The organism is Sinorhizobium sp. BJ1 (assembly GCF_002531555.1).
Taxonomy (GTDB): Bacteria; Pseudomonadota; Alphaproteobacteria; order Rhizobiales; family Rhizobiaceae; genus Sinorhizobium; species Sinorhizobium fredii_B.
This window is the reverse complement of sequence record NZ_NWTH01000001.1, coordinates 338,442-453,784: the sequence shown is the minus strand read 5'-3', so window position 1 is coordinate 453,784 and position 115,343 is coordinate 338,442. Positions and strand designations below refer to the sequence as shown.

96 protein-coding genes, 2 tRNA genes, 1 pseudogene and 1 riboswitch (1 of these 100 only partly in view) are annotated in these 115,343 nt (G+C 63.5%); of the genes and pseudogenes, 45 read left to right on the top strand and 54 right to left on the bottom strand.

Annotated features, from left to right (window positions below; genetic code table 11):
- Positions 1 to 99: 99 nt before the first annotated feature.
- Positions 100 to 936, top strand: coding sequence for a tyrosine-type recombinase/integrase (locus CO676_RS02165; RefSeq protein ID WP_179875385.1), 837 nt, complete (start codon positions 100 to 102; stop codon positions 934 to 936).
- A 214-nt stretch (positions 937 to 1,150) separates the two neighbouring features.
- On the opposite strand, the gene CO676_RS34405 is transcribed toward CO676_RS02165, so the two are convergent.
- Positions 1,151 to 1,567 (bottom strand): hypothetical protein, encoded by a 417-nt coding sequence (locus CO676_RS34405; RefSeq protein ID WP_144340110.1) that lies wholly within the window; start codon positions 1,565 to 1,567, stop codon positions 1,151 to 1,153.
- Positions 1,515 to 3,770 carry a PBP1A family penicillin-binding protein gene (locus CO676_RS02155; RefSeq protein ID WP_097519490.1) on the bottom strand — a complete coding sequence of 752 codons (2,256 nt, stop codon included), beginning with the start codon at positions 3,768 to 3,770 and terminating at the stop codon, positions 1,515 to 1,517. The genes CO676_RS34405 and CO676_RS02155 overlap by 53 nt, the downstream gene beginning before the upstream one ends.
- A 250-nt stretch (positions 3,771 to 4,020) precedes the next feature.
- Between CO676_RS02155 and CO676_RS02150 the strand changes: the two genes are divergently transcribed.
- Entirely contained in the window at positions 4,021 to 4,167 is a 147-nt protein-coding gene (locus tag CO676_RS02150) for a hypothetical protein (RefSeq protein ID WP_080605732.1), read from the top strand.
- A 236-nt stretch (positions 4,168 to 4,403) separates the two neighbouring features.
- On the opposite strand, the gene CO676_RS02145 is transcribed toward CO676_RS02150, so the two are convergent.
- The 4 genes from CO676_RS02145 to CO676_RS02130 all read right to left on the bottom strand — a co-directional run bounded on the left by CO676_RS02145 (position 4,404) and on the right by CO676_RS02130 (position 8,270).
- A complete protein-coding gene (locus CO676_RS02145; RefSeq protein ID WP_014760992.1) occupies positions 4,404 to 4,616 on the bottom strand; it encodes a hypothetical protein in 213 nt (70 codons plus the stop codon).
- A 267-nt stretch (positions 4,617 to 4,883) separates the two neighbouring features.
- Complete coding sequence (gene pncB, locus CO676_RS02140; RefSeq protein WP_014760991.1) at positions 4,884 to 6,188, bottom strand: nicotinate phosphoribosyltransferase; 1,305 nt, start codon at positions 6,186 to 6,188, stop codon at positions 4,884 to 4,886.
- A gap of 61 nt (positions 6,189 to 6,249) precedes the next feature.
- Positions 6,250 to 6,849, bottom strand: coding sequence for a bifunctional nicotinamidase/pyrazinamidase (gene pncA, locus CO676_RS02135; protein ID WP_014760990.1), 600 nt, complete (start codon positions 6,847 to 6,849; stop codon positions 6,250 to 6,252).
- 233 nt (positions 6,850 to 7,082) lie between these two features.
- Complete coding sequence (locus CO676_RS02130; RefSeq protein ID WP_014760988.1) at positions 7,083 to 8,270, bottom strand: polysaccharide biosynthesis/export family protein; 1,188 nt, start codon at positions 8,268 to 8,270, stop codon at positions 7,083 to 7,085.
- Positions 8,271 to 8,671: 401 nt separating this feature from the next.
- On the opposite strand from CO676_RS02130, the gene CO676_RS02125 reads away from it, so the two are divergent.
- The 5 genes from CO676_RS02125 (at position 8,672) to CO676_RS02105 (ending at position 21,555) form a co-directional block, all read left to right on the top strand.
- Positions 8,672 to 16,177, top strand: coding sequence for a type I polyketide synthase (locus CO676_RS02125; protein WP_097519489.1), 7,506 nt, complete (start codon positions 8,672 to 8,674; stop codon positions 16,175 to 16,177).
- On the top strand, positions 16,174 to 17,589 hold the full coding sequence (locus CO676_RS02120) for an aminotransferase class I/II-fold pyridoxal phosphate-dependent enzyme (protein ID WP_097519488.1): 1,416 nt from the start codon (positions 16,174 to 16,176) through the stop codon (positions 17,587 to 17,589). The genes CO676_RS02125 and CO676_RS02120 overlap by 4 nt, the downstream gene beginning before the upstream one ends.
- A gap of 107 nt (positions 17,590 to 17,696) precedes the next feature.
- Positions 17,697 to 18,500 carry an SDR family oxidoreductase gene (locus tag CO676_RS02115; RefSeq protein WP_097519487.1) on the top strand — a complete coding sequence of 268 codons (804 nt, stop codon included), beginning with the start codon at positions 17,697 to 17,699 and terminating at the stop codon, positions 18,498 to 18,500.
- 101 nt (positions 18,501 to 18,601) lie between these two features.
- Positions 18,602 to 20,197 carry an LTA synthase family protein gene (locus tag CO676_RS02110; protein WP_097519486.1) on the top strand — a complete coding sequence of 532 codons (1,596 nt, stop codon included), beginning with the start codon at positions 18,602 to 18,604 and terminating at the stop codon, positions 20,195 to 20,197.
- A 26-nt stretch (positions 20,198 to 20,223) separates the two neighbouring features.
- Positions 20,224 to 21,555 (top strand): capsule biosynthesis protein, encoded by a 1,332-nt coding sequence (locus CO676_RS02105; RefSeq protein ID WP_014760983.1) that lies wholly within the window; start codon positions 20,224 to 20,226, stop codon positions 21,553 to 21,555.
- Here CO676_RS02105 and CO676_RS02100 read toward each other — a convergent pair.
- From CO676_RS02100 to CO676_RS02070, 7 genes are all read right to left on the bottom strand, one after another.
- The gene (locus CO676_RS02100; RefSeq protein WP_014760982.1) at positions 21,525 to 22,535 is read right to left on the bottom strand and encodes a KpsF/GutQ family sugar-phosphate isomerase; all 1,011 of its coding nucleotides are present in this window, start codon (positions 22,533 to 22,535) and stop codon (positions 21,525 to 21,527) included. The two genes, CO676_RS02105 and CO676_RS02100, sit on opposite strands and share 31 nt — an antisense overlap.
- 288 nt (positions 22,536 to 22,823) lie before the next feature.
- Positions 22,824 to 23,030 (bottom strand): hypothetical protein, encoded by a 207-nt coding sequence (locus CO676_RS02095; RefSeq protein WP_097519485.1) that lies wholly within the window; start codon positions 23,028 to 23,030, stop codon positions 22,824 to 22,826.
- A gap of 503 nt (positions 23,031 to 23,533) precedes the next feature.
- A complete protein-coding gene (secD, locus tag CO676_RS02090) occupies positions 23,534 to 26,068 on the bottom strand; it encodes a protein translocase subunit SecD (RefSeq protein WP_097519484.1) in 2,535 nt (844 codons plus the stop codon).
- Positions 26,069 to 26,165: 97 nt separating this feature from the next.
- Positions 26,166 to 26,579 carry a hypothetical protein gene (locus CO676_RS02085; protein WP_097519541.1) on the bottom strand — a complete coding sequence of 138 codons (414 nt, stop codon included), beginning with the start codon at positions 26,577 to 26,579 and terminating at the stop codon, positions 26,166 to 26,168.
- Positions 26,580 to 26,843: 264 nt separating this feature from the next.
- Positions 26,844 to 28,457: a 5-guanidino-2-oxopentanoate decarboxylase gene (locus CO676_RS02080; protein WP_097519483.1), complete on the bottom strand. Its 1,614-nt coding sequence runs from the start codon at positions 28,455 to 28,457 to the stop codon at positions 26,844 to 26,846.
- A complete protein-coding gene (locus tag CO676_RS02075) occupies positions 28,454 to 29,644 on the bottom strand; it encodes a pyridoxal phosphate-dependent aminotransferase (RefSeq protein WP_097519482.1) in 1,191 nt (396 codons plus the stop codon). Before CO676_RS02075 ends, CO676_RS02080 begins: the two co-directional genes overlap by 4 nt.
- Positions 29,645 to 29,662: 18 nt before the next feature.
- On the bottom strand, positions 29,663 to 30,277 hold the full coding sequence (locus tag CO676_RS02070) for a TetR family transcriptional regulator C-terminal domain-containing protein (RefSeq protein WP_097519540.1): 615 nt from the start codon (positions 30,275 to 30,277) through the stop codon (positions 29,663 to 29,665).
- A 265-nt stretch (positions 30,278 to 30,542) separates the two neighbouring features.
- Here CO676_RS02070 and CO676_RS02065 point away from each other — a divergent pair, with 265 nt between their 5' ends.
- The 8 genes from CO676_RS02065 (at position 30,543) to CO676_RS02030 (ending at position 38,234) form a co-directional block, all read left to right on the top strand.
- A complete protein-coding gene (locus CO676_RS02065) occupies positions 30,543 to 31,316 on the top strand; it encodes an ATP-binding cassette domain-containing protein (RefSeq protein WP_097519481.1) in 774 nt (257 codons plus the stop codon).
- A gap of 36 nt (positions 31,317 to 31,352) precedes the next feature.
- Positions 31,353 to 32,135, top strand: a complete 783-nt coding sequence (locus CO676_RS02060; RefSeq protein ID WP_097519480.1) for a transporter substrate-binding domain-containing protein — start codon at positions 31,353 to 31,355, stop codon at positions 32,133 to 32,135.
- A 113-nt stretch (positions 32,136 to 32,248) separates the two neighbouring features.
- A complete protein-coding gene (locus CO676_RS02055; protein ID WP_041413734.1) occupies positions 32,249 to 32,974 on the top strand; it encodes an ABC transporter permease in 726 nt (241 codons plus the stop codon).
- Positions 32,971 to 33,795 carry an ABC transporter permease gene (locus CO676_RS02050; protein ID WP_097519479.1) on the top strand — a complete coding sequence of 275 codons (825 nt, stop codon included), beginning with the start codon at positions 32,971 to 32,973 and terminating at the stop codon, positions 33,793 to 33,795. Before CO676_RS02055 ends, CO676_RS02050 begins: the two co-directional genes overlap by 4 nt.
- 1 nt (position 33,796) lies before the next feature.
- Positions 33,797 to 34,966 (top strand): M20 aminoacylase family protein, encoded by a 1,170-nt coding sequence (locus CO676_RS02045; protein ID WP_097519478.1) that lies wholly within the window; start codon positions 33,797 to 33,799, stop codon positions 34,964 to 34,966.
- 197 nt (positions 34,967 to 35,163) lie between these two features.
- Positions 35,164 to 36,579, top strand: a complete 1,416-nt coding sequence (locus CO676_RS02040) for a cytochrome ubiquinol oxidase subunit I (protein WP_097519477.1) — start codon at positions 35,164 to 35,166, stop codon at positions 36,577 to 36,579.
- Complete coding sequence (gene cydB, locus CO676_RS02035) at positions 36,569 to 37,573, top strand: cytochrome d ubiquinol oxidase subunit II (protein ID WP_097519539.1); 1,005 nt, start codon at positions 36,569 to 36,571, stop codon at positions 37,571 to 37,573. Before CO676_RS02040 ends, cydB begins: the two co-directional genes overlap by 11 nt.
- 355 nt (positions 37,574 to 37,928) lie before the next feature.
- A complete protein-coding gene (locus CO676_RS02030; protein WP_097519476.1) occupies positions 37,929 to 38,234 on the top strand; it encodes a chorismate mutase family protein in 306 nt (101 codons plus the stop codon).
- Positions 38,235 to 38,257: 23 nt separating this feature from the next.
- Here the strand turns inward: CO676_RS02030 and galE are convergent, their stop codons facing one another.
- From galE to mscL, 3 genes are all read right to left on the bottom strand, one after another.
- Positions 38,258 to 39,292, bottom strand: coding sequence for a UDP-glucose 4-epimerase GalE (galE, locus tag CO676_RS02025; RefSeq protein WP_097519475.1), 1,035 nt, complete (start codon positions 39,290 to 39,292; stop codon positions 38,258 to 38,260).
- Positions 39,293 to 39,470: 178 nt separating this feature from the next.
- The gene (locus CO676_RS02020; protein ID WP_097519474.1) at positions 39,471 to 40,637 is read right to left on the bottom strand and encodes a pyridoxal phosphate-dependent aminotransferase; all 1,167 of its coding nucleotides are present in this window, start codon (positions 40,635 to 40,637) and stop codon (positions 39,471 to 39,473) included.
- 115 nt (positions 40,638 to 40,752) lie between these two features.
- Positions 40,753 to 41,181, bottom strand: coding sequence for a large conductance mechanosensitive channel protein MscL (gene mscL, locus CO676_RS02015; RefSeq protein ID WP_014760964.1), 429 nt, complete (start codon positions 41,179 to 41,181; stop codon positions 40,753 to 40,755).
- Positions 41,182 to 41,421: 240 nt separating this feature from the next.
- On the opposite strand from mscL, the gene CO676_RS02010 reads away from it, so the two are divergent.
- Complete coding sequence (locus tag CO676_RS02010) at positions 41,422 to 44,928, top strand: PAS domain-containing hybrid sensor histidine kinase/response regulator (protein ID WP_097519473.1); 3,507 nt, start codon at positions 41,422 to 41,424, stop codon at positions 44,926 to 44,928.
- Positions 44,929 to 45,057: 129 nt separating this feature from the next.
- On the opposite strand, the gene CO676_RS02005 is transcribed toward CO676_RS02010, so the two are convergent.
- Positions 45,058 to 45,705, bottom strand: a complete 648-nt coding sequence (locus CO676_RS02005; protein WP_097519472.1) for a response regulator transcription factor — start codon at positions 45,703 to 45,705, stop codon at positions 45,058 to 45,060.
- A gap of 107 nt (positions 45,706 to 45,812) precedes the next feature.
- Positions 45,813 to 46,243, bottom strand: a pseudogene (locus CO676_RS02000) (hypothetical protein).
- Between the two features lie 118 nt (positions 46,244 to 46,361).
- Here CO676_RS02000 and CO676_RS01995 point away from each other — a divergent pair.
- Positions 46,362 to 46,709 (top strand): DUF952 domain-containing protein, encoded by a 348-nt coding sequence (locus CO676_RS01995; RefSeq protein ID WP_097519538.1) that lies wholly within the window; start codon positions 46,362 to 46,364, stop codon positions 46,707 to 46,709.
- Positions 46,706 to 47,794 carry a quinone-dependent dihydroorotate dehydrogenase gene (locus CO676_RS01990; RefSeq protein ID WP_097519471.1) on the top strand — a complete coding sequence of 363 codons (1,089 nt, stop codon included), beginning with the start codon at positions 46,706 to 46,708 and terminating at the stop codon, positions 47,792 to 47,794. Before CO676_RS01995 ends, CO676_RS01990 begins: the two co-directional genes overlap by 4 nt.
- On the opposite strand, the gene CO676_RS01985 is transcribed toward CO676_RS01990, so the two are convergent.
- Genes CO676_RS01985 through CO676_RS01975 form a run of 3 tightly spaced genes read right to left on the bottom strand, consistent with a single transcriptional unit; the run spans position 47,770 to position 49,957 of the window.
- Complete coding sequence (locus CO676_RS01985; protein WP_097519470.1) at positions 47,770 to 49,137, bottom strand: MATE family efflux transporter; 1,368 nt, start codon at positions 49,135 to 49,137, stop codon at positions 47,770 to 47,772. The two genes, CO676_RS01990 and CO676_RS01985, sit on opposite strands and share 25 nt — an antisense overlap.
- 47 nt (positions 49,138 to 49,184) lie before the next feature.
- Positions 49,185 to 49,688: a CAP domain-containing protein gene (locus tag CO676_RS01980; protein ID WP_014760957.1), complete on the bottom strand. Its 504-nt coding sequence runs from the start codon at positions 49,686 to 49,688 to the stop codon at positions 49,185 to 49,187.
- Between the two features lie 2 nt (positions 49,689 to 49,690).
- The gene (locus tag CO676_RS01975; RefSeq protein WP_014327228.1) at positions 49,691 to 49,957 is read right to left on the bottom strand and encodes a DUF6460 domain-containing protein; all 267 of its coding nucleotides are present in this window, start codon (positions 49,955 to 49,957) and stop codon (positions 49,691 to 49,693) included.
- A gap of 144 nt (positions 49,958 to 50,101) precedes the next feature.
- Between CO676_RS01975 and CO676_RS01970 the strand changes: the two genes are divergently transcribed.
- From CO676_RS01970 to pdeM, 4 genes are all read left to right on the top strand, one after another.
- A complete protein-coding gene (locus tag CO676_RS01970) occupies positions 50,102 to 51,040 on the top strand; it encodes a class I SAM-dependent methyltransferase (protein ID WP_097519469.1) in 939 nt (312 codons plus the stop codon).
- 103 nt (positions 51,041 to 51,143) lie between these two features.
- The gene (locus tag CO676_RS01965) at positions 51,144 to 51,779 is read left to right on the top strand and encodes a YitT family protein (RefSeq protein ID WP_014760955.1); all 636 of its coding nucleotides are present in this window, start codon (positions 51,144 to 51,146) and stop codon (positions 51,777 to 51,779) included.
- 73 nt (positions 51,780 to 51,852) lie between these two features.
- Positions 51,853 to 54,402 (top strand): ligase-associated DNA damage response DEXH box helicase, encoded by a 2,550-nt coding sequence (locus CO676_RS01960; protein WP_097519468.1) that lies wholly within the window; start codon positions 51,853 to 51,855, stop codon positions 54,400 to 54,402.
- 7 nt (positions 54,403 to 54,409) lie between these two features.
- The gene (pdeM, locus tag CO676_RS01955) at positions 54,410 to 55,135 is read left to right on the top strand and encodes a ligase-associated DNA damage response endonuclease PdeM (protein WP_097519467.1); all 726 of its coding nucleotides are present in this window, start codon (positions 54,410 to 54,412) and stop codon (positions 55,133 to 55,135) included.
- A gap of 53 nt (positions 55,136 to 55,188) precedes the next feature.
- Here pdeM and CO676_RS01950 read toward each other — a convergent pair whose 3' ends face one another.
- The 4 genes from CO676_RS01950 to CO676_RS01935 all read right to left on the bottom strand — a co-directional run bounded on the left by CO676_RS01950 (position 55,189) and on the right by CO676_RS01935 (position 61,438).
- Positions 55,189 to 55,425 (bottom strand): Lrp/AsnC ligand binding domain-containing protein, encoded by a 237-nt coding sequence (locus tag CO676_RS01950; protein WP_097519466.1) that lies wholly within the window; start codon positions 55,423 to 55,425, stop codon positions 55,189 to 55,191.
- A 167-nt stretch (positions 55,426 to 55,592) separates the two neighbouring features.
- Positions 55,593 to 56,396, bottom strand: a complete 804-nt coding sequence (locus tag CO676_RS01945) for a TIGR02186 family protein (RefSeq protein WP_014760951.1) — start codon at positions 56,394 to 56,396, stop codon at positions 55,593 to 55,595.
- Entirely contained in the window at positions 56,396 to 57,322 is a 927-nt protein-coding gene (locus CO676_RS01940) for a sulfite exporter TauE/SafE family protein (protein ID WP_014760950.1), read from the bottom strand. The genes CO676_RS01945 and CO676_RS01940 overlap by 1 nt, the downstream gene beginning before the upstream one ends.
- Before the next feature lie 429 nt (positions 57,323 to 57,751).
- The gene (locus CO676_RS01935; RefSeq protein ID WP_097519465.1) at positions 57,752 to 61,438 is read right to left on the bottom strand and encodes a peptidoglycan-binding protein; all 3,687 of its coding nucleotides are present in this window, start codon (positions 61,436 to 61,438) and stop codon (positions 57,752 to 57,754) included.
- 414 nt (positions 61,439 to 61,852) lie between these two features.
- Between CO676_RS01935 and CO676_RS01930 the strand changes: the two genes are divergently transcribed.
- From CO676_RS01930 to CO676_RS01910, 5 genes are all read left to right on the top strand, one after another.
- Positions 61,853 to 63,649, top strand: a complete 1,797-nt coding sequence (locus tag CO676_RS01930; protein ID WP_097519464.1) for an acyl-CoA dehydrogenase C-terminal domain-containing protein — start codon at positions 61,853 to 61,855, stop codon at positions 63,647 to 63,649.
- Positions 63,650 to 63,760: 111 nt separating this feature from the next.
- Entirely contained in the window at positions 63,761 to 64,969 is a 1,209-nt protein-coding gene (locus CO676_RS01925) for an acetyl-CoA C-acetyltransferase (RefSeq protein WP_097519463.1), read from the top strand.
- Between the two features lie 21 nt (positions 64,970 to 64,990).
- Positions 64,991 to 67,204: an FAD-dependent oxidoreductase gene (locus tag CO676_RS01920; protein ID WP_097519462.1), complete on the top strand. Its 2,214-nt coding sequence runs from the start codon at positions 64,991 to 64,993 to the stop codon at positions 67,202 to 67,204.
- 162 nt (positions 67,205 to 67,366) lie between these two features.
- Positions 67,367 to 67,663 carry a hypothetical protein gene (locus CO676_RS01915; RefSeq protein WP_014760945.1) on the top strand — a complete coding sequence of 99 codons (297 nt, stop codon included), beginning with the start codon at positions 67,367 to 67,369 and terminating at the stop codon, positions 67,661 to 67,663.
- A 144-nt stretch (positions 67,664 to 67,807) separates the two neighbouring features.
- Positions 67,808 to 68,389 (top strand): LysE family transporter, encoded by a 582-nt coding sequence (locus CO676_RS01910; RefSeq protein WP_097519461.1) that lies wholly within the window; start codon positions 67,808 to 67,810, stop codon positions 68,387 to 68,389.
- A gap of 20 nt (positions 68,390 to 68,409) precedes the next feature.
- Here CO676_RS01910 and CO676_RS01905 read toward each other — a convergent pair whose 3' ends face one another.
- Entirely contained in the window at positions 68,410 to 68,883 is a 474-nt protein-coding gene (locus CO676_RS01905) for an SRPBCC family protein (protein ID WP_097519460.1), read from the bottom strand.
- Between the two features lie 140 nt (positions 68,884 to 69,023).
- Between CO676_RS01905 and CO676_RS01900 the strand changes: the two genes are divergently transcribed.
- From CO676_RS01900 to CO676_RS01880, 5 genes are all read left to right on the top strand, one after another.
- A complete protein-coding gene (locus CO676_RS01900; RefSeq protein ID WP_014760942.1) occupies positions 69,024 to 69,548 on the top strand; it encodes a helix-turn-helix domain-containing protein in 525 nt (174 codons plus the stop codon).
- 162 nt (positions 69,549 to 69,710) lie between these two features.
- Complete coding sequence (locus tag CO676_RS01895) at positions 69,711 to 70,364, top strand: helix-turn-helix transcriptional regulator (protein WP_014760941.1); 654 nt, start codon at positions 69,711 to 69,713, stop codon at positions 70,362 to 70,364.
- 12 nt (positions 70,365 to 70,376) lie between these two features.
- Positions 70,377 to 71,216 carry a thermonuclease family protein gene (locus CO676_RS01890; RefSeq protein ID WP_097519459.1) on the top strand — a complete coding sequence of 280 codons (840 nt, stop codon included), beginning with the start codon at positions 70,377 to 70,379 and terminating at the stop codon, positions 71,214 to 71,216.
- 24 nt (positions 71,217 to 71,240) lie between these two features.
- Positions 71,241 to 71,651 (top strand): tellurite resistance TerB family protein, encoded by a 411-nt coding sequence (locus CO676_RS01885; RefSeq protein ID WP_097519458.1) that lies wholly within the window; start codon positions 71,241 to 71,243, stop codon positions 71,649 to 71,651.
- Between the two features lie 103 nt (positions 71,652 to 71,754).
- On the top strand, positions 71,755 to 72,567 hold the full coding sequence (locus CO676_RS01880; protein WP_097519457.1) for a sterol desaturase family protein: 813 nt from the start codon (positions 71,755 to 71,757) through the stop codon (positions 72,565 to 72,567).
- Positions 72,568 to 72,599: 32 nt separating this feature from the next.
- Here the strand turns inward: CO676_RS01880 and CO676_RS01875 are convergent, their stop codons facing one another.
- The 3 genes from CO676_RS01875 to CO676_RS01865 all read right to left on the bottom strand — a co-directional run bounded on the left by CO676_RS01875 (position 72,600) and on the right by CO676_RS01865 (position 74,887).
- Entirely contained in the window at positions 72,600 to 73,451 is an 852-nt protein-coding gene (locus tag CO676_RS01875; RefSeq protein ID WP_097519456.1) for a transporter substrate-binding domain-containing protein, read from the bottom strand.
- Between the two features lie 123 nt (positions 73,452 to 73,574).
- Positions 73,575 to 73,649 (bottom strand) — tRNA-Gly (locus tag CO676_RS01870).
- 140 nt (positions 73,650 to 73,789) lie between these two features.
- Entirely contained in the window at positions 73,790 to 74,887 is a 1,098-nt protein-coding gene (locus CO676_RS01865) for a 2'-deoxycytidine 5'-triphosphate deaminase (protein ID WP_097519455.1), read from the bottom strand.
- 76 nt (positions 74,888 to 74,963) lie between these two features.
- Positions 74,964 to 75,042, top strand: a riboswitch (SAM riboswitch).
- 43 nt (positions 75,043 to 75,085) lie between these two features.
- Between CO676_RS01865 and CO676_RS01860 the strand changes: the two genes are divergently transcribed.
- Positions 75,086 to 76,270, top strand: coding sequence for an O-succinylhomoserine sulfhydrylase (locus tag CO676_RS01860; RefSeq protein WP_097519454.1), 1,185 nt, complete (start codon positions 75,086 to 75,088; stop codon positions 76,268 to 76,270).
- A gap of 49 nt (positions 76,271 to 76,319) precedes the next feature.
- On the opposite strand, the gene CO676_RS01855 is transcribed toward CO676_RS01860, so the two are convergent.
- Positions 76,320 to 76,934: a CDP-alcohol phosphatidyltransferase family protein gene (locus CO676_RS01855; RefSeq protein WP_097519453.1), complete on the bottom strand. Its 615-nt coding sequence runs from the start codon at positions 76,932 to 76,934 to the stop codon at positions 76,320 to 76,322.
- A 111-nt stretch (positions 76,935 to 77,045) separates the two neighbouring features.
- Here CO676_RS01855 and apaG point away from each other — a divergent pair, with 111 nt between their 5' ends.
- The gene (apaG, locus tag CO676_RS01850) at positions 77,046 to 77,438 is read left to right on the top strand and encodes a Co2+/Mg2+ efflux protein ApaG (RefSeq protein WP_097519537.1); all 393 of its coding nucleotides are present in this window, start codon (positions 77,046 to 77,048) and stop codon (positions 77,436 to 77,438) included.
- Positions 77,439 to 77,449: 11 nt separating this feature from the next.
- Here the strand turns inward: apaG and CO676_RS01845 are convergent, their stop codons facing one another.
- From CO676_RS01845 to CO676_RS01835, 3 genes are all read right to left on the bottom strand, one after another.
- A complete protein-coding gene (locus tag CO676_RS01845) occupies positions 77,450 to 78,445 on the bottom strand; it encodes an Hsp33 family molecular chaperone (RefSeq protein ID WP_014760933.1) in 996 nt (331 codons plus the stop codon).
- Between the two features lie 417 nt (positions 78,446 to 78,862).
- On the bottom strand, positions 78,863 to 79,780 hold the full coding sequence (gene argF / locus CO676_RS01840; RefSeq protein ID WP_097519452.1) for an ornithine carbamoyltransferase: 918 nt from the start codon (positions 79,778 to 79,780) through the stop codon (positions 78,863 to 78,865).
- A gap of 70 nt (positions 79,781 to 79,850) precedes the next feature.
- Positions 79,851 to 81,050 (bottom strand): aspartate aminotransferase family protein, encoded by a 1,200-nt coding sequence (locus CO676_RS01835; RefSeq protein ID WP_097519451.1) that lies wholly within the window; start codon positions 81,048 to 81,050, stop codon positions 79,851 to 79,853.
- Positions 81,051 to 81,461: 411 nt separating this feature from the next.
- Here CO676_RS01835 and CO676_RS01830 point away from each other — a divergent pair, with 411 nt between their 5' ends.
- Entirely contained in the window at positions 81,462 to 81,980 is a 519-nt protein-coding gene (locus CO676_RS01830; protein WP_041413721.1) for a GcrA family cell cycle regulator, read from the top strand.
- Between the two features lie 133 nt (positions 81,981 to 82,113).
- Here the strand turns inward: CO676_RS01830 and phoB are convergent, their stop codons facing one another.
- The 7 genes from phoB to phoR all read right to left on the bottom strand — a co-directional run bounded on the left by phoB (position 82,114) and on the right by phoR (position 89,827).
- Positions 82,114 to 82,797: a phosphate regulon transcriptional regulator PhoB gene (gene phoB / locus CO676_RS01825; protein WP_012706736.1), complete on the bottom strand. Its 684-nt coding sequence runs from the start codon at positions 82,795 to 82,797 to the stop codon at positions 82,114 to 82,116.
- Positions 82,798 to 82,844: 47 nt separating this feature from the next.
- Entirely contained in the window at positions 82,845 to 83,555 is a 711-nt protein-coding gene (gene phoU, locus CO676_RS01820; RefSeq protein ID WP_014760929.1) for a phosphate signaling complex protein PhoU, read from the bottom strand.
- A gap of 56 nt (positions 83,556 to 83,611) precedes the next feature.
- Entirely contained in the window at positions 83,612 to 84,427 is an 816-nt protein-coding gene (pstB, locus tag CO676_RS01815) for a phosphate ABC transporter ATP-binding protein PstB (protein WP_014760928.1), read from the bottom strand.
- Between the two features lie 13 nt (positions 84,428 to 84,440).
- Positions 84,441 to 85,763 (bottom strand): phosphate ABC transporter permease PstA, encoded by a 1,323-nt coding sequence (gene pstA / locus CO676_RS01810; protein WP_014760927.1) that lies wholly within the window; start codon positions 85,761 to 85,763, stop codon positions 84,441 to 84,443.
- Positions 85,760 to 87,244: a phosphate ABC transporter permease subunit PstC gene (gene pstC / locus CO676_RS01805; protein WP_097519450.1), complete on the bottom strand. Its 1,485-nt coding sequence runs from the start codon at positions 87,242 to 87,244 to the stop codon at positions 85,760 to 85,762. Before pstC ends, pstA begins: the two co-directional genes overlap by 4 nt.
- 96 nt (positions 87,245 to 87,340) lie before the next feature.
- On the bottom strand, positions 87,341 to 88,375 hold the full coding sequence (locus CO676_RS01800; protein WP_097519449.1) for a substrate-binding domain-containing protein: 1,035 nt from the start codon (positions 88,373 to 88,375) through the stop codon (positions 87,341 to 87,343).
- A gap of 192 nt (positions 88,376 to 88,567) precedes the next feature.
- A complete protein-coding gene (phoR, locus tag CO676_RS01795; RefSeq protein WP_014760924.1) occupies positions 88,568 to 89,827 on the bottom strand; it encodes a phosphate regulon sensor histidine kinase PhoR in 1,260 nt (419 codons plus the stop codon).
- A gap of 262 nt (positions 89,828 to 90,089) precedes the next feature.
- Here phoR and ppk2 point away from each other — a divergent pair, with 262 nt between their 5' ends.
- Positions 90,090 to 90,992, top strand: a complete 903-nt coding sequence (gene ppk2, locus CO676_RS01790; RefSeq protein WP_014760923.1) for a polyphosphate kinase 2 — start codon at positions 90,090 to 90,092, stop codon at positions 90,990 to 90,992.
- 59 nt (positions 90,993 to 91,051) lie between these two features.
- Here the strand turns inward: ppk2 and CO676_RS01785 are convergent, their stop codons facing one another.
- A complete protein-coding gene (locus tag CO676_RS01785) occupies positions 91,052 to 92,224 on the bottom strand; it encodes a biotin transporter BioY (RefSeq protein ID WP_097519448.1) in 1,173 nt (390 codons plus the stop codon).
- A gap of 280 nt (positions 92,225 to 92,504) precedes the next feature.
- Between CO676_RS01785 and CO676_RS01780 the strand changes: the two genes are divergently transcribed.
- The 3 genes from CO676_RS01780 to CO676_RS01770 all read left to right on the top strand — a co-directional run bounded on the left by CO676_RS01780 (position 92,505) and on the right by CO676_RS01770 (position 94,462).
- On the top strand, positions 92,505 to 93,515 hold the full coding sequence (locus tag CO676_RS01780) for a nitronate monooxygenase family protein (protein WP_097519536.1): 1,011 nt from the start codon (positions 92,505 to 92,507) through the stop codon (positions 93,513 to 93,515).
- A gap of 75 nt (positions 93,516 to 93,590) precedes the next feature.
- Positions 93,591 to 93,666: transfer RNA gene (locus CO676_RS01775), tRNA-Thr, on the top strand.
- Between the two features lie 592 nt (positions 93,667 to 94,258).
- On the top strand, positions 94,259 to 94,462 hold the full coding sequence (locus tag CO676_RS01770; protein WP_086017988.1) for a hypothetical protein: 204 nt from the start codon (positions 94,259 to 94,261) through the stop codon (positions 94,460 to 94,462).
- 237 nt (positions 94,463 to 94,699) lie between these two features.
- On the opposite strand, the gene CO676_RS01760 is transcribed toward CO676_RS01770, so the two are convergent.
- The 5 genes from CO676_RS01760 to CO676_RS01740 all read right to left on the bottom strand — a co-directional run bounded on the left by CO676_RS01760 (position 94,700) and on the right by CO676_RS01740 (position 100,971).
- Positions 94,700 to 95,641, bottom strand: a complete 942-nt coding sequence (locus CO676_RS01760) for a phosphatidate cytidylyltransferase (RefSeq protein WP_097519447.1) — start codon at positions 95,639 to 95,641, stop codon at positions 94,700 to 94,702.
- Positions 95,642 to 95,648: 7 nt separating this feature from the next.
- A complete protein-coding gene (locus tag CO676_RS01755) occupies positions 95,649 to 96,260 on the bottom strand; it encodes a lysophospholipid acyltransferase family protein (protein ID WP_097519446.1) in 612 nt (203 codons plus the stop codon).
- Positions 96,257 to 96,922 carry a CDP-alcohol phosphatidyltransferase family protein gene (locus CO676_RS01750; protein WP_097519445.1) on the bottom strand — a complete coding sequence of 222 codons (666 nt, stop codon included), beginning with the start codon at positions 96,920 to 96,922 and terminating at the stop codon, positions 96,257 to 96,259. The genes CO676_RS01755 and CO676_RS01750 overlap by 4 nt, the downstream gene beginning before the upstream one ends.
- Before the next feature lie 85 nt (positions 96,923 to 97,007).
- Positions 97,008 to 99,692, bottom strand: coding sequence for a sensor histidine kinase KdpD (locus CO676_RS01745; protein ID WP_014760917.1), 2,685 nt, complete (start codon positions 99,690 to 99,692; stop codon positions 97,008 to 97,010).
- A gap of 103 nt (positions 99,693 to 99,795) precedes the next feature.
- Positions 99,796 to 100,971, bottom strand: coding sequence for an AI-2E family transporter (locus CO676_RS01740; protein WP_014760916.1), 1,176 nt, complete (start codon positions 100,969 to 100,971; stop codon positions 99,796 to 99,798).
- A 393-nt stretch (positions 100,972 to 101,364) separates the two neighbouring features.
- Between CO676_RS01740 and CO676_RS01735 the strand changes: the two genes are divergently transcribed.
- Entirely contained in the window at positions 101,365 to 103,065 is a 1,701-nt protein-coding gene (locus CO676_RS01735) for a long-chain fatty acid--CoA ligase (RefSeq protein WP_097519444.1), read from the top strand.
- 256 nt (positions 103,066 to 103,321) lie between these two features.
- Positions 103,322 to 104,947: a glucose-6-phosphate isomerase gene (gene pgi / locus CO676_RS01730; RefSeq protein WP_014760914.1), complete on the top strand. Its 1,626-nt coding sequence runs from the start codon at positions 103,322 to 103,324 to the stop codon at positions 104,945 to 104,947.
- 60 nt (positions 104,948 to 105,007) lie between these two features.
- Here the strand turns inward: pgi and CO676_RS01725 are convergent, their stop codons facing one another.
- From CO676_RS01725 to CO676_RS01695, 7 genes are all read right to left on the bottom strand, one after another.
- Entirely contained in the window at positions 105,008 to 105,934 is a 927-nt protein-coding gene (locus CO676_RS01725; protein ID WP_097519443.1) for a carbohydrate kinase, read from the bottom strand.
- A 50-nt stretch (positions 105,935 to 105,984) separates the two neighbouring features.
- Complete coding sequence (locus CO676_RS01720) at positions 105,985 to 106,683, bottom strand: orotate phosphoribosyltransferase (protein ID WP_097519442.1); 699 nt, start codon at positions 106,681 to 106,683, stop codon at positions 105,985 to 105,987.
- Between the two features lie 24 nt (positions 106,684 to 106,707).
- On the bottom strand, positions 106,708 to 107,745 hold the full coding sequence (gene pyrC / locus CO676_RS01715; protein WP_097519441.1) for a dihydroorotase: 1,038 nt from the start codon (positions 107,743 to 107,745) through the stop codon (positions 106,708 to 106,710).
- 184 nt (positions 107,746 to 107,929) lie between these two features.
- Complete coding sequence (locus tag CO676_RS01710) at positions 107,930 to 108,550, bottom strand: nucleoside triphosphate hydrolase (protein ID WP_014760910.1); 621 nt, start codon at positions 108,548 to 108,550, stop codon at positions 107,930 to 107,932.
- On the bottom strand, positions 108,547 to 109,329 hold the full coding sequence (locus tag CO676_RS01705) for an ATP-binding cassette domain-containing protein (protein WP_014760909.1): 783 nt from the start codon (positions 109,327 to 109,329) through the stop codon (positions 108,547 to 108,549). The genes CO676_RS01710 and CO676_RS01705 overlap by 4 nt, the downstream gene beginning before the upstream one ends.
- Positions 109,329 to 110,414 carry an ABC transporter permease gene (locus CO676_RS01700; protein ID WP_014760908.1) on the bottom strand — a complete coding sequence of 362 codons (1,086 nt, stop codon included), beginning with the start codon at positions 110,412 to 110,414 and terminating at the stop codon, positions 109,329 to 109,331. Before CO676_RS01700 ends, CO676_RS01705 begins: the two co-directional genes overlap by 1 nt.
- 299 nt (positions 110,415 to 110,713) lie before the next feature.
- Positions 110,714 to 111,739 carry a sugar ABC transporter substrate-binding protein gene (locus tag CO676_RS01695; RefSeq protein WP_014760907.1) on the bottom strand — a complete coding sequence of 342 codons (1,026 nt, stop codon included), beginning with the start codon at positions 111,737 to 111,739 and terminating at the stop codon, positions 110,714 to 110,716.
- Positions 111,740 to 112,006: 267 nt separating this feature from the next.
- On the opposite strand from CO676_RS01695, the gene CO676_RS01685 reads away from it, so the two are divergent.
- Both CO676_RS01685 and CO676_RS01680 read left to right on the top strand, forming a co-directional pair.
- Complete coding sequence (locus CO676_RS01685; RefSeq protein WP_097519439.1) at positions 112,007 to 113,239, top strand: ROK family transcriptional regulator; 1,233 nt, start codon at positions 112,007 to 112,009, stop codon at positions 113,237 to 113,239.
- On the top strand, positions 113,239 to 113,667 hold the full coding sequence (locus CO676_RS01680; RefSeq protein ID WP_014760905.1) for an RbsD/FucU family protein: 429 nt from the start codon (positions 113,239 to 113,241) through the stop codon (positions 113,665 to 113,667). The genes CO676_RS01685 and CO676_RS01680 overlap by 1 nt, the downstream gene beginning before the upstream one ends.
- Before the next feature lie 71 nt (positions 113,668 to 113,738).
- On the opposite strand, the gene CO676_RS01675 is transcribed toward CO676_RS01680, so the two are convergent.
- The gene (locus CO676_RS01675; RefSeq protein WP_014760904.1) at positions 113,739 to 114,176 is read right to left on the bottom strand and encodes a DoxX family protein; all 438 of its coding nucleotides are present in this window, start codon (positions 114,174 to 114,176) and stop codon (positions 113,739 to 113,741) included.
- 219 nt (positions 114,177 to 114,395) lie between these two features.
- On the opposite strand from CO676_RS01675, the gene CO676_RS01670 reads away from it, so the two are divergent.
- Both CO676_RS01670 and CO676_RS01665 read left to right on the top strand, forming a co-directional pair.
- The gene (locus CO676_RS01670; RefSeq protein WP_014760903.1) at positions 114,396 to 115,100 is read left to right on the top strand and encodes a Crp/Fnr family transcriptional regulator; all 705 of its coding nucleotides are present in this window, start codon (positions 114,396 to 114,398) and stop codon (positions 115,098 to 115,100) included.
- A gap of 7 nt (positions 115,101 to 115,107) precedes the next feature.
- Positions 115,108 to 115,343: the 5' end (the start) of a CHASE2 domain-containing protein gene (locus CO676_RS01665; protein WP_179875390.1), read on the top strand. It continues 1,651 nt past the right edge of the window; 236 of the gene's 1,887 nt are visible here — the first part of the coding sequence; its start codon is at positions 115,108 to 115,110; its stop codon lies beyond the right edge, outside the window.

The following is a 115,343-nucleotide window of genomic DNA, read 5'->3' as shown; positions in this document are numbered from 1 at the left end:
GCCGAAGAAATCCGTGCGCAGTTCGAGGCGAGGCTCTGGAAACGTCATACCTATGGCGAGGAAGCAGTAAGGCTCTTCGAGGAAGCAGCCACGAGCTACATGCAGCAGGGCGGCGAAGGGCGGTTCCTGCCTCCCATCCTGAAGCATTTCAAGGGGAGGGCGATCGGGACAATCAAGCCGGCCGAGATCCGGGGGATGGCCCTGGCGATATTCCCGAAGGCGTCGCCGGCTACCCGGAACCGGCAGGCAATCATCCCTGCGCGCGCGGTCGTCAATCATGCCCACGACCTGGGCTGGTGCGGGCCAATGAAGGTTAAGATGTTCGACGTGCCCAAGTCGAACAAGCACAAGCCCGTCGATCGGAAATGGCTCGACGCCTTCCTGGCGCAAGCCGATGCCGACAAGCTCTGGCATCTGTCGGCACTGGTCCTCTTCATGAACCAGACCGCCGCCCGCGTCTCCGAGGCTGTGAATCTCATGGGCGAACACGTCGACCTGACCGAGAGGATAGCCGTGCTTGCGAAGACGAAGACAGACGAATGGTCTGTCCGGCATCTGACCGCGGAACTGGTGGCAAGGTTGGCAACGCTCGATATTCAGGCTGGCAAGCCCGTTTTCAGCTACACCGACCCTAAGGCCGTGAACAAGCGCATGGCGGCGGTGTGCAAGCGCGCGGGCATTGAGAAGCGCACCACGCATTCAGCCGGCCGGCATTCGTTCGGCACCAATGCCATGACGATTCCCGGCGCCGACATCAAGACGGCCATGGATGCCGGTGGATGGAGGTCGGCAAAGCTCTTCCTTGAAACGTATGTTCATAGTAAAGATGCCGGCCGATCCCTCGCTGAAAAGTTCGACAAGGCTTCCGGGCCGATTGGCACAGATTTGACGCAGGCAACACAAAAGAAGAAATATCGATTTGGAAAGAAACGATAATTTGCTGCTCGCCTAATTACCTTGGTAAGGGAGAGGCCGAGAGTTCAAATCTCTCTAGCAGCACCAGTTTTTTCAGCAAATCTGGTCTCATCGGCACGTTGCGCACTGGCTTGCTGAGTTGCGCACCTATACGAATGGCCCTGTGTTGCCATTTTTTGTTCTGACGCACGGTGCCCCCGTAAAGGGTCCTCATCCAAGGTCCTCTCCTTCGTCGTCAGCTGGGATGACTTGATGAATATCCGTCACGACGTAACCCCCTCGGCTCGTCGCGGATGTACTGAACGTGGACATCCACAACAAAAGCGCTCGTGAGCGGATTGACCTCTCGTGTCATTTGGCTCTTCAGGTTTTGAAAGCTTTTCCTGAAATAGACGGGCAGAGGCTTATCATGGATGTCAGGTGTGATTCCCCTATCGCCCTTGCGGCCGCGCTCCTTCCCTGGCCCGCGATTTGCTTGGTCCATAAAGAGCATCACTTCTCGCTTTACCTGTTCGCGATGCGCGGTTTCATCCTCGCCCTCTTCTAAGAGGGGGAACTCAAGCGCCTTATCGATGTTTATCGCCGCTCCGCCGCCCTTCCTACTTCTCGCATAGCCGCCTCGGCCCGTAATACGGCTGGAACGTGCAATCATCCGGACGAAACGACCGATAGGCCCTCGCGCAAGCCCTGAAGTTGCAGGCCGGTGCAGACCCCGCCACTTGCGCGCCGCTCTCCGCCGGCGTGCCTTCGGCGAGCGCCGCGGTCATGAAGTTCCGCCAGATCCGCGCCGGCAGTTTGCCGCCGGTGACGTCCTTCATCGGCGTCTCGTCGTCATTGCCGACCCAGACGCCGACGATCAGCGGTTCGGTGAAGCCGACGAACCAGGCGTCGCGGTGGTTCTGGCTGGTGCCGGTCTTGCCGGCGGCGAGCGTGCCGATATCGGCCTCGCGGCCCGTTCCGCGCTCGACGACGAGCCGCAACAGGGAGACGAGATCGGGCCGGTACTGGCTGATATCGGTCACCGGCTGCTTGGATGGGCCGACCCGGAAGGCCTGCGGCTGGCCTTCGGCGTGCAGCGATTCGATGCCCCAGGCCTCGATCGGCGCGCGGCCCGCCCGCACCGAGGCATAGGCGCCGGTGAGATCGAGCAGGTTTACCTCCGAGGAACCGAGCGCCAGGCTCGGCGTGTCGGCGAGCTTGGCGTCGATGCCGAGTTCGCGCGCCGCGGCGATCACCTCGTCGATCCCGACCTCCGTGGCGAGCGCGACGGTCGCGGCGTTCAGCGACCGCGCGAAGGCTTCGGCGATGCTGACCATGCCGCTATAGCCGCCGCCGAAGTTCTCCGGCGACCAGCCGTTGATCTCGATCGGCGCATCCTCGACCGGGTCGAACGGCGTCAGGCCCCTCTTCAGGGCGGCATAATAGACGAACAGCTTGAAGGCCGAGCCGGGCTGGCGCATCGCCGAGAAGGCGCGATTGAAGGTGCTCTTCGTATAGTCGCGGCCGCCGACCATGGCGACGACGGCGCCCTCCGGCGTCATCGCCACCAGGGCGGCTTGCGAGACGCCCGCCTTGCCGCCTTCCCGCTTCAGCGCGTCGGCGACGACCTTGTCGGCGATCGCCTGCAGCCGCGGCACCATGGTGGTCCTCACCTTGATCGTGCCGCGATAGGGGCCGGCGAGTTCGCGGGCATCCTGCATGATCCAGTCGGCAAACCAGCTTCCCGAGCGGATCGCCGGGCTGGTCGGCTGCAGCTTGCCGACGTCGGCGCGGGCGACCTTCGCCTCTTCCGAGGTGATCCTGTTGACCTTCACCATCGCATCGAGGACCAGTTCCGCCTGCTGGCGGGCGCCGTCCGGATTGGTGAGCGGGTTGAGCTGCGAGGGGGCGCGGATAATGGCCGCCAGCATCGCCGACTCGCCGATATTGAGCTCCTGCACCTCCTTGTCGAAATAGATGCGTGCCGCCGCCGGCACGCCGGTAGCTCCGGCGCCGAGATAGATATTGTTCAGGTAGCGGGTGAGGATTTCGTCCTTGCCGAGCTTGCGCTCCAGCCAGAAGGCGATCACCGCCTCCTGGATCTTCCGCTTCCAGGTGCGGTCGCGCTCGAGATAGAGGATCTTGATCAGTTGCTGGGTGATGGTGCTGCCGCCCTGCACGACCTCGCCCGCCCCGAGATTGGTGTAGATCGCCCGGGCGATGCCCCTCAGGTCGATGCCGGAATGCTCATAGAAGCGCCGATCCTCCCTGGCGAGCACCGCCTCGACGAGATGCGGCGGAAAGTCCTTGCGCGCCGCGTAGGATCCCTGAAAGGGGCCTTGGCTCACCAGCGGCTTGCCGTCGGCGGTTTCCAGCACGACGACCGGTTTCAGCGAGCCCTCGGCGATCTCCTCCCAGGGAACATCGCGGAGCGCCCAGGCAAAGACGATAGCCAGCAGGACGAACGACGCCAGAGCCGCTGCCGCTGCGCTCCGCAGCAGGATTGTACGCCGGCTGCTGCGGCTCTTCGGTACGGCTTGCTGTTCTTCGGTTCGTGCGGCTCGCCGCGCCTTCAGCCAAAGGCTTGCCGAGCGCCCCGCCACGGCACTATCGCGTACGGTCGTCCGCCTAAGCCGCTTGATGGCGCCACGCGTAGCGGCGGCCGATTTTTTACCGGCCCGGCGGGCTGCAACCGGCACTTCCTCGGCAAGTGCCCGGCCAAGTCTGGTCAGCGCGCGGCCGAGGCCAGCAAGTGCCCTTCGGGTTTTTGCAAATGCGGCGCCCTTCGAACGGTCCGGGTGATCTCGGCTCGGCTCGGTTTCTTCTGGCCCCTGGCTCTCTGGGCCAATCTTCGACGCGGCATCGCTTTGCGCCATCCGTGCTCTCGATCAAATGTCACCCGTGCATTCGCTGGGAACGCATCGGGCGGCGAGTGGTTGCCAGAAACATGTCTAAAACATGGTGGCGCTGAATCTTATCAGTATGCCGGCTGCGGAGACCCATGAAGATATCATTAACCATATCCGAGGTTACTCGGGGAACAGCACGATCGCCGCCACAGGAATAACTCCATTTCACGCTTTGACAGCGGGAGCGGCAAATCATGCGGTCTTGGAGGACAAAGGGATGATCAAATCGGGTCTCGGCGCCACCATCGCCGTCCTCGTCGTGTCGATCGCGGTGTCCGGCATCCTCCACGTCGCTTTGTCCCAACATAGGACGCAGGCGAACGCCGCCGTCTCCGGCGAGTTCACCTCATCGATACCGCGGTGACGGTCGCCACCGTTTCCTTAAATCCTGACAGATTCAAGGATAGAACACGTTGCGATTCAAAGCGCTACAGCGACCTTTGTGCGACTGAGAAGACGCACGGCGCTGTAGGCACGCAATGCTTCAACCGGGCGCTCGGCTCGCCGGACCGTCGCGGCAAACGCCGGTCTCCGCCCACGCTAGCCGCCCGCCGGTAAGGGCGCGCCGCTCCAGACGTTGAATGATGTTGTCGGTGGTTTTTAGAAAGCCCGCTGACGCGGCTCCGGTCTGAAATCCCCGAGCTGAGCCAGAAGCTCGTCGCAGGAGCACTTCTTCCTGTCCATCAGGTCGAGGATGCGCCGGGCGGCTCTGTTGGCCTCTGCTCCATCTTTGCCGACATTGTGCAGGGCGCACCAGACATCCAGGGCTCCGCGCATAACATCGACGTCATCGGGTGAATAGGCTTGACGCACGAACCCCTCCCAAGGTGTACCTCATGCGGCCATCATGGGGCATTTGGGGGGAAATTCAAGAGAATAGTGAGGGACCCCAATAAGTCATATTATTGCGACACCGCAGACGTTTTTTGAATGCCGTCGGCCTATCGTCCGGCATCGCTGCCGGTGGTAACCGAAGCTTAAGGTTCAACCGCTAGTTTGACGATGCGATGGTGGACAATCGCTTTCTTGAAACCGGCCCCGCCGGTTTCTTTTTTTAGGGGGCCCCCTTGCGCATGAGCCTCATACGCGAACGCTCTGCTCTACGAAATCCTCCGTTCCGAAGAACCTCAAATAGCGCTGCACCTCGGCGGGATCGCCGGTCGCCTTGCGCGGATTGTCGGAAAGCTTGACGGCCGGGCGGCCGTTGGCTTCGCTGACCTTGCAGACGATCGAAATCGGGTTGAGGCCGCTGATCTCGGTCGGCGCGCAGCCGGCGAAATCGTTGGTCAGATTGGTGCCCCAGCCGAAGCTCATGCGCACGCGACCTTCGAAATGACGATAGGTCTTGATGATCGTGTCGACGTCGAGGCCGTCGGAGAAGATCAGCAGTTTGTCGCGCGGATCGCGGCCCTTTTTCTGCCACCAGGCGACGATCTTCTCGCCGCCCTCGATCGGCGGGGCGCTGTCCGGCCGGAAGCCGGTCCAGTCCGCCACCCAGTCCGGGGCATTGCGCAGGAAGGCGGCGGTGCCGAACGAATCCGGCAGGACGATCAGCAGATTGCCGCCATAGAGCTGGTTCCAGTCCTGCAGGACCTTGTAGGGAGCGGCGGCGAGCTCCTTGTCATTGCGGGCAAGTGCGGCCGCCACCATCGGCAGCTCGTGGGCATTGGTGCCGAGCGCCTCCAGATCGTTGTCCATGGCGAGGAGCACGTTGCTGGAGCCGGAGAAGGAGGCGCCGATGCCTTCCTTCAGCGCCTCGACGCACCAGCGCTGCCACAGAAAGCTGTGCCGGCGGCGGGTGCCGAAGTCGGAAATGCGCAGGCTCGGATAATGCCGCAGCTGCTCGACCTTCGACCACATCCTGGCCTTGGCGCGCGCATAGAGCACGTCGAGCGTGAAGGGGCCGAGACCCTTCATCGCGGCGCGCGAGCGCAGTTCGTTGATGATCGCCAGCGCCGGAATCTCCCACATCGTCGTCTCGACCCAGCGGCCGCGGAAGGCCAGCTCGAACTGACCGTCGCGGCGCGACAGCTCGTATTCGGGCAGGCGGAACTTGGCGAGCCAGCTGAGGAATTCCGGCGAGAAGATCTGCTTGCGCCCATAGAACGTGTTACCGGCGAGCCAGATCATCTCCTTCTTGGTGAAACGCAGGGTGCGGGCGTGATCGAGCTGGTCGCGCAGCTCCTGTTCGTCGATCTCCTCGGCGAGACGCACGGTCTTGGTGCGGTTGATCAGCGAGAAGGTCGCGTCGACATCCGGATAGAGCTGCCAGATCATCTGCAGCATCAGCAGCTTGTAGAAATCCGTATCCAACAGGCTGCGGATGATCGGATCGAGCTTCCAGGTGTGGTTATAGACCCGCCGCGCGATATCGGTCTTGGGCATCTGCGACTACGCTCCTTCTGGATCCCCATGGGCCATAGCGATCGATTGATCCTGCTTCGGGCTAGAGCAACTCGACGCCCGCCTCGCGCATACGCCCAGTCATCGCGGCAAGCGATCCGTTGAGATCGATGCCGCGACAGGCGCCGAGCACGACGGAGGTCGAAAAACCCTGGGCGACTGCATCGAGCGCCGAGTAGGCGACGCAGAAATCGGTTGCCAGACCGCAGAGGGTCACCTTGGATATTCCACGCTCGTGCAAATAGCCGGCGAGGCCCGTCGGGGTCCGGTGGTCGTTCTCGAAGAAGGCCGAATAGCTGTCGATTTCGGTGCGGAACCCCTTGCGCACGATCAGTTCCGCCGTCGTCCACCGCAAAGCGGGGTGAAAATCGGCGCCCGGGCTGCCCTGGACGCAATGATCGGGCCAAAGCGTCTGCTCGCCATAGGGCATCGTCACCGTCTGGAAAGGCGCCTTGCCGGGATGGCTCGACGCGAAGCTCGAATGGCCGGCCGGGTGCCAGTCCTGCGTCAGGATGACGTGCCGGGCCCCTTCGATGAGGCGGTTGACGATCGGCACGACTTCATCGCCATCCTCGACCGCGAGCGCGCCGCCCGGGCAGAAGTCATTTTGCATGTCGATGACGATCAGGGCATCTTCAGCCATGGCCACTCCTCGCGATCGCCGGCGGACATTGGCGGTCGGCAAATCGATTTAAGCGCAAGATCAATCACAGAACGCGCGAGGCGGCAAGCATGTTCACCGGCGGCGGCCGCTCGGCGCGAATGATGGCAAGCCTCTAAAGGCGATCGATTCTAGGATGTTAACGCGCGGCGCGGGCGGGCGCGGCTCCGTTTCAGAAGCGTGGCCTGTGGGGACGTGACTCCCCCACGTGACCATCAATTGTTGAGATCGTTCAGGTTGTCGGCGATGCTGACGCCGGAATTCGCAATGCCGATCGGCCGCGCGATGAATTCCATGAACTTGGAGATGTCGACCGAGGGGTGGCGCGAGGCGTAGATGACGTCGCGGTTCTTGATCGGGAAGGTCTGTCCGACGATCAAACTGTCGGGGTTCGTCATGTTGAAACGGTAGACGATCGGATAGCGGCCGACCCTGTCGGGCTGCATGCCCTTGCTCAGCATCGTGTTGAAACGCTCCCGGCCGAGCAGGCTCATGACGATGTCCGGCTCCTCGTAGCGGAAGACGAAATAGCCCTTCGCATCGATGGTGCGATCCGCCCCGCCGCCGGCCAGCGCCACGGCTTCGAGCAGGTTCAGATCGTTGGCGCCGAATTCGACGCGCTGGTTGGCCCGCACCTGGCCGAGGATCGTGAAGGTGCGCGGGTCGCGGGTAACGAAAATCTGGTCGCCCTGCTTGACATGGATGTTTTCCGACGGGCTCTCGATGATCGACTTCAGCAGAACCGTTCCGGTCTTCTTGCCGCGCACCAGCGTGACATAGGTCTCGTAGGGCTGCGCCGAGGGACCACCGGCCTTGGCGATGACCTCGTTGATCGTTTCGCTGACCAGATTGAGCGGCACCACCGACGGGCGGCCGACGGCGCCGGAGACGGTGACGATGCGCGACGCGGTCGAGGTGCTGGTGACAATGACGTCCGGCTCCACGGCCTTCTGCTTCAACGCGTCGAGGATCGCCTGGCGCGCCTGCTCCAGCGTCAAGCCGGCGAAGCGAACGGAGCCGACATAGGGGATTGCCGCCTTGCCGTCCGGCTGGACGACGAGGTCGATGCTCGTTTGTTTCGATTCCGTTGTGGAAAACAGGCCGTCGCTGCCCGCCTCGAAGATGGTGACCTTCAACTGGTCGCCGACGCCGATCACTACCTGGCCGACCCCGCCGCCAATGCCGAAGCGGCGGCTCAGCGTCGTCGCCACATATTCGGAAACGAGCCGTGCGGACTGGCCGTCGATATCGATGATATCGAAAACGGTGGCGTTCCTCCTGCCGATCTCCGATCCCGACTGGCCGGCTTCTGCGACGATGGCGCTTGTCAGTGGCCCCTCGCCCGGTACAGCCTGACATCCCGCAAGTGCGGTACAAAGCAGAAGGGCAGTCACTCGTTTCACTACTTCACTCCGTATTCGGCACAGCGATGATTCTGTTCAAAGATCTGCGCCGCATCCTTCCCGGCAGGATCCGCCGGTCCCTGAAAAGCACAATCGCCGTCCCACAACAAGCCACCCGCCGTTAAGCTGGCCAAAATATTCGGCACTGCGCCTTTCCGGTCATACCCGCTCGAAATCGGTTACGAACTGTCGCCGTAATTGTGTTGGACGCGGGCGGCGGGACGTTTATCTAGGCCTTTGGGGTTGAAAGCTAGGCACTATGAGTTAAAAGCTCGCTAATACAGCAGGGGGGACATTAAAGGGGAAAACCACCCAGCAAATGTATCGTCGGTTGCAATTTTCGTTTGGCTCTGCAATTGGCTAGGACAATTTAAGGGCAGTTCTAGAGCGTTTGATCATACATGACTGTTGAAATCATAGGGCGTGCATGCCTGGCACCTGGAGCGCAATCGCCGCAGGCGCTCTTCAAAATTCTGCGTCAAGGCATGTGCACCGTTACCAGCGTGCCGGGCGATCGTTGGGACTTGGCGCGCTTCTGGCACCCGGTGATGGGAACGCAGGGCAAAACCTATTCGTTTGCCGCCGGCGTTCTCGAGACGATCTATGATTTCGACCCGGCCGTATTCGGCATGTCGCAGCGCGAGGCGATGTATATGGACCCGCAGCAGCGGGTGCTGCTGCAGCTCGCCTGGCGTGCGCTCGAGGACGCAAATATATCGATAGCGTCGCTGCACGGGGAGAATGTCGGCGTCTATGTGGGCGCATCGAGCCTCGATCACGCCAACCTGACGGTCGAGGACCCGGCTGCCGCCGGCCCTTACTTCATGACGGGCAATACGCTCTCGATCGTCTCCAACCGCATATCGCACGTCTTCGGGCTGAGTGGCCCGAGCATGACGGTCGACACTGCCTGTTCCTCCTCGCTCGTCGCGCTCGACCAGGCGATGCGGGCGCTCAACGCCGGCGAGATCGACACGGCGATCGTCGGCGGCGTCAATATTCTCGCTCATCCCCTCCCTTTCGTCGGCTTCGCCCAGGCGCGCATGCTGTCGCCGGAGGGCCTCTGCCGCGCCTATGACAATGACGGCGCCGGCTATGTCCGGGCGGAAGGCGGCGTCGTCTTCGTCCTGCGGCGCTCGGACCGGGCCCGTCGGGAAAGGGACCGGAGCTATGCGAGGATCGTCGCCTCCGGCGTCAACTCGGCCGGTCGCACCAACGGCATCTCGCTCCCTTCGCGCGAGGCGCAGGCCAATCTGCTGAAAGCCATCTACGAGGGCAACGGCATCGATGCCAACCAGGTGGCCTTCGTCGAAGGCCATGGCACAGGCACCAAGGTCGGCGACCCGGCGGAGGTGTGGTCCATCGGCACGGTCATCGGCGCCAAGCGCCGGGCTCCGGTGCCGATCGGCTCCATCAAGTCGAATATCGGCCACACCGAGCCGGCTTCGGGCCTGTTCGGCATGATGAAGGCCGTGTTGGCGCTCGAGCACAATTACCTTCCGGCGTCGCTGCATTTCGATACGCCGAACGAGCATATCGATTTCGACAGCCTCAATGTTCGCGTGACGGCCAATCCGATCGAACTCCTGAAGGGCAAGCGCGCCCGGCTCGCCGGCATCAACTCCTTCGGCTTCGGTGGCGCCAACGCCCATGTCGTCATCAGCGATCCGGACCCGGTCCCGCAGGAGAGGGCCACGGCCGGCTCGGCGGGACAAGTGTTTCTCGCGAGCGCCCACACGCAGTCGAGCCTCGAAAACCTGCTCCGGGACTACAAGGCAACGTTTGCGGGTGCCTCCAAGGAAGAGACGCGGGCCATCATCGCCGCCTCGGGCGCGAACCGCACCCATATGCGCCACCGTTTTGCCGCGCGCAGCGACCATCCCGAAGACATCGTCCGGGCGATCGCCAGCTACCTCGAGAAGCCAGGTTCCGATATCGGGGAAGTCGGCGAGGCGCCGCTCAAGAATGCGCAGGTTGCCTTCGTCTTCTCCGGCAACGGCTCGCAATGGGCCGGCATGGGCGTCGAGGCCTTCCGTGAAAACCTGCACTTCCGCCAGTCCTTCACCTCTGTCAGTGCCCTCTTTAGATTCCACTCGGATATCGATCTCAAGGACCTGCTGACCGACCCGGAGCTGGACAAGCGGCTCGCGGACACCAAGGTCGCCCAACCCCTGCTGTTCGCGATCCAGGCGGCGCTTTCAGACTCGCTCGTGGCGATGGGGATCAAGCCGGCCGCCGTGTTCGGGCATTCGGTCGGCGAGATCGCCGCAGCCTATGCGGCAGGCGCCCTGTCGCTGGTCGATGCCGTGTCGATCGTCGCGAAGCGCTCGCTGCACCAGGACCTGCTTGCGGGCGAGGGCACGATGGCAGCCGTGATGCTCGGCGAGGAGGCGGCCGCCGCCTTCGCGCAGGCGCGGGGCCTCGACGAGGTCTGCGTCGCAGCCGTCAACGCGCATAATTCGGTGACGATTTCCGGCCCGGCACACGAGGTCACCGCGTTCCGCGACGCCGCCCGCAAGGCGAAGATCCCCGTCCAGATCCTCGACATCAACTACCCGTTCCACCATCCGATCATCGACCAGGCGAAGGAGGCATTCCTTGCCGATATTCCCGATATCGCCCCGCGTCGGACGGAGCTGACCTACCTCTCGACGGTTACCGGCAGTGCTCTCGACGGTACGGAGCTCGATCCGGATTATTGGTGGAAGAATGTCCGCGAGCCGGTGCGCTTCCAAGCGGCCACCGATGCCGCGCTCGCGCTCGGCTGCCGGTTATTCATCGAAATCTCTCCGCGACCGATCCTCGCCTCCTATGTCAAAGAGACGATCAAGCAGGCGGCGGTTCCGGCAGCGGTGGTGCCGACCCTGCTTCGCGATGCCGGAGAGAGGGGGCAGGACCCGATCTCCGCATCGATGGCGCGGGCCGTCGCGCACGGTGCAGCGGTCGACCGGCCGCGTGTCTACGGCAAGCGCGACGCGTTCATAGAGCTGCCGAGCCTGCCGTTCGAGCCTATCGAGCTGCGCCCGCAGACCACCACCGATGCGACCGACCTCTTCGGCCGCTCCGGCAAGGCCTACCGCCTTATTGGCTGGCGCGGCGATCCCAACAGCGGCAGCTGGAAAAACCATGTCGACGCGCATCTTTTCCCGGATCTCGCCGAACACGTCGTCGACGGCAAGGCGATCCTGCCGGGCAGCGGTTTCATCGAGATCGCCGTCTCCGCGGCACAGCAATATTATGGCAGCGACGAGGTCGAGATCACCAATCTCGAGATCGTGCGGCCGCTCGAACTCAGCGACAGCCGGATCGTGGAACTCTCGACCATCCTGTCGCCAGAGACGGGCGACATCGAGATCCGTTCGCGTGAGCGCCTGTCGGAGGACGACTGGACGGTGCATGCGGTGGCGAGAAGCCGCAAGCCGATAGCCGGTGCGAACGGAAAGCATCCGTCCATCTCCGGCCTGGCCAAGACAGGCATCGTCACTCCGGCAATGGCCTATGACACGGCCAAGCATTTCGGGCTCGACTACGGCCCGCATTTCCAACTGCTGACCCGGGCGGTCGCCTACGGGGAGCGGCTGATCGATGTCGAACTGAAGGCTCCGGCTGGATCGGGGCATCCCCTCGTCAGCTATGCACTCCACCCGATCTCCGTCGACGCGACCTTCCACGGGCTGGTGGCGCTCTTCGATCGCTTCACCGGCGACAAGGGCGGCGCGCCTTATATTCCGGTCCGCTTCGGTTCAGTGCGCGTCGTCAATGCAGGCCGGCCGATTGCGCGTGCGACGGTTGAGATCGACAGCGTCAGCGCCAATTCGATCAAGGCCCGGTTCCATTTCTTCGATGCGGCGGGCGAACCGATTGCGCATTTCGACGATTGTCGTTTCCGCCGGACCTATCTGCGCAAGCACAAGACGCTCGACAGCCTATCCTTCCATTATGAGGCGGTGCTGTCCGACGTGATCCTGCCCGGCACGAAGCGCGCGGGGGCGGCCCCCGCGAAGCTGACGGAACCGGCCGCCGCCAACAGCGGCGTCGACAATGCAACGCTGCTCTTCAATGCAGCCATCTATCGCGCCTGTCATGAGATCGCGCACAAGCTGGCGCGCGGAAAGAGCACGATCCCGGATAATCGGTTGCCCGGCGATTTCGCGTTTCAATGCTTCTTAACGAACTGCTTCTACGCTCTCGAGGACGCGGGGCTCTGCGAACATCAGAACGGCAGCTGGAGAGTTGCGCCGGAGTTTACGCTTCCCTCCATCGAGGAGATTCTCGGCGAACTCTATGGCGAGCGCCCCGACCGCGCCGTGGAAGCGGTACTGATCAACAACGCCTATGCGGAAGCGCTGAGCCGTCTCGATATGCTGCTGGCGCGAACGGCCGACGGCGAAACGGCGGCTTTCAACGCCGGCTTTATCAGCGAGGCGACGCTCGATCACCAGACCGTCCACTCGGTGGCAAGTCGTTCACGCATGGATCAGGTCCTCGGCATGGTCGAACAGGCCCTGGACGCACAGGTGGGCGGCGCACGCCTGCGCATCGTCGAGTTGGGCAGTGTCTCCGCCGGCTTCACGCGGCGCTTGGCCGACCTGGCGGCAAGGCATGGAACGACCCTTTCGGTCGTCGAGCCGCGCGACAATGCCCAGCGCAATCTCGAGATCGCTTTCGAGGAAGACGCCCATGTGCGCATTCTGAAGAAGAGCGATTTCGCTGCGATCGGGCCCTTCGATCTCGCCGTCAGCGCTTCCGACAACCTGTACCCGTTGATCGAAGAGGAAGCCGGAGTCCGCTCCGCGCTGCGTTCGATGTTGCGGGAAAGCGGCGCGCTCGTTGCTGCCGTCAGTGCTCCGTCGATCTTCGGTGACTTCGCCTTCGGCCTCTCCGACGGCTGGTTCGAACGCAGTCAGACGGCGGAGTTCCCGATCGGCAGGCTCGCCGCTGCGTCGCACTGGCAGAAATGTCTGGCCGATCTCGAGCTCAACGAGGTCGACGTCAGCGATTGCGAGTGCCCCCATGGCCATACGATTCTGATCGAAGCGCGCGGCACGAGCATCGCGACAGGGCCGATGACCAGCGAGGCTGGCGTGGTTCCCTTTTTGCTGATCGAAACGGGCACCCTGCCCAGTTCGGTCCCAGCCGAGGCCATCCCGGTCGTCGTCTCTGGCGACATGGCCGCTGATGTCGCCGCGCTCGGGCCAGCGCTCGACAGGCTCGACGGAACGCCGGTCCGCGCGGTGTTCGTCTCTGCGACGGCAGACCAGATTGGCGACGAAGACTCCGACTTGCTGCAGACGCAGGTGCTGGCGCTCAGCGCCTTTGCCGAAGCGCTGAAGCAGCGCGTTGGAAACGGCGAGCCTGCCGGAGCCGAGCGTCCCCGTCTCGTGCTGGTCGCACCGGGCGGCGCTCCGGTTTCGGAATCGGCAAGCTCAGGCGTGAATTCGGGATTGTGGACATTCGTCCGCGTGTTGCAAAACGAGTACGAGTTCCTCGACGTTCACGCGCTCGATGTCTGCGACCACGCGGAAGCGGATCATGTGGAGTTGCTTGCCTCGGCGCTGCCGCTGCTCGCGATCGAAGGCTCGAACCGCGAATGGCTGCTTGATCGGAAGACGGGCCTGGTCTCGGAGATCCGCGCCGTATCCGGCCCCGCCGCCAAGACCGAAGGAAAGACCGGGGCTTTCCCGGCCGCGACCATTCGCCAGCGCGTCAGTTCCCAGGTGAGCAGCATCGCCTGGGAAGAAACCGACGTGCCGCGGGCCGGACTGGGTGAAATCGTCGTCTCCGTTGCCGCCACGGGGCTCAACTTCCGCGATGTCATGTGGGCCATGGGCCTGTTGCCGGAAGAAGCGCTTGAAGACGGCTTCGCCGGTGCGACGATCGGCATGGAGCTTTCCGGCCATGTGGTCGAAGTCGGCGAGGGCATTGACGATCTCGCGGTCGGCGATGCGGTCATGGCGATCGCCTCCTCCGCCTTCTCGACACACGCGGTCGTCTCCCGGGCGGGCGTCGCCAAACTGCCGCAGACGATCAGCCCGGTGGCCGCCGCCACCCTGCCGGTCGCCTTCCTCACTGCCTATTATGCGATGGTCGAGCTCGGCCGAATCCGGGCCGGCGAGACGATCCTCATCCACGGCGCTGCCGGCGGGGTCGGCCTCGCCGCACTCCAGGTTGCCAAGCTGAAGGGCGCCAAAGTCATCGCGACGGCCGGTACCCGCGAGAAGCGGCGTTTCCTGACGATGCTCGGAGCCGACTACGTCTTCGATTCCCGGTCGCTCGGCTTCGTCAACGAAGTTCGTGCCGTCACCGGCGGGGAAGGCGTGGATCTCGTCCTCAACTCGCTCTTCGCCGAGGCGATGGAGCAGAGCCTTGCCCTCGTCAAGCCCTTCGGGCGGTTCCTGGAACTCGGCAAGCGCGACTATTACGCCGACAGCAAGATCGGCCTCCGGCCGTTCCGCCGCAACATTAGCTATTTCGGCATCGACGCCGACCAGCTCCTCGTCAACCAGCCGGAGCTGACCAGGCGGATCTTCCTGGAGATCGGCGAACTGTTCGATGAGGGCAGGCTGACGCCGCTTCCCTATCGTGCCTTCGACTTCGACGAGATCGGCAATGCGTTCCGGCTGATGCAGAATGCCGGCCATATCGGCAAGATCGTCGTGCTGCCGCCGGTCGCCGGCCAGCACGAGATCGCCGCGAAGCGGCGCCGGGGCATGAAGGTCGATCCGGACGGCATGCATCTGGTCGTCGGTGGTATCGGCGGCTTCGGACTGATGGCGGCCAATTGGCTCGTCGAGAAGGGAGCGCGCAACATCGCGCTCTGCTCGCGCCGTGGCCAACCGGATGCCGCGACGAGCGCGATGATCGATCGCTGGAAGAAAGCCGGCGTGGCGGCCTCGCTGCACGCCTGCGACGTCACCGATGCCGCTGCCGTCGAAACGCTTCTCGCGACCCTTCGGTCGCAGGCGCCGCTGCGCTCGATCGTGCATGCGGCAATGGTGCTCGACGATGCGCTGATCAGCAACCTGACCCGCGGACGCAACCGGCCGGTCATCGACGTGAAAGCGAAGGGCGCGGCGATCCTCGACCGGCTGACGCGCGCGGACACGCTCGACAACTTTATCCTGTTCTCCTCGGCAACGACGCTCGTCGGCAATCCGGGCCAGGCCAACTATGTCGCCGCCAACGGCTATCTCGAGGGTCTCGCCCGCGCACGCCGCTCGGAGGGGCTGGCGGGGCTGGCAGTCGGCTTCGGCGCCATCGCCGATGCGGGTTATCTGACGCAGAACGCGGAGGTGAACGACCTTCTCGCCAAGCGCATCGGCAAGACGGCGCTCAAGGCCCAGGTGGCGCTCGATATGGTGGAGAGCCATATCGCTGCCGATCCGGGCAGCGTCGATGCCGCGGTGGTGATGATCTCGGAGATCGACTGGGCGGCGGCGCGCAATCTCCCGGTGGCCCGCAACGCCCTCTTCGAGGTGATCCTGCGCGGCGCCGACCAGCACGCCTCCGGCGCAGAAGGCACCAAGCTGGACCTCGTCGCAATGATCGAGGGCAAGTCGCCGCAGGAGGCGGAGGACATCCTGTTCGATCTGGTCGCGAGCGAGATCGCCGCCATTCTCCGCGTGGCCAAGGATACGGTGACGCGCGGCAAGATCCTGAAGGAAATCGGCCTCGACAGCCTGATGGCGGTCGAGCTCGGCATCAGCTTCCAACAGAATACCGGATTCGACATGCCGCTCAGCGGTGTCGCCGACAGCACGACCGTCGGAGACGTTGCGCGCAAGCTCTATGAAAAGGTAAGCAAGCGCGATCAGAGCGACGAGGCCGAGACCACCGACGACAAGCTCGTCACCGAACTGACGCAACGCCATATCGGAGCAGCCAAGGAAAAAGCACTGAGCCAATGAGCAACGACGGAAACGGCCAGACCTTCTCCAAGATGAACAGCAGTCTGAAGGAGAACCTGCTGGACAGGATGAGGAACACCCATCAATCCTCCGAGCGCAACCGGATGGCGCGCTCGGAGCGGGACTTGCCGCCTGCCCCGCGTCGCCAACAAGCTCGCTTCGAGGACCTGCCGGAATATAAGCAAGTGCAGGCACAGAAGTTCGCGAGCGAGCAGCTCGGCATCGCCAATCCGTTCTATCGGGCGCATCAGACGGCGGCGGGCGCGACGACGGTGATCGATGGGCGCAAGCTCATCAACTTCGCTTCCTATGACTATCTCGGCCTGAACAGGCACGCCCACGTGCTCGACAGGGCGCGCGAGACGATCGAAACCTTCGGGATTTCCGCCTCGGCGAGCAGGCTTGTTGCGGGCGAAAGACCGGTGCATGTCGAGCTCGAGGAGCGGATCGCCCGCTTCTACGGCGTCGATGCGGCCGTTTGCTTCGTCAGCGGCTATCTCACCAATGTGGCCGCCATCGGCTGCCTGTTGGGGCCAAAGGACCTCGTCATCCATGACGAGTTCATCCACAACAGCGCCCTTGCCGGCATCAAGCTTTCGGGCGCCGCGCGCCGCCTGTTCAAGCACAACGACACGGCCGACCTGGAACATGTGCTGCGCACCGTTTCCGGCGACTATCGCCACATCATGGTGATCGTCGAAGGCATCTATTCGATGGATGGCGACGTCGCCAACTTGCCGGCACTTCTGAAGCTCAAGGCCGAATTCGGCTTCTGGCTGATGGTGGACGAAGCCCATTCGCTGGGCGTCCTGGGCCGACGGGGCAAGGGCCTGGCGGAGCATTTCGGCGTTGATCCGCACGAGGTCGACATCTGGATGGGAACGCTGTCGAAAACCACTTCGAGCTGCGGCGGCTACATCGCCGGCAGCGAGGCACTTGCGGCGGTGCTCAAGGCGTCGGCCGGCGGCTTCGTCTACAGCGTCGGCCTCGCGCCCGTTCTCGGCGCGTCGGCGGTTGCGAGCCTCGACGTTCTCGAACGGGAGCCGGAGCGCACCGCAGCGCTGAGGCGCAATGGCGCCCTGTTCCTGAAATTCGCCCGGGAGGCCGGTCTCGACACCGGCTTGAGCGGCGGTTACTCGGTCGTGCCGGTGATCGTTGGCGATTCCCTCAGGGCGGTACAGCTTTCGAACGACCTGCACGCCGCCGGCATCAACGTGCTGCCGATCATCCATCCCGCCGTCCCGGAAGGCATGGCGCGGCTGCGCTACTTCATCACCAGCGAGCATACGGAGGAGCAGATCCGCCGCACCGTGACGCTGACCGCCGAGCGCCTGACGGATCTCACTGAACGGAATTTCGGCCTCGGCGGCGTCGATATCGACCAGATGCTGAAGGCGCTCTCGGCGCGCTAGAGCGGGATGAGGAAAAGCGTGCGCGGTTTTCCGCCCAAATCCCGCTCCGACTTCCTAGAATAGATCGCCGCTCGCGTCAAAGCCGCGGCGGCAGGCAGGCTAACTGCATGACCCATGTGATCATAACCGGCGGTTCCAGCGGCATCGGCCTGGCACTCGCATCCCTGTATGCGGTCCGCGGCGCGCGGCTGTCGCTCATTGCGCGCTCGCGCGATCCTCTGGAACTGGCGGCACGGAAGCTCGTCGCCAAATACGGTGCCCGGGCCGAGGATATCCATATCGAAACCGCCGATGTCGCGAGGGAGGAAGCGATCGACTCGGCGATCGGCCGCTGCGTCGAGGCGCTGGGCCCCTGCGATGTTCTCGTGACCTCCGCGGGCGTTGTCGAACCGGCACCTTTCGAAGACATGTCGAGCGCCGCCTTTCGCCGCCAGATGGAAACGAATTTTTCCGGCACCGTGCACGCGGTACGCGCCGTCTACCCGGACATGGCGCGGCGGCGCACCGGGCATATCGTGATGATCTCCTCGGGTTCCGGACTGATCGGCATCTACGGCTACACGTCCTATTGCGCGTCGAAGTTCGCCCTGCGCGGCTTTGCCGAGGCGCTGCGCAGCGAAGCCCGCTGCCATGGCGTCGGCGTATCGGTGAGCTTTCCACCGGATACGGAGACGCCGCAGTTCGAGCGGGAAATCGCAGAGCGCCCGCGCGAAGCAAGCGTGGTGATGGGTGCCGTCCGTCCCTGGAGCGCCGAAGCCGTTGCCCGGAAGATCGTCAAAGGCGTCGAAGGGAAACGGTTCGAAATCTATTTCGGCCTCACGCTTTTCCTCCTCGGGCGCTTCGGACCCGCCGTTCGGCCGCTGGTCGACTGGTGGTTCGACCGGGCGATCGCGCGCAGCCGTGGACGGTGACTGTCGAGCGCCCTGCCGCGCTTGTGCCCGCCATCGTTAGCATTTAAGTGTCGGGCGGAGACCCTGCCGGCGCGGCGCGGAAATGGCTCGAAGGTAACGGATTGGCGCTACTGCCCTTTGAATTGCACGACTATCCAGCAGCGTTGACGCTCGGCTGCTATCTGCTGTCCTGCGGGGTGATCTTCTTCACCGACCGCTTTGCGCTGCCGAAGCGCGAGCGGCGAAAGAATGCGTCTCCCCATGGCCGCAACCAGGATATCGTCGATGTCCTCGCCAGGCTGCCGGTTATAGCACTCGTTTTTGCCGGCTTCTTCGCGATCTCCTGGCGGCCGCTCTACGCGGCTGCCGGGACGATGAGCTTCTTCATCATCTTCACCGGCATCTCCCGTGCAAAATTCAAGTTCATCCGCGAGCCGCTGGTCTTCTCGGACATCGCCCTCGTCGCCGACGTGTTCAAATACAAGTCAATCTTCTACGCGACGTCGCTGAACGTCGTGTTCTGGGTCGTCGCCTTTCTCTACGTCTTCGGCGTCTCGGGCCTCTATATGTATTTCGAGCCGACGGTCCTTCCGGCCAGAGACAAGCTGTTCTGGATTCTGGTGATGATCGTGATCGCCGCCGGACCCTGGCTCCTGCTTTTCTACGGCCCGGTCAACCGCCCGACGGCGGCACTCGTGCAGCGGCTGGTGGGAAAGAAGGTCAACCTCAAGATGAGCACGGTGCGCTTCGGCACCTTCGGCTCGGTGGTCTTCCACTTCATCGTCTGGCTGGGGGTCAAGCGCGAGAAGATCGTCGCCGAGCTCTCGGTACGCCTGCGCGCCGCGGTCCATGATCTGATCGGCCATGAGGAGGCGCCGCTGATCGTCGTCTGGCAGTCGGAATCCTTCATCGACATGCGGCATTTCGGCGTGGACACGATCAAGCTGCCGGCGATCGACAGGCTGCGCCAACAGGCGGTGCAGTGGGGCCGGCTGAGCAACGTTTTCGAAGGCGGCTACACGCTGCGCACCGAATTCGCCGTATTGAGCGGCCTTGTGCCGGACGATATCCACGTCGATGCGAGCTATCCCTATCTCCGCGCCGCCCACTATGCCGATGCCGTCTGGCCGGGGAAGTTGAAGCGGGCCGGCTGGCGCACGCATTTCATTCATCCCTATGACCGGACATTCTTCCTGCGCCACAAGGCGATGCCGCTATTGGGGTTCGAGAAGCTGACCATGCTCGATGCCTTCGACCATGATCCCTCTCAAGACGGCCTTTACGTTTCCGATGCCGCGCTGACCGCGAGGGTTCTGGAGGAGACGCGGAAGCTTCCCGACGACGATAGCGGGCTCTTCTTCGTCGCCTCGATGGCCAATCATGGCCCTTGGGAGCCCGGTCGTGCTGGAACGCTCACCAATCCGGTCGATATCTACCTGGCGATCCTTCAGCAATCGGATGCCGCGCTGAAGAAGCTGGTCGACGGTCTCGAGAGGCTTGATCGCCCCGTATGGCTCGTCTTCTACGGCGATCATGCGCCCCTCCTGAAGTCCTTTGCCGATCCTTTTCCCGACCCGCGTACGGATTATTTCATCGTCCCGCTGGCCAAGGCCCGCCCGGCAAATCACCGTCCCAAACTTCCGCAGGACGAGGACCCGTGGAACCTCCTGCGTGCGCTGCTCAGGCACGCCAATCTGCACAAGGACGCGCTGCAATAGCAGCGACCGCGGGGAAAGTTGCAGCAATGAAGGCAGGCACCACGATTGAGCAGCGGCCACGACGGACATTCCTGTTCCTGCAGGGCCCCTCGTCGCCGATCTTCGCCAAGATCGCCACGCGGCTCGAGGCCCACGGCCATACCTGCCTGCGCATCAATCTCAATGCCGGCGACCAGATCTTCTGGCGACGGGGCGGCGCGCACAATTATCGCGGCTCGATCACCAATTGGGCCGGTTTCGTCGAGGAATTCATCCGCCGCCATTCCGTCAGCGACCTCGTCCTCCTCGGCGAGGAACGCCCCTACCACCAGATCGCCGTCGCTTCGGCGCGCCGGCTCGGGGTCGAGATCTTCGTCGTCGAAATGGGCTATCTGAGGCCGGACTGGTTGACGCTCGAACGCGGCGGCATGTCGTCCAACTCGCATTTCCCTGCCGACCCGCAGCAGATCTTGCGAGCGGCGGCGGGGCTGCCGGAGCCGGACTGGCGGCGGCGGCATACCCAGACCTTCCTTGCCGAAGCGGCCTATGACCTCCTTTACAATCTGCCGAACGTCTTCCTCTGGTTTCTTTTCCCCGGCTATCGCCGGCACGCGATCTTTCATCCGCTGGCGGAATATGCCGGCTGGGTGAGGCGCCTGACGACAAGCAAGCGCCAGTGCAACGCGGCGGATAGATTGATCGCCTCGCTCTCATCCGCAGGAGCGTCCTACTTCGTCTATCCGCTGCAACTCGAGACCGACTTCCAATTGCGGGCGCACTCGCCCTTCACCAGTCAGAAGGAGGCGATCGGCGACATCCTGCAGTCCTTCTCACGCCACGCGCCGGCGGCAACCAAGCTTGCCATCAAGGTTCACCCGCTCGACAACAGCCTCATTCCCTGGCGCAGGATCATCACCCACCAAGCGGCAGCGCTTGGGATCGGCGCGCGCGTCGTCTATCTCGAGGGCGGAAATCTGGATCTGCTGACGGAGAAGAGCGCTGGCATGGTGACGGTCAACTCGACCGCCGGGCTGCATGCCTTGAAACAGGGCAAGCCTGTGAAGGTTCTCGGAAAAGCCGTTTTCGACATTGCAGACATGACCGACCAGCAGCCGCTTGATGCGTTCTGGGAGGCGCCGCAGCCACCGGATCCGGATTTGAGCGCGGCAATGTTCCGGTTGATGGCGGCCTCGATCCAGGTCCGCGGCAATTTCTATTCCGTCGCGGGCACCGATGCCGGAGCTGACGCTATCGCCGAGCGGCTGCATCGCAACACCGTCAACGAACCCGGTGCGTTCATCGATCCGCCGCCCCGGCAAAAGCCGGCAAAGAGGGCGGCCGCGTCCGGTCAGGCAACGCCGGCGCGCAACAGGTCGTGAATATGCAGGATGCCTTCAGGTACCCCCGCCTCGTCGACAAGGAACAGCACGGTGACCTTGTGCTCCTGCATGAACTCCATGGCGGCGCTGGCGAGTAGGTCTGCCTGCACCACCTTCGGATGATGCGACATGACGTCTTCGACCGGCTGGCTGAGCAGGTCGCCGGCCATGTGCCGGCGCAAGTCGCCATCGGTGATGACGCCGACGAGCACACCGCCTTCGTCGATGATACCGATGACGCCGAAGCCCTTCGCCGACATCTCGATGACAGCTTCGCTCATCGGCCGGCCGACGGCGAGCAGCGGCATCTGGTCGGCCAGATGCGCGAGTTCGTGTACCAGGCGCAATTGCGCGCCAAGCTTGCCGCCGGGGTGGAAAGTCTTGAAGTCCTCGGCGGAAAAACCGCGCCGCTCCAGAAGCGCGATCGCCAGCGTATCGCCGACAGCGAGCTGCAGCATAGCCGAGGTCGTCGGTGCCAGCCCGTGCGGACAGGCCTCCGGTACCTTCGGAAGCACCAGGGCGATTTCGGAATTGCGCGCCAGGATGCTGTCGCGGTTCGATGAGATCGACACGATCGGCACCTTGAAGCGCTTGGCGTAGGTCAGCATGTTGGCGAGTTCCGCCGTCTCGCCGGACCAGGAGAGCAGGATCAGCACGTCATCGGAAGTGACCATGCCGAGATCGCCGTGGCTCGCCTCGGTCGGGTGGACGAAATAGGCGGACGTGCCGGTGGAAGCCAAGGTCGCGGCGATCTTGCGGCCGATATGCCCGCTCTTGCCGACGCCGGAAACCACGACGCGGCCGTGCCCGTCGCCGATCAGTTCGACGGCATCGATGAGGCTCTGCGCGAAAGCTGTGTCCGTCGCCAGTTGTTCGGCGAGCGCCTCGATGCCATTCTTTGCCGTCGTTATCGTCCGGCGGATCGAATCCAGAACGGCGCTTGGAGAATGCCCCTCAGCCTTCAAATTTCGCAAGCCCATCTTCAATCCCGGTTCAGAAACAATATGGTCGCAAGCCCGCCTGCAGCGGCTCGCGTAGAACGTAGAAGCCAGATAGGCCCTTTTTTCCCGCAAACCAAGCCTTTCCACGCCGGGTTTCGGTCAAACCAGCCAATTTTCGCGGCGCGCACGTCGATGGATTCGATTTTCCACAGATGTTTGCGGCGGCAAAGGCCTGCCGCCGGCATACCTATCGACGGCTCCCGCGCATAAACAGCGCGGAAACCGCGGCTTACATTTAATATCTGGGAATCATGGTAGCGGGGGAAATCACGCCGCCGCGCCAGCTTCGTGCTTGGGCGCACCCTGGCCGGCAAGCAGGTGTCCTATGGCCGCACGGGCTTCATCGGCAGAACCGAAGCGCTTCGCGTCGAGATCCCAGACATGATACTTGACCGCCAGGAACTTGAACCGGTCCTGATCCGGGACGACGACGCCAACGGCCTCTCCGCCATATTCGATAACTTGCTTGCTCATGCGAATAACGCTCCTCCACGCGTTCAGCGCGGATCTTTCAATTCTCGGCAAAAGGTGAATTCGGTAAGTTCAGTCAGTCACATTCGGCAAAGCGTGCGAATGAGACCTTTCACTGTTGCACGACAAAGGGAACGCGAGCCGCAGAAGGCGGCGGTCGAGACGATTCCGGACATGTCACTCTCCTTCGGCTGGGCGCGGCGCGAGGTGCCGCGGCGGTTCATGAACAATGTGAGGCGGACTCCTTCCGCGTCACGGCGTGCAAACTAGAATAATCTACCAAATTAGTCAACTACCAAGCCCAGACGGAGAAAAATAATTCCCTGTTTCTGTTTGATAGCTTTGTAGACAATTCCGTTGGGTCCCCTGCAAGGGCATTTTCCTATTTAGGTAGCACCGAATCGGCCTGCAAGTGACGATTCGGATAAAGACAGGACTTTCGGACAAAAAAGGGGCAGCCCCTGGAGGCTGCCCCTGGTTTGTTCGGCAATGATAGTTTGGTGACGTCAGGCCGCCGGCGCGCCGGGCTGCTGCGCGCCTGAACGGCTGGCTTCGCGATCCTTCCACCAGCGGCTGAGGAACAGGAGGATCGGCCCACCGATATAGATCGACGACGTCGTCGCGACGATGACGCCGAAAATCATCGGCCACGCGAAGCTCTGTACCGCCTCGCCGCCCCAGATCGCCATCGGCACCAGCGAAAGCGCCGTCGCCATCGAGGTGAAGATGCATCGCGCGATCACCTGGTTGATGCTCATGTCGATGAGATCGGAGAACGGCATCGACTTGTACTTGCGCAGGTTCTCGCGCATGCGGTCGTAGACGACCACCTTGTCATTCACCGAGTAGCCGATCATCGTCAGCAATGCGGCGATTGCCGTCAGGTTGAAGTCGATGCCGGTCAGCGCGAAGAAGCCGACGGTCTTGGTGATATCGAGCAATAGCACCGCGATCGCGCCGACGGCGAAGTGCCATTCGAAGCGGAACCAGATGTAGAGCAGGATCGCCACCATGGCGAGGCCGACGGCGAGGAAGCCCGAGCGCGCCAGCTCACCGCTGACCGTCGGACCGACGACCTCGGTCCGTTCCAGCGCGGCCCCCGGGATCGCCGTCGCCACCGCATCCTTGATCCTGCTCAGCGCCGCCGTCTGCTCCTGCTCACCGCCCGGCTGACGCTGGACGCGGATCAGCACCGACTGGCCGCCGCCGAAGTCCTGCAGCGCCACCTCGCCGAGATTGAGCTCCTCGAGGCTGTGGCGCAGCGTCGGCAGGTCGATCTTTTCCTTCGACACCGCCTCGACCTGGATGCCGCCGATGAAATCGATGCCGTAGTTGAGGCCAGGCGTGAAGAACAGGATGACCGAGCTGATCGACAGGAAGGCCGAGAAGCCGATGGCCTGGAAGCGACGCTTCATGAAGGAGAAGGTCGGCAGATGCGGGACGCGCCCGAAGAGCGACGGGATTTCCAGCTTCTTCATCTTGCGGCGCACGACGACCTCGCGCATCAGCAGGCGCACGACGGTGACCGAGGTGAACATCGAGATGACGATGCCGAGCATCATGGTGACCGCGAAGCCGCGGACCGGACCACTGCCGAGCCAGAACAAGAGGACCGTGCCGGCAAGCGTCGTGACGTTGGAATCGAGGATTGTCGCATAGGCCTTGTTGAAGCCGACATCGAGCGCCTTCATCGCACCGGCGCCCGCTTCCGTTTCTTCGCGGATACGCGCGTTGATCAGGATGTTGGCGTCGACCGCCATGCCGATGCCGAGAATGATACCGGCGATGCCGGGCAGGGTCAGCGTCGACCCGATCAGGCCGAGAACGCCGATCGTCATGATCGTGTGAAGCACCAGGCCGACATTGGCGATCATGCCCCAGGCGCCGTAAAGGACGACCATCAGCGTCACCACGAGGCCGAAACCGGCAAGACCCGTGTAGAGACCCATGCGGATCGAGTCGCTGCCGAGGTTCGGTCCGACCGAGCGCTCTTCGATGATGGTAAGCGGCGCTGGCAGGGCGCCGGAGCGCAGCAGCGCGGAGAGGACCGTTGCCTCCTCGACCGTGAAGTTGCCGCTTATCTGGCCACGGCCGCCGAGAATCGGTTCGTTGATGACCGGCGCCGTCAGGACCTTGCCATCGAGGACGATGGCAAAGGGACGGCCGACGTTTTCACGGGTGATGTCGGCGAACTGGCGGGCGCCGAGTGAGTCGAAGGCGAAATCCACCACCGGCTGGTTCGTGCGCTGGTCGAAGCCAACCTTCGCATCTTCGAGCCGTTCGCCGGAAATCGCGATGCGGCTTTCGACCGGATATTTGTTGCCATCATTGGCGCCCGGCAGGATATCGACGCCGCGCGGAGCCGGCTGCGTGACATCGGCGGTCTGGTCGAGCATGTGGAAGCTCATCTGCGCCGTCGAGCCGAGGAGCTCGCGAAGGCGCGTCGGATCCTGGAGGCCCGGCAGCTGGACGAGAATGCGGTCCGAGCCGATGCGCTGGATCAGCGGCTCGGCGACACCGACCTGGTCGACGCGGTTGCGGATGATTTCGAGGCTCTGCTCGACCGCCTTCGTCATGCGATCGGAAAGGCCTGCCTCCGTCATGGCGAGCGCGATAACGTCGCCGTTCGTCGTGACCTCGAGCTCAGCAGCGGAGCCGCCAAACCCGACCGTACCGACGGGTGCCGCGAGTTCCTGCAGCTTCGGCAGCACCTTTTCACGATCGGCAGCGTCGGTGACGCTCACCGTCACGCTGTTGCCGCTGATGCGCGCCGAAGAGGCGGAGACACGCTCGCCGCGCAGAACGCGCCGGGTGTCGTCGAGGAGCGAGTTGAGGCGAGCCTTCTGCAGCCCCGCCCCGTCGACCTCGAGCACGAGGTGCGAACCGCCTCGAAGGTCGAGGCCGAGGGTGACCGGCTTGAAGGGAAGGACGGAAGCGAATTGCTCCCGCATGGCCGGCGTCAGAACGCTCGGCACCGCCGCGAGGCATCCGAAGATAATGATCGCGACATAGGCGAGAACCGCCCATCTGGATGTACGCATGTGGAAATTCCAAAAACGCCTGAACACGCCTTCTTGGCACTGCTCGGGCTGGGGTTCATCGAGGCCGGAGATGGAAGCTCCGCCGAATATTCGACCGCTACACTAGGAACGAGGGCGGTCCGCGGATACGCTCACTTTCGTGACGGGAGCCGGTTGGGACTTCCGCACGAGGGAAAGAGTGGGGACGAACGTCCTCGTAGATCGGCAAGGTGGCCGCTTCGACTGTAAGTACTGCGGACGGATCGCCGCCGAGCGTCGACTTTCCGTCGGGTCGCTCGCCGCTGATGCGCAATTCAGGCAAGGCGACGGCGCGGGAAATTTGGCGGGCGGCTGGGCGATCGGGCGATCCGCTGTCGGGCGCGGAGACGTTACCGCTCTGCGCGCCCGCGCGCCCGGAAACGCTTTGCCCGACGGCAATGACCTGCATGGCAAAGGAAGCACAGAACAGCCACAGCACGGCAACGAGCCGGCCGGCCTGCATGTTTCTGCTGCCACCACCCAGAAGGTCCATCGAGGACGCGGTCCCTTTCTCTACAGCGCCGTGCGTCTGTTCAGACGCACAAAGGTCGCTGTAGTACCCCAAAAAATTCTGCATGCTTTTACCCTTAAATCGGCTCCGAATTAAGGAAGCATGCAGTAGGCGCGTTTGGCGCCCGCGAGACGTAATATTCAGCCGATCCCCAGCCTAGTAAAAGAACATGGCCGGATTCGAGCAGGCGCCCTTAACACCATTCCGGGCCGCAAAAGTCAAATGCGCGCTGCGCCCTGACAATCGTCAGCTGCCGACGCCGGCGGTTTTTTCCTGATGGATCTCGATCAGCGACGGGCCCGACCGCGAAGCCGCATCCGCCAGCGCACGCGGCAGGTCCTCGATATTCGCCAGCCGCTCGGCCGGGACGCCATAGGCCCCGGCGGTCATCAGGAAATCCGGCGCCGAAGGCTTGACACCTTCCGGGGTGATACCGGCCTCGACCATGTAGGATTCGATCTCCCGGTAACCGCCATTGTTCCAGACGAGAAAGATCACCCTGGCCGCGGCATCGGCCGCCGAGCCGATCTCGGCCAGCGAGAACTGGAAGCCGCCATCGCCGACAAGGCAGACGACCGGTTTCGTGCGGTCGGCAACCGCCGCGCCGACCGCTGCCGGAGGGGCATAGCCGAGCGACCCGTAACCGGTGGCGGAGTTGAACCAGGCGCGTTGCCGGGGCGCATCGCAATAGAGGTTGCCGGCATAGACCGCCTGGGTCGAATCGCCGACGATGGTGCAGTCCGGCAACGCCTTGTAGATCAGGTCGATGACGCCGATTTCGGCACGCGTCTTTGGTGGCAATTCCTTCAAGGCTGCCTTGCGCGCCGCATCGGCCCGAGACGCGCCGTCCTTTGCCGCCGTATGGCCTGGCAGGAATCCCAGCATTCCTGCCGTCGCCGCCTTTGCGCCGGAAAGGATCGACAGCGCCGCCTGCGGCCCACGCGCCAGCTGCGCGGCGTCGATGTCGGTGCGGATCAGGTTGCGGAGCACCGGAAAGCCGCCATCGGCATAGAGGTCGTAATCGGTCTGGCCCATTTCGGTGCCGAGCGCCAGCACGACATCCGCGTCGCGCAGCAAAGCGCGGACGGCCTTGAGGCTCGGGCTTGCCGGCACGCGCAGGGAATGGCCGGCCAGCATGCCACGGGCGTTGACCGTCGTGACCACCGGCGCACCGATCTGATCGGCAAGCGCACGCACCTCCACCTCGGCCGTCAGCGCGCCGCCACCGCAGAGAATGACCGGGCGCGAAGCTTCGGCGCAGAGGATCGCCGCCCTTTGCAGGGTCTCGCTGTCGGAACGCGGGCGGGTCGCCCCCGCGGGCTTTGTCCCCCGGCTTTCTATCCGCTCGGCCATCACATCGGTCGGGATCTCGATATGCACGGGCCCGGGCCGGCCGGAGAGCAGCACCGCAAAGGCGCGGTCAACGACCAGCGGCAGGTCGGCCGGATTGATGAGCGTGTGCGAATAGAGCGCCAGCGTTTTCATCATTCCCTGTTGGTCGGGCAATTCGTGCAGCAGGCCGCGGCCGTGCCCCAGCGAGTCGCGGCGGTTGACGCCGGAGATCACCAGCATCGGGATCGAATCCTGCCGCGCCTGCGCCATGGCCGTGATCGTGTTGGTAAGCCCCGGCCCGGTAATGACCAGCGCCACGCCCGGCTTGCCGCTGACGCGCGCATAGCCGTCAGCCATGAAGCCGGCACCCTGTTCGTGGCGCGGCGTGACGTGGCGGATTTTCGACGCCCCCAGGCCGCGATAGAGCTCCACCGTGTGAACGCCGGGAATGCCGAAGACGACCTCGACGCCATTTGCCTCGAGCAGATCGACGAGGACCTCGCCGACGGTTTTCATGCCGGAACTCATGCGCGGCGCTCCTCTCTATTCGCGCAGCGTTCGGCGAGAACGGCAATACGCCGGCATGCCTCGTCGATCGCCGCATCCGGTACGGTCAGGCTCACCCTGATGAAATCCTGCGCCTGCTCGCCGAAGGACGAACCCGGCATCACCGCAACGCTCTCCTCTTCGAGCAGTGCCCAGGCGAAGGCCTCGCCCGAGACACCCGTACCCGCGACGTCGATCAGCGCGAACATGCCGGCCTCGGGCGGCAGAACCGAGACGCACGGCGTCCGGGCGAGAGCGATCGCGATCCGGTCGGCGCGCCGCCTGTAGGCCTCGCGCATCTGCCGCGCCGTATCGATTTCGTGCGTCAGCGCATAGGCGGTCATGTCGGCAATGAATGGCTGCTGGCCGAAAAGCATTGTTTCGGAAACCGGCAGGAGGCGATAGGTAAATTCCGCCGGACCGATTGCCCAGCCGCTGCGGAAACCGGGCGCGGCGTGCGACTTAGAAATCGACGAGACGACCACGGTGCGCTCGGCAAGGTCCTGGTTGTCGAAGGGCGATGCGAAGGCGGCGTCGAAGACCAGTTCCTCATAGACCTCGTCGCAGACGATCCAGAGATCGTGGCGGCGCGCGACCTCGCCGATCGCCGCGATTTCTGCCTTCGTCAGCACCGCACCGGTCGGGTTGTGCGGCGTGTTCAAGAGAAGGACGCGACAGTTGGGCGTGATTGCCCGCTCCAGGTCTTCCGCCCGCATGTGAAAGCAATGTTCCGGCTTCAGCGGCACGAGGACCGGATGGGCGCCGGTCGAACGGATCACGCCTTCGTAGGTGGCATAGAGCGGATCGCCGACGAGCACGCCGTCGCCGGCCTCGGCCAGCCCCAGCATGACGGCGAAAAGCGCCGTCTGGGTGCCCGGAAAACAGAGAATGTTCTCCGCCGTCACTTCGGCGCGGCGTCGACGGTATTTTGCCGCGAGCGCGGCGACCAGAGCGGGCTCGCCGCGGCCATTCGAATAGCGGTAGCGCCCGGCATCCATGGCGCGCTGGCACTCGTCGAGAAGGGCGCGGTGGGGCGGCAAATCCGGCTCGCCGATGGTAAGCTCGATGAGATCCGCGCCCCTTGCCTTCAACTGGCGCGCGCGGATGTGCAGCGACCATTTGCCGGAGCCAAGATCCGCCAGGCGCGAGGTGATCGACGCGTAACGCATGGTGCTTTCTCCCATCCCTTATTCTTCTATCGGCAGGCCGAGCAGCGCCTCGACGGAAGCCATGGCAATGCCGACCAGTTCGCCGTCGCGGAAAAGATCGCCGGCAAGGCAGCCTTCCACCCACAACCCGTCCACAAGACCGTTAATCGCAATCGAGTAGCGGCGGCATTCCTCCGGACTCGCAGCGCGGCCCTTCGCCGCGAGGAAATCGCTCAGCAGGTCCTGTAGGGCGTTGCGAAAGGCGAGATAGCCCTCGCGGTGAATCTCGGCGAGCACCGGATCGACCCGCACCTGGCTGATGAAGGCGGCCCAGAGCGAGACGCTGCGGCTGTCGGCCACCGGCTCCGTCAGGTTGATGGCGATGAAATCCTTGAGCCGCGTCGTCGGATCGCCGGCCACGTTCTTCGCCTTTTCGGTGAGCGAGGCAATGACGGCGCGATAGGCCTCCGCAACCATCTGATCCTTCGAGTCGAAATAATGGCGAACGAGCCCGGCGGTGACGCCGGCGCGGACCGCGATCTGGCGGACCGTCGCCCCTTTCAGGCCGAATTCCGAGATGCAGTCGAGCGTCGCCTCGATCAGTTCCTGGCGGCGTTCGCCTTCGGGAGCACGGTGAAAGCTGCGGCGGCTCACGACTGCGCCCACCCGCTCTGCCCGATCGTCGGTGTCTGCCAGACGGATAGGCTCATGCGGGGCTCCTGCGCGAAATCGTTGTGAATGAGGGGACGCTAAAAAATCGGCGGTGAGTTATTATACACTTGAATAATAGCCGCACAAGTGCGACCATGCTAGGCGTGAAACAGCGTGACAAGCCGAAGATGCTGCACGAAAGAACGATCAGGGGAACTGTTTTCATGTCATCAGCGAAAGCTCGGCCAGCCACCGGAGTCGCGTGTCGATGACGGACGCGGCCCAGGCAATTGCGGTCACCGACCTCTACAAGCGTTTCGGGCCATTGGAAGTGTTGAAAGGCGTATCGCTGCACGCCCGACAGGGCGATGTCATAGCCATCATCGGCGGCAGCGGCTCGGGAAAATCGACCTTTCTTCGCTGCATCAACATGCTGGAATTGCCCTCGGCCGGGCGGGTCTGCGTCCACGGCGAAGAAATCCGCATGAGGCCCGACGGCAGGGGCGGGCTGATGCCGGCCGACCGCAGGCAGGTCCAACGCATCCGCACCCGGCTCGGCATGGTCTTCCAGAGCTTCAATCTCTGGCAGCACATGACGATCCTCGAAAACGTGATCGAGGCTCCAGTCCACGTGCTCGGCAAATCCAAAACCGAGGCGGTGGAAATGGCGGAGAAACTGCTGCGCCGCGTCGGGCTCCACGAGAAGCGCGACGCCTATCCAGCCTTTCTTTCCGGCGGCCAGCAGCAGCGCGCCGCGATCGCCCGGGCGCTCGCCATTCAACCGCTTGTCATGCTTTTCGACGAGCCGACCTCGGCGCTCGATCCGGAGCTCGTCGGCGAAGTTCTCTCCGTGATCGGCGACCTTGCGCGCGAAAAACGGACGATGATCCTCGTCACCCACGAGATGAAGTTCGCCCATGACGTCGCCAGTCACATCGTCTTCCTGCATAACGGCATCATCGAGGAGCAGGGGCCGCCCGAGGCAATCTTCGGTGCTCCGAAATCCGAAAGGCTGAAGAAGTTCATCAGTTCAATTCATTGAATTCCGCAATGCTCAACAACCAAAAAAGGGAACAGCATGAAGAAGACATTGAAACTCCTGGCGATCGCCGCCGCCCTGTCGATCACCGGTGCCGCCTCCGCCTTGGCGGAACAGGTCAAGGTCGGCATTGCCGCCGAACCCTATCCGCCCTTCACCTCGCCGGACGCGAACGGCAACTGGGAGGGCTGGGAAGTCGAGTTCATGAAGGCGATGTGCGCAGAGGCGAAGCTTGACTGCGTGATCACCCCCGTCGCCTGGGAGGGCATCATCCCGGCGCTGACCGCCAAGAAGATCGACATGATCGTCGGCTCCATGTCGATCACCGCGGAGCGTCTCAAGACCATCGACTTCTCCGACAAGTACTACAACACGCCGACCGGGATCATCGGCACCAAGGGCGAGGACATGAAGCCGACGCCGGAAGGTCTTGCCGGCAAGGCGCTCGGCGTGCAGGTGTCGACCGTGCACCAGGCCTATGCGTCCAAGCACTTTGCTCCGGCCGGTGTGGAGATCAAGGAATACCAGACGCAGGACGAGGCGAACCAGGATCTTGCCGCCGGACGTCTCGACGCAGTGCAGGCCGATGCGATCGCCCTCGACGCCTTCCTCAAAAGCGATCAGGGCAAGGAATGCTGCGACTACAAGGGCGAAGTCGCTCAGGACGTCGACGTTCTCGGACCGGGCGTCGGGGTTGGACTGCGCAAGGGCGAGACGGAGCTCAAGGACAAGATCAACGCGTCGATCAAAGCGATCCGTGCCAACGGCACCTACGACGCCTTCTCGAAGAAGTACTTCGACTTCGACATCTACGGCGGCTGACCGCAGCCGGTCGGCGGTCCTACGACCGCCGACCGATGCTGTTAAGCTGGAGCGGATGCGGGTGCAAAACCGCGCACACTTTTCCTCATCCCGCTCTGAAGAACGAGGTTGCCATGGCTGCGGATTCCTTCATCAACTGGAGCCTGCTTGCGCTCTCGGCGCCCGGCTGGGGCGGCGTTCTGCTGCAGGGTTTCCTGCATTCGATTGAAATCGCCGTTGGCGGCTATGCACTCGGGCTGACGCTCGGCGTCGGCGGCGCCTTCGGCAAGCTCTATGGCGGACCGGTGCTGCGCGACCTGCTGGAATGCTATACGACCATCGTCCGGGCGGTACCCGAGCTCGTCCTCATCCTGCTTCTCTATTATGCCGGCACCGATCTCCTGAACCAGTTTCTCGGCACCCTGGGTTTCGCGACGGTCGATATCAGCGGCCTGATGGCCGGCATTTTCGTCATCGGAATCGTCCAGGGCGCCTATTCGACCGAGGTGCTGCGCGGCGCGATCAAGGCGGTGCCGAGCGGCCAGATCGAGGCGGCGCGCGCCTATGGCATGTCGCCGGCCAAGGTTCTCAGGCGCATCACCCTGCCGGCGATGCTGCCCTACGCTATCCCAGGTCTCGCCAATCTCTGGCTGATCGCCACGAAGGACACGGCGCTGCTTGCCGTTGTCGGCTTCAGCGAATTGACGCTCGTCACGCGCCAGGCGGCCGGCACCACCAAGGCCTATTTCCTGTTCTTCTGCGCCGCGGGGGCGCTTTACCTCGCTCTGACCCTCCTCTCGAATATTTTCATCGGCATGATCGAACGGCATGCCCGGCGCGGCTTTGCGGAGCAGCGATGACCGACGAAACGACGCACGCACTCGCTCTGGTCCCGGAAGACCTCCCCAAGGCGGAGAGCTTCCTCAAGCCGCATCGCATCGTCCTGATGCTCCTCTTCGCGGGTCTCGTCGTTGCCGTCGCCGTCTTCATGCGCTGGGATTGGCTGCCCCGCTACCTGCCAAGGCTCGGCTCCGGTATCCTCGTCAGCCTGGCGATGCTGTTCAGCACCGCGATCCTGGGCTTCCTGCTCGCCGTTCCGCTCGGGCTCGTCCAGGTAACGGGGCCCTGGTTTCTCAAGCTCCCTGCCCGGCTCTTCTGCACCATCATTCGCGGAACGCCATTGCTCCTGCAGCTCTGGCTGCTCTATTACGGGCTCGGCTCGCTCTTTCCCCAGTTCCCGGCGATCCGTCATTCCTTCCTCTGGCCCTATCTGCGCGAGGCGTGGCCCTATGGGGTGGCGGCGCTGACGCTCTCCTTCGCCGCCTATGAGGGGGAAGTGATGCGCGGCGCCTTTGCCGGCGTGCCGCAAGGCGAGTTGGAAGCGGCCCGCGCCTATGGCATGGGGCGCTGGACAATGTTCCGGCGCATTTGGCTGCCGCGCGCCGTTCACCGGGCCCTGCCGACGCTCAACGGCGAGACCGTGCTGCAGCTCAAATCGACGCCGCTTGTTGCAACGATCACCGTGATCGACGTCTATGCGGTGATCTCCAAGGTGCGGCAGGAAACCTATCTCACCTACGAGCCGCTGCTGCTGCTGGCGCTCATCTATATGTGCCTGACCGGAATTCTGGTCGTAGCCTTCCGCTATTTCGAAAACCGCATTCCCACCCGTGGTGCCTGACATGAAAATATCCGCTGCGATCAGCAATTCCCTGCCTGAACTCGTCGCCATTCGCCGCGACCTGCACGCCCATCCGGAATTGGGACTGGAGGAACGGCGGACATCCGCCTTCATAGCGCAGCATCTCGAGGCGCTCGGCTACATGGTGACGACGGGCCTGGCGAAGACCGGCGTCGTTGGCACGCTGAGGAACGGCACAGGAGCCCGCTCGATCGGCATCCGCGCCGACATCGACGCCTTGCCGATCCACGAGGAAACCGGTCTCGACTACGCCAGCAAAACGCCGGGACTGATGCATGCCTGCGGCCACGACGGCCACACGGCGATGCTGTTGGGGGCAGCCCGGGCGCTGGCCGAAAGAAAGAATTTCGACGGCACCGTCCACCTGATCTTCCAGCCGGCCGAGGAGAATTTCGGGGGCGCGAAGATCATGATCGACGAGGGCCTGTTCGACAAATTCCCCTGCGACGCGGTGTTCGCGCTGCACAACGAGCCGAACCTGCCCTTTGGGCAGTTTGCGGTGCGCGAGGGGCCGATCGGCGCCGCCGTCGACGAGGCGCGGATCACCGTTCACGGCCGCGGCGGCCACGGCGCCGAACCGCAGGAGACCGCCGACCCGATCGTCTGCGGCGCGAGCATCGTCATGGCGCTGCACACGATCGTCGCCCGCAACATCCATCCCATGGACCCGGCGGTCGTCACAGTCGGCGCCTTCCACGCCGGCTCGGCGAGCAACATCATCCCCGAACGAGCAGAAATCGTCGTCGGCATCCGCTCCTTCGATCCGGCCGTTCGCGACGAGCTCGAGCGCCGCATCCGGACGATCGCCGAGGCGCAGGCGGCAAGCTTCGGCATGCGAGCGACCGTCGACTACCAGCGCAGCTATGACGCGACGATCAACCACAAGACGGAGACGGATTTCGTCCGCGATCTCGCCATCCGCTTTGCCGGAGCAGACAAGGTCGTCGACCTCGCCCGGCCCTTTATGGGCAGCGAGGATTTCGCCTATATGCTCAAGGAGAAGCCCGGCACCTATTTCTTCCTGGGATCGCGGGTGACCGGCGAGGAGAAGCCGCTCCACCACCCGAGATACAACTTCAACGACGATCTCTTGCCGATCGGCGCCGCGTTCTGGACCGAGCTTGTCGAGGCCTATCTGGCCCGGACTTAGACCGCCTGGCAGTCCAAATGCCGCAAGCGAAACATTGCCGCAGTGTGACAACGTGGCGGGCGGCGCGTCATTGACCTTTGGCAATTCTGCATCAAACTCCATCACACGATGAAGTTGAGCCTATAGCGCTCGACGGCAGTGAACGATCAGGTGGCCCTTTGCCCCCGCTTGACCGCTCCGGCTGAGAGGATCGCGCCGTGTTTGAAGCCTTTGATGCGACAGTGCTCGCGCGCCTTCAGTTCGCCTTCACGGTCTCGTTTCACATCATCTTTCCCGCCTTTTCCATCGGGCTCGCGAGCTATCTTGCCGTTCTCGAGGCGCTGTGGCTCTGGAAGAAGGACGAGGTCTATCTCGAGCTCTTCAACTTCTGGAAGACGATCTTCGCGGTGGCCTTTGGCATGGGTGTCGTCTCTGGCATCGTCATGTCCTATCAGTTCGGTACCAACTGGAGCGTGTTCTCTGACAAGGCCGGGCCGGTGATCGGACCGCTGATGGGCTACGAGGTGCTAACCGCCTTCTTCCTCGAGGCAGGCTTTCTCGGCGTCATGCTGTTCGGTCTGAACCGCGTCGGCCCGAGGCTTCACTTTCTGGCCACCGCCATGGTTGCCTTCGGCACGCTGATCTCAGCGACCTGGATCCTCGCCGTGAACTCCTGGATGCAAACGCCGGCCGGCTTTTCCGTCAACGAAGCCGGCCAGTTCGTTCCGTCCGACTGGTGGGCGGTGGTCTTCAATCCGTCATTCCCCTTCCGGCTCGTGCATATGGTGCTCGCCGCCTATCTGACGACCGCCTTCGTCGTCGGCGCCTGTGGCGCCTGGCACCTCCTGCGCAACACGGCGCCGCGCCGCGCCCGCACGATGTTCTCGATGGCGATGTGGATGGCGGCGATCGTCGCGCCGATCCAGATCTTCGCCGGCGACCTGCACGGGCTCAACACGCTCGAGCATCAGCCGGCCAAGATCATGGCGATGGAGGGCCACTACGAAAGCCATCCCGACGGTGCTCCACTGGTGCTCTTCGGCATCCCCAATTCGGCCGAAAAGCGCATCGACTACGCGATCGAGGTGCCAAAACTGGGGAGCCTGATCCTGAAACACGATCTCGACGCCCCGCTCGCCGGCCTCGACTCGATCCCCGACGAGCTGCACCCTCCGGTGAGCATCATCTTCTGGTCGTTCCGCGTCATGGTCGGCATGGGCTTGGCCATGCTCGGCATCGGTCTCTGGAGCCTCTGGTGTCGCTATCGCGGCACCCTCGCCACCAATGCCTGGCTTCATCGCATGGCGGTGCTGATGGGCCCGGCCGGCTTCGTGGCGGTGCTCGCCGGCTGGATCACCACCGAGGTCGGGCGGCAGCCCTATACGATCTATGGCCATCTGCTGACGGCCGATTCGGTCTCGCCGATCGAGGCTCCGGCCGTCGGTGCATCGCTTGTCGCCTTCATCGTCGTCTACTTCCTCGTCTTCGGCGCCGGCACCTTCTACATACTGCGGCTGATGGCTCGCCTGCCGCGCGATACCATGCCGGAACTCGACGAGGGGCCGCTGCGCACTGCCGGCGTCACCCTTGGCCCGGCGGCGGCGAAATCCCATGGAGGCCATCATGGCCATTGATCTGCCGTTCATCTGGGCCGCCCTGATCGCCTTCGCGGTGCTCGCCTATGTCGTCCTCGACGGCTTCGACCTGGGCGTCGGCATTCTCTTTCCTTATTTCCCGGAAAAGCACGACCGCGACGTGATGATGAATTCCGTGGCACCGGTCTGGGACGGCAACGAAACCTGGCTGGTGCTCGGCGGCGGAGGCCTGATGGCCGTCTTCCCGCTCGCCTATGCAACCGTCATGCCGGCGCTTTACGCGCCGATCATCGCCATGCTTCTCGGCCTCATCTTCCGCGGCGTCGCTTTCGAATATCGCTGGCGCACGCGGCGCGCCGAATTCCTGTGGAACTGGGCCTTCGCCGGAGGATCGACACTCGCGGCCTTCTCCCAGGGTCTGGCGCTCGGCGGGCTCGTCCAGGGCATTCCGGTGGAAGACCGGGCCTATGCGGGCGGCTGGTGGGACTGGCTGACGCCCTTCTCCATCGTCACCGGCGTGGCGATCGTCGTCGGCTATGCCCTGCTCGGCGCGACATGGTTGATCATGAAGACGCGTGGCGATCTCGCCGAGCGGGCTCGCTCGATCGCCCTCAAATGCGCTTTCGCCACCGTCGCGGCCATGGGCATCGTCAGCCTCTGGACGCCGTTTCTCGAGCCGGTCTATCTCCAGCGCTGGTTCGGCTGGCCGACGGCGATCTTCAGCGTCATCGTGCCGCTGCTTGTTCTCGGCTGCTTATACCTGCTGCTCAAGGGCATACAGGAACGCCATGATGTACAGCCCTTCATCGCCAGCCTCGGTCTCTTCGTGCTCGGCTATATCGGCATCGGGATCAGTTTCTACCCCTATATGGTGCCGCCGTCGCTCACCATCTGGGATGCCGCAGCGCCGAACGAGAGCCTCGCTTTCCTCCTCGTCGGCGCGCTCGTGCTGGTCCCGATCATCCTCGCCTATACCGCCTATTCCTACTGGGTGTTCCGCGGCAAGGTCGATCCGGAAGAGGGCTACCATTGATGGGCGCTGACAGGCTCGGTCGCAGGCTTCTCTGGTTCGTCGGCCTTTGGCTCGCCGGCGTCGCGGCCGTGAGCGTCGTCGGCCTCGCAATCAAGCTTGTGCTCGGCAGTTAGGGAGAGAAAGCCCCGCTCAAGCTTCCTGCACTACCGTCTTCCTACACATCGGCAGGCAATCGCCGAAGGGAGACAGGACCGCACCCTACTCCCAGGCGATCGCCTGCCGAGGTGACCGGGCAGCGGGCGGGGCAGCGCAGCCACCCGCCCTGCGGCGGTTTTCCCCCTTCTCAGCCGGCATCGCCTTTGCTAGCAGTTCGACGCGATGAAACGGGCGCGAACCGCCCCGGCAGGAGCCGGCCATGCCAAAGACCCCCGCAGAATGCAAGACGATGGCGGATGTGCGCGCCGAAATCGATCGGCTCGACCGCTCCCTGATGGCGCTCTTTGCCGAGCGCTGGGGCTATATCGACCGCGCTGCCGAGATCAAGCGTCCGCTGAACCTGAAGGCCGATATTCCGGCGCGCGTCGCAGAGGTCAGGGAGAACGCGCGCAGACACGCGATCGAATTCGGCCTGGATCCGGACTTCTATGAAGAGCTGTGGACGCAGCTGATCGACCGTGCGATCGCCCATGAGCGCGAGCTCCTCGGCGAAGGCGAGCAATAAGCCTGTCGCCCCTGCGGGCCGCGTCAGCCGTTGGCGACGAGCCGCCCGTCCTCGCCGCGACCATCGTCGAAACTGTTCTTGCGGCTGAGATACCCCTCCCAGTCGAAGGCGCTCTGGACGATATGTTCGAGGCTCGCATGGGTCGGGACCCAATCGAGCTTGAGCCGCGCGACCGACGGATCGGCGACGACCTGGGCAGCGTCGCCCGGGCGGCGCGGCGCGTAGTCGACACGGAAATCGCGACCGGAGACCTGCCGCACCGTATCGAGCACCTGCAGTACGGAAAAACCTTCGCCATAGCCGCAATTGGTGACGAGCGGCTCGCCGCCGCGCCGCAGATAGTCAAGCGCGTTCCGATGTGCGGCAACCAGGTCGCTGACATGGATGTAGTCACGAATGCCTGTGCCATCCGCAGTCGGATAGTCGGTGCCGAAAACATCGACCTTGCGGCGCCTGCCGAGCGCGGCCTCGCAGGCGACCTTGATGAGATGCGTGGCGCCGAAGGTCGACTGCCCGGCTCGGCCGAGTGGATCGGCCCCGGCCACGTTGAAATAGCGAAGCGCCACATAACTGAAATCATGGGCGGCGGCTGCGTCCTCAAGCATGATCTCCGACATCAGCTTGGAACGGCCATAGGGGCTTTCGGGACGCAGGGCCGCCGTTTCCTTGACCGGGTCCGGCGTGTCCTGGGTGCCGTAGACGGCGGCCGTCGAGGAGAAGACGAAGCGGCGCACGCCGGCATCGATCGTCGCGGCAATGAGCGCGCGCGTCTGGGCCGTATTGTTCTCGTAGTAGGCGAGCGGTTTGGCGACGGATTCCGGCACGACGGCCGATCCGGCGAAATGGACGACCGCGTCGATCGCATTCTCAGCGAAGATCCGCGCCAGAATCGCCCAGTCGCCGACATCGCCGAAATAAAAGCGTGCCTCCGGCGCGACCGCCCAGCGGAAGCCGGTTGTCAGGCTGTCGAGCACGACGACGGTCTCCCCCGCGTCGAGCAACGACCAAACCATATGGCTGCCGATATAGCCCGCTCCGCCTGTCACCAGTATGGTCATGACTGTCTTCCACCCCCGATAAAACCCGGGATCAGGAAAGACGGGCGATGCTTACGGAATTGGTAAATCGCGGCGCCGGCGCCGCTCTTCGCCGGCTATTCTCGTTCGTGTGGTTAAACGCCGGCCACGGCAGTCATTAGAATTTTATCGATCGGACCGGACGGACAAGATCCGGGGATCAGCGGTTGACGATATAAGTGCGCAGCCGGTCCGCGGCTTCGGCAATCTGGGCCGGATCGCGCAGGAAGCAGGCCCGCATGAAGAGCGATCCGCCTTCGCCGAAAGCCGTTCCGGGAGCAAGCCCGACGCCGGTCTTGTCGACGATGTCGATCGCCGCCCGGCGCGAGTCCGTCACGCCATCGATCTTCAGGAAGGCGTAAAGCGCCCCGTCCGGCTTCAGGGTCTCGACGCGATTAGTGGCGATCAGCGCATCGCAGAGCAGGTCGCGATTGCGCCTGGCCTTGGCGACGTTGTCGTCGACGAAGCCGTCCCCTTCGTCCAAGGCGACGACAGCGCCGCGCTGCATGAATTGCGCAACCCCGGAAGTCGAATACTGGATCAGATTCTCGAGCACCTGGCCCATTGCCGGGGGCGCCACGATCCAGCCGACGCGCCAGCCGGTCATCGCCCAGTTCTTGGAGAAGGAATTGACGAAGAGGATCCGATCATCCTCCTCCATGACATCGAGGAACGACGGCGCCCGTCCGCCGAGATAATAGTAGAGCGCGTAAATCTCGTCGGCGATGATCCAGAGACCATGCTTGCGCGCCAGCGACAGGATGGCCTTGAGATCGTCCTGCGTCGCCGTCCATCCGGTCGGATTGGACGGCGTATTGATGAACAGCGCCCGTGTTTTCTCCCCTATCGCCGCCTCGAGCCGATCGAGATCGAGCTGCCATTTGCCGTTCTCGAATCGGAGCGGCACGGCAGCCGGGCGGACGCCGGAAAGGTCCGCGGCGGCCGCGAAATTCGGCCAGGCGGGAGTCAAGAGCACCATCTCGTCGCCAGGCGAGGCGATTACCTCGATCGCAAGTTTGATCGCCTGCATGCCTGATCCGGTGACGTAGAAATTCTCCGGCGCAAGCGTCTTCTGGAAGCGGCGCTGATAGTAGCGCACCAAGGCTTCGCGCAGCGGCGGAATGCCACGCTGCCAGGTATAAAATGTCTCGCCGGCCACCAGCGCTTCGGCCGCTGCCCGGCTGATGAATTCCGGCGTCGGAAGATCGCCTTCGCCCACCCAGAGCGGAATGAGGCCGTCGCGACCCCGCGCATAGTTCACCACTTCGACGATGCCGCTTTCGGGCGCCGAAAGAGCGCGGGGGCTGAGGCTGGTCATGATCGTCATCGGCGGGCTCCTCAATTGCCCGCCGCTTCTAGACGCTTTCGCGGCGCCGATCACGCGATTTTCTCTGACCGATTTATCGATTTCTGTGATGTTTTCGCGGCCGGCCGCTCGAATTTCACGCGCGCTGTTTCAGTAGATCGCGAATTTCCGCCAACAGAAGGATGTCCTGCGGCGGCGGCGCGTCCGGTGCCGGTGGCTTCTCCCGTTCGATCGACCTCCGCAGGCGATTTACGATCTTGATCAAGAGGAAGATTATCCAGGCGAGGATCAGGAAGTTGATCAGTACCGTAATGAAGCTGCCATAGGCAAAGACCGCGCCCTGCTGGCGAGCCGCGGCAAGCGTCGGAGCCGTCACGTTCGCCGACAGCGGCAGAAAATAGTTGGAGAAGTCGAAGCCGCCGCCGGTAATGGCGCCGACGATCGGCATGACCAGGTCGTCGACGACCGAGGTGACGATCTTGGTGAAGGCGGCACCGATGATCACGCCGACGGCCAGGTCCATCACATTGCCGCGGGCGATAAACTCTTTGAATTCGTTCAGCATGCGTCTCTCCGTCAAGATCCCCGTCGTGGAACGATCGGCCACGCTGTCCCGCGCAGCAACCGCTGGTAGGAAACTAGACCAAAGTCGGGGGCGATGGAACCGCCCTTCGCGATCAAAGCACGGCGGGACGGTTCGCGCTGGCAAGGGCGCGGCCCTGTCCCGTCTTGGACTTAAGACGCATAAAACAGCGCATTCTCAACGGGATGGACTTGCCCTATGCTGCCCGTCGAGGAGTGAGGCATGCTTTCGGGTTCGGTCATTTTTGCCTCGGCCTTCGCCTATCTGCTGCTGCTCTTCGCAGTCGCAAGCTACGGCGACCGTCGGGCCAGCAGAAGCAAGATTGCCAGCAAGGGCAGGCCGCTGGTCTATGCGCTCAGCCTGGCGATCTACTGTACCTCCTGGACCTATTTCGGCGGCGTTGGGCTCGCCGCCGAGCAGGGGCTTGAGTTCACCGGCATCTATATCGGGCCGATCCTGATGTTCACGCTCGGCATGCCGCTGATCCGCAGGATCGTGCGGCTCGCCAAGACCGAGAAGCTGACCTCCGTCGCCGATTTCGTGGCGGCGCGCTACGGCAAGAACCCGGCGGTGGCGGCGATCGTCGCGCTGATCTCTCTGGTCGGTGCCATTCCCTACATCGCCCTTCAGCTCAAGGCGGTTTCGAGCTCCGTCGCCGCGATGATCGACACCAGCGACTACGGCATCGGCGCGGGGGAGAATTTCATCGACCTACCGCTGCTCGTCACGCTCTTCCTCGCCTGCTTCGCGATCGTCTTCGGCACGCGCCACACGGATGCGACCGAGCATCAGGACGGGCTGATTCTGGCGATCGCGATGGAATCGGTGGTCAAGCTCGTCGCCATGCTGACGGCGGGCATCTACATCGTCTTCGTCCTGTTCGACGGGCCGGCAAATCTGTTGGCCGCAGCCCAACAGAGTCCCGCGGTCCTTTCCGCCCTCGAATACCAGACGCCGATCGCGCGCTGGATCCTGCTGATCGTGCTCTCCGCCTTCGGGATCATCATGCTGCCGCGGCAGTTCCACGTCACCGTCGTCGAAAATCGTACCGAGAACGAACTGCGCACAGCCGGGATTCTGTTTCCGCTTTACCTGATCGCCATCAACCTCTTCGTTCTGCCGATCGCCATCGCCGGCATCCTGACCTTCTCCGGCTCCGGCGACGCCGACCTCTATTTGCTGGCCCTGCCGCTCGCCGGCGACGTGCCGTTCATCACGCTCCTCACCTTCATCGGCGGCTTTTCCGCCGCCACGGCCATGGTCATCGTCGCCTCGGTGGCGCTGTCGATCATGATTTCCAACGACATCGTCATGCCGGTCTTCCTGCGCCAGAGGCTCGGCACGCGCGGCACCCTGCAGGAGAGCGTGGCCGGCACGCTGCTCAACATCCGCCGCACCGCGATCTTCGTCGTCCTGCTGCTCGGCTACGGCTACTATCGCTCGGCCGACATGAGCGCCGGCCTCGCCTCGCTCGGGCTGCTCTCCTTCGTCGCCATCTCGCAGATGGCGCCGGCGCTGCTCGGCGGTCTCGTCTGGCGGCAGGCGAACGCCCGGGGCGCGATTGCGGGAATGGTCAGCGGTTTCCTCGTCTGGGCCTATCTCCTGTTCCTGCCGAGCCTCGGCGGACCTGACAATTCGCACGTGGCCACAACGATCTTGAGCTTCCTCCTGCCGTTCACGGATCTCTTTTCGGGACCGCAGTCCGACCCGCTCGTCAACGCATCCGCCCTCAGCCTGCTCGTCAATGTGTCGGCCTATGTGCTCGGCTCGCTGACCCGCACGCCCAAACCGCTCGAGCGCTTCCAAGCCGGCGTATTCATTACGCGCCGCTCGCGTACCGACCGGACCTTCCGCGGACGCAAGACGAAGGTGACGGTGCGCGACCTCAAGACAACGATCGCCCGCTATATGGGCGAGGAACGCATGCAGCGCTCGTTTCACACCTACGAGCAGCAGTCCGGCCGCTGGCTCGACGAAAACGCGTCGGCCGACATGGCCCTCGTCCATTTTTCCGAGCAACTGCTCGGCAGCGCCATCGGCTCCTCGTCCGCACGGCTGGTGTTTTCGCTGGTGCTGCAGCGCATGGACGACACCTCGTCGGATACCGCCTGGCTGCTCGACCAGGCGAGCGAGGCGCTGCAATATAATCAGGACATGCTGCAAACGGCGCTCTCGCAGATGGACCAGGGCATCGCCGTCTTCGACAATGCGAACAATCTGATCATCTGGAACCGACGCTTCCGGGAACTGCTCGACCTGCCGGAGGTGGCCGGCCAGGTCGGCTTCCCGCTGGCGGATATGGTGGCAATCCTCGCGCGGCGCGGCGACATCCGCAAGGACGAGGAAAGGACGCTGGTCACCAACTTCCTGACGCTCGACAAGCCGTTCCTGCTGGAGCTCGGCACCGGCGCCCGCATCATCGAGGTCCGCACCAACGCCATGCCCGACAAGGGCATCGTCACCACCTATACCGACATCACCCCGCGCGTTGCCGCCGACATGGCGCTCAAGCAGGCGAACGAAACGCTGGAACTGCGCGTCACCGAGCGGACGAGCGAGTTGACGCGCGTCAACCGGGAACTCGGCGAGGCGCGCGCCGCCGCCGAGGATGCCAATATCGGCAAGACCCGATTCTTCGCCGCCGCGGGGCACGACATCCTGCAGCCGTTGAACGCGGCGCGGCTCTATTCCTCTTCGCTCGTCGAGCGGCTCGGCGATTCCGACAACAAGGCGCTGGTCCAGAACATCGACTCCTCGCTCGAATCGGTGGAGGCCATTCTCGGAGCGGTGCTCGACATCTCGCGGCTCGACACGGGCGCGATGAAACCGCGGCTGCAGGCCGTGCCGCTCGATGACCTGTTGAGGCGCATCGAGACGGATTTCGCACCGATGGCGCGGGCGAAGGAAATCGAGTTCGTCGTCATGCCGACCTCGCTCGTGGTGCGCAGCGACCCGAACCTCTTGCGGCGCCTTGTCCAGAATCTCGTCTCGAACGCGATCAAATACACGCTAAAGGGCAAGGTTCTCGTCGGCGTGCGCCGGCACGGACAGCAGGTGACGATCGAAGTGCTCGACTCCGGCATCGGAATTCCGGCGTCGAAGTTCCGGACGGTGTTCAAGGAATTCGCGCGCCTCGACGAAGGGGCGCGCACGGCCTCGGGGCTCGGTCTCGGACTTTCGATCGTCGACCGCATCTCGCGTGTGCTCAATCATCCGGTCGGCCTGCGCTCGAAGCCGGGAAAGGGTACCGGTTTCAAGGTTACCGTACCGCGCGATGCAAGCGCCGGCGAGCGGGCAAGGCCGCAGCCGGTCGTCGCAGCGAAGGCGAGCGATGCACTGACCGGCCTCAATATCGTCTGTATCGACAACGAACCCAAGATCCTCGAGGGCATGGCGCTGCTGCTGGGCGGTTGGGGCTGCGCCGTCACGACGGTGGAATCGGTTGCCGCCTGCGCGAGGATGGGCCCGAACGATCTGCCGGTACGGCCCGACGCGATCGTCGCCGACTACCACCTCGACGACGGCACTGGCATCGAGGCGATCGCCTCGATCCGCGCGCTTTGGAAGGAGCGCATCCCGGCGCTGATGGTGACAGCCGATCGCACACCGGAGGTTCGCGGCGCCGCCGAGCGCGACGGCGTCTCACTGCAGCACAAGCCGGTGCGCCCGGCCGCCCTGCGCGCCTGGCTGACACAGCTCGCCGCAGCGGGACGCGCAGCAGCGGAATAGCGGCGATGGATCGAGTAGTTGCCCCTCACCCTAGGCCTCTCAGAGGGCGCAGCATGCCCCTTCTCCCCGCTTGCGGGGAGAAGGTCGTGGCAGCGGGATGAGGGGCAAATCGCCCGCGACAGCGCCCGTTCACGCCGCCGCAACGTTGCCCAGCTTTGAAAGCTGGATGACCGCCTGGGTGCGGCTGTCGACGTTAAGCTTCAGGAGGATCGCCGAAACATGCGCCTTGATGGTCGCCTCGGAGACGCCTAGCTCGTAGGCGATCTGCTTGTTGAGCAGGCCTTCGGCAAGCATCGACAGCACGCGCGACTGCTGCGGCGTCAGGGTCTGCAGGCGATGCAGGAGGTCGGCCACTTCCGGCTCGTATTCCTGGTTCTGATTATAGCCGGCTGGGACGAAGATTTCGCCGGCCATGACCTTCCCGATTCCGTCACGGATCTCCTCTATGCCGGCCGATTTCGAAAGAAATCCGGCGGCACCGAGATCGATGGCGCGGTGGATGGTCGCCGGATCGTCATGGGCCGAGACGATCATCACCGGCAGGCTCGGGAATTCGGCGCGCAGCGCGATCAGGCCCGAAAGGCCGCTGACGCCCGGCATGGTAAGGTCCAGCAGCATCAGGTCGGCATCCGGATTGTCTGCCGCGGCCTTGCGGGCGGCTGTGAAATCGCCGGCCTCGACGACCGCGGGTGCGCTGGCCATGCCGCTTAGCGCCTGGCGCATCGCGCCGCGAAACAACGGATGATCGTCGGCAATGATGATGGTCATGTCGGACATGATGACGCTCCCTCCCAAGAGCCCCGGATGCAGCATTCAGGATGCAGCATGGTCCTTCACCAAGCGGCTTCGTCCTCCGCGCGCCATTCGGTGTTCGCTCAGGACGCTCAGGTCTTGTCAGGCACCGGGCCACCTTCTTCGGTGGTATCGCGGCCTTCGAGTTCCTTCACGATATCCATGAACTTGCGCATCATTCTTTCCATGATGCTCATGGTCCGGTCAATCTCTTCGTCGGTCGGAAGATCGGGTTTCACGGCTGTTGCCCCACCCTGTACAGCCTTTTCCAAGGCTTCGACCCGTTTGGTGAGCAGGTCGAGCTCCCGCTCGAAGGCGGCGCGCTGGTCGGCGGCCATCCGGCAGACGAGCTCTCCTTCTTTCTCCTGGCAGAGGGTGACCTCGCCGGTCTCGGTATCGAGCCGGGCGAAGCCCGTCTCCGCCTTCTGCATGCTGTAGCGCCCCGGCGCCGGTTCCTAGCCACGGCCAAATGGCTCCAACCGAGAGCCAAGCCGAACGCGAGCGCTGCGATTACCTGCCTCATGACATCTTCTCCTTTGGAGGCTGGCGGAAATCCGCTTTTGATCGATGCACCGTGGTGGACATGCGCCGATATTTGCGGCAAGGCCATGGCTCGGATTCATGACGACGAGCGGACAAAAATGAACGCTACCATATACAAGATCGTTCCGGCGCTTCTATGGCAGGAGGCGCGGCGTGCCGGACAATTCGCGGGCGCGCCCGTCGATCTCGCCGATGGCTTCATTCACTTCTCGACGCGCGACCAGGTCACTGAGACCGCTGCGCGGCATTTCGAGGGCCAGACGGATCTTCTGCTCGTCGCCGTCGATCCAGACAGCCTCGGTGACAAACTCATCTACGAGCCCTCGCGCGGCGGAGCACTGTTTCCGCATCTCTATGCGCCTCTGACGCTCGATGCGGTGCTGTGGGAAAAGCCCCTGCCGCTCGGCCCCGACGGCAGCCATGTCTTCCCCGAGCTTGCACCATGACCGGACCTGTCGAACGCCTCGCCCGCCGCGGCCTCTTCCTTCTGGATCCGGAAACCGCCCATGGCGTGTCGATCAGGGCGCTGAAGAGCGGTGTCGTGCCAAGCTGTGCTGCGCCTACCGATCCCAGACTCGAGCAGATTATTGCGGGTCTTTCCTTTCCCAATCCGCTCGGCATGGCGGCAGGCTACGACAAGAATGCCGAGGTGCCGGAGGCCCTGTTGAGGCTTGGCTTCGGCTTCACCGAGATCGGCACGGTGACGCCGCGGCCGCAGCAGGGCAATGACAAGCCACGCATTTTCCGGCTCGTCGAGGACGAGGCGGTGATCAACCGGCTCGGTTTCAACAATGATGGGCACGGGGCGGCGCTGGCGCGCCTTCAGGCCTGTTCTCGCCAGGCGCTGATCGGCGTCAATATCGGCGCCAACAAGGACAGCGCCGACCGGATTGCCGACTATGTCGCGGGAATCCGCACCTTCCATGCAGTGGCACGCTATTTCACCGCCAATATTTCCTCGCCGAACACGCCGGGCCTGCGCGACCTGCAGGCGCGCGAAAGCCTGGCGGCGCTGCTTTCGGCCGTGCTCGCCGCCCGCGACGAGGAAGCAGCGAAGGGCGGAAGACGCGTTCCGGTGTTCCTGAAGATCGCCCCGGATCTCACCGAAGAAGGCATGGACGACATCGCGGCCGAGGTGCTGGCGCACGATCTCGACGGCCTGATCGTCTCCAATACGACGCTGTCGCGCGAGGGTCTCAAGGATCAGCGACAGGCCAAGGAGGCTGGCGGGCTTTCCGGCAAGCCGCTCTTCGAGAAGTCGACGGCGGTGCTCGCCCGGATGCGCAAACGGCTTGGGCCAAAGGTGCCGATCATCGGCGTCGGTGGCGTCAGCTCTGCGGAGACGGCGGCGGAAAAGATCCGCGCCGGCGCCGACCTCGTGCAGCTCTATTCCTGCATGGTCTATGAGGGACCGGGGCTGCCGGGTCGGATCGTGCGAGGCCTGTCACAGCTCTGCGATCGCGAGAAGCTTGCCTCGATTCGCGAGATCCGCGACAGCCGTCTCGACTATTGGGCCGGACGGAACGTCTGAGCGGCACGCCGCGGCAGCAACATCGCCAGGAACAGGCCGCGCAGCAGCAGGAACAGGTTGAGCCCCGCCCATAGGCCGTGATTGCCGAAGGCCGGCACGAGAACGGTAAGTGATGCGCCATAGACGAGAAAGGCGGCCAGCATCATGTTGCGCATGTCGCGCGACCAGGTGGCACCGATGAAGACACCGTCCATCAGGAAGGCCATCGCACCGGTGAGCGCCGTCACCGCTGCCCAGGGCATGTATTCATAGGCGAGCGCGCGCACCTCCGGCGCCGTCGTCAGAAGATCGACGAGCGCATTGCCGAAGGCGAGAAAAAACACCGTCGTCATCAGAGCGAGCCCCAACGACCACAGCGTCGTTATCCGCAGCGCACGATCGAAGGCCGGGCGATAGGCGGCACCGATCGAGCGCCCGGTCAATTGCTCGGCCGCATTGGCAAGGCCATCCAGATAATAGCCGGCGACCAGGAAGATGGTCATCAGCACGGCATTGGCCGCAAGCGTCACCGGGCCGAGCGAAGTGCCGATCCGGGTCATCAGCGTGAAGGCGGCGAGCAACACGAAGGAACGGATCATGATGTCGCGGTTGAGCCCGAAGAGTGCCTTGAGGCGGTCGCGAGAGAAGATCGTCGCCCAGTCCGGCGCGTCCCTCTTGTCGAAACGTGCATAAACGATCGCGAACCCTGCCACCGCGCCGATCACCTCCCCCGTCACCGTGGCGATCGCGACACCGGCCACGCCCCATCCGATGACGAGGCCGAACAGGATGGCAAGCACGATATTGATGCCGTTGATGAGGGTCTGCAGCAGGAGGCCGAGCGTGCCTTCGCCACGGCCAAGGACAAAGCCGAGGATCGCATAATTGGCGAGTGCCGCGGGGCCGGAGAGCATGCGGTAGAGAAAATAGGTGTGCGTCACCGCGGCGACTTCCGCGTCCGGTGCCATCAGCCACAGACCGAGTGCGAGCAAAAGCGGCGACAGGAGGAGGATGGCGATGCCACAGAAGATCGCGATCACCAACGAGCGCCAGAAGACCGCCTGCTGCTCGCGCCGGTCGCCGCGACCATAGGCCTGTGCGACGAGGCCGGTGGTCGAGGCGCGCAGGAAATTGAAGGTGGCGAAGATCAGATCAAACAGGACCGCGCCGACGGCCAGCCCGGCCAGCAGTTCGGCCCGGCCGAGCCTGCCGACGACGCCGGTGTCGACGAGGCCGAGGAGCGGCGTCGTCAGGAAGCCGAGCGTCATCGGCACGGCAATCGAGAAGATCAGCCGGTTGGTGACGTCAAAAGGACCCGCTTCGCGGGCAAGCCTTCCGCGCTCGAGGCTTTCCATCGCAGTCATCGGTGGTGCCCTGCGGCCGTTTCCGCAAGGCGATCTTGGGAATCAACTCAGCCGGACAGCACCATGGCCCAATAGGGGCGGTTTCCGGAAGCGGTATTTTGTGCCACCGCCACACCGAGGCCGCGATAGCTGCCGAGCATGTTTTCGAGGTGCTTCGGCGACTTGAACCAGGCTTCATAGGCCCGCTCGGCGTTGTCCTGGCCCATGGCGATGTTCTCGGCGGCAGGAAGTGTGACTCCGTCGCCCTTCATCCGATCGGAGAAATCGTCGCGCCAGCCGATATTGTGCTTCATCTTGCCGACGCGTGCCATGCGCGCTGCCTGGTGCATCGCGGCGACGGACGCGGCGTGGTCTCGCGCGAGGCTCGAAAGCCCCTTGCCCTTGCGCAGCGTGTTGACATAGCCGAGCGTCGCCTCGGTCTGGTCGCTGCCCGTGCCATCGTCGGGAGTAAGGAGGCCGGAAGTCGAGCAGCCGGCGATGAGCCCGAGCGAAATCATGGCACCGGCGGACAGAATAAGCCGTCTGCGGGGAAGAAAAAACTGGTCCTGCATGCTTACCGTCGATAGCTGAGAAGACGTAGGATGATGAAGGCGGGAATGACCACCGCAGCGCCGAGCAACAGGTAGTCGCCGACGCGCCCAAGCGCCGCAAAACCCGTCCGCCAGAGGTCGACGACGAAGTCGCGGATCCCGTCGAGAAGATCCAAGGGACGCCAGTCGAAGACGGTCATGACGAAGCCGACGAGGATCGATACGACGACGAGCTTGACGAGCACGCGCAGCGGTGAATCGCCGAGAAATTTGTTTACGCCGTCCGACATCAGCGAAAGATTCTCCTGTTTCCCATCACATAAGCCGCTCTGTCAGCCCTCGCAAGCCGCGAGAAACGCGGCCCTTCAGATTCCGCTTGTGTTTTGCCGCATCCGGCGCCAGAAGCGTCCGTCGCAACCCAACCTGCCGCCCTTATGACCGCCCGCCAGCTCTCCTCCGGCGATCTGATCGCCGATCGCCGCGCCGACTACGCGAAGATGCTCGCCGAAAGCGGCGACCATCAAGGCGCCGCCGAACTCATGGCCCAGGCGCTGGAACTCGTGCCGAATTGGGCGGCCGGCTGGTTCCGGCTGGCGGACTATGAGGAGAAATCGGGCCGAAAAGAGGCAGCCATCGCGGCTTTGCGCCACACGCTTCGCCTCAGCCCTGAGGATATTTTCGGCGCTAGCCTGAAACTGGCCCTGCTCGGCGCCAGCGACACGCCGGAGCAGCCGCCGAGCACCTATGTGGAGCAGCTCTTCGACGACTATGCCGAGCGTTTCGACCAGGCACTCGTCGAGAAGCTCGACTACAGCGTCCCGGAAAAGCTCGCGGCGCTGATCGAACGGGCGACCGACGGGCACAAGTTTCGCCATGTTACCGATCTGGGCTGCGGCACCGGGCTCTTCGGCGAGCGCATCCGGAGCCGCGCCGAGTTTCTCGAGGGCTTCGATCTCTCGGTCAACATGCTTGCCAAGGCGGAAGGCAAGGCGATCTACGATCGGCTGGGCCGGGCCGACCTGTCGTTGTCGCCGGTCGATTCCGGCGTCTTCGGCGAACTCGCGGAAGCGCGCGCGGATCTCGTCAGCGCCGCGGACGTGCTGATGTATCTCGGCAATCTGGAAAGCGCCTTTTCCATCACCGACCGCCTTCTGGCGCCGGGCGGGCTGTTTGCCTTTTCCGTCGAGGACGGGGCGGTCGGGGACGGCTTCGTGCTGCGGCCATCGCTGCGCTACGCGCATCCGCAATCCTATGTCGCGTCGCTCTGTGCCGAATTCCGGCTGTCGATGATAGAAATCGAACGGACGGTCATTCGGATGGATGCCGGCCTGCCGATCGCCGGTATCCTGTTCCTGGCCCGCAAGTCTGCGTGAAACGCAACCCTGCCATCCGAAAATAGGTCAGCATTACTTACATATTTTTCTTGATTATTTATGTGCGCTGCAGCAATGCTCGAACTTTTCGCGGGAGTTCACCATGGCACAGATGAGCAGCGTTTTCGGTCTCTGGAATACCAGTCCCACAAGGCACACGCCGCTCGAGGATGTGCAGGGCGTCTTTTCCGGCAGCCTCGTCGCCGCCCTCGGCCTTTATTTCCTCGCCAGCGCCGGATTGCTGACCGGAAGCACCGCCGGTGTCGCCTTTCTGTTGCACTATGCGACCGGCGTGAATTTCGCTCTCGCCTTCTTCCTGCTCAACCTGCCGTTCTTCTACCTGTCGCTGAAGCGGCTGGGTCCGGCCTTCACTATCAAGACCTTCATCGCCATCGGGCTCACCTCGCTGCTGACTGACGCGCAGTCGAGGCTATTCGAGATCGAACAGATCCATCCCGGGTGGGCTGCCCTTCTCGGCGGATTGTTGCTCGGATACGGCGTTCTGGCGCTCTACCGCCACCGCGCCAGCCTCGGCGGCGTCGGCATCTTGGGCGTCTATCTGCAGGAGCGCTTCGGTATCCGCGCCGGCTTCGTGCAACTCGCGATCGACATGGTGGTCCTGGCTGTTGCCTTCGCAGTCACGACCCCCCGGGTGGTTCTTTGGTCGGTGCTCGGCGCGGTCGTCCTCAACCTCTTCGTGGCAATCAACCACCGCGCCGACCGTTATATTGCGCTTTGAAGCCTGGATGGCCTCGCAGCAATTGCGGGCATGAAGACGTGCAGGCTTCTCTTTTGCCCCGTTTGATCTACCTTTGTTCCCCGTGAACAGGATCGATTCCCCATTGCCGGAAAGCGACGCCTTGACGTTGCCGGCGCCGTTTCTGCGGTGGTTCGCGGAAAAGGGCTGGCGGCCGCGCGCGCACCAATTGGAACTCCTGTCACGGGCCGAGGCAGGACAAAGCACGCTGCTGATCGCGCCGACGGGTGCGGGCAAGACGCTTGCCGGTTTCCTGCCCTCGCTGGTTGATGTCACGCGGCGCGGCAAGATTCCGCCCGGCTCCGCCTTCGTCGGCATTCACACGCTCTATATTTCGCCGCTCAAGGCGCTCGCCGTCGATATCGAGCGCAATCTGACGAAGCCGGTCAGCGAAATGGGCCTGCCGGTGCGGATCGAGAACCGCACTGGCGATACGCCACAGGGCAAGAGGCAGCGCCAGAAGGTGAACCCGCCCGACCTGTTGCTGACGACGCCGGAGCAGCTCGCGCTGCTGATTGCTGATGGCGAGGCGGAGCGCTTCTTCAAAAATCTGCGCTATGTCGTGCTCGACGAACTGCATTCGCTCGTCACCTCGAAGCGCGGCCATTTGCTCGCCCTCGGGCTGGCACGGCTGCGCCGGTTGGCGCCCGGCCTGCAGACGGTCGGCCTGTCGGCGACGGTGGCCAAGCCGATGGAGCTGCAACGCTGGCTGGTCGGCCAGACCCCGGACGAGGAGAGCTACGCCGGATTGATCACCGTATCGGGCGGGGCAAAACCGGAAATCTCCATTCTGCGCGCCGAGAACCACGTGCCGTGGGCGGGGCACTCGGCCCGCTATGCAATCCCGGACATCTATGCAGCGATCAAGGAGCACGGCACGACGCTGCTCTTCGTCAACACGCGCAGCCAGGCGGAAATGCTTTTTCAGGAGCTCTGGACGATCAATGACGACAACCTGCCGATCGCCCTGCACCATGGCTCGCTCGACGTCGCCCAGCGCCGCAAGGTGGAAGCGGCGATGGCCGAAAACCGGCTGCGTGCCGTCGTCGCCACCTCGACACTCGATCTCGGCATCGACTGGGGCGACGTCGATCTGGTCGTCCATGTCGGCGCGCCGAAGGGAGCGAGCCGGCTCGCCCAGCGCATCGGCCGCGCCAACCACCGCATGGACGAGCCGAGCCGGGCGATCCTCGTCCCGGCCAACCGCTTCGAGGTGATGGAATGCCAGGCGGCGCTCGACGCCAATTATGTCGGCGCTCAGGATACGCCGCCGGTCGGCAAGGGCGCCCTCGACGTGCTGGCGCAGCACGTGCTCGGCATGGCCTGCGCCAAGCCCTTCGACGTCCTGGAGCTCTATGACGAGATCACCAGCGCGGCTCCCTATGCCGAGCTCTCCTGGGAGACATTCGAGCGGGTCGTCGATCTCGTCGCCACCGGCGGCTACGCGCTTCGCACCTATGAGCGCTATGCCCGCATCCGCAAGACGAAGGAAGGGCTGTGGCGGGTTTCCAATCGGATGGTGGCGCAGCAATACCGGCTCAATGTCGGCACGATCGTCGAATCGCCGATGCTGAACGTGCGCATGGTGAAGCGGAATGCACGCGGCTCGCTCGGCCGCGGCGGCATGTCGCTCGGCAAGGTGGAAGAGTATTTCCTCGAGATGCTGTCGCCGGGCGACACGTTTCTGTTCTCCGGCAAGGTGCTGCGCTTCGAAGGCATCCGCGAAAACGAGTGTCTCGTTTCGCAGGCCTTTTCCTTCGACCCCAAGGTGCCGAGCTATGCCGGCGGCAAGTTTCCGCTCTCCACCTATCTCGCTGCCCAGGTCAGGAAGATGCTTGGCGACCCGACGCGGCGCGCCACGCTGCCGGACCAGGTGCGCGACTGGCTGGCGCTGCAGGACGACGTTTCGATGCTGCCCCGCGAGGACGAACTGCTGATCGAGACCTTCCCGCGCGGCAGCCGCCACTACATGGTCACCTATGCCTTCGAAGGGCGGCTTGCCCACCAGACGCTCGGCATGTTGCTCACTCGCCGCCTCGACCGGGCCGGCCTGAAACCGCTCGGCTTCGTCGCCACCGACTATTCACTCGGCGTTTGGGCCCTCGACGATCTGGGTGCGGCGTTCCGGGCGCGGGCTCCATCGCTCGCCCAGCTTTTCGACGAGGATATGCTTGGCGATGATCTGGAGGCCTGGCTGAACGAATCCTTCCTGCTGAAGCGCACCTTTCGCACCTGTGCGGTCATTGCCGGGCTGATCGATCAGCGCCATCCGGGCAAGGAAAAGACCGGTCGGCAGGTCACCGTTTCGGCCGACCTCATTTACGACGTATTGCGGATGCACGAGCCCGACCACATCTTGCTGGAAGCGACGCGCAACGACGCAGCGGCAGGCCTTTTGGACATTGGCCGCCTCGGCACTATGCTCAAGCGAATCAAGGGCCACATCACCCATCGCCAGCTCGATCGTATCTCGCCGCTCGCCATTCCAGTCATGCTGGAGATCGGCCGGGAGGCGGTCCAGGGCGAGGCTCAGGACTTCCTGCTGACGGAGGCGGCCGACGAGCTGATCAACGAAGCGATGGGCGGGCCCCATACGGACGGATAGGCACAGAATGCATCGGCTCGTTCACGCGACATCGGCTCCGGCGGCAAGCGCTTTCTTTCAGGCGCGCACGACAATCAACGGCGTGGACGCCATTTGCGATCCGCTCGGCGGCCTTTTTCTGCCCGAGGCCGGGACGTTGGTGGTGTCCGACCTCCACCTCGAAAAGGGCTCGGCCTTCGCGCGGCGCGGCATGATGCTGCCGCCCTATGACACGCTGGCGACCTTGCGCATCCTCGAGGCGATCGTCGCCCGCCACAATCCGAAAACGGTGATCAGCCTCGGCGACAATTTTCACGACCGGACCGGGTCGGCGGCGATGCCGGAGACCTTCCGCCAGATGATTGGGGCGATGGCGCGCGGGCGTGACTGGATCTGGATCAACGGCAATCACGACCCGGATGGCACGTCGGGACTGCCCGGCGCGTCGATGGACGAGTTTCGTCACGCCGGGCTGGTGTTCCGCCATGAGCCGTCCTTGGCTGACGGCCTCGGCGAAGTAGCCGGCCACCTGCATCCGTCCGCGACCGTCCGGCGCCGGGAGAAATCGGTCCGCCGGGCCTGCTTCGCAACGGACGGCAAGCGGCTGCTGATGCCGGCTTTCGGCGTCACCACCGGCGGATTGGATCTCCGGCACCGCGCCATGAGCGGCCTTTTCGACCGGCAGCAGCTCGTCGCCCACATGATGGGCCGCGACCGGATCTATTCGGTGCGCTTTGCCAACCTCTTGGGCTAGAGCGGGATGAGGAAAAGTGTGAGCGGTTTTCCGCCCGCATCCCCCTCCAACGATCAGAAGGCGTTAAAGGTAAGCGTCGTCAGCGAACGGGAAATGCCCGGAACGCTGGCGATATTGTCGTTGATGAACTTGCCGATGTCCTGGCCTTCCTCGACATAGATCTTCAAAAGCAGGTCATAGTTACCGCTCGTCGAATACATCTCCGAGACGATTTCCTTGCGGTAGATCTCGTCGGCGACCTCGTAGGTCCGGCCGGGAGCGCATTGCAATTGCACGAAAATCGGTTTCATGGGCTTCCTCTGCTTCCGGGAGGTGGCCTCCCGACCGTTGTAACCGCCCCTTGGCGCGAGGACAGAGGGGGCGTTGCTGATCTTCCGGCCTCTCTTAAACCGCAACGGCACAAAAGGGAACGCGCCAACGCGGTAGTCGAGAAGCTCTGCGCCGGCTCCGTACCGCATCAATCCTTGCGGAAGAGCAGGCTCGCGCCCCATCCGGTGATCACCGCCAGCGTCACGGCAAGGAGGCCGTAGATGATCGGCTGCTCATGCGCGGCGCGGGTGATCGCCTGTTCGAGGCCGGTTTTAACCACCCGCAGCGGCAAGGCCTTGGCAGCGACGAAGAGACCTTCGCGGAACAGATAGGCACGCACCACATGGACGCCGTTCGGGACGTTGGCCGGCAGCCGGACGGATGCCTTGAAGAGGCTCGAGCTGATGAACTGCACGCCACCCGGATCACGCTGGTAGACGCCGCTCTCTTCGCGGATGCGGCGGAAGGCGTTGCGGAACTCGCCGAGGCTGCTGCCGTCACCGATGAAACCGAGCGGCACCAGCCGCATGTGATCGACGCCGATGCCCATATTGGCGATGTCTCGCGGCGGCGCGATCGTCGCGATATCGCGGGTGCTCGACAGCGAATAGGCTTCCGGCACGAGCTCGAAGGTCATCGACTGGGTATTGACCCAGATGCCGAAAACGCGCTGCTTCTTGCGCACCGTCGCATTGTCCTTTGGCCCTTCGAGCACGACGACGATGTTGTACTTGCCCTGGGCGAGAAGGTTGGCGTCGAAGCCGTCGATGGCGCCGAAGATCGTCAGGTCGGCGCCGCGGAAATCGGAGGTGATGGAGATCTCGTCCGTCGAGATGCCGATCTCGAGCTTCTCGGGGAAGTTCCCAACCTCCCGCTCCAGAGACTGTGCCGATGCCGGCCCGGCAGCCGCCAGAGTGAGAGCAAACAGGAGGAGGCGGGCGAGCGCGCGCATCAGAAGCCGAACCCCGCCGAAACGACCGAATAGATGTCCTTCGGAGGAATGATCAGCTCGATCGACAGGCGGATACCGACGGCAAGGACGAGCAGCGCCAGAAGGGCACGCAATTGCTCGCCGCGTAGCCGCTGGCCGACGCGCACGCCATATTGCGCGCCGATGACGCCGGCGATCATCAGCACGAAGGCAAGCACGATATCGACCGTATAATTGGTCGAGGCCTGGACGATCACCGTATAGGCCGAAACGAAGACGATCTGGAACAGCGAGGTTCCGACGACGACGCTGGTCGGGATGCGCAGGAGATAGATCATCGCCGGCACCATGATGAAGCCGCCGCCGACGCCCATGACCGACGTCAGGATACCGATGCCGAAGCCGAGCGTGGCGACCGGGATGACGCTCAGATAGATCTTCGATTTCTTGAAGCGCATCTTCAGCGGCAACCCGTGGATCCAATTATGCTGGCCGGGCCGGCGCAACTGGGTCGGCTGGTTCTTGGCAGCCTTGCGCATGGCGCCGATGCTCTCCCATAGCATCAAACTGCCGACCGAACCGAGCAAGACGACGTAGAGGAGCGAAATGACGAGATCGAGCTGGCCGATGCTGCGCAGCAGCGAGAACAGCCAGATGCCCACGGTCGCGCCAACGAGGCCGCCGCAGAGCAGCACCGTTCCGAGCTTGATGTCGATCGTGCCGCGCCGGAAATGGGTGATGGCGCCTGAGATCGACGAGGCGACGACCTGGTTCGCACCGGTCGCCACCGCCACCACCGGCGGAATGTTGTAGAAGATCAACAGCGGCGTGATCAGAAAGCCGCCGCCGACTCCGAACATCCCCGACAGGAAACCGACGGCCGCGCCCATGCCGAGAATGATGAATATGTTCACCGACAATTCTGCAATGGGCAGATAGACCGTCACGGCCAAACCTCGATGTAACAACGAACCCGCAATGCAGGTGAAATTGCAATTGCACAACTCCTAACCGGAAACGATTTAGGAATCGTGCAACGCTTTGAACCATTCGCACCCCAACCTCCGAGCGAGGCATGGTGGGATGCTTCGAAGTGGCGAGAACACCACCAGCGGAATATTTCGGGCAGAGCTTCCCGCTTTCCAATCGGATCACTTAAAGGCGTGAGATGCTCTGGATTCAGGTTTCCGGAGCGCCCGCAACGGGACGCCCGACGGCGCCTCCGCTCATGCGCCCTCAGGCGGGAGCTGTCAACCATTTCAGGGACATGGAGCCGCAGTTTCCACCCCGCTGCCCTGTCGTCAGGATCTGCGGCTTTAACGCGGCGTCGGGTCAGAACGAAAGGGGTGAGGTCGAGCGAGCGGCCGCGCGGCCGGTCACGAGTTCCGCTTCAACAGTTCCTTCACCAGTTCGTCGGTTATTTCACCGGTCGGCTCGTGGCCGATCGACTTCTGGAACGCCTTGATCGCTGCAATCGTCTTCTTGCCCATATGTCCGTCGGGGGCGCCGGCGTCGAAGCCATTGTTGTTGAGAATGGCCTGAATGTTGCGCAAGGCCTTCGTCATGTCGACCGACGCGGTCTTGGTCGAGGGGCCGACCCAGGCGTCCGGCACATCCACCGTATTCGCCTCGGCATCGAGCGGCTGCACCTTCCAGGCGTCGACTTTCGCCTTGGCGCTCGAGAGCTCCTCGGGCTTCATCGCCCTGGCGATCTCGTCGCGCTTTTCGCCGGCGTCCTTGTCGCCGCCGCGCGCGGCGATCGCGAACCACTTGTAGGACTCCTCGAGGCTCTGGGCGACGCCGTTGCCGCGGGCATAGAGCACGGCAAGATTGAACTGGCTGTCGCGGACCCCGAGATTGGCGGCCTTCTCGAACCATTTCACCGCCGCCGCGAGATCGGGCGCACCGTCGCGGCCGCTGGCGAGCATGACCGCAAGATTGTGGCTTGCACTGGCGTTACCCGCCTCGGCAGCCTTCTGGTAGAGAGCCTTGGCCTTGGCCGCGTCCCGCGTGACACCTGCCCCCTTCTCGTAGAGATTGGCAAGCCGGTAACCGGCCGGCACGACGCCGGCATCGGCCGCACGCTGATACCATTTGGCAGCTTCGGCGAGATCTTCCTTCGCCCCGCGTCCCTCGGTGAAACGGGTGCCGATCTCGTAATGGGCGAGCGGGTCGCCGCCCTTCGCCGCCGTTACCAGGGCCGGCGGGCCAAAGCCTTCCGGCAGGACGATATTGCTCGCCTTGACCGGCTCAAAACTCGCTGCCGTGAGCGTGCCTGTGGTCGCCGGCTGGAATGTCGAGACCGGGCCTGTATGAGCTGGTTTGGCCGGCGGCTGCAGCAGCGGCGCCTCGCCCGCGTCTGCTGCCGGAACGACTGCGGCAGCCGTGTCAGCCTTCGTCGCGGGCACGTTCGTCGCGACGGGAGCAATCCCAGCCTTCTCGACCGGAGCCGCAGCCTTCGGCGGCTCGGCAGCCGTTGCCGCGACTGGGGTGGATACCGGCTTCGCCGCTTCGCCGCCCGAGGCCTTCGACGCAGTTTCCACGTCCGCCTTGCGCTCGACCGCCGCGGCGGGCTGGACGCTCTGCGCGTCCCTGCCCTTGAGCATCGTGCTGACCAGCGGATAGGACATGATCGCCAGCAGCACCGCACCAACCGCCATCAGGATCGGGCGACGATGACGGGCAAAGGCACCGCTGACGGCGGACGGTCCCTTATTGTCCTTGGCGCTCTTCAGCGAGTCGGCTTCCTCGACAGCCATTTGCGCGGCACGGCGCGCCGCAGCGATGAAGTCCGCCTTTTCGCCGCCGGCCTCCGGCTGGCCGCCGCGGGCCATTTGCCCGGCACGCACGCGCTCGAGAATCTTCTTGACGTCCGGCACGCCGGAGCCTGGCTCGAGCAGTTGGTTGGCGTCCTCCGGCGCGAGCATTTCGGAGGCGTCGATCGAGGGGGCGGGCTCGACTATCTGGCGCGCCTGAACCGGCGCCGTCTCGTTGCGCTTGGCGGAGAAGCGCCGGGTCAGCCCGGCGAGCAGGCCCGCCTTTGCGGCTCGGGCCTCGACCCGCGGTTCGTCCCGCTCGACGGTCGAAACATCGACGGAGGAAGACAGGTCGGCCGCAACCGGGCCCGTGGCGGTGACTTCGACCTCGATCGCTGATCCGGCCTGCTGACGTTCGTCCTGCCGCTCAGCGGCGTCGCCGAAAGCGCCGCCATACTCCGGCTGCACCGCTTTCGGCATCATCGGCATGTCGCGCGGGGCGTTCCGCATTCCGGCGCTCGGCTCCCGTTCTTCGAGCCGTTCCAGTTTCTCGGCGATGTGGACGAGTGTCTCATGCAGCGCCTCGAAGGTGCGCGCCGTGCGCTCTTCGCTCGAACGGCTGAGGCCCTCGAGCGCCCTGAGGTCGTCGGCGAGCGCCGAGATCGCGGCCATGTCGGCGCCGGCTGCAGTCTGCGGCATGCCGTTCCTGGCATAGGCCTCCATCACCGCCTCGGCGGCCTGACGGGCGGCTTCGATGATATATTCGTCGCTCGTCGCCAGGTAGTCTTCGAGCGCAGTCATGCGGCTTTCGAATTCCATCGGTGCAGCGCCGGCCGGCTCCTGATGCGACTGGCTCACCAGCGCCGAGAGATTGCCGATCTGCGCTTCGAGATTGCGCAGCGCCTCGCGATCGTCGAAGGGCGCGGCTTGTGTCTCCTCGAGGCGCTGGGCGATGTCGGCAAGCCGGTCTTCGAGCCGGTCGAAGCGCATGTCCGGCGCCGGCGAGTCGGCATGGCCGTCGAGTTCGTCGATTCGGCGGGCGAGATAGTCGAGCCGTTCCGCCAAGGCGTCGTTGACGCTGCCCTGGTCCAGCGCCTCGATCTTGCGCGAAATATCGGCAAGATAATCTGTCAATTCCGGCGCCGCGTTGCGCTGGCTGTGCTCGAGCAGCGCCGATAGCTGGTCGAGCCGTTCCTCGAGCCGAGCCGCGGCCCTCTCGCCTGCAAGATCCTCGACGCGCGCCGTCAGAGCTTCGATCCGCACGCCAAGCCCGGTATCCACCGGGCGGGCAAGACTGTCGATCTGGCGCGACAGATCGCCGAGGCGGCTTTCCAGCCGGTTGACAACGGCATTGTCGAGGCTCGTGGTATTACGCCCCGCGACGATCGCGCGGCCGATTTCGTCGAGCCGCTGATCGAGCTCGGCGAATTGCGGGACGAGTCGCCTATCGTCCGGCTCTATCTGGCGCCCCAGAATTTCGATCGCCCGGGCGACCGCGACGAGCTTGTCCTCCAGCCCGTCGACCGCCGAGGCGGGGTTCAACGTGCCTATCTGCGACTTGATTTCGTCAAGGCGGTAGGCGAGCGCCACGAGCTCGTCATCGCGGTTCTGATCGAAGGCGTTCAGCCGATCCTCGACACCGTTCCAGCGGCTTTCCATGCGACGCATGCTGTCTTCGCGCGCCAAACCGTCGATCATCGTCCGGAGGTCGTCGAATTCGACCCGAAGCGCGTCGGCCTGCGCCGACGGCGCCTGGCGACCGAGCTGATTGATGCTGTCGGCAAGCCGCTGCAAGTCCGCCCTGATATCGGCGGCATTGTTGCGGTCTTCCGAAGCCTCGACCTTGATGCCCCGAATTTCGGAGCGCAGGGCATGCATTTCGCGAGCAAGCCCGTCGCTGATGTCGCGCTTCAGGTCCTGCCTCAAGCCGACGAGAGCCTCTGCGATATCGGCTGCCGCGGCGGGGCGCGGCGGCTGGGCCGGCGCCGCCTGGGAGGGCTGGTATCGCGACTCTTCCGCAAGGCGCGCCGGAGTGGGGCGATCGGTTTCACGCGCCGCGATGCGCTCGCGCAACGGCGTTCGCTCCCGTGCGCCGGTCAGCACGCGCTGGCGTTCGAGGATCTCTGAAACGGCGTTGTTCGGCGGTGTCGGTCGCTCCGGCTGGCGCTGCTCGCGGCTGACGCTGCTCATCAGGCCCTCGATGCGTGCCTCGAGGCCTTCGATGGTGCGGTTCAGGGCATCGAGCGACGGTCTGTCGCCATAGGACGGGTTACCTATGCGCTGAGGATTGGATCGCGATCCGTTCATTGTCTCTTCGCCCCTGTCGTCGATCGTGGAAGCCGGGGAACGACATCAGGTCCGTTCCTCTTCAGCGGTCCAGCCGATGCGGGCAAAGCCACAACAACGCGAGCCTTCCGGTTGCAGCTTTGACCATCTCACAGCCCACAATTCATTAAACGTGGTAAACAAGCGGTTAATCGGCGGGGCTTTTTAACGATTTATCCATCTGCGCCCGTCCTAATCTTCCTCGACAGGTCTCTTCGAACCGACAGCAGCATTGCTCCAAATTTTTGCGACGCGTTTTTTTTGACGTTTACGCAAACGTCAAAATTTTGTAGCATCCTGCCAACGATACGACACCGATCACTTCGGCGCGCGCTCAAACAGCTCAAATCGGGCAAGCCGCGGCGCCGCCCGAGGGGACATCAAGGCGAGGAAAGAATGCCCATCTACAAGGCTCCGGTCGACGACACCCTGTTCATCCTCAACGACGTGCTCGGCCTCGAGCGCTACCACAACCTGCCGGGCTTTGCGGATGCGACGCCGGACATGGTGGCGGCAATCCTTGGCGAGGCCGCCAGGCTCGCTGAGGACGAGCTCTTCCCGATCAATCTTTCCGGCGATCAGGAAGGCTGCAAGCGCCATGACGACGGCTCCGTCACAACGCCGACGGGCTTCAAGCAGGCCTTCGATCACTATCGCGAAGGTGGCTGGCTGGGCCTCGCCGCGCCGGAGGAGTTCGGGGGGCAGGGCCTGCCCTACACGCTCCATACCGCCGTCGGTGAATTCATGTCCGCGGCGAACATGTCACTGATGATGTATCCGGGTCTGACGCAGGGCGCGATCGCCGCCATCCTCGTGCACGGCTCCGAGGAGCAGAAGCGCGCCTACCTGCCGAAGATGATCGACGGCACCTGGACCGGCACGATGAACCTGACGGAGCCCCATTGCGGCACCGATCTTGGCCTGCTTCGCACCAAGGCCGCGCCGAACGGCGACGGATCCTACCGGATCTCCGGCCAGAAGATCTTCATCTCCGCCGGCGAGCACGACATGGCGGAGAACATCATCCACCTGGTCCTCGCCCGGATCGAGGGCGCGCCGGAAGGCGTCAAGGGCATCTCGCTCTTCATCGTGCCGAAATTCAAGCTGAACGACGACGGCCGGCCTGGCGAGCGCAACGGCGTTTCCTGCGGCGCGATCGAACACAAGATGGGCATTCACGGCAACTCGACCTGCGTCATGAACTATGACGAGGCGACCGGCTACCTGATCGGCGCGGAGAACAAGGGCCTCAGCGCCATGTTCGTGATGATGAACGAGGCCCGTCTTGCCGTCGGCATGCAGGGGCTGGCGATCGCCGAGATCGCCTATCAGAATGCCGCGAACTATGCGCGCGAACGCCTCCAGGGCCGCTCGCTTTCCGGTGCCAAGGCGCCCGAGCAGAAGGCGGACCCGATCATCGTCCATCCGGACGTGCGCCGCTCGCTGATGACGATCAAGGCCTTCAACGAGGCCGGCCGCGCCTTCACGCTCTGGACGGCGCTGAAATCCGACATCGCCCAACGTTCGGACAACGAAGCGGAGCGGCAAGCGGCCGACGACATTCTCGGCCTGATGACGCCGATCCTCAAAGGGGTGCTGACCGACAAGGGCTTCGAGCACGCGGTAATGGCGCAGCAGGTGTTCGGCGGTCACGGCTACATCGAAGAGCATGGCATGAGCCAGTATGTCCGCGACGCTCGCATCGCGATGATCTATGAGGGAGCGAACGGCATCCAGGCGCTCGACCTCGTCGGCCGCAAGCTTGGCCTGAACGGCGGCCGCGCCGTCATGGCGCTGTTCAAGGAAATCGGCGATTTCTGCGAGGAGAACCGCGGCGACGAAAGTCTCTCCGGCTACACCAAGGCGCTGAAGAAGGGGCTCAACGATCTGCAGGCGGCGACCATGTGGTTCATGCAGAATGCCATGGCCAAGCCCGACAATGCTGGCGCCGGCTCGACCGACTACATGCACCTCTTCGGCCTCGTCGTGCTCGGTTACATGTGGGCCAGGATCGCCAAGACCGCGCAGGAGAAGCTTGCCGCCGGCGAGACGACGCAGGCGGACTATCTGAAGAACAAGCTCACCACCGCAAGGTTCTTCATGGAACGAATCCTGCCGGAGACGGCGCTGCGCAAGGTCCGCATCGAAACCGGCGCCGATACGCTGATGGCGCTGGACGCCGCTGCGTTCTGATTTCAAAGTGGGACTGGACGACGAACGGTCTGCGAGGCGGTTTTCCGCCCGCACTCTGTTCTGATTGATAATGCGCGGCCCGACCGGGCGCCGACGAAAGGGAGATGACAGATGACGAAAGTCTTCGTTTACGACCACGTGCGCACGCCGCGCGGCCGTGGCAAGAAGGACGGCGCTCTGCACGAAGTGCCGTCGGTCCGGCTCGCCGCCAAGGTGCTCGAGGCGGTCCGCGACCGCAACGGGCTCGACACCTCGACCGTCGACGATATCGTCATGGGCTGCGTCGATCCGGTCATGGATGCGGGCGCGGTGATCCCGAAGGCGGCCGCCTTCGAAGCGGGCTACTCGACGCGGGCGCCCGGCATGCAGATCTCCCGCTTTTGCGCCTCCGGTCTCGATGCCGTCAATTTCGGCGCCGCCAAGATCGCCCAAGGGGCGGACGACATCGTCATCGCCGGCGGTGTCGAGTCGATGTCGCGCGTCGGCCTCGGAATGTCGGGGGGCTCCTGGTTCATGGACCCATCCGTCAACCTGCCGGCCTATTTCATGCCGCAGGGCGTTTCGGCCGACCTGATCGCCACCAAATACGGCTTCTCGCGTGACGACGTCGATGCCTATGCGGTGGAGAGCCAGAAGCGCGCCGCCCATGCCTGGGAAAAAGGCTATTTCGAGAACTCGGTCGTGCCGGTCAAGGACCAGAACGGCCTGACGATCCTCGACCGCGACGAGCATATGCGTCCCGGCACCGACATGCAGGCGCTCGCCTCGCTCAACCCTTCCTTCCAGATGCCCGGCGAGATGGGCGGCTTCGAGGCCGTCGCCATCCAGGCGCATCCGGAAATCGAGCGGATCAACTATGTCCACCATGCCGGCAACTCCTCCGGCATCGTCGATGGCGCCGCGGCAGTGCTGCTCGGCTCGAAGGCCGGCGGCGCGGCCATGGGGCTGAAGCCGCGCGCCCGTATCCGTGCCTTCGCCAATATCGGCTCCGATCCGGCACTGATGCTGACCGGCCCGGTCGACGTTACGGAAAAGCTCCTGAAGCGCGCCGACATGAAGCTCTCTGACATCGACCTCTTCGAGCTCAACGAGGCCTTTGCCGCCGTGGTGCTGCGCTTCTGCCAAGCTTTCGACATTCCGCACGACCAGATCAACATCAATGGCGGCGCTATCGCCATGGGCCATCCGCTCGGCGCGACCGGCGCGATGATCCTCGGCACGGTGCTCGACGAGCTCGAACGCCGCGACCTCAACACGGCGCTGGTGACGCTCTGCATCGGCGCCGGCATGGGCACCGCAACGATCATCGAACGCGTCTGATCCGATCCCGGGAGAGAGAATATGTCTTACACGAACTTCAAGATCGAAACCGACGCCGACGGCATCGCACTCGTCACCTGGGACATGCCCGACAAGTCGATGAACGTTCTCACTGAGGAGGTGATGGACGAACTGGATGCGATCGTCGACCAGACGACCGCCGATGCCGCCGTCAAGGGCATCGTCTTCACCTCCGGCAAGTCGTCCTTCTCCGGCGGCGCCGACCTCTCGATGATCAAGTCGATGTTCACGCTGCAGACCGAGGAGAAGAAGAAGGATCCGGCAAACGCCGCGCAGAAGCTCTTCAACCTCGTCGGCCGCATGACGGGGCTGTTCCGCAAGCTCGAAACCTCAGGCAAGCCCTGGGTCTCGGCGATCAATGGCACCTGCATGGGCGGCGCCTTCGAACTGTCGCTCGCCTGCCACGGCCGTGTCGCTTCCAATTCGAAATCGGTCAAGATCGGGCTCCCTGAGGTCAAGGTCGGTATCTTCCCGGGTGCCGGTGGCACGCAACGCGTGCCGCGGCTCACCAACACGCAGGATGCGCTGCAGATGATGACCACCGGCTCGTCGCTGACCGCGGCGCGCGCCAAGGCCATGGGCCTGGTGCACGATGTGGTCGATCCGGACAAGCTGGTCGACGCCGCCAAGGCGATGATCAAGAATGGGCTCAAAGCGGTGCAGCCCTGGGACGAGAAGGGCTTCAAGCTTCCGGGCGGCGGCGTCTGGACCCCCGCTTCCGCGCAGCTCTGGCCGGCGGCCTCCGCCATTCTCCGCCGTGAAACCTATGGCAACTATCCGGGCGCGATCGCCATCCTGAAATGCGTCTATGAAGGCCTGCAGGTCCCGTTCGACACGGGCTTGAAGATCGAGCAACGCTATTTCACCGAGATCCTGCAGACCACCGAAGCCTTTTCGATGATCCGCTCGCTATTCATCTCGATGCAGGAGCTCGGCAAGGGCGCCCGCCGCCCGGCCGGCGTAGCGAAGACGGAGCTCAAGACGGTCGGCGTCGTCGGTGCAGGATTCATGGGCGCCTCGATCGCCTATGTGACCGCCGCCGCCGGCATTCCGGTCACCCTCATCGACCGCGACATGGAAGCGGCCGAAAAGGGCAAGGCTCATTCGGAAGGCCTGGTCAAGGACGCGATCGGCAAAGGCCGCCTGACCAAGGAAGAAGGTGAGGCGCTCCTCGCCCGCATCTCGCCTTCGGCCGACTACAACGACCTCAAGGAGGTCGGCCTCGTCGTCGAAGCCGTGTTCGAAGACCGCCAGGTCAAGAAGGACGTGATCGAAAAGGTGGAAGCGGTGATCGGCGAGGATGCCATTTTCGCGTCGAACACCTCGACGTTGCCGATCACGGGCCTTGCAAAGAACTCGAAGCGACCGGAGCAGTTCATCGGCGTCCATTTCTTTTCGCCGGTCGAAAAGATGATGCTGACGGAAGTGATCGTCGGCAAGGAGACCGGCGACAAGGCACTCGCCACGGCGCTCGACTATGTCGCCGCGATCAAGAAGACGCCGATCGTCGTCAACGACACGCGCGGCTTCTACGTCAACCGCTGCGTCTTCCGCTACATCCACGAAGCCTACGACATGCTGATCGAGGGCGTGCCGCCGGCGATGATCGAAAACGCCGCCAAGATGGCCGGCATGCCGGTCGGGCCGCTGTCGCTCAACGACGAGGTGGCGATCGACCTCAGCCAGAAGATCCTCAAGGCGACGGTCGCCGATCTCGGCGAAAAGGCGGTCGATCCGCGCCATATGGCTCTGGTCAACAAGCTCGTCGACGAACTCGACCGGCGCGGCCGCAGGAACGGCAAGGGCTTCTACGAATACCCGGCGAAACCGGCGAAGAAGTATCTGTGGCCGGAGCTGAAGACGCTCTATCCGCAGAAGGCGGCCGACAAGGTCGACGTGGAGGTGCTGAAGCAGCGCTTCCTCGCAACGATCGCGCTCGAAGCGGCCCGCACCATCGAGGAAGGCATCGTCACCGATCCGCGCGAGGCGGATGTCGGCTCGATCCTCGGCTTCGGCTTCGCGCCCTACACCGGCGGCACGCTCTCCTATATCGACGGCATGGGCGCCAGGGCCTTCGTCGCGATGTGCAACAAGCTGGCCGAGGACTATGGCGACCACTTCAAGCCGACGCCGCTCTTGAAGGAGATGGCCGAAAAGGGCGAGACCTTCTACGGACGCTTCGATCCCTACGGGCAGGCGCAGAAGGCGGCTTAAGGCGCCTCCCTTCGCAACGAGAATCCGAGGGCCGCGCCGACGGGTGCGGCCTTTTTGCGTCCGATCATTCCGGCGCAAGAGCGGAGCGCGCGATCGGCCGAAGCTCTATGTCTGCCACCGCCTCTTTCAATCGTCCTTCGGAGGTGAACTGGAGAAACCGAGATGTCGAAGCCTCACAAGGTCGTCGTCGAGAACATCATCCGCCCCGGCAAGATCAATTTCGTCGATGCGGAAAAATATGCGGCGATGAAGGCCACTTTGCTGGCCGTCACGCCCACCGAACCACCCGGCCTGACATTGGCCGAGATACGCGAGCGTATCCTCGCCCGTTTGCCGGAGGAGGAATTCCCAGGCGGCAAAGGGGTCTCGTGGTGGTCGAAAACGGTGCAGCTCGACCTCGAAGCAAAGGGAGAAATAGTGCGGGAGAAAACGCGACCGATCCGGCTGCACAGGGGTTGACGGGGCTACCGTCGCGCGGCGTGGCTGGATTGGCGGGCTTTGGGTCAAATCGAACCGCGCAGCCGGCAGTTGACTCGGATCAAGTTGCCAAGTTGGCGAGTGAGCTAAAGGCATGTGCAGTTACCGAAAGCCGAAAAGCCCATCATGCAGCCGCTGCCCTTCGCCCTTGCCATCCTGCTTCTGCTCGCAACGCCCGGGCCGACCAACACGCTGTTGTGGCTTTCGGGCGCGGCGGTCGGCATGCGCCGCTCCTTGCCCCTGCTTCTCGGCGAACTCGGCGGTTATCTGACGGTGATCGTCCCGGTGGCGGTGATCGCGGCGCCGCTGCTTTCCGCGCATCCGGCGATTGGCCTCGTGCTGAAGCTCGCCGCGGCCTGCTGGAGACTCTTCATGGCGCATGCGCTCTGGACGGTGAAGGCGAACGCCGCAAGCGAGCGGCCGATCGTCCCCGGGCAGGTCTTCGTCACCACTCTCCTCAACCCGAAGGCGCTGATTTTTGCGCTCGTCATCATGCCGCAGGTCGGGCTTCAAGCGATGTCGCCCTGGCTTCTCGGGTTTGCGGCGCTGACGCTGAGCGCCGGTTCGCTGTGGATCGCCGCCGGCACCCTGTTGGCACGCCTGCCGAGGCGGCCGGTCGGCCCGCGCCTTCCGCGCCGCATCGCCGCCGCCTGCCTTGTTGCCTTCTCATTCGGCATCGCCGGCAGTGCGCTTGCGTCGATGGTCTGAGACGATGACTACCTTTATCCTCAGGCGGCTTCGGCCTTCTCGCCAAGTTCGGCGGCCAGGAAGCCGATCAGTTGCTCCCAGCCGCTGCGGCGATATTCGACCTGGTCCAGGCCGTCAAGAAAGGCGGCCTGTTCCGTGAACACGACGCGGGTTCCGCTTCCCTCCGGCACCAGCTCTGCGGTGGCGAGAGAAGCGGAAATCGGCCGATCGTCCTTCGCCATCGTGTAGGCCGAGATGATGCGCCGGTTCTCGACAATATCGAGATAGACGGTCTCGTTGAAATAGAAGGTTTTCCCGTCCTGGCTGAAGCGCCCGCCTTCCCGGCCGCCGACGCGGAAGTCGTGGCGGTACTCCGCCACCGGCCAATTGTCGGCTTTGACGAACCAGCGGTCGTGGGCGGCGGGGTCGGCAAAGGCACCGAACACCCGCTCGGGGGATGCCTTGAAGACGCGCTCAATCGTGAAGCTTGCATGTTCGACGGAAGTCTGGGTCATGGCTTCTCTCCTCCTTGACGGTCGGACCGATGAATGCGCCTCGCGCCGCGACAACTGATATCAATATGAAAGCAGTTGCACTGTAATCTCACTGGTGCAATAATGCAAGCAGTTTTAAAGATGGGGAATTGCAGACCAGAATGACTGACGATCACCGCTCGGCTTGCCCGATCAATCTCTCGCTCGAAGTCTTCGGAGACAAATGGAGCCTTCTGATCATCCGCGACATGATCTTCGGCGGCAAACGCCACTTCCGCGAGATGCTGCGGTCGCAGGAGGGCATTTCCTCCAACATCCTCGCCGACCGGCTGAAGACACTGCTTGACATGGGCATGCTGACGAAGCGCGACGATCCGAGCCATAAGCAGAAGGCGATCTACAGCCTGACGGAGATGGCGATCGCATTAGTGCCGATCATGGCCCATCTCGGCGCCTGGGGGCGGCGCTACCTGCCGGTCAGCGAGGAACTGAGCATCCGCGCACAGCTCATGGAAGAAGGCGGCCCGGCGCTCTGGGAGCGTTTCATGGACGAACTCAGGGCCGAACATCTAGGCCCGTCCGGTGCATCGGAAGGTCCATCGGTGCGCCAGACGCTGCAGGCGGCCTATGAGGAGGTCATGGCCCGCAAGGCCATGCAACGGCAACTCGACAGCGCCGGTTCCTGAGTCCGTCGTCGGCGCCGCCGTTCCCCCTGCAAGCACAGGACTATTTTCCTGTCCATTCTTTACGCCCGATCCTCGCTTCGTTAAGCTATAATCAGGCTGAAGCGGGGTGCGAAGCAGCTTGCAGTTTTGACCCGTGGCGCCCTACCTGCGGGGTGGATCGACATGCTTTCACACGACAGCATCTGGCGAGCGATCGATGCGCTGGCGGAGCGCCATCAGCTCTCGGCGTCCGGCCTTGCACGTCGCGCCGGTCTCGATCCCACCTCCTTCAACAAGTCGAAGCGCCAATCGCCTGACGGGCGCGATCGTTGGCCGTCGACAGAATCGATTTCGAAGATCCTCGAGGCGACCGGCGCGACGATCGACCAGTTCATGGCGCTCCTGCAATCCGTCAGTGGCGTATCGCCCCGCTCCGGCCAGCCGGCCTCGGGCATTCCTCTGATCGGCTTCGCGCAGGCCGGCGCAGGTGGCTTTTTCGACGACGGCGGCTTTCCCGTCGGGCAGGGTTGGGACGAGGTCGAGTTTCCCGTCGCGCCACAGAGCAAGGCCAGCGTCTACGCCTTGGAGGTTCAGGGCGACAGCATGCTACCGCTCTATCGCGACGGGGACGTCCTGATCGTCGATCCGGGAGCGCAAGTGCGCCGCGGCGACCGCGTTGTCCTGAGAAGCCGCGAGGGCGAGGTGATGGCGAAGATCCTGGCCCGGCAGACGTCGCGCGGCGTCGAGCTTCTGTCGCTCAATCCGGAGCACCCGAACCGCAGTTTCGAGATGAAAGACGTCGAATGGATCGCCCGAATCATTTGGGCCAGCCAATAGGATAGCGTCAAGATGCGGCCGCAGTTCATCTCCATCGCCGGCGGGCTCGCCGCCCTCGCCCTCTACGCCGGGATCCTGCTGAACGGGGCGGCGACGATCCGCGCCCGGGAAAGCGCGGCCACACCCGATTTCGTGCTGGAGACGCCAGACGCCGCGCCGATCGAGGAACCGGCTGAGGAGCCAGCTCCGGCCGCGCAAATTCCAGCCGAGCCGACGCCACCGCCCGCCGAAGCGGAGGCTGCCGCCAAAACCTCCAGAGTGCCCGTGCGGCCGGTCGAACCCGACCTTTTCGCGATACCGGAAGAGGGTGTTGCGAAGCCGCTTGAACGGATTGCGCCCCGGCCGCCTCTTTCGGCGCCGGAAGAGAAGAAGACAACCCCTACCGTCTTGCAGCGACCCGTCGCGCTTGCCGCCGGCCTCGTCCAAACCGGCGACACGACCCTGCAGATCAAGGATATAGAGCCGGAAAAGGCGGACAAGCTCTGCGAAGGGGCCGGCAAGAGCTGGCCCTGCGGTATGGTGGCGCGCACGGCGTTCCGCAATTTCCTGAGAGGGCGGGCTCTCGTCTGCGACCAGGTCGACGAGAAGACCGAGGACTCCCCCGCCGCAAGCTGCAGGGTCGGCAATATCAACGTCGCCGAATGGCTTGTCACGAACGGCTGGGCGATACCGCTTCCCGGTACCGCACTCGAAGCGAAGGCGGAAGCTGCCCGAAACGCCAAGCGCGGCTTCTATGGCAGCGACCCGCGTGATCTGAGCCGGAAGCCCCTGGTGCTCCAGGAGCCCGCAGGCGGCCTGAACTTCGGCGAGACCGCGCCGGACTTGCAAGCCCCCGTGGAAATTCCTAACTGATCGCCAGCAATCCCGAGAGAGCAGATGTCCGCAAGCCTCAGCCAGCACGAAGCCCTTGTCTATGTCATGGTCATGATGTCGGCCGTCGACAGGAGCATGAGCGATGACGAATTCGCACGCATCGGCGGGCTCGTGCGTTTCCTGCCGCCCTTCGACGGTTTCGACGAGGATCGGCTGATCCACATCGGTCGCGAGTGCGCGGCCCAGCTTGCCGCTCCGGAGGGGCTCGACGTGACGCTCGAAATGGTCCGCGAATCGCTGCCGCAGCGGCACTACGAAACAGCCTATGCGCTCGCCGTCGAGATCGCCGCCGCCGACCAACGCATCCGCACCGAGGAAATCCGGCTGCTGCAGCTCCTGCGCGACCGCCTGAGCCTCGACAAGCTCACCTGCGCGGCAATCGAGCGCGGCGCCCTGGCGCGCTTTCGCAGGTAACCGCTGGCGGCGCCGGGCTTCATTCACGGCAACATTCACGGCAACGTGTCTTTGCCCGCTCCCGTCAAAACGTCATATCGTTGTCCCGCGAGAAGGATGACGAATGCTTTTCCTTGGGATCGCGGAACCGGTCTGGCGGCTCGGTGCCTTTGCGGTGATCTTCGCCGCGCTGGCAGCGCTCGAACTACTGCACCCCCGGCTCGAGCGGCCCGAGCTGCTGCAGGCCCTCAAGGCGCGTCGCTGGGCCACGAACCTGTCGATCCTTCTCCTCTCGTCGCTGCTGCTGCGCATTGTCTTTCCGGCTGCGGCGACGGGCGTTGCGCTATGGACCGACTTGCGCGGCTATGGCCTGCTCCCTGCACTTGGCGTGCCGGCGCCGCTTGCCGGTCTGCTGGCCTTCGTCGCGCTCGATTTCGCCGTCTGGCTGGAGCACGTGGTGTTTCACAAGCTGCCGGTCCTGTGGCGAATTCACCGTGTTCATCACGCCGACCCGGGCGTGGACGTCACGACGGCGCTGCGCTTCCACCCTCTGGAGATCCTGCTCTCGATGGCCTGGAAGAGCGCAGTCATCATCACGCTCGGCGCGCCGGCAGTCTCCGTTCTGATCTTCGAAATCGTCCTCAATGCCGCCGCGATGTTCAACCACGCCAACCTGCGGCTGCCGCCGAAGCTCGACCGGCTTTTGCGGCAGATGATCGTCACCCCCGACATGCACCGCATCCATCACTCCGTCGAAAAGGGCGAAACGGATTCGAACTACGGCTTCAACCTCTCCGTCTGGGACCGGCTATTCTCGGCCTATGTGGCGCAGCCAGCGAGCGGCGACGAGGCGATCCAGACCGGTTTGAAGGCGTTTGGGCGCGGCGAGCCGACAAAGCTCGTATGGTCTCTGATGCTGCCGTTCCGCCGTGGGTAAATCGAACGAGTGAAGTGCTTGCCCCTCCCGGTTCAATAAATGCCGTTCGGGAAATAGCGCAGGTAAATTTCTTCGAGCCTGCCGCTGCGCGAGAGCGCCAGCAGGGCATGGTCGATCGCCTGGGTCAGGGCGGGCTCGGTCGTGCGGTTCATGATCGTCAGCCCCTCGCCCAGGAAGCGCTCCGAGAAATAGGCGCCATCCATCAGGGCGCAGCATCCCGCGGCGACGCTGCCGGAAACCCAGAAGGATAGTTGCATGGCATCGGAGAAGACGGCCGTCACGGCACCCTCTCGCAAGGCGTTCAGCAAGGCTTCGCGGTCGGGATAGGCCTTGGCTTCGAGCTTCGGAAAAAAGGCTTTCAGCATCGCCTCATGCGTCGTCCCGGCCACGGCTCCGATGGGTTTGCCGACAAGATCGGTCGGCTTCTCAATGCCCTCTCCTGCCTTCCTGTTGACGGCGAAGCGTGCCGGCATTTGCATGAAGGCCCTGGAGAAGGCGAAACGTCGCCTCAGTTCCGGCGTCACGGCGACGCCGGCGACGATCGCCTCGCCCTGCCCCTGCTCGAGGGCGGGCATCAGCTCGGGATAGGTCACCGCCTGGATCTGGCATTTCGACTCGATCTCCAGCTCACGGCAGATTTCCCGGGCGAGGTCGACATGGAATCCGGAAAGCTTGCCCGACTGATCGATGAAATTGAAGGGCGGGAAATCGACCGTGGTGAGGAAACGCAGCCGCGCCAGCCCGGTCAGATCGGGCTTGGCGATGCGCTCGCGCGCATCGAACAGCAAAGGCAGCTCCTTCGGCGCAGCGCTCGCTTGGGACGCGACAAGCAATGCCGAGACAGCAAGCATTCCCAAAAGACGGTGAAAGAAAGCGCGCGTCATTGCAATCCGATGCCCCCGTACTAAACCGAACCTACCGGGATGTTGCGACGCTGGCCACGGTAGGCCCTCGACACGCGGGCGCACAGCGGAGGCCATCGGCGGGCTCGTGGAGCCAAAGAGAAATGGAGCGGGTGATCGGGATCGAACCGACGACATCAAGCTTGGGAAGCTGGCGTTCTACCACTGAACTACACCCGCGTCAGAAGCGGAAATTTCCCCAACGGCGTCGATCTGTCAAGCGCCTACAGCGCCGTGCGTCGTGTCAGACGCACAAAGGTCGCTGTAGCACTTTGAATTGCTGCATGTTTTTTTTCCTTGATCGGAAACATGCGGCAGGCTCACTCGGCGCGAAAATGCTTCGACAGCTTCAGGCCCTGCGCCTGGTAGTTCGAGCCGAGATCGAGGCCGTAGAGCCCCTCCGGGCGCTCCAGCATATGCTCGTAGATCAGTCGGCCGACGATCTGTCCGTGTTCGAGGATGAAGGGCACCTCGTGGCTGCGAACCTCGAGCACGGCGCGGCTGCCGCTACCGCCAGCCGAGGCGTGGCCGAAGCCAGGATCGAAGAAGCCGGCATAGTGGACGCGGAACTCGCCGACGAGCGGGTCGAAGGGCGTCATCTCGGCGGCGTAGAGCGGCGGCACATGCACCGCCTCACGGGAAACAAGGATATAGAACTCGTCCGGATCGAGGATCAGGTCGTCGCGGCCACGACTGTAAAGCGGCTCCCAGAAATCTAAGACCGCGTGCTCTGCCTTCTTGTCGACGTCGACGACCGACGTGTGGTGCTTGCCGCGATAGCCGATCAGGCCTTCAGGACCGGTGCCCTTGAGATCGATCGACAGTGCAATACCGCCGCCGGAGACGTTGGGCCGCTCGCTGGCGACGAGCACGTCGCTTTCATGCAGCCCCAGCAGTTCCTGTTCGGAAAGGACGGAGTGGCCGATGCGGAAACGGATCTGCGAAAGGCGCGAACCGCGGCGGACGACAATCGGGAAAGTCCGCGGGCTGATCTCGAGATAGAGCGGCCCGCTATAGCCGGCCGGGATCTTGTCGAATTCCTGGGCTCGGTCGGTGATGACGCGCGTGAAAATATCGAGGCGGCCGGTCGAGCTCTTCGGATTGGCGGAGGCGGACATCATCTCCGGCAGTGAAAGGCTTTCCATCAGCGGCACGATATAGACGCAGCCGGTTTCCAGCACTGCGCCCTCGCTGAGATCGATCACATGCAGCTTCAGGCGATCGAGCTTGTCGGCGACCAGATGGGCGGGACCCGGCATGAAACTCGCCCGGACGCGAAATGCCTTGGATCCGAGGCGAAGATCGAGGCTGGCCGGCTGGATCTGATCATCATCCAGCACCTTCTCGCTCTTCAGACGTCCCGACGCGTACAGCGCGGCAATCGCGCGGTCGGCCAAAATCCCTGTTTCGCGGCCCATTTCCGATCCTCATTCTCAGTTGCCAGACAAAACCAAACTCCGGGAATTGACGCAAGCGCGACCAAGCAGTATTGGAGCTTTATCCCGTGGTGATTTGGCCGGTCGGCTTGCAGCCACGTTAAACAAGTAGCTAAAAAGGCCGGGTGTCAAACCGGTCGTTTCGCGACCGGTTTTTTTGTTTTTGAAGGTGATCGTCGCATGAGCAAGAACTGGCGCCCGGCAACCCAACTCGTCCACGGCGGGACCACCCGCTCGCAGCACGGCGAGACCTCCGAAGCAATCTTCCTGACGCAGGGCTTTGTCTATGACAGCTCGGAGGCGGCCGAAGCCCGCTTCAAGGGCGAGACCGACGGCTTCATCTATGCCCGCTACGGCAGCCCGACGAACGACATGTTCGAGAAGCGCATGTGCATGCTCGAAGGCGCCGAGGATGCGCGCGCCACTGCCTCCGGCATGGCGGCCGTCTCGTCGGCGATCCTCTGCCAGGTCAAGGCGGGCGACCACATCGTCGCGGCGCGCGCCCTCTTCGGCTCCTGCCGCTGGGTGGTGGAAACGCTCGCCCCGAAATACGGGATCGAATGCACGCTGGTCGACGGCCGCGACCTTGCCAACTGGGAAAACGCGGTCCGCCCGAACACCAAGGTGTTCTTCCTAGAGAGCCCGACCAACCCGACACTCGAAGTGATCGACATTGCCGGCGTCGCCAAGCTCGCCAACCAGGTCGGCGCCAAGGTTGTCGTCGACAATGTCTTCGCCACGCCGCTTTTCCAGAAGCCGCTGGAACTCGGCGCCCATGTCGTCGTCTATTCCGCCACCAAGCATATCGACGGCCAGGGCCGTTGCCTCGGCGGCGTCGTGCTGGCCGACAAGGAGTGGATCGACGAGAATCTGCACGACTATTTCCGCCACACCGGCCCCGCCATGTCGCCCTTCAATGCCTGGACGCTGCTCAAGGGCATCGAAACGCTGCCGCTGCGCGTCAAGCAGCAGACGGACAACGCCCGCCGCATCGCCGACTTTCTTGCCGAGCAGCCGCAGGTGGCGCGCGTCATCTATCCGGGCCGCAAGGACCATCCGCAGGCCGACATCATCGCCAAGCAGATGAGCGGCGGCTCGACGCTGGTCGCCTTCGAACTGAAAGGCGGCAAGGAAGCTGCCTTCGCGCTTCAGAACGCGCTCGAGATCTCGCGGATTTCCAACAATCTCGGCGATTCGAAGAGCCTCATCACGCATCCGGCAACGACGACGCACAAGAACCTCACCGATGAGGCCCGCGCCGAACTCGGGATCTCGGCCGGCACGGTGCGCTTCTCGGCCGGCATCGAGGACAGCGACGATCTGGTCGAGGATTTCGCCAAGGCGCTGAAGTCGGATCGGGCCTGAGCGGCGCCGCAGCATAAGTCGAAACCGCCCTCGTAACGCGGGCGGTTTTTCATCGTCCGTCGCGAAAGATCAGGCGCGCAAGAACGATCCGCGATAGGGCGGTGTAAAGGCAAAGGGCGGCGAATATCACTGCCAACGCCGAGAACCAGGCTGGAAAGAGGCAAGCGACCAGAAAGAAGGCGATCGTCTCGGTCGCCTCCGCAAGGCCGGTCGTGAAATAGATCGACTTCGCGCCGCGGATCTCGGTCGACAGCGCCCGCTTCTCGGCGATCGCGGCGAAGGCAAGGAAGCTCGAGCCATTGACATAGAATGAAAAGAGCAAGAGCCCGCCGGCGAGGCCGTTGGCCGCCGGATCGGCAACGATGAAAGCGAGCGGGATCGCGCCATAGAAGGCGAAGTCGAGGACGATGTCGAGAAAACCACCGAAATCGGTCTTGCGTCTCGCACGCGCCACCGCCCCATCGAGGCCGTCGCAGAGCCGGCTCAACAGGATGAGAGCCGCGGCCGCAAGATAGTCGTGCCGGGCAATGAGGACGGCCGCGGCAAGTCCCAGACAAAGGCCGCAGATCGTGATCGCATCGGCGCTCAAGCCGCGCTTGGCGAGCGCCGCACCGAGCCGGTTCAGAATGGGATCGAGATGCCTGCGCACCGCACCGTCGAGCATGTTTGCCTGCCTTGCATGAAATTCGTAACGGCCGGTATAATCTTGCCGTTATTCTTCACGAAACCTTATCGCCGTATGATACTCGAGCAATTTTGAAACAGGATGTCGAACATGTACCGCGCACTGACTCGCGACATAGAAGTCACGGTGGAGCCGTACTATCTCGAGGAACAGTCGGATCCGGATGACAGCCGCTATGTCTGGGGCTACCGCATCGTCATTTCGAACCATTCAGGGACAGCGGTGCGGCTGATGACCCGCTATTGGCACATCACCGACGAGAACGGCCAGGTGGACGAAGTGAGCGGTCCGGGCGTCATCGGCGAGCAGCCGCTGCTCAACCCGGGCGACACCTACGAATACTCTTCCGGCTGCCCGCTCGACACGCCGTCGGGCGTCATGTTCGGCCACTACTGCATGGAGGCCGAAGACGGAGAAACCTTCAACGTGGCCATCCCCGCCTTCTCGCTCGATTCTCCCGGACTGGTGCGTACCTTGAACTAAGGGTCTAATTCTTACTGAGAGCGCACTTCGCTCGCCTCGAAGCGGTAGTTGGTGGAGCAGAACTCGCAGGTGACCTTGATCTGGCCGTCCTCGATGCTGTGCTCGATGTCCTCGTCGCTCAGTCCCTCAAGGACCTGGCGTATCTTGTCGCGCGAGCAGCTGCAGCGATCATAGACCGCCTGGGGCTGATAGACGCGCACGCCCCGCTCATGGAACAGCCGATACAGCAGACGCTCCGTGCCGACCATCGGGTCGGTCAGTTCATCGGTATCGATGGTCTCGACCATCACCTTTGCTTCAGCCCAGAGATCGTCGTCCTCGAAGAGCAGGCCGGCATCGCTATCGTCGCCATCGCCGCCGGGTAGGTCCGGCTGGCGCATGCGGTCGGGAGCCTCTGGCAGGAACTGCGCCACCATGCCGCCGGCCCGCCAGCGATGCCGCGGTTTGCCGTTTTCGTCCCGGTCGAGCAGTTCGGCGACGGCAAGGCGAACCTTGGTCGGTATCTGTTCCGATTGGCGGAAATAAACCGCTGCGATCTCCTCCAGCGTCGCGCCGTCGAGCGCCACGATGCCCTGGTAGCGTTGGGTGTGGGCGCCCTGGTCGATGGTAAAGGCGAGGATGCCGTTGCCGAGCAACTCGTGCGGCTGCGTGCGCCCGCCATTCTCGGCGGCGGCAAGCGCCTCTTCGTCATAGCGCGCATAGGCGCGAACCCGATCCGGGGTGGAGAAATCGGCGACGACGAGGTCGACCGGCCCATCACCCTGGGTCTGGACGATCAGCTTGCCCTCGAACTTGAGCGAGGTTCCAAGCAGAACGGTCAGCACGACCGTTTCGGCAACGAGCCGCGCCACCGGCAGCGGATAGCTGTGCCGCTCAAGGATCGCGTCGAGCATCGGACCGAGCTGCACGGCCCGTCCCCGTACGTCGAGACCCTCGACCTGGAAGGGAACGACGTGGTCGTCACCGGCAAAATCGAACTCGCCAAGTCCCGGTGCTGTCTCTGTCATCGTTTGCTCCTTGCATGGATCACGACGGCCGAGGCAACCCGAAATCGTCGTGATCGAACTTCCAATTGTGTGCGGTGCAAGCGGAAAACCGCGTACTCCCTTTGCCATTCCTGTACTTCGTTGCATCTCTATCGAGAGGCGCAACGGGTGCATGACGTCTTGAATTGCTCGTGACATCGAGAGCGCCGATCGACGCACTCCGTCTCTAACTGCCGCTTATGCCATTTGATCCCGCTGTGAACGGATTTGTCCAGCAGGCACATGCGAGGCCCGAGAACGCCTCTGAGGCGATGTCTCCGCCAAAGCGCGCTCGCAACACCGGCGCAAGGGCCGGCATCTCCCGCATGCCGCCTAAATTGTGTCGCCGCGTCCCGAATTCAATAGCCGCGCCCGCACCCAGGCTCCGCCCAACCGCTATCAGACGACGCCCAGGCACCAGGCGAGGATCGACTTTTGCGCGTGCAGCCGGTTCTCGGCCTCGTCGAAGACGACGGACTGGGGGCCATCGATGACCTCGTCGGTGACTTCCTCGCCGCGATGCGCCGGCAGGCAATGCATGAACAAGGCTTCGGGCGACGCATGCTTCATCAGCGCCTCGTTGACCTGATAGGGCTGGAAGACGTTGTGTCCCCGGGCGCGATGCTCCTGGTTCATGGACACCCAGGTGTCGGTGACGACGCAGTGGGCGCCCGCAACCGCCTGCTCCGCCTCATGGCAGAGGAGGATTTCGCCACCATTGTTGCGCGCCCAGTTGAGGAACTTGTTCTGCGGCTCGGAGCCGAGCGGCACCGCCATGTTCATCTTGTAACCGAAGCGTGCCGAGCCTTCGATCAACGAATGGAGCACGTTGTTGCCGTCGCCCGTCCAGGCGATCGTCTTGCCTTTGACCGGTCCGCGATGCTCCTCGAAGGTCATGATATCGGCCATGATCTGGCAGGGATGCGTGTCGTCGGTCAGGCCGTTGATGACCGGAACGGTCGCGTGCTCGGCCAATTCCAGCAGCCGGCGATGATCAGTCGTGCGGATCATGATCGCATCGACGTAGCGGGACAGCACCTTGGCGGTGTCGCCGATCGCCTCGGCGCGGCCGAGCTGCATTTCGGTGCCCGACAGGAACAGCGTCTCGCCGCCCAGCTGCCGCATGCCGACATCGAAGGAAACGCGGGTGCGGGTGGACGGCTTCTCGAAGATCATCGCCAGCATCTTGCCGTCAAGCGGCTTCTCGGCCGTTCCGGCCTTGGTCGCCGTCTTCCGCAGGAGTGCATCGTCGATGATCGTGCGCAGGTCGGCGCTTGTCATTGCCGAGAGATCGAGGAAGTGTCTAGAGGCAATCATAAAGCGATATTTCCTGTCATAAACCGGTAATCGACCATACTATCCGCGCCGCTTTCAACCCGTCGCGATCTCAAGCCGCGGCCGTGCCGCTCTTGGCCCGGACCGTTTCGGCAGCGCGTTCAAGCCGCGCCAGCCCCTCTCGTGCCTCGGCGGCAGTGGTGATCAACGGCGGCAACAGCCGCAGCACGTTTTCGCCAGCCGGCACGGCGAGCAGCTTCTCGGCCCGGATCGCCTTCAGCACATCGGCGGACGGCACCTTGGCCTTGATGCCGAGCATCAGCCCGTCGCCGCGGATCTCCTCGATCACATCCGGGAAGCGGTCCTTCAGCGAGGCAAGCCCCTGGCGGAACACGAGCGCCACGTCCCGGACATTCTCCAGAAAGCCTTCGGCAAGGACGACGTCAAGCACCGCATTGCCGACGGCCATCGCCAGCGGATTGCCGCCATAGGTCGAGCCATGGGTGCCGGCCACCATGCCGGCAGCCGCCGCTTCGGTCGCCAGGCAGGCGCCGAGCGGGAAACCGCCGCCGATGCCCTTGGCAACGGCCATGATGTCCGGCTTGATGCCGGACCATTCATGGGCGAAGAGCTTGCCGGTGCGACCGACGCCGCACTGGACCTCATCGAGGATCAAAAGCAGGCCGAACTCGTCGCAGAGCGCACGCAGCTCCTGCATGAACTCTTTCGGGGCCAGGCGAACGCCGCCCTCGCCCTGGATCGGCTCGATCAGGATCGCCGCCGTCTCGTCGTTGATCGCGTTCTTGACGGCGGCAAGGTCGCCGAACGGTACCTGATAGAAACCGGGGGCCTTCGGGCCAAAACCCTCGATATACTTCTGCTGGCCGCCGGCCGCGATCGTCGCAATGGTACGGCCGTGGAAAGCGCCTTCGAAGGTGATGACGTGGAAGCGCTCCGGATGCCCCTTGGCGAAATGGTGGCGGCGCGCCGTCTTGATCGCGCATTCGAGCGCTTCGGCACCGGAGTTGGTGAAGAACACCCGATCGGCAAAGGTCACGGCCGTCAGCCGCCGCGCCAGGCTCTCCTGGCCGGGAATGTCGTAGAGGTTCGACACATGCCAGAGCTTCTCGGCCTGGCCCTTGAGTGCCTCGACGAGATGGGGATGGGCATGACCGAGCGAATTGACCGCGACGCCGGCTGCAAAGTCGAGATAGCGCGTGCCGTCTTCGGCGATCAGCCAGACGCCCTCGCCTCGCTCGAAACGCAACGGCGCACGCAGATAAGTGTCGTAGAGCGGCGTTGTTGCGGCCATGGTCAGCGTCTCCTTCGTCCGTCGGCATTACGGGCATATCAGCCCGATAAAAATCAAAAATGCCGCCTTTCGGCGGCGCAGGCACTATTCCCATTTCGCGGCGCCATGTCAACAAAACCAAGGCTTGCAGCCACCTCCGCGAGAGAGATTCCGCAATGCGAAAAAATCGCCCAGCAGGGCTTGCAAAAATGCAACTATCCGACAGCAAGTTGGGGAAAACCGCAAAATCGATTCGGCGCGATTCCGGCGACTCTTGCCACGGAGTCACCCTGCCGGTAGGTTAATATTCAATTACTAGACGCATGCGGCGAACCTAGTCACCAAAATAGTTATCGCGTTGCAACTCCGGGGCTTTTCCGGAGAAGGGTGATGGATTCTGCCATCCCAACGCCGAGAACGGGGAGTGCAGAGATGAACTGGACTGACGAGCGAGTGGAAAAGCTGAAGAAGCTTTGGTCGGAAGGCCTGAGCGCGAGCCAGATCGCAGCGCAGCTGGGAGGCGTCAGTCGTAACGCGGTCATCGGCAAGGTTCACCGGTTGAGCCTGCCGGGCCGCGCCAAGGCCGGCGGAACGACCGCGACGGCTCGCCCCAAGCGGACGACTTCGGCGCCGCGCGCCCCGAACTACGCTGCGCGCGCCGTGACCCGGACCGTCACCCGCACTGCCGGCGCGACCGTACTCAAGGAAGAGGTCGCCGTCGACCTGGTGGCAGAGCAGGAGCTCTCCATTGACACGAACATCATCGTGCCGATGTCGCGCCGGCTGGAGCTTACCCAGCTCACCGAGCGGACCTGCAAATGGCCGATCGGCGACCCGCTCAAGGAAGAGTTTCACTTCTGCGGCAACGACTCGCCGGAAGCCTCGCCCTATTGCAGCTACCACGCGCGTCTCGCCTATCAGCCCTCGGCCGAGCGGCGCCGCATGCGCTGACGGTTGGCGATTGGTTTAGAGCTGAAGAAAGCACGAAGGGGTCCTAAGGACCCCTTCTCTCTTCGGGAAATCGGCAGTGTGCACTGGGACGACGTGCACTGGGACGGCGTGCACTGGGACGACAGCGTAAGCCTCAGCTTTCCAGCGAATAGCCGGCGCCGCGCACGGTCCTGATCACGTCGGGCATGTTGGAGAAATTCAAGGCCTTGCGCAATCGGCCGACATGGACGTCTACGGTCCGTTCGTCGACATAGATGTCGTGCCCCCAGACGCCGTCGAGTAGCTGTGAACGGGAGAAGACGCGGCCCGGCGAGGACATCAGGAATTCGAGGAGTCGGAACTCCGTCGGACCGAGCCGCACTTCGCGGCTGCGGCGGTGCACGCGATGGGTCTCGCGGTCGAGCTCGATATCGCCGCAGCGAAGCACCGTCGAGAGTACCTCCGGCTTCGCCCGCCTGAGCATCGCCTTCACCCGGGCCATCAGTTCCGGCGTCGAGAACGGCTTGACGACGTAATCGTCGGCACCGGTCGCCAGCCCGCGCACCCGCTCGCTTTCCTCGCCGCGCGCCGTCAGCATGATGATCGGCAGGCGTTCCGTCTCCGGCCGTTGCCGGAGACGGCGGCAAAGCTCGATGCCGGAGACGCCGGGAAGCATCCAGTCAAGGATCAGAAGGTCGGGCAGGCGTTCCTGCAGGCGAATTTCCGCCTCGTCGCCGCGAAGGATCGTATCGACCTCGAAGCCCTCGGCCTCGAGATTGTAGCGCAGGAGAACGCTTAGAGCTTCCTCGTCCTCGACAACTGCTATCTTCGGCAACATTCAGCTACGACTCCTTGCCTGGATTCATAGATTCGGGACCGCCTGGCTCAGTCGGTGACGGAACCCAGCGACGATGTCGTGTCGTCCTTCGGCCTTTCGCCTACCGGCTGGGCGCCCGTCGCCATGTAGTAGATCGTCTCGGCGATGTTGGTCGCGTGGTCGCCGATGCGCTCGATGTTCTTGGCGCAGAAAAGAAGATGCGTGCAGGGCGTGATGTTGCGCGGATCTTCCATCATATAGGTCAGAAGCTCGCGGAACAGCGACGTGTAGATCGCATCGATCTCCTCGTCGCGTTCGCGGATGCTGTTTGCCTTTTCCGGCGAGCGTGAGGCGTAGACGTCGAGGACTTCCTTGAGCTGCACCAGGGCGAGTTCGGCAAGATGCTCGAGGCCGCGCGCCAGCTTGCGCGGGATGCCGGAGCCGGCAACGGCGATGACACGCTTGGCGGTGTTCTTGCCAAGGTCGCCGACGCGCTCCAGATCGGCCGCGATCCGGATCGATCCCATGATCTCGCGGAGATCCGCGGCCATGGGCTGACGCTTGGCGATGGTAACGATCGCCTTTTCACCGATCTGGCGCTCGGCGTCGTCAAGGATGGTGTCATCCGAGATGACTTTCTGGGCAAGCGCCAGGTCGGAGTTCACCAGAGCTCGGACGGAGTCCGCCACCATCTGTTCGGCGAGCCCTCCCATCTCGGAAATCCGGCGCGTGAGATATTTCAGCTCTTCATCATAGATGGAGGTGATATGGGTGGACATGATCGTCGATCCTTGCAGGCGCGGTCAGGGTTGGCGTTGGGGCACGGCTTTCGGCATCAGCCGAAGCGGCCCATGATGTAGTCCTGGGTGCGCTGGTCATCCGGATTGGTGAACATCTTGTCGGTATCGTTCTCCTCGACGAGATTGCCGAGATGGAACATCGCGGTGCGCTGCGAGACGCGGGCCGCCTGCTGCATCGAATGGGTCACGATGACGATGGTGAAATTCGCGCGCAGCTCATGAATGAGTTCTTCCACCTTGGCGGTGGCGATCGGGTCAAGGGCCGAGCAGGGCTCGTCCATGAGGATCACTTCCGGGCTGACGGCAACGGCACGGGCGATGCAGAGGCGCTGTTGCTGGCCGCCGGAAAGACCAGTTCCCGGCTCCTGCAGGCGATCCTTCACCTCATTCCACAGACCCGCCTTCTGCAGACTGGTTTCGACGACCTCGTCGAAATCGGCCTTCGAGCGGGCCAGACCATGGATGCGCGGACCGTAGGAAACGTTCTCATAGATCGACTTCGGGAACGGATTAGGCTTCTGGAAAACCATGCCGACGCGGGCGCGCAGTTCCACCACGTCGATAGACGGATCGTAGATGTCGTCCTCGTCGAGAGTGATCCGGCCGGTGACGCGGCAGTTCTCGATCGTATCGTTCATGCGGTTCAACGTGCGCAAGAAGGTCGACTTGCCGCAGCCGGACGGGCCGATCAGCGCCGTCACGGTGTTTTCGCGAATATTCAGGTTGACGTCGAAGAGCGCACGCTTCTCGCCGTAATAGACCGACACATCCTTGCCGATCATCTTGTAGGGCACTGTATTCATTTTCTGATCCAGAGCTTTTTCGACTGCAGCTTCCGACATGATGTTCATAGTCCTTACCCCACTACCAGCGGCGCTCAAAGCGGCGCCGCAAGAGAATTGCGCCCAGGTTCATGAAGACGAGGAAGATCAGAAGAATGATGATCGCCCCGGATGTGCGCTCGACAAAGGCGCGCTCCGCCTCGTTCGCCCACATGTAGATTTGCACCGGCAGCGCCGTGGACGGCTCCAGCGGCGATCCCGGAAAATCGACCACGAAGGCGACCATGCCGATCAAGAGCAGCGGCGCGGTTTCGCCGAGGGCGTGCGCAAGGCCGATTATCGTTCCGGTCAGGATGCCGGGCATGGCAAGCGGCAGCACGTGGTGGAAAATCGTCTGCATCTTCGATGCGCCGAGACCGAGCGCAGCGGAACGGATTGACGGCGGCACGGCCTTCAGGGCGGCGCGTGTGGCGATGATGATCGTCGGCAGCGTCATCAAGGTCAGGACGAAACCGCCGACGAGCGCGGCCGATCGCGGCATGCCGGCAAAGTTTATGAAGACGGCGAGTCCGAGAAGGCCATAGACGATCGAGGGCACCGCGGCAAGATTGTTGATATTGACCTCGATCAGGTCGGTGAGCCGGTTCTTCGGCGCGAATTCCTCGAGATAGATCGAGGCGGCGACGCCGATCGGCAGCGACAGGACCAGGACGATCAGCATCATGTAGAGGGAGCCGATCAGGGCGACGCCAACGCCCGCCGCTTCAGGACGGCTCGATGCGCCGAAGGCAAAGATACCCGTGTTGAAGCTCTTCTTGAGTACGCCCGCATCGGCGAGCTCGTTCATCCAGGCAACCTGCTGGTCCTTGACCTTGCGGTTGGTCTCAGCGACCGAGAGATCGATCTGGCCCTTGAAAGCGGAATCGATGTTCGCCTCGGCAAGCAGCGTCACCGGCACCGTCTTGCCGATGATCGACGGATCGGCGACGACCATGTTGCGCAATTGCGTGCGGGCGCTGGCGGAGATCATGTCGGTCGCCTGCTTGACCAGAGGCCGCTTTTTCGCGTCGAGCCCGAGTTGCTTGACGAGCGCATCGCGGACGAGCAACGGATAGTTGGCCGTCATCAACTGCTTGGCGTCGGTCGAGCGCTCGTTCTTAGGATCGATGACCTTTTCGGAAAACTCGATCGGCAGCGTGATGGTCGTCTGCAGGAATGCCGTGTAGCCATTCGAGACGACCGTCGAGACGAGGAGCGCGAGGAAGAACAGACCGAGGACGATGGCGCTGATGCCATAGGCCCGGAAACGGCGCTCGGCAGCATAGCGGCGCTTGATACCGATGTCGCGGCGGGTTTCGGCAGGACGGGTGGAGACCCTTACCGTCGGGGAAGCAAGGTCGGTCATTCGTACTGTTCCCGGTATTTGCGCACGATATAGAGCGCGTAGATGTTGAGGCAGAGCGTGATTACGAAGAGCGTGATGCCGAGCGCGAAGGCGACCAAGGTCTGGGGCGACGTAAACTCCAGGTCACCCGTCAGCTGGTGAACGATCTTCACCGTTACCGTCGTCATCGGCTCGAAAGGCGTGAGTTGCATGCGCGCCGCCACGCCCGCTGCAAGCACGACGATCATCGTCTCTCCAACCGCGCGGGATGCCGTCAGCAGCAGCGCACCGACAATGCCAGGCAGGGCGGCGGGCAGGATGACCTTCTTCACCGTCTCCGAACGCGTCGCTCCAAGACCGAGCGAGCCGTCCCGCAATGCGCGCGGAACCTGCGTGATGATATCGTCGGAGAGCGACGAGACGAATGGTATCAGCATGATGCCCATGACGATGCCGGCCGTCAGTACGCTCTGCGCCTGGATGAAGTTCTGGTAGTTGCCGGTCAGGAGGCCGTTCAGTTGCGTCGAGATATCGCGCAGGAACGGTCCGACCGTGACGAGCGCAAAGAAGCCGTAGACGATCGTCGGGATGCCGGCGAGCACTTCGAGGAGCGGCTTCGCCGTCGAACGCAGCCGCGGGCTTGCGTACTCGGCCATGTATATCGCCGCGAAAAGACCAATGGGTACTGCAAACAGCATGGCGACGAAGGCGATATAGAGCGTGCCTCCGAGAAGCGGCAGGAGGCCGAACTGGCCCGAAGCGCCGCCGCTGCCGGCTGCCGCGAAACGAGGGTCCCATACCGTGCCGAAGAAGAACTCGAAGGGCGACACCATGCTGAAGAAGCGGCCCGCCTCCGACAACATCGAAGCGACGATACCGATGGTGGTGAGAATGGCGATCGACGAGGCAACGATCAGCGAAGCGAGCATCACGCGCTCCACCTGATTGCGGGCACGGAAGCGGGTGGTGATGTTGCGGATGGCGTACACACCGCCAGCAACGGCAACGAGCAGCACGACCGCGCTCATCAGCCAGCGACTGTAGCTCCGCATGGCGTTGAATTGCTGCGCAGCCTCGATCATGTACGGCTCGCCTTCGCCTGCCAGCGCTACGCCCTTGGCGGCAAGCGTTTCGCGCAGGTTGGCCGAGCCATTTTCAAGCGCGGCGACTTCGGGGGGGTCCAGGCGGAGGAGACCGCCGGCCACCGACTTCACCTGCCCGAGCGCGAGTTGAACCGTTGCCGCGCCCTGGCTCTTTACCGTCTCGGGAAGAGACGAGCGGATACTGGAATCGATGTAAAGCGGTGAAGCGATCAGCCACGCGGCAAGCACAAGTGCCGCCGGCAATATCGCCCATATGGCGACATAGCTGCCATGGTAGCCGGGCAGGGAATGCAGGTCCGAGAATTTACCGCCGGACTGCGCGAGCGAGCGCGCACGGCCGGCAAAATAAGCAAGGAAACCAATCAAAGCTATGATCAAAAGAAGGAGCGAAGTACTCATCGGCACGTCTCCCCGGCAAAGACCGCCATGGCCACCGGCAAATCGGATGAATGCGTGCCCCGGCGCAACGCAAGGTCGCGCCGGGGTGTGTCTTGATTAGAGCATGTTGCCGGCTTCGAAAGCCTTGCGGATTTCTTCACGCTCGGCATCCGGAGCAGCAACCAGGCCGTAATCGGCGAGCGGGCTGTCTGGGCCGATCATCTGATCGTCGATGAAGAACTCGACGTATTCCTTGAGGCCCGGAACAACGCCCATATGCGCCTTCTTGACGTAGAAGAACAGCGGGCGGGAAACCGGATATTCGCCCGAGGCGATCGTTTCGGTCGAGGGAACGACGCCGTTGACGGTCGCGACCTTCAGCTTGTCGGCATTGTTTTCGTAGAACGAAAGACCGAACACGCCGATACCGCTCTTGTTGGAGGCAATACGGGCGAGCGTTTCGGTGTAGTCGCCGTCGATGTCGACAGCCATGCCGTCCTTGCGGACAGCAACGCATTTGCTGAGCTGTTCCTTCGCATCGCTGACCGCAGCCTTGATGACATCCTTGGCGCCGGCTTCCTTGCAGCCCTCAGCAAGGATCTTCTCCTCGAAGACTTCGCGCGTGCCGTGCTTTTGGCCAGGAATGAAGGCGGCGATTTCGGCGTCCGGAAGCGAAGCGTCGACTTCCGACCACTTCTTGTAGGGGTTGGCAACGAGCTTGCCGTCGACGACGACTTCAGCGGCCAGAGCCTTGTAGAGGTGTTCCGGCTTCAGGGCGAGGTCGGCATTGCCGGCATCCGTCGCGAAAACGATACCGTCATAACCGATCTTGACTTCCTGGATCTCGGTGACGCCGGCGGCCTTGCAGGCCTCGACTTCGCTGTCCTTGATCTTGCGCGAGGAGTTGGCAATGTCGATCGTGTCTTCGCCGACGCCCTTGCAGAATTCCTTCAGACCGGCGGAAGAGCCGCCGGACTCGACGACCGGGGTCTTGAAGTCCGGGAACGTCTCGCCGAAGGTCTCGGCGACGATCTTTGCGTAGGGAAGAACGGTCGAGGAGCCAGCGACCTGGATCTGGTCGCGAGCTGCTGCGGCGCCCGCGAAAGCGGCGGATGCAACCAGCGCCGCTACAGTGAGTTTAAGGACTTTCATTGATGTTCTCCCGGAATGGGCTCGTGTTGGTGCGCTAAGGATCCAGCGCTCTCTTCGCCGTCTGATCGGCCGCCCTAGTTAGCCGCCGATGGCTACAGGTTTTATGTCAATTCGATGAAACATTTATGACAGTCTATGTCATTGAAGACGCAACGAGATTCAGGTCCGCCGCAGCGTAGCACCACTTTTGTGTCAGAAGCGGACCGTGAAGACGGTGCCCTTGCCGACCTCCGATTGAATGACCAGGCGGGCACGGTGGCGGGTCAGTATATGCTTGACGATGGCAAGCCCGAGCCCAGTCCCCTTTTTCGACCGGCTCGCCTCCACATTGACCCGGTAGAAACGCTCGGTGATCCGCGGCACATGCTCGGCGGGGATGCCAGGACCGTAGTCGATGACCGCTATCTCCGCTTGGCCCCCATAGCCCGTCAGCCGCACGTCGACCTTCTTGCCTTCCTGGCCATATTTGCAGGCGTTCTCGATGAGGTTCTCGAAGACCTCGATCAGCTCGTCGCGATCGCCCTGGACGAAGACCGGCTCCTCTGGCACGTCGAGCGAGATAGTGACGTCGAGATCGCTTGCCAGCGGCGCAAGGCTGTCGCGCACATGCCCGAGCAGCGGCACCAGATCGACGGTGTCTTCCGGGGCGATGTGCGACTTCAATTCCAGCCGCGACAGAGATAGGAGATCATCGACAAGGCGGCTCATGCGGGTCACCTGCTCATGCATGATGCCGAAGAATTTCTGCTGCGCCTTCGTGTCGTTCTTCGCCGGCCCTTCCAGCGTCTCGATGAAGCCGCGCAGCGAAGCGAGCGGCGTGCGCAGCTCGTGGCTGGCATTGGCGACAAAGTCGGATCGCATCCGGTCAATGCGGCGGGTCTGCGAGATGTCGCGATAGGTCAGCAGGAAGACGCGGCCGCTGGGAACCTCGCCGCCGACATCCGCCGGAGCCACTCGGACCACATAGACCGCGTCCGAAGGCAACCGTTCCGAATGCTCGATCTGATTGATCTTGCCCGTCGCGATGGTCTCGCGCACCATGTCGAGTATACCGGGGGAGCGGACGCGCGCAGAAAGGTAGCTTTCCGGGGGAATTGTGCCGAACGCCTTCTCGGCGGCGGCATTCTGGAAAAGGACGGTTTCGTCCGCGGCGATGACGAGCACCGGCATATCGAGCGCGTTCAGCACGGGGATCAGCGGGTCCGGCCGCTTCTCCGTTACCCTCGGCACTGCCTCCGGCACCGGCTCTACCGATGGCGCACGTCGTTTGAGAAGGGCCGCCACCAGGACAATCCAGAAGGGAAGCACGGCCAGGACATGGATACCGGCAAGGGCGGCGAGGACGGCAAGCACGATGGAAAGGCCGAGAATCCCGCGCTCTGCCTTCAGCTTCGGCTTGAGGCCCTGCCAGAACACCTTCGCGCTATCCAAGACGATGCCCTCGTTGTCCAATTTGCCGCCTCCCGAACCATAAGGAACTTCACGCCCGAAGGTGGAGAGGTCCCGGCCGGAAATCGAATCAGCATTCCGGCCCACCCGCTCCGGCCACGAGGGCAGAGATAGCGGCGCTTCATGACATGATTTTCACGACATGCTTGAATCTGCAATGTAATTATGGCCTCCTCCACTGCATCCAAAGTGCTACGGCGACCCTCGTGGGTTTGAAAAGACGCACGGCGTTGTAGCGAAATCCACGTCAGCGGGAGGAAGGCATATGGCTCTCGAACAGGCACCGACAGCGGGCGCGCCGGGAAGCCGGGCGGTCGAGCTTGCGATCGGCGGCAAGACCCGGGTGTTCGATATCGACAATCCGGAACTGCAGAAATGGATCGACGACGAAGCCTTTTCCTCCGACGACTATCCTTATGAGAAGAAGCTCGGCGAGGAGGAATACGAGGAAACGCTGACGAAATTACAGATCGAGCTCGTCAAGGTGCAGTTCTGGATGCAGGCGACCGGCAAGCGCGTCATGGCCGTGTTCGAGGGGCGCGATGCGGCCGGCAAGGGCGGCGCCATCCATGCGACGACGGCCTATATGAATCCCCGTTCCGCGCGCGTCGTGGCTCTCACCAAACCCACCGAGACCGAGCGCGGGCAGTGGTATTTCCAGCGTTATGTCTCGACTTTGCCGACGGCCGGCGAATTCGTTCTCTTCGATCGGTCCTGGTACAACCGTGCCGGCGTGGAGCCGGTGATGGGCTTCTGCACGCCGGAGCAATACGAGCATTTTCTCAAGGAGACGCCGCGTTTCGAGAAGATGATCGTCAACGAGGGCATCCAGCTTTTCAAATTCTGGCTCAATATCGGCCGGGAAATGCAGTTGAAGCGGTTTCACGACCGCCGGCATGATCCGTTGAAGATCTGGAAGCTATCGCCGATGGACATTGCGGCGCTCGGGAAATGGGACGACTACACCGAGAAGCGCGACCGGATGCTGAAGGAAACGCATACGGACCATGCGCCGTGGACCGTCATCCGCGGCAATGACAAGCGCCGCGCCAGAATCAACCTGATCCGCCACATGCTGACGAAGCTTGATTACGACGGCAAGGACAAGGCGGCGATCGGCAAGGTGGACGACAAGATCATCGGCTCCGGACCCGGCTTCCTCAGGTGACCGGCTTCCTCAGGCGGATTGCAGCGTCGCACGGCACCCGAGCGCCGCGCGACACCGGATCATTGTCCCGGCAGCACGCGGATCGCGAAGAGATCCAGGCTGTTGCCGGCGCCGCTGACATCGCTGTTGATCAGCAACTTTCCGGAACCGTCCGGCGCGACATCGCCGTCGAAACTGATCTTGAACAGCATGTCGACGCGCTCGTCATGCGCAGTGAAGCGATGACGACCGCAGGCGCCGAGCGCTGCGAAATCGCATTCGACCGAGAACTCCGTCGTCTTGCCCGGAAGCGCCTGGACGCTTAATGCCAGCGTCGAGGACTTGCCCGAAAGCTCTGCGAGGACATCGGCGGGAATGTCGATCGCCACCTCGCCCTCCTTCGCGGCAGCCGCCGATGTCAGCCGAATGCGTTCGCCGCCATCGTCGTCGAACGGCTCGGCGCTGGCGCGGGCGCCCGGCTTGATGGCCGCCGCATCCGCCGAGGTAAAGACCTCGATCCAATCGCCGGAGAAGCCCTCCTGCGCGCCCAGCGTCGGCAACCCGGCCGCGGCGGGGAAGTCCTCCGTCTCCACGACCGCGGGCGGATTGGCGATGTTGGTGTCGCGCTCGGCGGGCGATTTCAACAGATCATTGGTCTGAACCCACCAGGCGCCCGCGCCGACGGCCGCGGCGAGGGTTGCGACGACCATGACCAAGGAGAGAAGACGACCGCGACGGCGCTTGCGCGGACGCTTTTCGGTGACACCCAGATCCGGCGCGCTCGAACCGGGCGTTCCCGCGTCGGTGGACTTTTCGTCGCCGGCCACCGGCGGCGAGGAAAGCCTGGGCCCGTCGCGCTCCGGGCGCAGCGCGCCGAGTACGCCGAGGCCGCCGTCGCCGGTCGATACCGGCCGCGCCTCCGCCCTGAAACCCGGCTCCTGCTGCACCGGGGCGGTCGCGGCGGCAGAGTCTCGGGCCGCCGCATCGCCTTTGCCTTTCACGTCCGCGAGGCTCACGACCGGCGAAGCGACCCGCGCCTTCAGGGCCGCGCGCTCCTCCGTCTCGATCGCGTGAATGACCGCTTCCAGCCGGTGGCGCTGCTTGGCGATGATCTCCGGATCTTCGATCTCCTGCTTCTTGAGACCGTTTTCCAGCGCCTGACGGGCCGACTGATAGATCCGCGCGCGGACTTCCGCATTGCTCCGCTCCGAGCGTTCCAGTGCATTCCTGATCGCCGTCTCGAGTCCGCTCACATCACATCCTTCTGCACACCGAAGCCCTACGCCCCCACGGGCGTACGCATGATTGGCCCGCCTCTTCCCGCTGCACGCCGTTGGTTTTATTAACGATTGGGTAACCGCTGCTTTCGGAATCTGCAAGTCCGCCGGAGCTGCCGCGGGGTCTTCCGCGGGGAAAAGACGCTTGACCCGCCGAATTGCGCAGCGAAAAACCTCTCTTTGCAAGCGCGGCCGTTGCTGCTATCTACATTGACGTTTACGCAAACGTCAAAAACCTGGGATGGAGAGAAATCTGATGCCGTTGCCGCCCATTCTTTCCGGAACGACGAGACTGCCGGTCGTCGGCGCTCCGCTTTTCATCGTCTCGCATCCCCGGCTGACGATTGCGCAATGCAAGGCGGGCGTCATCGGCGCTTTCCCGGCACTCAACGCCCGTCCGCAGGCACAGCTCGACGAATGGCTCGCCGAGATCACCGAAACACTCGCCGACCACGACGCCAAGCATCCCGACCGGCCAGCGGCGCCCTTTGCCGTCAACCAGATCGTTCACAAGTCGAACACCCGTCTTGAACAGGACCTGATGCTCTGCGTCAAATACAAGGTGCCGGTCGTCATTTCCTCGCTTGGCGCGGTCCCCGAGGTCAACGCCGCGATCCACTCCTATGGCGGCATCGTGCTTCACGACGTCATCAACAACCGCCATGCGAACTCGGCGATCCGCAAGGGCGCCGACGGGCTGATCGCCGTTGCCGCCGGCGCCGGCGGTCATGCCGGGACGCTCTCGCCCTTCGCGCTCATCCAGGAAATCCGCACCTGGTTCGACGGGGCGCTGCTTCTCTCGGGCGCGATCGCCACCGGCGACGCCATCCTCGCGGCGCAAGCGATGGGCGCCGACATGGCCTATATCGGCTCCCCCTTCATCGCCACCGAAGAGGCCCGCGCCAGCGACGCCTACAAGCAGATGATCGTCGACAGCAGCGCCGCCGATATCGTCTATTCCAACTATTTCACCGGCATCCACGGCAATTATCTCAAGGCCTCGATCCGCGCCGCCGGCATGGACCCGGATAGCCTGCCGGAGGCCGACCCGTCGAAGATGGATTTCGACCAGGCAACGGACGGGGCCAAGGCCTGGAAGGACATCTGGGGCTGCGGCCAGGGCCTCGGCGCCATTCGCGAGATTGGAACGGTCGGCCAGTTGGTCGATCGGCTGGAACGCGAATATGACGCCGCCCGAGCCCGCCTCGGGCTCGCCTTCCCGCGCGGCCTTGATGCGCCTAAGGAATTTTCAAGTTCTCGAAACTGATGGCTTGAAATCTCGGCGCTTTGCGTTTATCAGCGCCTCACATTCGTTCCGCGGCCACGCTGCGGAACCGCTAATGCCGCTTTAGCTCAGTCGGTAGAGCACATCATTCGTAATGATGGGGTCACGTGTTCGAGTCACGTAAGCGGCACCATAACTTTCAAAGACTTAGCCAAACAGCCCGTCCTCTAAACCCTCCTCAACTTTGGCTGAGTAACGTTTTGGGTAACAGATCCGGTGGCAGGAAGCCGCTGATCACTTGCTCGTGCGTAAATTGGGGATCTCGGGCGTGACGCGGAACAGTTCAGGGACACCCATCCGTCAAAAATCGCGGAGACGCCTTCACCGGCGTAGCTCGAAACCGGCGCGAGAGGAAAAGCTGATGATGCCCTTAGCCGGGCCGCATTTTCGTTCTCCCCTCATCCAAAGCGCCCGCTGATTGGACGGGCGCCGAGTCGTCTCTGGGACTCTTCGCTCCTTGGGGATTCCGCATGGGGCACACTGCGCGGAGCGATTACGGATAACGCGTTGGGGCCTCGCAAAGTTTCCGCCGAGCGTCAGTAATTCACTCGGGGCATGGGACGTTAAGACCTTGGTCTTAGGAGACTCGCGACAAAGGTCTTAGCCCAATTTTTCCAGTGATTTAGCCGCTTGTTTTACCCCTTTGGAGGGGGCTGTAGTCCTTGACTGTAACGTGTGCTGTGAGACCCTTCAATCTGTGAGGTTGTAATGAATTGGGGGCAGGCATGGCGACAACAGTTCGCGCTGAGAAGGTGGGTACACAGATGTCCGACGGCGACATCGAGTCGGCGCTTGGCGTCGCCTGCGAATTGCTTGAGATGACGCACGAGGCGATAATCCGCCTCATCATTCGCGAATGGCTGGAGGAATACGGCTTACTGCCCATACATGATCTGGACGAGGGTAGCGAGACGGAGGAGAGCGCGTAGCCTTCAGGCTCTTTCCGGTACTCGACACGAGAACACGCCGAGATGAAGCGGGCGGGCATGTGGATGCGCTGTTTCTCCCAAGGTCGACATGACAAGGCGGCGATGTCCTTCGCCATACTTCTCGAGGATTCAGCACAACGTCGCGACGGTTCGCGTCTGCCCCGGCTTTGGCACATCACTCGTAATGATGGGGTCACGTGTTCGAGTCACGTAAGCGGCACCATATTCCACCAAGCCTCACGTATAAAAATACCGCGTCAGGTGAAAAAACACCGGTGCGGCAAAACTCAGCGAATCCATGCGGTCGAGCACGCCGCCATGGCCGGAGATCATCGTGCCCCAGTCCTTCACGCCCATCGAGCGCTTGACCGCCGACAGCGCCAGGCCGCCGAGGAAGCCCATGGCGACGATGGCCAGCGCCATGGCGGCGGCCTCGAGCGGCGTGAACGGGGTTATCCACCAGAGGCCGGCCCCGGCGGCGACGGCGGAGAGGCCGCCGCCGACAAGGCCTTCGACGGTCTTAGACGGGCTGACGACGGGTGCGACCTTCGTCCGGCCGAACAGCTTGCCGGAGACGTACTGCATCACGTCGCTGAACTGCGCGACGGTGATCAGAAAGAAGAGCAGCAGGAACCCTTCGCGCGGGCGGCCGGGGATATCGAGCGTCAGCAGCGCCGGCGCGTGGCTGATGCAATAGACCGTCAGCATCAGCCCCCATTGGATGCGCGACACGCGCAGCAGGAACTGTTCCGGATCGCCCTTCAGCGCCGCTAAGCTCGGCAGCAGGAGGAAGCCATAGACGGGGATCAGGATGGTGAACAGCGCGTACCAGTCGATCCAGATCAGCCAGTATTGCAGCGGCAGCAGCACGTAGAAGGCGGCGACCAGCGGCAGGTGATCGGCGCCACGTGTCGGCGTCAGCGATATGAACTCGCGCAGCGTATAGAAGGAGGTGAGCGCGAAAAGCACCACGGTTACGCCCCGGCCGAGGCCGAAGCTGACCGCGAAGATCGCGACCATCACCCACCAAGCTTTTATGCGGGCGTTGAGATTGTCGACCGTCGCCCGGCCGTTCTCGGAGGTCACCTTGCGCGACAGCGCAAAGCCGATCACCGAGGCGACGCCGAGCAGCGCCGAGATGCCGCCGAAGAGAATGAACAGCTTGTCGCTCAAAGACATGGCGGCCTCATGCAACCGGATCCGACGCCAGCGCGCCGACGGCGGCGCGGGCGCGTTCGAGAAATGCGTCCTTCTCTTCCCCCTGCCGCCTCGAGAGCGGCGCGCCGAAGCGAACCGTGCAGCTGATCGGGACCGGCAGGAAGGTTCCCTTCGGGAAGGCGCGCGAGGGATTGTCGAGATAGGTCGGGATCAGCTCGACCTCCGGGAATTCCTGCGACAGCCAGTAGAGACCGCTCTTGAACGGCCCCGGCAGTCGCTCGGTGCCGCGCGTGCCCTCGGGAAAGAGCACGAGCGACTCGCCCTCGGCGAGCACGCCGCGCAACGGAGCGAGCGCCGCCCCGGGCGGACCTTGCGTGGCGCGGTCGACGAGCACGGCATTCAGCACTTTCAGCGCGATGTGGCGGCGAACCCTGCCCTTGCCCCAATAGTCCGAGGCGGCGATCGGATGGGTTGAGCCGCGCAGCAGCCGCGGCAAGGCCGACCAGATCAGCAGCGTGTCGAGATGGCTGGCGTGATTGGCGAAATAGATGCGCTGGCGCGTATCCGGCGACGCACCGATCCAGTGTGCCTGCCCGCCGACGAGAAACCGTGTGAGGCCAATCAGCGCGAGATCGATCACGGCTTTGCGGCTCCCGGGATGCGGGAAACGATTGCCCTCGTGCGGGTCCAGCAGGTGAAGAGCGCCCCGGCGAGGATGGTCCATCCAGTGGCGTAGAGCACGAAGCGCTCCATCGTCAGCCAGGCTTCGCCGAGCGCCAGGACTGAAGCAAGGCTCATCAGCGCCATGCGGTGCTGCTTGGCCATGGGACCGCGAAAGTCCTGGGCCTGGCCGAGCGAGCCGCCGAAGACACGCACATAGGCGGTCAGGGCCGCGGCAAGCGCGCCCGCCCAGCCGAGCCAGCCGGCGCCGGCGGCGTAGCCGAGCGCCACGATTAAAAGCGTGTCGGCGACGCGATCGGGAAACTCGTTGTAGAGCGCGCCGACCGGCGAGCCGCGGCCGCCCTCGACCGCCACCATGCCATCAAGCAGATTGCAGAGAAGCCGCAACTGGATGCCGGCGACGGCTGCGAGATAAAGCATGGGCCAGCGCGTCGCAAAGAAGAGAGCAGCGGCGCCGATCGCGGCGAAGCCGACGCTCAGCACCGAAATTGCATTCGGCGTGATCGGCGTCTTGAGGAGCAGCGCCGTCAAGCGACGCGCGAAGCCGGTGTCGCGCGCCGCGATGGGACGCCGATCCGCGCCCGGCCTGCCGGGCTCTCCGCCATCCGGAGCGACATTCATCTTTGTGGACCCCAGCCCCTACAAATTTATGATTGCAATCCGTCATAAAACAACTTCGCGCCAAAGGCCATATGGCGGCCTCGCCTCAGTTCGAGGGCTCCGCTTCGGCGGCCGGGAAGCGCATGGAAATACGCGTCCCGCGGCGCCGGAGTGCCGGGCTCTCGGCCTTGATCCGCCCGCCCATCGCCTCGACGAAGGCCTTGCTGATCGTAAGGCCGAGGCCGGTGCCGAGCGAGCGTCCGTCCGACTTTCCCTTGCGGAAGAACTTGTCGAAGACGTGCTCGAGATCGGCGGGCGCGATGCCCTTGCCGAGGTCCGTCACCGACAAAACGACCTCGTCGCCCTCCCGCCGGGCATAGATGCTGACCGGTTCGTCGCCTCCGAACCGGTCGGCATTGTCGAGCAGATTGAAGAGGACCTGCCCGAGCAAGACGCTGTCGCCGCGCATCAACGGCAGATCTGCGGCGATGCTGGTCTCGAAAACCCGGCCGGGAAAGTATTTCCGTGCCCGTTCCACGGCAGCGTGAACGACATCCGCCACATCGACCCGATCGCGCCTGGCATTGATCGTCCCCGCCTCGATGCGGTTCATGTCGAGCAGGTTGGAGACGAAGTTCTTGAGCCTGCCGCTTTCTTCCTCGATCGAGTTCAGAAGTTCCCTCCGGCCCTCCTTAGGCATTCCTTCGCCGAGCTGGCGCAGCGTCGTCACTGCGCCGGTGATCGTTGTCAAAGGGGTCGTGAGCTCGTGGGAGAGCGACGAAAGCAGGGCGGCGCGGAATTTCTCGCCCTCGAGCTGGGCGGCCTGATCGAGGCTTTCGCGCGACAGTCGCGCGCGGTCGACGGCGATCGCGGTCTGATCGAGGATCGCGGCAAGGGCCCGTTCCTCGTTGATGTCGAGCGGTCTGTCCTCCTGCAGAAAGCCGCAAACGCCAACGACGCCCTGCGGGCTCATCAGCGGCCGGAACTGAAACGGGCTGTTCGGCAGCGTGCCGGTGTCGTTGCCGGCCGGCTCTCTCTTTTCGAATGTCCAGCGCGCCGCCATCATGTCGCTGACGCTAAGCTCGGTGTCCGGCGGCCAGGCCACGCTCAAAGCAATATCACCGTCTTCCGGCAGCAACAGCACGGCATTGCGCCTGAGCGTCGATTGCATCTGGGTGACGGCCGCCCAGAGCACGTCTTCGGCATTGGCGGTGCCGGAAAGCTTGCGGGAAAAGTCATAGAGCGCCTGCGTCGCCGTCGCCCGGCCCCTTGCGGTCTTCGCCTGATCGCGAATGCGCGAGGCAAGGCTGCCGGCCAGCGCCGCGGCCGCCAGGAAAACGAGGAGAGCGAAAACCTCGTGCGGCTCGGCCACCGTGAAGGTGCCGACCGGCTCGATGAAGAAGAAGTTGTATGCGACAACGGAAAACAGGGCCGCCGCCAGAGCCGCGAAGTAACCGGCGTAAACCGCCGAGGCGAGCACCGCGAGCAGATAGAGAAGCGAAATATTCTGCAGGATGATGAACTGCTCGATCAGCACGCCAAGTCCTGTCGCCAGCCCGACGGTGCCGCCGGCTATGCCGAGCGCTCGAGCCAGTCCCTCCGGCAGCAGCCGCTGGCTTCGCTGCCTCGTCTTGGCGGCCGGCTCGATCTTGCCGGTGACGAGATGAATGCCGATTCCCGACACGCGCCTGGACAGCGCGTCGGGCAAGGAGGCGCGAAACAGGCTCAGCGGGAACCAGTGGCGCCGGGCGCCGATGACGATCTGCGTCGCATTCTCGCGCCTTGCAAGTTTCAGGATCTCCTCGACGAAATCGCTGCCAATGATGCGGCGCGTCTCGGCGCCCAGTTGCTCGGCAAGACGGAAGGTCTCGTCAAGCTGCCGCATCGCCTCGCCATCGCCCGCCTCGCGATCCGCACGCTCGATGGAAACCACGATCCAGTCGGCGTTGAGGCCCGAGGCGAGCCGGCTCGCCGTCCTCACCACCTTTTCCGATAGCGGATCCGGGCCGATGCAGACGAGCAGCCTTTCGCCGGCCGGCCAGGGACCCTCAATGGCGTTCTGCTTGAGGTAGTCGACCATCTGGTCGTCGACCCGGTCGGCAGTGCGCCTGAGCGCCAGCTCGCGCAGCGCCGTCAGATTGCCGAGCCGGAAGAAGTGGTCCACGGCCCGCTTGGCATTGTCGGGCAGGTAGACCTTGCCTTCCTTTAGCCGGTCGATCAGCTCCGCCGGCGGCAGGTCCACCAGCAGCACCTCGTCCGCCCGGCTCAGAACCGTGTCGGGGATGCGCTCTCGCACGGGAACACCGGCGATCTGGGCGACGATATCCGACAGGCTTTCGAGGTGTTGAATGTTGAGCGCCGTCCAGACGTCGACGCCGGCATCCACCAGTTCCTCGATGTCCTGGTAGCGCTTGGGATGACGGCTTTCGCCGAGATTGGTATGGGCGAGCTCGTCGACGACGATGATCCGCGGACGGCGCGCCAATGCAGCGTCGAGATCGAATTCGTGGAGCGTGCGGCCGTTATGCGCCACGTCGCGGCGCTGCAGGACCTCCAGCCCATCGAGCAGAGCGGCGGTCTCGCTGCGTCCGTGGGTCTCGACAAGTCCGATGACGATGTCGGCGCCCTGCTCCTTGAGCCGCTGCGCCCGCATCAGCATGGCGTAGGTCTTGCCGACGCCCGGCGCGGCGCCGAGGAACACCGTTAGCTTCCCTCTCCCGCCCTTGTCGGCCAGCCCCAGCAGGGCATCGGGATCGGGGCGCCTTGCCTGGTCGCGATCAATCTCGGGCATTCAATCTCTCGAACTCTGTCCTCAGAAGGTTCACCCTACACAGGGGCACGCGGCCCGCCTGTGACCCCGGACAACCGTGCGACCGGCCCGCAGGTCGCCGGTCCTATTTCGCGGCAATGTCGACCCGGGAGATCGGCTTTGCCGTCGGTTCCGGTTGGTTTGCCACCTCATGCATCCACTCGCGCCAGATCGCGACGAGCAGCGCCATGAGCACCGGGCCGACGAAAAGGCCGAGGAAGCCCATCGTCTTGACACCGCCGACAAGGCCGAAAAAGGTCGGCAGGAAGGGCAGCTTGATCGGGCCGCCGACAAGCCTCGGACGAAGCGTCTTGTCGACGATGAAGAGCTCGGTCGTTCCCCAGACAAAGAGCGCAACACCCTGCAAGAGCGAGCCGCTCGCCACCAGATAGATCGACACGAGGGTGAAGCAGAGCGGCGCACCGCCTGGAATGAGTGCCATGAGCCCGGTGATGATGCCGAGCGTCACCGGCGACGGCACACCAGCCAGCCAATAGGCGACGCCGAGAACGATGCCCTCGCCGATCGCGATGATGCCCATGCCGGTCACGGTCGAGCTGATGGTGAGCGGCACGACGCGCGACAGCCGCTCCCAGCGCATCGGGAAAATCTGTTCGCCAAGGCGATCCAACTGCTTCGAGAAGGAGTGGCCGTCGCGATAGACGAAGAACAGGGTGATCAGCATGAACAGCAGCGTCAGGAAGGACTGGAAGGCGGAGGCGCCGATCACCAGGACGCCGCGGTAGATGTTGCCGATATTGGAGCCGCTGACGAGCTGGACCAGCTCGCCAAGCGCGCCCGGATGGCCGACATATTTCACCCATTGCTGACCGAGCCAGGCGCCGGCCACCGGGATGGTCGTTAGCCAGGCCGGGACCGGCGCTCCACTGACGTTGGTTTGCACCGCCCAGACGAGCCAGTCGCGCACCTCGTCCACCGCGTAAGCCGCGGCGATCGAGATGGGCACGACGATAAAGGCGACGACCGAGGTGATGGCGATCGTTGCCGCGAGCGTCCGATTGCCGTTCAGGGCCTGAAGCAGCCGACGATAGATCGGCCAGCTGGCAAAGCCGATGACGACGGCGGCAAGCACCGGTACGACGAAGCCGTGGAAGAAATAGACGCCGGCAATGAGGACAAGGACGAGCATCCAGCGGGCGGCCGAGATCGGCAGGACGAGGGCCGAGCGCGAATGGGCAGGCTGCCCGAAGAGCCGCGGCTCCACCGGGGGATTTTCTCGCTCACGATTGCCCAATTGCACCTGTAGTCCTCCGTCTTTCAAGAACCTTACAACAATCCCGCAGCCTTGCCAGCCCGTCTCCTGCCTGGATGCGCGCTTTCGGCATGAGCAAGGTGGCGTCTCCAAAATCATCGCAATGGCCAGGGATCAATTCACAATTGCCGTGATCGTCTTTCACCGGGTCTAACGGACAGACATGACGGGGAGATTTCGCTTCGCCTGAAGACGACTGCGGCAAAATCCGTCACCCGCATTGGCATCCTCGTTATTGACGTTTACGTCAAGGTTATATAATTCCGATTAGTGCTTGAAGAGACGCTGCAAAAGCAGCATCTTCGCTCGGGAGGGAAGATCGGGAGGGATTTTTCTTCGCCGTGAGCAAGGCCGTTCGTTGCCACCAGAGGGAGAGAGATCATGGCGGAAGCAAGCATACAGCAGGCGGGGTCCGGCGGGGGGAAAAACTGGATCAAGTCCTATCCGCCGGGTGTGCCCGCCGAGATCGGACCACTCCCCTACCGATCGCTCGGCGAGTTCTTCGACCATGCGGTGGCGCAGCATTCCTGGCGGCCCGCTTTCACCTGCATGGGCAAGTCGCTGACCTTCGCCGATCTCAACGTCCATTCGGGTCGAATCGGCGCCTGGCTGCAGTCGCTCGGTCTGGCGAAGGGCGATCGCGTCGCCGTCATGATGCCGAACATCCTGCAGAACCCGGTGATCGTCTACGGCATCCTCAGAGCCGGCTACACGGTCGTGAACGTCAACCCGCTCTACACGCCGCGCGAGCTCGAACACCAGCTGGTCGATGCCGGCGCCAAGGCAATCTTCGTCCTGGAAAACTTCGCCCATACGGTCGAGCAGGTCGTCGCCCGGACCAAGATAAAGTATGTGGTGGTCGCGACAATGGGCGACATGCTCGGGGTGAAGGGCCTGGTCGTCAACGTCGTCGTGCGCCGCGTCAAGAAGCTCGTTCCGGCCTGGTCGCTGCCGGGGCACCTCTCCTTCCGGACTGTTCTTGCCAAGGGCGAGAAGCTTTCGCTTGCGAAACCCAATGTCGCGCCTGGCGATGTCGCCTTCCTGCAATATACAGGCGGCACGACCGGCGTTTCCAAGGGTGCCACCCTCACCCATGCCAATCTTCTGTCCAACATGGCCCAGATGGGGATCTGGCTGAACACGGCCTTCCTGCGCAAGCCGCGGCCGGAAAACCTCACCTTCATGTGCGCCTTGCCGCTCTATCACATCTTCGCGCTGACGGTGAATTCGCTGATGGGGCTCGCGACCGGCGGCAACAACATCCTGATCCCCAACCCGCGCGACATTACCGCCTTCGTCCAGGAGTTGGCCAAGTACAAGACCAACATCTTCCCCGGGCTCAATACGCTGTTCAACGCGCTGATGAACAATCCGGGGTTCCAGAAGCTCGACTTTTCGTCGCTGATCCTGACATTCGGCGGCGGCATGGCGGTGCAGCGACCGGTTGCAGAGCGCTGGCTCGCCACGACGCACTGCCCGATCCATGAAGGCTATGGGCTTTCGGAAACTTCCCCGGTCGCCACCGCCAACCGGCTCGACACGGACGAGTTCACCGGCACGATCGGCATGCCGCTGCCATCGACCGAGGTCGAAATCCGCGATGACGACGGCAATACGCTGCCGACCGGCGAAATCGGCGAGATCTGCATCCGCGGCCCGCAGGTCATGGCCGGCTATTGGCAGCGCCCCGACGAGACGGCGAAAGCGATTTCGCCGGATGGTTTCTTCCGCACCGGCGACATCGGCTTCATGAACGCCGCGGGACTGACGAAGATCGTCGACCGCAAGAAGGACATGATCCTCGTTTCCGGCTTCAACGTCTTCCCGAACGAGATCGAAGAGGTCGTGGCAACCCACCCCGGCATCCTGGAATGCGCCGCCATTGGCATCGCCGACCCGCATTCCGGCGAGGCGGTCAAGCTCTTCGTCGTGCGCAAGGATCCGAACCTCACGGAAGGGGACGTAAAGCGCCACTGCGCCGAACACCTCACCAACTACAAGCGGCCGAGACACGTAGAGTTCCGCGACGAACTGCCGAAATCCAATGTCGGCAAGATTCTGCGCAAGGACTTGCGCGGCTAACCGAGGGAGAGCCCCTCATCCGGCCTGCCGGCCACCTTCTCGCCGCAGACGGGGCGAAGGGGACTCGCGGCAGCGCTCCAGCCAAAGTCCCCTCTCCCCACCTGCAGGGATGGCGCTATGGTGAGGGGCAGTTGCACCGCCTCCCGCCAGAGCGATGAGAACCGGCTTATTTCGCTGCAGTGCACACCTGCCCTTGATTTGCCACGTCGAAAGCGACTAGCTATCGCAGCCGATTTCCGATGCAAGGAGCCCTGCGATGAAAGCGCTTGTCGAAAACCTCAAAGCCACTGCACGCGAGACCAAGGCGACCGACATCCGTGCCGCCTTCGCCGCCGATCCGAGCCGCTTTTCGCGCTTCAGCACGAGACTCGGCGATCTGCTCCTCGATTATTCGAAATGCGCCGTGAACGACACGGTACTCGATGGTCTCGAGGCGCTGGCGAAGGCCGCCAAGGTCGAAGAGAAGCGTGACGCCATGTTGCGTGGCGACATCATCAACATCACCGAGGAACGCGCCGTCCTGCATACCGCCCTCAGGAACCGGTCGAACCGGCCGATCCTGGTCGGCGGTAAGGACGTCATGCCTGACGTCAACACCGTTCTCGACGCGATGGGCGCCTTTGCCGACGACGTCCGTTCCGGCACCTTGAAGGGCGCCACCGGCAAGAAGATCACCGACGTCGTCAATATCGGTATCGGCGGTTCCGATCTCGGCCCGGTGATGGCGACGCTGGCGCTCGCGCCCTTCCATGATGGTCCGCGGCTGCATTTCGTCTCCAATGTCGATGGCGCCCATATCGCCGACACGCTGAAGCTCCTTGACCCGGAGACCTCGCTGTTCATCGTCGCCTCGAAGACCTTCACGACGATCGAAACGATGACAAATGCCGCCACCGCCCGCGCGTTCATCGCCGGCAAGCTCGGCGAGGCGGCAGTCGGCCACCACTTCGCAGCCGTCTCCACCGCCCTCGACAAGGTCGCCGCCTTCGGCATCGACGCCGCCCGCGTCTTCGGCTTCTGGGACTGGGTCGGCGGGCGCTATTCGATCTGGTCGGCGATCGGCCTGCCGCTGATGATTGCGATCGGCAAGGAAAATTTCGGCCGCTTCCTCGACGGTGCCCACGCGATCGACGAGCACTTCCGCACCGCTCCCGTGCGCGAGAACCTTCCGATGCTGCTCGGTCTCATTGGCTTCTACCACCGCAACGTTCTCGGCTATCCATCCCGGGCGATCCTGCCCTACGACCAACGCCTGACGCGCTTCCCGGCCTATCTGCAGCAGCTCGACATGGAATCGAACGGCAAGGCCGTCACACTCGACAGCAAGCCGGTGGAATTTGCGACCGGGCCGGTCGTCTGGGGCGAGCCTGGCACCAACGGCCAGCATGCCTTCTACCAGCTTATCCACCAGGGAACCGATGTCATTCCCGCCGAATTCATGATCGCCGCGAACGGCCATGAGAAGGACCTGCGTCATCAGCACCAGTTGCTGATCGCCAACTGCCTGGCGCAGTCAGAAGCGCTGATGAAGGGCCGTACGCTTGCCGAAGCCAAGGCACAGCTTACCTCGAAGGGCATGGACGAGGCGAAGGCGGACAAGATCGCGCCGCACCGCGTCTTTTCCGGCAACCGGCCGTCGCTCACCTTCGTCTATGACCAGCTCGATCCCTTCGCGCTCGGTCGCCTGATCGCCCTCTACGAGCACCGCGTCTTCGTCGAAGGGGCGCTCTTCAACATCAATCCATTCGACCAATGGGGCGTCGAGCTCGGCAAGGAACTGGCGACCGGCCTGCTGCCTGTCGTCGAGGGCAAGGAGAGCGCCGAGGGTCACGATTCCTCGACCGCCGGCCTCGTTGCCGCGCTTCTGAAGGCGGCACGCTGACGGATAAGAAAAAGGGCGCCAGCGATGCTGACGCCCTTCATGCATGCAGATTTCCGGCTATCAGAGCCCGATTTCATATTTCCACGGCGGGTTGGCACCCGCGCGCGACACGGTGACAGCCGCTGCCTTCGCGCCGAGGGCGAGCGCCTGCCGGATCGCCTCGTCGCTCAAGTTTGCAACCTGTTCCTTGGTCAGCAGATTGTTGAGCTTCAGCGAGGCCAGCACGCCGGCATCGAAAGTGTCGCCGGCGCCGACCGTGTCGACGACCATCACCCGCTGGCTCGCGACCTCGACCTTGTGGTTCCTCGTATAGCCGACGGCACCGTCCGCGCCCCTGGTGATCACCACCAGCTTGGGACCGCGCTTCAGCCACTCGGCCGCGAGCGTATCGTGGCTCCCTTCCGTACCGAACCAGGCGAGATCCTCGTCGGAGAACTTGATGATGTCCGACATCGCCGCCATGCGGTTCATGCGGGCGAGATGCGCCTCCCGATCCTTGATGAAACCCGGTCGGATATTCGGGTCGAAGGAGATCACCCGCCTATCGTGTTCCCTTGTCATCAATGCTTCATAGGTCGAACCGCAGGGCTCGGGGATGAGGCTGATCGCGCCGAAATGCAGCGCCTCGCAGAAATCGCCGAAGGCCGGCAGGTGGTCCGTGGTGATCATCCGCCCGGCGGTATTCTCGTCGAAGAAGGCGTAGCTCGCATGGCCGTTGACGAGTTTCACGAACGCAAGCGTCGTGTGCAGCGGCAGCGTAGCGCAGGGGCCGAAATCGACATTCGCGGCTTTCAGGGTTTCCCGCAGGATGTCGCCGAACATGTCGTCGGAGAGGCCGGTGAAAAAGCCCGTCGGAATACCGAGCCTGCCGAGCGCGATCGCCGTGTTGAAGATGGCACCCCCGGCATAGGGCGCAAAGGCGCTCTCCCCGGCCGCCGACTCGCGCGGCAGCATGTCGATCAGGGCCTCTCCGCAGCAAACGATCATGAACGTCCTCCTTGAAAACTATTCCATCGACGAGATCAGCGGCCGCGCCGTCACTGGGCGGCGAGCGTGTCGACGCCGCCTTTGCGGGCCGACCAGGCGAGTGGCGCATTGAGGAAGGCTTCGACCTCGTTCAGCGTCTTTTCATCGAACAGCGCCTGTTCGCGGGCGACCGCGAGCACGTTGCGCCAGGTGGCGATGTAATGGAGGTCGACGCCCTTGGACTTCATGTTGCCCCGCGCCTCCGGGAAAATGTCATAGTAGAAGAGCGCGATGCCGTGCTCGACGATGCCGCCGGCCGCGCGGATCGCGTCGATGAACTTGAACATCGAGCCGCCGGCGGTCGTCAGGTCCTCGATGACCAGGACACGCGCCCCTTCCGGCATATGGCCCTCGATCTGGGCATTGCGGCCATGTCCCTTCGGCGCCTTGCGCACATAGATCATCGGCAGGCCGAGCCGTTCGGCAAGCATGGCAGCAAAGGGGATGCCGGCCGTCTCGCCGCCAGCGACCACATCGAATTGCTCGAAGCCTGCCTCCCTGAGGATCGTCGCGGCGGCGAAGTCCATGACAGCGGAGCGGACCCGCGGATAGGAAATCAGCTTGCGGCAGTCGATATAGACCGGGCTCGCCATGCCGGAGGAGAGCTTGTAAGGCTGGTCGGCCCGGAAATGCACCGCCTTGATCTCCCAAAGCATCTTCGCGACCAGCTCGGCCATCACCGCCTTGTCGGTGAATGCGTTCGAAAACATGACTTCTCCTTGCAATCGAAAAACTTAGGCGACGGCCCAGTAGAGCGGGAACATCGGATCGAAAACCGTGACCGGGCCGGCTTCGGTCTCGATCTTGGCGGGATAGCGGACCGGCTCGCTGCCCTTGCGCAACGTGATCGTTTCGTCGTTTGCCGGAAGGCCATACCAGGCGGGGCCGTTCAGCGAGGTAAAGGCCTCGAGCCGGTCGAGCGCCCCTTCCTCCTCGAACACTTGGGCAAGGCAGCTCATCGTGTTGATGGACGTATAGATGCCGGCGCAGCCGCAGGCGCATTCCTTGAGCGGATCAGCGTGTGGGGCCGAGTCGGTGCCGAGGAAGAAGCGGACGTCGCCGGATATCGCCGCCGCCCGCAGCGCCAGACGGTGCGTCTCGCGCTTGGCGACGGGCAGGCAGTAATAATGCGGCTTGATGCCGCCGACGAGGATGGCATTGCGGTTGATGATCAGGTGATGGGTGGTAATCGAGCCGGCGAGATTGGCCGCGTGCTCCTTGATATAGTCGACCCCGTCCTTCGTCGTCACATGCTCCATGGTGATCCTGAGATCCGGCAGGTGCCGACGAAGCGGATCGAGGACCGTTTCGATGAAGACAGCCTCGCGGTCGAAGATATCGACCTCAGGCGTCGTCACCTCGCCGTGGACGCAGAGCGGCAGGCCGATCTCGGCCATCCGCTCGAGAACCGGCATCGCCTTGGCAATGTCGCGCACGCCGCTGTGCGAATTGGTGGTCGCACCCGCCGGATAGAGCTTTACCGCCTTGACAAGGCCGCTCCTGAAGCCAGCCTCGACATCGTCCGGATCGGTCCCTTCAGTAAGGTAAAGCGTCATCAACGGTTCGAACCTGTCACCCGCCGGAATGGCGGCGAGGATGCGTTCGCGATAGGCGGCCGCATCGGCGGAGGTCACCACGGGCGGCACCAGATTAGGCATGACGATAGCGCGGGCGAAATGGCGGCTCGTATCGGCAATGACGCCGCGCAGCATGCCGCCGTCGCGCAGGTGGAGATGCCAGTCGTCCGGCCGGCGGATAACGAGCTCTTGCATGTCAGCGTTCTCCCGATGCTCGCGCCCGATCCACGCGGGCGGCGTGACCGGCGCTTGTAGGGCGGTAATTCATGTGGTGAAACCGCGCCTCGATAACATCATTGCGCCGCCGAAGACAATGGCCAATCGGAAAGGTTAAGTCGGGACGCGCGAGCGGCAAACCGTCCCACTCCACGCCCATCCCTCAGAAATCCCGGATCACCAGATCGCTGGCGCGGCAGTTGCCGACGACCCTGCGGGCGTTGGGGATATCGTTGCCAAGGGCTTTTTTCCGTGCGGACTCCTCATCATAGCCGTGATCGTACCAGCGCTGCAGCAGTCGCCGCTCGAGCACCTCGATCCCCGGATCGATAAAGATCGAATAGTCGAATGCCCCATCCAGCCTGCTCCATGGCGCCTCGTCGAGCAGCAGGTAATTGCCCTCGACCAGCACGATACGCGTTTGCGGCGCGATTGCCCGTGCGGAGGCGATCGCCAGTTCGCGGGTCCGGTCGAAGACCGGAACGAGCACCTCGCCGTCATTCGCGTGTACCGCGGCGAGCGTTGAAAGGAAGGCTCGCACATCGAACGTCTCGGGCGCACCCTTGCGCGGCAGCAGGCCCTTCTCGACAAGGACGGCATTGTCCATGTGGAAGCCATCCATCGGAAGCACCGCAACGCTTTCCCCCGCCTCGGCGATCGCCTCGGCAAGCGCTTCGGCAAGCGTCGACTTACCCGCCCCCGGTGGACCGGCAATGGCGACGACGAAACGGCCGGCGCCTGCCGCCCGTTTCAGAATTTCGTCCCGCAAGGACTGCACATTCATGCGGCGATTGCCTCGCCGGGCGGCGCCTTGGCACCGGTCATGAAGGCGACCGCATCCGACATGGTGTATTCCTTCGGATTGATGACGCAGAGCCGACGGCCGAGGCGATGGATATGGATCCGGTCCGCGACCTCGAAGACATGCGGCATGTTGTGCGAGATCAGCACGATCGGCAGGCCACGGCGACGGACGTCGAGGATCAGTTCCAGGACGCGCCGGCTTTCCTTGACGCCCAAGGCGGCAGTCGGCTCGTCCATGATGACGACCTTCGACCCGAAGGCGGCGGCGCGTGCGACCGCCACGCCCTGGCGCTGGCCGCCCGAGAGCGTCTCCACCGCCTGGTTGATGTTCTGGATCGTCATTAGGCCGAGTTCCGAAAGCTTCGATCGGGCCATCTTCTCCATGGCCGACCGGTCGAGAGTGCGGAACAGCTTGCCGAAGAGGCCCGGCTTCCGGATCTCGCGACCGAGGAACATGTTGTCGGCGATCGACAGCGCCGGCGACAGAGCGAGGTTCTGATAGACCGTCTCGATGCCGGCGGCGCGCGCCTCCATCGGCGAGCGGAAATGCACCGGCTGGCCCTCGAGGTGGATCTCGCCTTCATCTGGGGTGACGGCGCCGGAGATCGCCTTGATCATCGAGGACTTGCCGGCGCCGTTGTCGCCGATCACCGCGAGGATTTCACCCGGATAGAGATCGAAGTCGGCATGATCGAGGGCAGTGACGCGGCCATAGCGCTTAACGAGACCGCGGGCGGTGAGAATGGGTTCCTGTGCCATTACGCTGCTACCTTTCTGATCCACTGGTCGACTGCGACGGCGGAGATGATGAGCACGCCGGTCAGGAAGACTTTCCATTGCGGATCGGCGCCGAGCATGTTGAGGCCCATCGACACCACGCCGACGATCATCGCGCCGATCAGGGTGCCGAGGATCGAGCCGCGGCCGCCGAAGAGCGAAATGCCGCCGATCACGGCCGCCGTAATGGCCTGCAGGTTATAGTCGGTGACCGCAGCCGACGGCGAGATCGAGCCGTTTCGGCCGATCGAGACCCAGGCGGCCAGAGCGGCGATCAGGCCGGCGATCGTGTAGGCGCTGAGCAGCACCCTGCCGACGCGGATACCGGAGAGCTTGGCGGCTTCCGGATCGTCGCCGACCGCATAGAGATGGCGTCCCCAGGCGGTGTGGTTCAACGCGTACCAGAGGCCGAAAACCAGGACGACCATGGCGACGACACCGAGGGTCAACACCGCCGTGCCGACCTTGAAGTTCACGCCGAAGACATGCAGCCACTGGGTCACCGCAGTCACGTCCGCCTCGCGGATCGTCGCGTTCTCCGAGTAGATGAAGTTCGTCGACATGATCACGTACCAGGTGCCGAGCGTGACGATGAATGGCGGCAGCTTCAGGCGCGACACCAAAAGACCGTTCAAGAGCCCGCAGGCGCCGCCAACGAGGAATCCGGCCGCCACCGCAATCGGCGCCGGCAAGCCGTAGCTCACGGCGCAATTGCCCATGACGACGGCCGAGATGACCATGATGACGCCGATCGAGAGATCGATGCCGGCCGTCAGGATCACCAGCGTCTGCGCCGCGCCGAGCATGCCGACGACAGCGATCTGCTGCAAGATCAGCGTCAGCGTGTAGGACGAGAAGAACCTGCCGCCGATCGCGAGTCCGAAGACAAGGATCGACGCGATGAGCACGACGAACGGCACGGCCGCCGGCGTCGAATGCAGGAAGTGCTGAATCTTCTGAAGCGGCGTCTTGTCATGCGTGTCGAAGGACGCCACATCCGTCGAACTGTTGACCAGGACCTTTTCGAACTCCTGGGATGGTTGTGCGGCTGTGTTTGGCTCGCCCATGGAGACTCCTCCCGTAACCCCACTCTCAAAGGGGGTGCATTGCTGCCGGATGCGCGGCCCCGCCGTGGTCGCGGCGACTTCCAGGTTTGATCACGGCAAGTGCGGACGGCCATCCAGGCCGCAACCGTGATCAGTTCCGAGAAGCCAGAGCGAGACGCGCGCGGAAGCGCATCGTGGCTTTCCTTAATCCCGCTCTAAAGGTCGCGCAGGTTTCGCGCCTTGTCAAAGACCCCGGCGCTTACGCGAAGGGCGGCCGGGGCCGCCCTTCCCTGTCGGTTTCGGTTCGAACAAGCGGGCGATCAGCCCCAGCACTTCTCCGTGCCGACCTTGGTGTCGATCGATTCGACGCCGGCGGCCGGCTTGTCGGTGACGAGCGCGACGCCCGTGTCGAAGAAGTCCTTGCCTTCGGTCGGCTTCGGCTTCTCGCCAGTCTCGGCGAATTTCTTGATCGCCTCGATGCCGAGCGCGGCCATCATCAGCGGATATTGCTGCGACGTGGCACCGATGACACCTTCGGCCACAGACTTGACGCCCGGGCAACCACCGTCGACCGACACGATCAGCACGTCCTTCTCCTTGCCGACGGCTTTCAGTGCCTGATAAGCGCCGACGGCAGCGGGCTCGTTGATGGTGTGAATGACGTTGATTTCCGGATCCTTCTGCAGAAGGTTTTCCATCGCCGTGCGGCCGCCTTCCTCGTTGCCGTTCGTCACGTCATGGCCGACGATGCGCGGATCGTCCTCGTCGCCGATCTTGTTCGGATCCTTGGGATCGATGCCGAAGCCGATCATGAAGCCCTGGTCGCGCAGCACGTCGACGGTCGGCTGCGACGGGGTCAGATCGAGGAACCCGACCTTTGCGGTCTTGGCGTTTTCACCCATCGTTGCGGCCGCCCACTGGCCGATCAGCTTGCCTGCGAGCAGGTTGTCGGTCGCGAATGTCGCGTCGGCAGCGGTCGCCGGATCGAGGGGTGTATCGAGCGCGATCACGAGAACGCCGGCGGCCTGCGCCTTCTTCACCTGATCAACGATCGCCTTGGTGTCGGATGCAGCGATGAGAATGCCCTTCGCGCCATCGGCGATGCAGGATTCGATGGCGGCAACCTGACTGTCGTGATCACCGTCGACCTTGCCGGCATAGGCCTTCAGCGTGACGCCGAGTTCCTGGGCCTTGGCGGTCGCACCTTCCTTCATCTTCACGAAGAAGGGGTTGGTGTCGGTCTTGGTGATGAGGCAGGCAGAGACGTCGGCCGCCTGTGACGGCGAAGCGAAGGCGACGCCGAGAGCGAGCGCGCCGAATGCGGTGGAAAGAACAGTTTTCTTCATCAAACCCTCCCAAGGTTTAAATAATGCCGGAACCGGCCTTCAGGCTTCACCCCCGCAGCATTCTCCTCCTGCGGGCGGCGCTTCCGAGCGTAAATCAAACACCAAAATTCCAAGGTGTCAATAAATAAATCAAATTGAATTATTATCTGGATATGGCATTCTGCGTGCAGCAGGTCCGGCGCGAGCCACCGCTGCCAAATCGACGGAGGCGGCGAGAAGGAATCGGCAGATCTCGCATGAAGGGATGCCAACGGGAGGAGCGGTGGCATGTCACTGATACAAGATCGCCATGGGGGATCGGCGCAACCCGATGTGATCGACCCAAGCGGCGGGGCGAACCAGACGCGCGTGCGCGCCTATAATGAGCGGCTGGTCATGTCGCTGGTGCGTCGCCACGGCAGCCTGTCCAAGGCGGAGATCGCCCGCCGCTCCGGACTTTCCGCACAGACCGTCTCGGTCATCATGCGCGCGCTCGAGGCCGACGGGCTGCTCGTCCGCGGCGACCCGGTGCGCGGCCGCGTCGGTCAACCGTCGATCCCGATGCGGCTCAACCCGGATGCGGTCTATTCTTTCGGGGTCAAGATCGGCCGTCGCAGCGCCGACCTGGTGCTGATGGATTTCCTCGGCAACATCCGCCTGCATCTCCACCAGATCCATACCTACCCGCTGCCCGACGACCTCGTCACCTTCATCGTCGAGGGCATCGAAAAGCTCGAGCGGCAGCTCAGCTCCGAAGATCGCAAGCGCATCGCCGGCGTCGGCATCGCGACGCCTTTCGAACTGTGGAACTGGGCCGAAGAAGTCGGCGCGCCACGCGAGGAAATGGACAGGTGGCGCAAATTCGACCTGCAGGCGGCGGTCACGGCGCGGACGCCGCACCCCGTCTTCCTCCAGAACGACGGCACCAGTGCCTGCGGCGCGGAGCTCGCCTTCGGCGTCGGCGCCAACTATCCGGATTTCGTCTATTTCTATATCGGCTCGTTCATCGGCGGCGGCGTCGTGCTCAACTCCGCCCTCTTCTCCGGCCGGACCGGCACCGCCGGCGCCATCGGTCCGTTGCCGGTGTCGGGCAAGGATGGCAGGACGACGCAATTGCTGAAGATTGCCTCGGTCTTCGTCCTCGAAAAGCTGCTGCGCGACCGCGGCGTGGATCCGAAGCCGCTTTGGTATTCGGCCGACGACTGGATCGATTTCGGCGAGCCCCTCGAAATCTGGATCCAGGATTCGGCGGCAGCACTAGCCCAGGCCGTCGTCTCGGCCGTCTCGATCGTCGATTTTTCCGCCGCCGTGATCGACGGCGGCTTTCCGCCCTGGGTGCGCTCGCGCCTTCTCGCCGCGACGCGCAAGGCGCTACAGACGCTCGACCTCCAGGGCGTCACCGTTCCGGACCTTGTCGAGGGCGCGGTCGGAAGCCACGCCCGGGCGATCGGCGGAGCGAGCCTGCCGCTGTTTTCGCGCTATCTGCTCGATACCAATGTACTCTTCAAGGAGCTTACCTGATGCTGAAAGGAATAGACCCGATCCTGAGCCCGGAACTGCTCGCCGCGCTCAGGGCAATGGGGCACGGCGACGAGATCGCCCTTGTCGACGGGAACTATCCCGGCCAGGAACATGCCCGGCGGCTGGTGCGGCTCGACGGCCATCATCTGGTTCCGGTCCTCGATGCCATCCTCAGCGTGCTGCCGATCGACGATTTCGTGCCGGAGGCGATCTTCCGCGCGACGGTCAAGCAGGACAAGGACGCGCTCGATCCGGTGCACCGGGACATCGTCGAATGCTGCCGCAAGCACGAGCCGGGGCAGTCGGTCGTTCCGCTTCTCGGCGCGGAATTCTACCCGCGGGTGAAAGCCGCCCATACGGTCGTGCAGACCAGCGAACCGCGCCTTTACGGCAATGTCATCCTGCGCAAGGGCGTGATCTACCCCTGAGCCATCCTATAATGCAAGGAACCCGCCGGTCGTGCCGGCGGGTTCTTTACGTGAAGTGACGTTCCGTCGCCTCAGGCAGCGACGGTTCTGCCGAGGCGGGCGTCAAGCGAGAGCGCTCCGGGGCCGAAGCCGGCAAGCACCAGGAAGGCGCCGGCAAGGGTGATGTTCTTCATCATCATGATCTGGTTGAACATCGACAGAAGGCCGTTTGCCGCCTCCGGAAAATCGGGAATGTTGATCGGGCCGCTATGGAAGACGAAAGCCGTGACGAGGCAGAAGGCGGCGAGCAGATAGGAAGCGATGCGCGTCTGGAAGCCGACCAGAATGGCAAGACCCGAGACCAGTTCGAAGAGACCGGCGAGATAGGCGAGCGCGGTTGCCGCCGGCCATCCGGCATTGGTGATCATGCCGGCCGTACCCGCCGGATCGGTGAGCTTGCCGAAGCCCGAGACGATGAAAATGATCGAGAGTAGAACGCGTCCGATGAGGACGATGACATTCTGAGGCATGCGCGAGGCTCCTGTTGGAAACGGATTTGGCGACAGGAATATCAGCATTTTCCGAATTGACCAGCCGCCCTGGCGGAAACAGATCGTTTACATTTACGAGACGACGGCGTGACGTCGTCAACACTTTCCGGCCATGCCCTGGCCGCCAAGCTCTTTTCTGTTGCAACAGACAGCGACTGCGTGAAGAATTCCCGCGCGTAGGGCACGCGGGGAAATCTCATGACTGAAATCAACCGGAGTCCCGCCTTCTGGCGGTCCTTTCCGATTTTCGAAGACTTCGACAAGGAAACCCTCTGCGAACTTGCCGACATCGCCAGCTACCGGAAATGGCCCGCGGGCACGGTCATTTTCCAGCGCGGCGACGAGGGCAACTACATGATCGTCGTGGTTTCCGGGCGCATCAAGCTTTCGCTGTTCACGCCGCAGGGCCGCGAGCTGATGCTCCGCCAGCACGAGGCGGGGGCGCTGTTCGGCGAAATGGCGGTGCTCGACGACCAGCCGCGCTCGGCCGACGCAACCGCGGTCACTGCCGCCGAGGGCTATGTGATCGGCAAGAAGGCCTTTCTCGATCTCATCACCCAGAAGCCGAGAATCGCCGAGGCGGTCATCCGCTTCCTCTGCGCGCAGCTGCGCGACACGACGGACCGGCTGGAGACGATCGCGCTCTACGATCTCCACGCCCGCGTCGCACGCTTCTTCCTGGCGACGCTCCGGCAGATCCACGGCAACGAACTGCCGGCAAGCGCCAATCTTCGCCTGACGCTGAGCCAGACCGATATCGCCGCCATTCTCGGCGCCAGCCGGCCGAAGGTGAACCGTGCCATTCTCTCGCTGGAGGAAAGCGGCGCTCTCAAGCGGACGGACGGCATCGTCTCGTGTAACGTGGGACGCCTGCTGATGATAGCCGATCCACCGGAGGACTAGGCCGATCCTGCCGCCATGGCCCCATCGCCGCATCAGCCCGCTTGCCGGCGGGATCGTTGCTACTCTGGCCGCGGCGTTCGTTCTCTACCTTTACGCCGAAACAGTGTTCCGCACGCCGCGTGAACTGTTCTTCGACAATCTCACCCAATGGGCCCCCTCGCCGCGGTCGACGGACATCCTTGTGGTCGACATCGACCGGCTGGCCGTCGAGGCGAGGTCCGAAAGCTGGGACAGGGGTGCGAC

Coding starts and splice junctions, on each gene's coding strand:
- CO676_RS01930 (WP_097519464.1), top strand. CDS start 61,853: ATGCCCATCTACAAGGCTCCGGTCGACGACACCCTGTTCATCCTCAAC.
- CO676_RS34405 (WP_144340110.1), bottom strand. CDS start 1,567: ATGATTGCACGTTCCAGCCGTATTACGGGCCGAGGCGGCTATGCGAGA.
- CO676_RS02150 (WP_080605732.1), top strand. CDS start 4,021: ATGATCAAATCGGGTCTCGGCGCCACCATCGCCGTCCTCGTCGTGTCG.
- CO676_RS02095 (WP_097519485.1), bottom strand. CDS start 23,030: ATGAGCAAGCAAGTTATCGAATATGGCGGAGAGGCCGTTGGCGTCGTC.
- CO676_RS02045 (WP_097519478.1), top strand. CDS start 33,797: ATGAAAATATCCGCTGCGATCAGCAATTCCCTGCCTGAACTCGTCGCC.
- CO676_RS02055 (WP_041413734.1), top strand. CDS start 32,249: ATGGCTGCGGATTCCTTCATCAACTGGAGCCTGCTTGCGCTCTCGGCG.
- CO676_RS02080 (WP_097519483.1), bottom strand. CDS start 28,457: ATGAGTTCCGGCATGAAAACCGTCGGCGAGGTCCTCGTCGATCTGCTC.
- CO676_RS02100 (WP_014760982.1), bottom strand. CDS start 22,535: ATGGGCTTGCGAAATTTGAAGGCTGAGGGGCATTCTCCAAGCGCCGTT.
- CO676_RS01875 (WP_097519456.1), bottom strand. CDS start 73,451: ATGACGCGCGCTTTCTTTCACCGTCTTTTGGGAATGCTTGCTGTCTCG.
- CO676_RS01720 (WP_097519442.1), bottom strand. CDS start 106,683: ATGTTTTCGAACGCATTCACCGACAAGGCGGTGATGGCCGAGCTGGTC.
- CO676_RS01910 (WP_097519461.1), top strand. CDS start 67,808: ATGCAGCCGCTGCCCTTCGCCCTTGCCATCCTGCTTCTGCTCGCAACG.
- CO676_RS02060 (WP_097519480.1), top strand. CDS start 31,353: ATGAAGAAGACATTGAAACTCCTGGCGATCGCCGCCGCCCTGTCGATC.
- CO676_RS02020 (WP_097519474.1), bottom strand. CDS start 40,637: ATGACGATCATGACCAGCCTCAGCCCCCGCGCTCTTTCGGCGCCCGAA.
- CO676_RS01945 (WP_014760951.1), bottom strand. CDS start 56,396: ATGCGCGCGCTCGCCCGCCTCCTCCTGTTTGCTCTCACTCTGGCGGCT.
- CO676_RS01915 (WP_014760945.1), top strand. CDS start 67,367: ATGTCGAAGCCTCACAAGGTCGTCGTCGAGAACATCATCCGCCCCGGC.
- galE (WP_097519475.1), bottom strand. CDS start 39,292: ATGACCATACTGGTGACAGGCGGAGCGGGCTATATCGGCAGCCATATG.
- pyrC (WP_097519441.1), bottom strand. CDS start 107,745: ATGCAAGAGCTCGTTATCCGCCGGCCGGACGACTGGCATCTCCACCTG.
- pncB (WP_014760991.1), bottom strand. CDS start 6,188: ATGCCCAAGACCGATATCGCGCGGCGGGTCTATAACCACACCTGGAAG.
- CO676_RS01780 (WP_097519536.1), top strand. CDS start 92,505: ATGCCGTTGCCGCCCATTCTTTCCGGAACGACGAGACTGCCGGTCGTC.
- CO676_RS02030 (WP_097519476.1), top strand. CDS start 37,929: ATGCCAAAGACCCCCGCAGAATGCAAGACGATGGCGGATGTGCGCGCC.
- CO676_RS01995 (WP_097519538.1), top strand. CDS start 46,362: ATGAACGCTACCATATACAAGATCGTTCCGGCGCTTCTATGGCAGGAG.
- CO676_RS01680 (WP_014760905.1), top strand. CDS start 113,239: ATGCTGAAAGGAATAGACCCGATCCTGAGCCCGGAACTGCTCGCCGCG.
- CO676_RS01695 (WP_014760907.1), bottom strand. CDS start 111,739: ATGAAGAAAACTGTTCTTTCCACCGCATTCGGCGCGCTCGCTCTCGGC.
- CO676_RS01845 (WP_014760933.1), bottom strand. CDS start 78,445: ATGACAGAGACAGCACCGGGACTTGGCGAGTTCGATTTTGCCGGTGAC.
- CO676_RS01865 (WP_097519455.1), bottom strand. CDS start 74,887: ATGGGCCGCGAAACAGGGATTTTGGCCGACCGCGCGATTGCCGCGCTG.
- CO676_RS01925 (WP_097519463.1), top strand. CDS start 63,761: ATGACGAAAGTCTTCGTTTACGACCACGTGCGCACGCCGCGCGGCCGT.
- CO676_RS01855 (WP_097519453.1), bottom strand. CDS start 76,934: ATGCTCGACGGTGCGGTGCGCAGGCATCTCGATCCCATTCTGAACCGG.
- CO676_RS01990 (WP_097519471.1), top strand. CDS start 46,706: ATGACCGGACCTGTCGAACGCCTCGCCCGCCGCGGCCTCTTCCTTCTG.
- CO676_RS01750 (WP_097519445.1), bottom strand. CDS start 96,922: ATGAATGTCGCTCCGGATGGCGGAGAGCCCGGCAGGCCGGGCGCGGAT.
- secD (WP_097519484.1), bottom strand. CDS start 26,068: ATGCGTACATCCAGATGGGCGGTTCTCGCCTATGTCGCGATCATTATC.
- CO676_RS01675 (WP_014760904.1), bottom strand. CDS start 114,176: ATGCCTCAGAATGTCATCGTCCTCATCGGACGCGTTCTACTCTCGATC.
- CO676_RS02050 (WP_097519479.1), top strand. CDS start 32,971: ATGACCGACGAAACGACGCACGCACTCGCTCTGGTCCCGGAAGACCTC.
- CO676_RS01935 (WP_097519465.1), bottom strand. CDS start 61,438: ATGAACGGATCGCGATCCAATCCTCAGCGCATAGGTAACCCGTCCTAT.
- CO676_RS01725 (WP_097519443.1), bottom strand. CDS start 105,934: ATGATCGTTTGCTGCGGAGAGGCCCTGATCGACATGCTGCCGCGCGAG.
- pgi (WP_014760914.1), top strand. CDS start 103,322: ATGAAAGCGCTTGTCGAAAACCTCAAAGCCACTGCACGCGAGACCAAG.
- CO676_RS01770 (WP_086017988.1), top strand. CDS start 94,259: ATGGCGACAACAGTTCGCGCTGAGAAGGTGGGTACACAGATGTCCGAC.
- CO676_RS01950 (WP_097519466.1), bottom strand. CDS start 55,425: ATGAAACCGATTTTCGTGCAATTGCAATGCGCTCCCGGCCGGACCTAC.
- CO676_RS02125 (WP_097519489.1), top strand. CDS start 8,672: ATGACTGTTGAAATCATAGGGCGTGCATGCCTGGCACCTGGAGCGCAA.
- CO676_RS02065 (WP_097519481.1), top strand. CDS start 30,543: ATGACGGACGCGGCCCAGGCAATTGCGGTCACCGACCTCTACAAGCGT.
- CO676_RS01860 (WP_097519454.1), top strand. CDS start 75,086: ATGAGCAAGAACTGGCGCCCGGCAACCCAACTCGTCCACGGCGGGACC.
- cydB (WP_097519539.1), top strand. CDS start 36,569: ATGGCCATTGATCTGCCGTTCATCTGGGCCGCCCTGATCGCCTTCGCG.
- CO676_RS01885 (WP_097519458.1), top strand. CDS start 71,241: ATGTCCGCAAGCCTCAGCCAGCACGAAGCCCTTGTCTATGTCATGGTC.
- pstA (WP_014760927.1), bottom strand. CDS start 85,763: ATGACCGACCTTGCTTCCCCGACGGTAAGGGTCTCCACCCGTCCTGCC.
- phoB (WP_012706736.1), bottom strand. CDS start 82,797: ATGTTGCCGAAGATAGCAGTTGTCGAGGACGAGGAAGCTCTAAGCGTT.
- CO676_RS01900 (WP_014760942.1), top strand. CDS start 69,024: ATGACTGACGATCACCGCTCGGCTTGCCCGATCAATCTCTCGCTCGAA.
- CO676_RS02075 (WP_097519482.1), bottom strand. CDS start 29,644: ATGCGTTACGCGTCGATCACCTCGCGCCTGGCGGATCTTGGCTCCGGC.
- CO676_RS01710 (WP_014760910.1), bottom strand. CDS start 108,550: ATGAATGTGCAGTCCTTGCGGGACGAAATTCTGAAACGGGCGGCAGGC.
- CO676_RS01670 (WP_014760903.1), top strand. CDS start 114,396: ATGACTGAAATCAACCGGAGTCCCGCCTTCTGGCGGTCCTTTCCGATT.
- pstC (WP_097519450.1), bottom strand. CDS start 87,244: ATGAGTACTTCGCTCCTTCTTTTGATCATAGCTTTGATTGGTTTCCTT.
- CO676_RS01705 (WP_014760909.1), bottom strand. CDS start 109,329: ATGGCACAGGAACCCATTCTCACCGCCCGCGGTCTCGTTAAGCGCTAT.
- CO676_RS01745 (WP_014760917.1), bottom strand. CDS start 99,692: ATGCCCGAGATTGATCGCGACCAGGCAAGGCGCCCCGATCCCGATGCC.
- pdeM (WP_097519467.1), top strand. CDS start 54,410: ATGCATCGGCTCGTTCACGCGACATCGGCTCCGGCGGCAAGCGCTTTC.
- CO676_RS01735 (WP_097519444.1), top strand. CDS start 101,365: ATGGCGGAAGCAAGCATACAGCAGGCGGGGTCCGGCGGGGGGAAAAAC.
- phoU (WP_014760929.1), bottom strand. CDS start 83,555: ATGTCCACCCATATCACCTCCATCTATGATGAAGAGCTGAAATATCTC.
- CO676_RS01800 (WP_097519449.1), bottom strand. CDS start 88,375: ATGAAAGTCCTTAAACTCACTGTAGCGGCGCTGGTTGCATCCGCCGCT.
- argF (WP_097519452.1), bottom strand. CDS start 79,780: ATGATTGCCTCTAGACACTTCCTCGATCTCTCGGCAATGACAAGCGCC.
- mscL (WP_014760964.1), bottom strand. CDS start 41,181: ATGCTGAACGAATTCAAAGAGTTTATCGCCCGCGGCAATGTGATGGAC.
- CO676_RS02165 (WP_179875385.1), top strand. CDS start 100: ATGCAGCAGGGCGGCGAAGGGCGGTTCCTGCCTCCCATCCTGAAGCAT.
- CO676_RS02105 (WP_014760983.1), top strand. CDS start 20,224: ATGAAGGCAGGCACCACGATTGAGCAGCGGCCACGACGGACATTCCTG.
- pstB (WP_014760928.1), bottom strand. CDS start 84,427: ATGAACATCATGTCGGAAGCTGCAGTCGAAAAAGCTCTGGATCAGAAA.
- CO676_RS01880 (WP_097519457.1), top strand. CDS start 71,755: ATGCTTTTCCTTGGGATCGCGGAACCGGTCTGGCGGCTCGGTGCCTTT.
- CO676_RS02005 (WP_097519472.1), bottom strand. CDS start 45,705: ATGTCCGACATGACCATCATCATTGCCGACGATCATCCGTTGTTTCGC.
- CO676_RS02155 (WP_097519490.1), bottom strand. CDS start 3,770: ATGGCGCAAAGCGATGCCGCGTCGAAGATTGGCCCAGAGAGCCAGGGG.
- CO676_RS01965 (WP_014760955.1), top strand. CDS start 51,144: ATGGCACAGATGAGCAGCGTTTTCGGTCTCTGGAATACCAGTCCCACA.
- CO676_RS01685 (WP_097519439.1), top strand. CDS start 112,007: ATGTCACTGATACAAGATCGCCATGGGGGATCGGCGCAACCCGATGTG.
- CO676_RS01985 (WP_097519470.1), bottom strand. CDS start 49,137: ATGACTGCGATGGAAAGCCTCGAGCGCGGAAGGCTTGCCCGCGAAGCG.
- pncA (WP_014760990.1), bottom strand. CDS start 6,849: ATGGCTGAAGATGCCCTGATCGTCATCGACATGCAAAATGACTTCTGC.
- CO676_RS02085 (WP_097519541.1), bottom strand. CDS start 26,579: ATGGACCTTCTGGGTGGTGGCAGCAGAAACATGCAGGCCGGCCGGCTC.
- CO676_RS02120 (WP_097519488.1), top strand. CDS start 16,174: ATGAGCAACGACGGAAACGGCCAGACCTTCTCCAAGATGAACAGCAGT.
- CO676_RS01760 (WP_097519447.1), bottom strand. CDS start 95,641: ATGTCTTTGAGCGACAAGCTGTTCATTCTCTTCGGCGGCATCTCGGCG.
- CO676_RS01920 (WP_097519462.1), top strand. CDS start 64,991: ATGTCTTACACGAACTTCAAGATCGAAACCGACGCCGACGGCATCGCA.
- CO676_RS02115 (WP_097519487.1), top strand. CDS start 17,697: ATGACCCATGTGATCATAACCGGCGGTTCCAGCGGCATCGGCCTGGCA.
- CO676_RS01830 (WP_041413721.1), top strand. CDS start 81,462: ATGAACTGGACTGACGAGCGAGTGGAAAAGCTGAAGAAGCTTTGGTCG.
- CO676_RS01895 (WP_014760941.1), top strand. CDS start 69,711: ATGCTTTCACACGACAGCATCTGGCGAGCGATCGATGCGCTGGCGGAG.
- CO676_RS01970 (WP_097519469.1), top strand. CDS start 50,102: ATGACCGCCCGCCAGCTCTCCTCCGGCGATCTGATCGCCGATCGCCGC.
- apaG (WP_097519537.1), top strand. CDS start 77,046: ATGTACCGCGCACTGACTCGCGACATAGAAGTCACGGTGGAGCCGTAC.
- CO676_RS01700 (WP_014760908.1), bottom strand. CDS start 110,414: ATGGGCGAGCCAAACACAGCCGCACAACCATCCCAGGAGTTCGAAAAG.
- ppk2 (WP_014760923.1), top strand. CDS start 90,090: ATGGCTCTCGAACAGGCACCGACAGCGGGCGCGCCGGGAAGCCGGGCG.
- CO676_RS02010 (WP_097519473.1), top strand. CDS start 41,422: ATGCTTTCGGGTTCGGTCATTTTTGCCTCGGCCTTCGCCTATCTGCTG.
- CO676_RS01905 (WP_097519460.1), bottom strand. CDS start 68,883: ATGACCCAGACTTCCGTCGAACATGCAAGCTTCACGATTGAGCGCGTC.
- CO676_RS01980 (WP_014760957.1), bottom strand. CDS start 49,688: ATGCAGGACCAGTTTTTTCTTCCCCGCAGACGGCTTATTCTGTCCGCC.
- CO676_RS01890 (WP_097519459.1), top strand. CDS start 70,377: ATGCGGCCGCAGTTCATCTCCATCGCCGGCGGGCTCGCCGCCCTCGCC.
- CO676_RS01835 (WP_097519451.1), bottom strand. CDS start 81,050: ATGGCCGCAACAACGCCGCTCTACGACACTTATCTGCGTGCGCCGTTG.
- CO676_RS01975 (WP_014327228.1), bottom strand. CDS start 49,957: ATGTCGGACGGCGTAAACAAATTTCTCGGCGATTCACCGCTGCGCGTG.